The organism is Streptomyces sp. NPDC051218 (genome assembly GCF_044455475.1).
In the GTDB taxonomy this organism is placed as follows: Bacteria; Actinomycetota; Actinomycetes; order Streptomycetales; family Streptomycetaceae; genus Streptomyces.
Genome location: NZ_JBITEU010000004.1, coordinates 1 through 114732, shown reverse-complemented (window position 1 = coordinate 114732; position 114732 = coordinate 1). Strand labels below are relative to the sequence as shown.

The window sequence follows — 114732 nt, the reverse complement described above, 5'->3', positions numbered from 1 at the left end:
CGCACTCCCTCCAGTTCCGCTACGAGGCGGCGCAGTGCCTGGAGCAACTGGGCGAACCGGCGGCGGCGCTCGCGGAGTACAGGGCGCTCCTCCCTTACTACGAGAACCGCTACGCATCCGACGACCGCGAACGCCCCCTCGACATCCGCCGCCGCATCGGCCACCTGCTCCTCGCGCTCGGCGACCGCGCGGCGGCCCACGACACGCTGGCGCGGCTGCTGATGGACGCCGAGCGGATGCACGGGATGGGCCACCCCTTCCCCGCGGAGATCCGGCGAACGTTGCAGTGGCTGGGCCAGGTGCGGGGCTGAACGCGGGAACGTACCCCAACTTGCCTCGAATCGTTGGTCGAATGGGTGGCCGAGACACCGGCCACTGCCTAACATCGATCACCGCAAGACTTTGTGCACCGCCGCACAATCTCTCGACCGGGAGGCTCACTTGCACCGCCGCCGTCGCACCGCGCTCACCCTCGCCACCGCGGCCATCGCCGCGGCCCCCCTCCTGACCGCCTGCGGCGCCGAAGCCCATCCGGGCGCCGCGGCCGTCGTGGGCAACGACCGGATCACGGTCTCGCAGCTGGAGGGCCGGGTGAACGAGGTGCGCGCCGCGCAGCGCGCCGCGATCCCGGACGAGCAGCAGTACGAGCAGGCCATCGCCAAGTCCGGCGGCCTCACCCGCAGCACGCTGCACACGATGGTCCTCGACAAGGTGCTGCACCAGGCGGCGGTCGACGCCGGCGTCGACGTGTCGCGCCGCGACATCCAGCGGATGAGAGCGGGCCTCGAACAGCAGGCGGGCGGCAAGAAGCAGCTCGAACAGGGCTGGCTCCAGCAGTACAGCGTCGCCCCGTCCCAGCTGGAGAACAGCCTCCGCACGGAGATCGAGGCCCAGAAGCTCGCCAGGAAACTGGGCGCGGACATGAACGCGCCAAAGGGCCAGGCGGTCTTCTGGAAGGAACTCTCCAAGGCGTCCAAGAAGCTGGGCGTGGACCTGAACCCGCGCTACGGCACGTGGGACGTGCAGAAGAGCAAGCGCGCGGATTCCAAGACGCCGTGGGTGCGCGAGGTATCCGGAGGCGGCGCGGCGGGCCCCGAGCAGGCGTAAGGCCGTGGGTCGGGGGCCGTCGGCGGCGTGCGTTACGTTCGACGGGTGAACGCAACCACGCCTCAGGCCGACGCCCCCGGCCGCGTCATCCTCCTCACCACGAGCCACCGGGTGGCCCCCGGCCTCCTCTCCTGGCCCGCGTGGCAGGCCCTGCACGGCGCCGACGAGGTCCTGTGCGCCGACGCCGAGCACCCTCAGCTGCCGTATCTGCGTGAGGCGGGCGTACGGGTGGAGCAGGCGTCGCCCTCGGCCCAGGACTTGGTGGACGCCTGCGCCGGCGATCGCACGGTCATCGTCATCGCCACGGCCGACGGAGACAGCGCCCTGACGGACGGCCTGGCGAGGCTCGCGGGCTCGGGCCGCGTCGCGATGCCCGACCTGGAGCTGCTCCCGGCGTCCTACGACCTGCCGGGCGCGCGGCTTCTGGACCTCGTCCAGGTCATGGACCAGATCCGCGTCGAGTGCCCGTGGTCGTCCCAGCAGACGCACAAGGGCCTGGCGAAGTACGCGATCGAGGAGGCGTACGAACTGGTCGAGGCGATCGAGGAGGGCGACAGGGACGAGCTGCGGGAGGAACTCGGCGACGTCCTGCTCCAGGTGGTCTTCCACGCCCGCATCGCGGAGGAGGACGACGAGTCCCCCTTCTCCGTGGACGACGTGGCGGGCACGATCGTGGAGAAGCTGATCCACCGCCACCCGCACGTGTTCGGCGACGACTCGGCGGACACCCCGGAGGACGTGAAGGCGCACTGGCTCCGCACGAAGGCCGAGGAGAAGCAGCGCTCGTCGGTCACGGAGGGAATCCCCCTGGGCCAGCCGGGCCTGGCACTGGCGTCGAAGCTGGCCTCTCGGGTACGGACGGCGGGCCTTGAGGTCCCCTTCCCCTCAGGGGAAGGCATCGGCTACGAACTCCTCGCGCTCGCCCTGCGCGCGGAGGCGGAGGGCGTGGACCCGGAGGCAGCGCTGCGGGCGGCGGCACGGGCTTACCGGGATGCGGTGCTGGCGGCGGAGGGCGGCCACGAGGCACAGGGGAGTACCAGCCCGTCCGGCGTTTGAGGACGAACTCGGCGGAGCCGGTGATGAGGGCCACGAGGACCCCGGGGCCGGAACCCGCCACCGGACGCCGGGATAACGTCGACCCCATGCAAGACCAGCCGCCCGCCCCCGCAGGAGACACCCCCGCAGCCTGCCCCGCAGGGGCGCACACCCCCGTGCCCGAGGCCCAGGGGCCCGTCGCACCAGAACTCTTCACATGGGAGTTCGCCACCGACCCCTACCCCGCCTACGCCTGGCTCCGCGAGAACGCGCCTGTGCACAGGACCAGGCTGCCCAGTGGTGTGGAGGCCTGGCTGGTCACCCGGTACGGGGATGCCAAGCGGGCGCTCGCCGACGCGCGGCTCAGCAAGAATCCCGCCCATCACGGCGAGCCCTCGGACGCGAAGAGCAAGACCGGCATCCCCGGCGAGCGCAGTGCGAACCTCATGACGCATCTGCTCAACATCGACCCGCCGGACCACACCCGCCTGCGCCGCCTCGTCTCCAAGGCCTTCACGCCCCGCCGCGTCGCCGAGTTCGCGCCGCGCGTGCAGGAGCTGACCGACCAGCTCATCGACCAGTTCGTGGAGAAGGGGGAAGCCGACCTCATCCACGACTTCGCCTTCCCGCTCCCCATCTACGCGATCTGCGACCTGCTCGGCGTGCCCCGCGAGGACCAGGACGACTTCCGCGACTGGGCGGGGATGATGATCCGCCACGGGGGAGGGCCGAGGGGCGGGGTGGCCCGCTCCGTGAAGAAGATGCGCGGCTATCTCGCCGAGCTGATCCACCGCAAGCGCCTCGAACCGGGCGACGACCTCATCTCCGGACTCATCCGCGCCTCCGACCATGGCGAGCACCTCACGGAGAACGAGGCAGCCGCGATGGCGTTCATCCTTCTCTTCGCCGGGTTCGAGACCACCGTCAACCTCATCGGGAACGGCACCTACGCCCTCCTCACCCACCCCGAGCAGCGCGAGCGCCTCCAGGACTCCCTCAGGGACGGCGACACCGGGCTCCTGGAGACCGGCCTCGAAGAGCTCCTCCGCTTCGACGGTCCCGTCGAACTCGCCACGTGGCGGTTCGCCACCGAGCCGCTGACGATCGGCGGGGAGGACATCGCCGCCGGCGACCCCGTCCTGGTCGTCCTCGCCGCCGCCGACCGCGACCCCGAGCGATTCGCTCAGCCGGACACGCTGGACCTCTCCCGCCGCGACAACCAACACCTCGGCTACGGCCATGGCATTCATTACTGTCTCGGCGCGCCCCTCGCCAGGCTCGAGGGTCAGGCCGCGCTCGCGACGCTCCTGCGCCGCCTCCCTGACCTGCGCCTTGCGGCAGAACCTGGTGATTTGAGGTGGCGCGGCGGGCTCATCATGCGCGGACTGCGCACGCTGCCCGTGGAGTTCACACCCGCACAGAAGAGCAAAGATTCGGCACCTGGAACGACGTTTAGCTGACGAACCGTCAGGACTGTGACTTTCACGTGATCTCCGCTGCATCGACTTGTGACAAGCGTTCGACTGCCGCTACGTTCACCGACGACTCGGCATCCCGTGCCGCAGTCGTCGCTCCAGTCACGCGAAAGGCAACCGCATGCTCTCCGGCAATGGTCGTCACCGACGCCCCCGCCAGGCCCCGGCCCTGATCGTCGCGGCAGGAGTCGCAGGATCGGCCATCGCCATCCCGCTGCTCGGAGCCACCAGCGCGAGCGCGGCGGACACCGCCACGTGGGACAAGCTCGCGGAGTGCGAGAGCGGCGCGTCCTGGAGCGCGGACGCGGGCAACGGTTACTACGGAGGGCTCCAGCTCTCCCAGCAGACCTGGGAGGACTACGGCGGCCTCGACTTCGCGCCGAGCGCCGACCAGGCCAGCCGCTCGCAGCAGATATCCGTCGCCGAGAAGGTCCTCGACGACCAGGGGCCCGAGGCCTGGCCGAGCTGCGCGCCGATCGCCGGCCTCACCCAGGACGGTGCGGCCGCCGACGTCGACCCGGGTGCCCCGATCACGACGATCCCCGCGGACCCCTCTGACCCCTCCGGCTCCGACTACTCTGACGGGTCGTCGGAATCGCCGGAGTCGTCGAAGCCGTCGGACACGAAGGACTCCGGCGATTCGCCCGAGCCGAGTACGTCACCGAGCGGGTCGGCCGACTCCTCGGACAGCGCCGAGCCGTCCGAGAAGCCCGCCGCCGACGACGCGTCACGAGACAAGAATCACGACGAAGACGGCAAGGCGGATAACTCGCCCGAGTCGGGACACACGGACAAGTCCGGCCCCGACGATGAGACTTCGCCCGCCCCCACCCCCTCCACCGGCGAGGGCGAAGGCCGCCACCGCGGCGACAGCGCGGACGACAAGCCGTCCGCCGACGCCCCTCGCGAGGGCTCGGGCCGGCACGCCTCCCGTGGCGACGAGCGCAAGGAGGACGGCTCCGAGGGGACGTACACGGTCCGCTCCGGAGACAACCTCTGGACCATCGCCGACGAGCACGACGTGCAGGGCGGGTGGGCCGGTCTGTACGCCGAGAACGAGCAGTCGGTCGGCTCCGACCCCGATCTCATCCTGCCCGGTCAGAGCCTCGATTTGGGCGAAAAGTAGGGGTAGTTGGCGAGTCGCTTTGCGCTCGTTGTCCCAATTGGCGCAAGTGAGACATGGGTCTCAGAAGCCCTGATCGTCTTTGAAATTCCGGCGATCGCATGACTACGGTCGTGACCGCTCGCCACAGCGGGCCCCGCCGGTCGGTACGCCGAGTCCTGCCAACGGCCGTTCGGGAACAGTCGTCGCGTCATGCGCCGTAGGCAGGAGCGGGGGACCCAAGGTTTGCGCCGGGCCCGGCCGTTGAACGCCTCGCGAGAGCGAGGCGGGCAGACGGACGGGAACGGCTAGGGGTTAAGTCGCACTCAGGAAGTGCGGCCGGGCAACTTCATCGGCCCGAACCCGACAGCTCACCTCGCAGGCGTCGGTGAGGGGATCACTCATGCTGTTTTCCAGCAAGGGCAAGCACCGCCGCGCGTCCAAGGCCACTCGCGTCGCCACGCTCGCCGGTGTCACCGGCGTCGCCGTCGCCGCCCCGCTGATGGCGGCCGGCTCGGCCTCCGCCGCGACCAACTCCGAGTGGGACGCCGTCGCCCAGTGCGAGTCCGGCGGCAACTGGTCCATCAACACCGGCAACGGCTACACGGGCGGCCTGCAGTTCTCGTCGTCCACCTGGTCCGCGTACGGCGGCACGAAGTACGCGCCCACCGCCGACAAGGCCTCCAAGGCCCAGCAGATCGAGATCGGCGAGAAGGTCCTCGCGGGCCAGGGCAAGGGTGCCTGGCCGAGCTGCGGCGTCGGCCTCTCCAGCGCCTCCAACGAGGGTGGCGGTGCGCAGGAGAGCGCCCCGCAGCAGACCCAGGAGCAGCCCAAGAGCCAGCCCACGCCGCAGACCGAGCAGCCGCAGCAGGCCGCTCCCAAGGCCGAGGCTCCGAAGACCGAGTCCAAGAAGACCGTCGAGACCCCGACCGGCGAGACGGTCAAGAAGGGCGACGGCGAGTACAAGGTCAAGAAGGGTGACACCCTCTCCAAGATCGCCGATGCCAAGGACGTCAAGGGCGGCTGGCACAAGGTGTACAAGCTCAACGGCGACATCATCGACAACGCCGACATGATCTACCCGGGCCAGCAGCTCCACCTCAGCTAGGCAGTAGCCGCTGTTCCCGGCCCCGCCCCCACGGGTCCACCCCGCCCCGGTGCGCGTATCCCCCGTACGCACCGGGGCGGGGTATGTTTGTTCCGTTCGTAAACATTTCGCTCTCGGTTTGTCCACAGGACGGTCGCTCGGCTGGCTGTTGCCCGGGAGCCGGTTAGGCTCGTGTCCGCGAGGCCAACGCCTCGCGTACCCGCGTCACATCCCAGAAGGAGATGCTCGTGCCGTCCATCGACGTCGTCGTAGCCCGGGAAATCCTGGACTCCCGAGGCAACCCCACGGTCGAGGTCGAGGTCGGCCTCGACGACGGCAGCACGGGTCGTGCCGCCGTTCCGTCCGGTGCGTCCACCGGTGCTTTCGAGGCCATCGAACTCCGTGACGGTGACCCCAACCGTTACCAGGGCAAGGGCGTGGAGAAGGCCGTCCTCGCCGTCATCGAGCAGATCGGCCCGGAGCTCGTCGGGTACGACGCCACCGAGCAGCGCCTGATCGACCAGGCGATGTTCGACCTCGACGCCACCGACAACAAGGGCTCGCTCGGCGCCAACGCCATCCTCGGCGTCTCGCTCGCCGTCGCGCACGCCGCGTCGGAGGCCTCCGACCTGCCGCTGTTCCGCTACCTCGGCGGCCCGAACGCGCACCTGCTGCCCGTTCCGATGATGAACATCCTGAACGGCGGGTCGCACGCCGACTCGAACGTCGACATCCAGGAGTTCATGATCGCGCCGATCGGCGCCGAGTCGTTCTCCGAGGCCCTGCGCTGGGGCACCGAGGTCTACCACACGCTGAAGAAGGTCCTGAAGGACAAGGGGCTTTCGACCGGTCTCGGCGACGAGGGCGGCTTCGCCCCGAACCTGGACTCCAACCGCGCCGCGCTCGACCTCATCCTCGAGGCCATCAAGCAGGCCGGTTACGTCCCCGGCGAGCAGATCGCGCTCGCGCTCGACGTCGCCGCGTCCGAGTTCTACAAGGACGGCTCGTACGCCTTCGAGGGCAAGTCCCGCTCGGCCGCCGAGATGACCGAGTACTACGAGGAGCTCGTCTCCTCGTACCCCCTCGTCTCCATCGAGGACCCGCTGTTCGAGGACGACTGGGCCGGCTGGAACGTCATCACCGAGAAGCTCGGCGACAAGGTGCAGCTCGTCGGCGACGACCTGTTCGTCACCAACCCCGAGCGCCTGGCCCGTGGCATCGAGGAGAAGTCGGCCAACGCCCTCCTGGTGAAGGTCAACCAGATCGGCTCGCTGACCGAGACCCTCGACGCCGTCGAGATGGCGCAGCGCAGCGGCTTCAAGTGCATGATGTCGCACCGCTCCGGCGAGACCGAGGACGTCACCATCGCCGACCTCGCCGTCGCCACCAACTGCGGCCAGATCAAGACCGGCGCCCCGGCCCGCTCCGAGCGCGTCGCCAAGTACAACCAGCTGCTCCGCATCGAGGAGATCCTGGACGACGCGGCGGTCTACGCCGGCCGTTCCGCGTTCCCCCGCTTCAAGGGCTGAGCTCAGCTGCCCTGAGTAGTTACCTACGTCCCCGTACTCGGTCCCGTACCGTGTGCGGGGACGTACGTACGTATCGGGGAGGCGGCACACATGGCCGTGAAGGACCGCGACCGGTTCTCCACCGCGACCAGACTGCGGCTGCTCGGCGAGCAGACCGCGGAGCGTGTCTACCGCTCGCAGACCAAGCGCCAGGCGCGCCGCTCCCGGCTCACGGGACGCGCCGCGCTCCTGGCGCTCGTGCTCTGCTCGCTGGTCGTCGCGCTCGCCTACCCGATAAGGCAGTACGTCTCCCAGCGCGCCGAGATCGCCGACCAGCGCAAGGAGCAGGCCGAGCGCCGCGAGAACGTCGAGAAGCTGCGGGACGAGAAGGCCCGCTGGCGGGACGACGCGTACGCGGAGCAGCGCATCCGGGACCGGCTGCACTACGTGATGCCGGGCGAGACCGGCTACACGGTGATCGACCCCGAGGCGGCGCAGAAGCAGCGCACCGACCAGGGGGCCGCCGCCAGGCCTTGGTACTCGAACGTCTGGGACGGCGTCGACAAGGCGGACCGCCCGGCCGACGACGGCTGAGCCCCACAGAACTTCTACGGAACCGATCGAAAGACAGGCATGGAAACGCCCCCCCGTCACCCGGCCACCGCCCCTCACGGACAGCGCTCCGCGCCGGCCCCTTCTGGTCCGCCGACCACCCCGCGCACCGAGCCCACCGACGCCGACGTCGAGGCCTTCAAGCAGCAGCTCGGCCGTCCGCCGCGCGGCCTGCGGGCCATCGCCCACCGCTGCCCGTGCGGGCAGCCGGACGTCGTCGAGACGGCGCCGCGCCTGCCGGACGGTACGCCGTTCCCGACGACGTACTACCTGACGTGCCCGCGGGCCGCGTCCGCGATCGGCACCCTTGAGGCCAACGGCGTCATGAAGGAGATGTCGGAGCGGCTGAAGACGGACCCCGATCTCGCCGCCGCGTACCGCAAGGCGCACGAGGACTACATCGCGCGCCGTGACGCCATCGAGGTCCTGGAGGGCTTCCCCAGCGCGGGTGGCATGCCGGACCGCGTGAAGTGCCTGCACGTCCTGGTCGGCCACTCCCTGGCCGCGGGCCCCGGCGTGAACCCCCTGGGCGACGAGGCGATCGCGATGCTGCCGCAGTGGTGGGCCAAGGGGCCGTGCGTCACGCCGTGCGCCGAGCAGGAGCCCGCCACGTGACCCGCGTCGCCGCGATCGACTGCGGTACGAACTCCATCCGCCTCCTTGTGGCGGACGCCGACCCGCGGACCGGTGAACTGGTCGACCTGGACCGCCGGATGACGATCGTGCGCCTGGGCCAGGGCGTGGACAAGACGGGCCGCCTGGCCCCCGAGGCCCTGGAGCGGACCTTCGCGGCGTGCCGCGAGTACGCCGAGGTCATCAAGGCGCACGGCGCCGAGCGCCTCCGCTTCGTGGCGACCTCCGCGTCCCGCGACGCCGAGAACCGCGCCGACTTCGTACGCGGGGTCCTGGACATCCTCGGCGTCGAGCCGGAGGTCATCAGCGGTGACCAGGAGGCCGAGTTCTCCTTCACGGGGGCGACGAAGGAGCTCGCGGGAAGCGACCACCTCGCCAAGCCCTACCTCGTCGTCGACATCGGCGGCGGCTCCACGGAGTTCGTGGTCGGCGACGACCACGTCCGTGCCGCCCGCTCCGTCGACGTCGGCTGCGTGCGCCTGACGGAACGGCACATCCGCAGCGACCCGCCCGCGCCCGCCGAACTCGACGCGGTCCGCGCCGACATCGCGGCGGCGCTCGACCTGGCCGAGCAGACGGTGCCGATCGGCGACGCGCGCACCCTGGTGGGCCTCGCGGGTTCGGTGACCACCGTGGCCGCGATCGCGCTCGGCCTCGACGCGTACGACTCCGCGGCGATCCACCACTCCCGGGTCTCCTACGAACAGGTCAGTGAGATCGCCGGTCGGCTGGCCGGGGCCACGCACGACGAGCGTGCCGCGATCCCGGTGATGCATCCGGGACGCGTGGACGTCATCGTCTCGGGCGCTCTGGTGCTCCTGTCGATCATGGAAAGAACCGGCGCAAGGGAGGTCGTCGTCAGCGAACACGACATCCTCGACGGCATCGGATGGTCCATCGCCTGACCGCGCCGCACGAACTTCGTGAAGTTCTTCACAAGGAATTCGGCTCGGTTGGACGATGTTCAGGGGTTCCTGACCCCTGAAAGTGCCTCCAGAGGGGCTCAGGACCCACGACACCGAAGGTTCGGGGGTGGGTCCTGAGGGTGGGGCGGCTCAGTGGTCCAGTGCGCCGGAGGGGCCAGAGCGGCAGCTCACAAGGGGTGCACAACGTCCCGGGGTATCGCGTGGTTCCCCTGGGGCTCTATGGCCTGCGTCACGTGGGCGGCGAACTATAGCAGAGGGTCCCCCCATGCTTGTGAAGGGGCGCACGAGCGACCCCTGCCGGGCAGGTGGATACTCGATGGCATGAGCACCACGGAGCGTCCCAGGATCCTCGTTGTAGGCGGTGGGTACGTAGGCCTGTACGCAGCTCGGCGCATTCTGAAGAAGATGCGCTACGGAGAGGCGACCGTCACGGTCGTCGACCCCCGGTCGTACATGACCTACCAGCCCTTCCTGCCCGAAGCCGCCGCCGGCAGCATTTCGCCTCGGCACGTCGTCGTCCCGCTGCGACGCGTGCTGCCCAAGGCGGAAGTTCTGACCGGCCGGGTCACCACCATCGATCAGGACCGCAAGGTCGCCACGATCGCCCCCCTCGTGGGCGAGGCGTACGAGCTGCCTTTCGACTACCTGGTCATCGCGATGGGCGCGGTCTCCCGCACCTTCCCGATCCCCGGCCTCGCCGAGCAGGGCATCGGCATGAAGGGCATCGAGGAGGCCATCGGCCTGCGCAACCACGTCCTCGAGCAGCTGGACAAGGCTGACTCCACGACGGACGAGGACGTCCGCCGCAAGGCGCTGACCTTCGTCTTCGTCGGCGGTGGCTTCGCGGGTGCGGAGACCATCGGTGAGGTCGAGGACATGGCCCGCGATGCGGCCAAGTACTACAACAACGTGAAGCGCGAGGACATGCGCTTCGTGCTCGTGGACGTCGCGGACAAGATCCTCCCCGAGGTCGGCCCGAAGCTCGGCCAGTACGGCAAGGAGCACCTCGAGGGCCGCGGTGTCGAGGTCTACCTCAAGACCGGCATGGACTCCTGCGTGGACGGCCACGTGGTGCTCAACAACGGCCTCGAGGTCGACTCCAGCACCATCGTGTGGACCGCCGGCGTGAAGCCGAACCCGGCGCTCGCCCGCTTCGGTCTGCCGCTCGGCCCCCGTGGCCACGTCGACACCCAGACGACCCTCCAGGTCCAGGGCAGCGACTACATCTGGGCCGCGGGCGACAACGCCCAGGTGCCGGACATGGTCGGCCGCAAGGAGGGCAACGAGAACGCCTGGTGCCCGCCGAACGCCCAGCACGCGCTGCGTCAGGCCAAGGTCCTCGGCGACAACGTCATCTCCGGCATGCGGGGCTTCCCGCAGAAGGAGTACAGCCACGCCAACAAGGGTGCGGTCGCCGGTCTCGGCCTGCACAAGGGCGTCGCGATGATCGTCATGGGCAAGATGAAGATCAAGCTCAAGGGCCGTCTCGCCTGGTACATGCACCGCGCGTACCACGGCATGGCGATGCCGACGTTCAACCGCAAGATCCGCGTCTTCGCCGACTGGACCCTCGCGGTCTTCCTCAAGCGCGAGGTCGTCTCCCTGGGTGCCATGGAGACGCCGCGCGAGGAGTTCTACGAGGCCGCCAAGCCCGCGCCGAAGCCCGCCGTGGCCAAGGCCGAGCCGGTCACCGCCGGGTCCGAGGAGAAGGCCAAGGCCTCCTGACCTCCGGTCACTGACTAGACCCGAAGGGGTCGCCCGCCATCCGTGGTGCGGGCGGCCCCTTCGGGTTTTTCCGGCCGCGCATACATGGTGCTTACACTTATTTTGCCGATCCGTGACGCCGCAACGGGACTGCGCAAGCGCCCGGTTGGTGTTTACGTGGTGTTGAGCTGTCCGGGATCGCCATCACGGAGGTGTGCACCATGCCAGACGCCGCACTGCGGCTGAAGAGCCTCGCCGAACAACTGCTGGGAGCCCCGCTCCCCGTACGCATTCGTGCCTGGGACGGTTCGGAGGCAGGCCCGCCGGGTGCCCCCACCCTCGTCGTACGCAACCGCCGCGCCCTGCGCCGCCTGATGTGGAAGCCGGGCGAGCTGGGCCTCGCCCGTGCCTGGGTGGCCGGAGACCTGGACGTCGAGGGCGATCTGTACGCGGCGCTCGACGAACTCGCCGAGTTCATCTGGGAGCGCGACGAGGACGCCAAGAGCCTGCGGGAGTCCCTGCGCGACCCGGAGTTCCGCGCCGCGGCCCGCACCCTGATCGGCCTCGCGGCGCCCTTCCTGCCGCCGGCCCCGCCGCCCGAGGAGATGCGCAGGCGGCGCACCCTGCATCTGCACACCAAGGGCAGCGACCGGCAGGCCATCAGTCACCACTACGACGTGGGCAACGACTTCTACGAGCTGGTGCTCGGCCCCTCGATGGTCTACTCGTGCGCCTACTGGGAGTCGCCGGACGGCACCCTGGAGGACGCTCAGCGCGACAAGCTCGAACTGATCTCCCGCAAGCTCGCCCTGAAGCCCGGCATGCGCCTGCTCGACGTCGGCTGCGGCTGGGGCTCCATGGCGATCCATGCGGCGCGCGAGCACGGCGTCACCGTCGTCGGCGTCACGCTCTCCCACGAGCAGGCCGCGTACGCCAGGAAGCGCATCGCGGAGGAGGGCCTGACCGACCGGGTCGAGATCCGTGTCCAGGACTACCGCGACGTGCGCGACGGACCGTACGACGCCATCTCCTCCATCGGCATGGCCGAACACGTCGGCGCCGAGAGGTACTTGGAGTACGCGCAGGATCTGCACGCTCTCCTGAAGCCCGGCGGGCGGCTCCTCAACCACCAGATCGCGCGCCGCCCGCAGACCGACGAGTCGGCGTACGAGGTGGACGACTTCATCGACGCCTATGTCTTCCCCGGCGGCGAGCTCGCCCCTGTGGGGTCCACCGTCGCGCAGCTGGAGCGCGCCGGGTTCGAGGTGCGTGACGTGGAGGCGATCCGCGAGCACTACGCCCTCACCTTGCGCCGCTGGGTGGCCAACCTGGAGGCCCACTGGAAGGAGGGCCAGCGGCTCACGTCGCCGGGCCGCGCCCGCATCTGGCGTCTCTACATGGCGGCCTCCGCGCTCTCCTTCGAGCGCAACCGCATCGGCGTCAACCAGGTCCTCGCGGTGAAGACCCCGGAGGCGGGCGCCTCCGGGATGCCGCTGCGGGCCCGCGCCTGGCAGTAGGACGCAGAGACGAGCGGGGCCCCGGGCGGCGATCGCCCGGGGCCCCACTCGTTGACGTACCGGCCAAGGCTACTCGGCCTTGATCGCCATCAGCGGGTTCAGCTTGGCCGCGCTGCGGGCCGGCCACATCGCCGCGAGGACGCCGACCAGGCCCGCGATGCAGAGGAAGATCGCGATACGGCCGAGCGGGATCTCCATGGAGTACGTCTTCAGCGTGCCGGAGATGCTGTTGCCCGCGACCCAGCCCATGAAGAGGCCGAGGCCGATGCCGAGCAGCGCGCCGAACAGGGAGATGATGACCGCCTCCAGGCGCACCATCTGCTTGACCTTCGCGCGGTCGAGGCCGATGGCCCGCAACATGCCGATCTCGTGCTTCCGCTCGAAGACCGACATGGCCAGGGTGTTGATGACGCCGAGGACCGCGATCAGGATGGCCATCGCCAGGAGGCCGTAGAGCATGTTCAGCATCATGTTGATCGCGCCACCGATCTCGTTGCTGATGGCGTCCTTGTCCTGGATCTTCAGGGCGGGGTTGTCACCCAGGGCCTTGACGATGGAGTCCTCGGCCTTGGCGGAGGTGCCGCCCTCCATCTTCACCAGGACCTGCTGGTCGGTGATCTTGGACATGTGCTTGTCGACCACGGCGAGCGGTGTGAACAGGCCGTCGATCATCTCGTTCTGCTCGTAGATGCCGGCGATCTTCAGCTTGACCGTCTTGTCGTCGTCGAACGTCACCGGGACGGTGTCCCCGGTCCTGAGGCCCTTCTTGTCCGCGGTCTTCTTGTCCAGGAGCGTGGAGTCGCCCCGCAGACCCGCGAGCGAGCCGCTGGTGAAGTCCAGGCTCGCCACCTTGCCGAAGTCCTTCTCGTCGACGCCGGTGACCTGGCCGTACGAGCCGTCGAGCTCGCCGTAGGTGGTGCGCAGCGGGCTGCTCGCCTCGACCTCGGGCAGCTTGTCCAGCTTCTCGCGGACCTCGGGGGTCAGCGGCTGGTAGTTCGCCATGGAGACGGTGTAGTCGGCCTTCAGGGAGTCCGCCGCCATCTTGTTGATGGCGCTGCTCATGGAGGTCGCGACCACCGTCATCGCCGTGATGAGGGTCAGGCCGATCATCAGGGCCGCGGCGGTGGAGGCCGTACGGCGCGGGTTGCGCACCGAGTTGAGCCGGGAGAGCTTGCCCGGGACGCCGAAGGGCTTCAGGAGCGGGGCCGACGCGGCGATGAAGGGGCGCGACAGGAGCGGCGTGAGGACGATGACGCCGACGAGGATGGTCGCGGCGCCGCCGGACATCACGTAGTTGTCGTCCATGAACATCATGACCGTGCCGATGGCGACGATGATCGAGCCGATGGTGTTGCGGACGATCAGGCCACGCGTGGTCGGCGTCGCGTGGACGCTGTTCATCGCGGCGACCGGCGGGATCTTCGCGGCGCGGCGGCCCGGCAGCCAGGCGGCGAGCATGGTCACGACCACGCCGATGATCAGGGCGACGCCGATCGTGAGCGGGGCGATGACGAGCGGTCCGTCGGGCAGCGAGGCGCCCGCGGAGTTCATCAGGGACTCCAGGCCCACGGCCACACCGATGCCGAGCGCGAAGCCCGTCACGGCGGCCACCAGGCCCACCAGGAACGCCTCGATGAGCACGGAGCGCGTCACCTGACGGCGCGAGGCGCCGACGGCGCGCATGAGCGCGAGCTCCTTGGTGCGCTGGGCGACCAGCATGGTGAAGGTGTTGGCGATGATGAAGATGCCGACGAAGAGCGCGATGCCGGCGAAGATCAGCAGGACCTGGCTCATCGAGCTGGTCTGCTGCTCGATCATCTCGTCCTGGTCGGACTTGAGCTCGGCGCCGGTCAGGGCCTTGGAGTCCTTCGGCAGGATCTTGTCGATCGAGCTCTTGAGCGCAGTCTCGGAGGTGCCCGCGGCGGCCTTCACGTCGATCTCGTCGTACTCGGTCTTGCCGAGGACCTTCAGGGCGGTGTCGTTGTCGAACACCGCCAGGCTGCCGCCCGCGAGGACGCTGCCGTCCTCGGTGTCGAAGACGCCGCTGATCTTCGCCGTGTGCACGGGCCCGTCGGTGGAGTAGCGGACCGTGTCGCCGACCTTGTAGCCGGTGCGCTCGGCGGTGCGGGCATCGAGGGCGATGTCACCGGCGGACTTCGGGGCGGCGCCCTTGGTGAAGTCGTAGCGCGGGTCCTTGCCGTCCTTGCCCGGGAAGTAGTTGGCGCCGGAGGTGCCCCACTCGCCGCCCACCAGCTTGCCGTCCTTGTCGGCGAGCGCGGTGAAGCCGGTGACGCCGGCGATCGCGGAGTCGGCTCCGGGCAGGCCGTCGGCCTTCTTGAGCAGGGAGTCGGTCAGGCGCGGCTTCTGCTTGGCCTCGTCCTCCTCGCCGCCGAACTGCTGGATGGCGACGGAGACGTGGTCGAAGCTCTTGGCCGACTTGTTCTTGTAGGCGTTGCCGAAGGTGTCGGTGAAGACCAGGGTGCCGGAGACGAAGGCGACGCCGAGCATGACGGCGAGCACGGTCATCAACAGCCTGGCCTTGTGCGCGAGCACGTTGCGCAGGGCGGTACGGAACATGGGAGTCAAGTCCTGGAGAGGGAGAGGGGAAAGCCCCGAAGGGGCGCGGGGAACTGCGCGACCAGCCACGGCGTGCCCGCAGGCGAGTACCTGCCGACGCCGCTCGGAGCGCTAGCTGGTCCGGCCCTTGGCGTCGAAGTGCTTCATCCGGTCGAGGACCCCGTCCGCCGTCGGCGAGTGCATCTCGTCGACGATCCGCCCGTCGGCGAGGAAGATCACACGGTCCGCGTACGAGGCGGCCGCCGGGTCGTGGGTGACCATCACGACGGTCTGGCCCAGTTCGCGTACGGAGTTGCGCAGGAAGCCCAGGACCTCGGCGCCCGAGCGCGAGTCCAGGTTTCCGGTCGGCTCGTCGCCGAAGATGATGTCGGGCTGCGAGGCCAGCGCGCGGGCCACGGCGACGCGCTGCTGCTGGCCGCCGGAGAGCTCGGTGGGCCGGTGCTTGAGCCGTTCCGCCAGGCCGACCATGGAGATGACCTGCTCCAGCCACTGCTTGTCGGGCTTGCGGCCCGCGATGTCCATCGGCAGCGTGATGTTCTCCAGGGCCGTCAGTGTCGGCAGGAGGTTGAAGGCCTGGAAGATGAAGCCGATCTTGTCCCGGCGGAGCTTGGTGAGCTGCTTGTCCTTGAGGGTGGAGAGCTCGGTCTCGCCGATCCGCACGGAGCCGCCGCTGAAGCTGTCGAGCCCCGCGACACAGTGCATCAGGGTCGACTTGCCGGAGCCCGACGGGCCCATGATCGCGGTGAACTCGCCCTGCCGGAAGTCGACGGAGACATGGTCCAGGGCGACCACCTGGGTCTCGCCCTGTCCGTACACCTTGGAGAGATCCGTGGCGCGTGCGGCCACCGCGGTGCTGCGGGCGGCGAAGGGGGTGGTGGTCACGGGGCGGTGCTCCTGTCGGGACGACGAGTGGGGACGTACTCCATCGTCCGTGCGGATTCGCGCCGTGTAGTCAGCCGCTGTTCCCGTTCCGGGGGCCCTCTCCAGTCGGACTCAAGTCGGCTGTGTCATACCTGGGGATGACCCCGGCCCCTGAGGCGGGTACCACCCGTCAGTGACCCCGCGGGCTGGGCGCAGACGGTGAAATTCCGTCATTCCGTCACGGAGGCCGCACAGCGGTGGAAGGGCCTGCGGCATGTACCGATGGGCCGTACCGGTGGCTGATGCACCCTCAGACGTCAATAAAATAAGACAACATCGGGCTGTTGTTCCGCTGTTCGGGGGACGCCTCCCGATAGGGTCGAATCACTTGATGCGGAGCCCATGGCCTGCCCGGATGGTGGAATGCAGACACGGCGAGCTTAAACCTCGCTGCCCCTAGCGGGCGTGCCGGTTCAAGTCCGGCTCCGGGCACCTCGGCTAAGAAGTCGGCGGGTGTTGCCGCCAAGGCATCAGCGCGCCGTTGAAGCGCGCCGCCGTGTGCAGATCCGCCTCGATCGCCGCCGCCGTCTCGCGCAGCGCGGGAAGCAGCGCCCCGACGGTCTCGTCCAGCGGGGCGGTGCCCGCGTGCTGGGCCACGTTCAGTGCGGCGACCACACGCCCCTGCGCGTCCTCGATCGGTACGGCGACCGAGCGCAGGCCCTCCTCCAGTTCCTCGTCCGCGGTGGCGTGGCCGTCGGCGGCGGCGCGGTCCAGGATGTGGTGCAGGGCCGTCGGGTCGGTGACCGTGCGGTGGGTGAGTGCGCGGGGCGGGGCGGCCTTCAGGAGGCGCGCGCGGTCCTCCTGGGGGAGCCCGGCGAGGAGGACCCGGCCCATGGCGGTGGGGTGGGCGGGGAAACGCGTGCCGAGCGTGATGTGGACGCTCATGACGCGGACCGTCGCTGCTCGCGCCACGTAGAGGATGTCCGTGCCGTCGAGCACCGTCACCGACGCTGACTGGTGGACCCGGCCCGTCAGTTGGCGCAGATGCGGCTCGGCGATGTCCGCGAAGCCGAGGCGGGAGAGGCGGGCGTAGCCGAGCTCCAGGATGCGGGGGAGCGGGCGGTAGAGGCGGCCGTCGTGCGCCGCGTACCCCGCCAGCTCCAGGGTGTGCAGACAGCGGCGTGCGGTGGCCCGTGGCAGGCCGGTGGCGGCGGCGATCGCGGTGAGCGGCAGGCCCTCGCCGCGGGCCCGCCCGAGGGCGCGCAGGACGCCGAGGCCACGGGCGAGCGACTGGAGGAAGCCGGGTCCGAGTTCCGCCTTCGCTTCGGCCGCGTCCAGCGGCTGACCGGGCGTCAACTCGCTCTCTTCGTACGGCGATGTGGCGGGCGGAAGGGACTCCAGGTACGCGGCTTCCGCCCGCAGCCGTGGCAGCACGAGCTCCGCGAGGCCTCGCGCCGTGTGCCTGCTGGTGTGGCTCACCGCGGACAGGGCGTACCGGGTGCGGCCCTGCGCGTCGCGTACCGGGACCGCCGTCGCGATCAGGCCCGGCTCGATCAGCTGGTCGTCAAGGGCCCAGCCCGTCTCGCGCGAGCGCTCCACGCGGCCCGCGAGATCCGGGGGCAGGGGCGCGGGGCCCGGTGGCAGCGCGGGAAAGGCGTCCCCCGAGGGGTCGGCGGCCACGCGCGCCCGCCACGCCGCCCACGCCGCCTCGTCCCACTCGGCGGCGAACAGCGCGCCCGGCGCGCACCGCTCGGCGGGGAGCAGATCGCCGATGTGGAAGGCCACCGACATCGCGCGGCGCCGCGCGGCCTGCGTGACGAAGCGGACGCCGTCGCCGTCCGGCACCGCGAGGGACACCGACTCGTCGAGGTCGTCCGCGAGCCGTGCGGTGCGGGCCGCGACCTCGCCGCTCAGCCCGCTCGCCGCGAGGTAGGCGTTGCCGAGCTCCATCAGGCGGGGCGTGAGGTGCAGTTCCTGGCCGTGTTCGCGTACGTAACCGAGGCGGGCCAGGGTCGCCACGACCCGGTCCACGGTGGAGCGGGCCAGGCCGGTCGCGCGCACGAGGTCGCCCGCCCTGACCTGCTCGGCGACCGCGAGGGCGCGCAGTACCGCGAGACCGCGCTCCAGGGGGCGTACGGACTCTTCTGGCATGGCGCCGCTCCTCGCACGGGTGGAAAAGGGGGTCCCGCAACCGTTGACAGCCGCCGGGTCCGGTCGGAGACTCCCGTCAGCACATTATGAACGAAAGTTCACCAGGCGAACAAGTGGAGGGGTCGGCCGATGCGCACCACCGTCGGAATCATCGGAGCCGGACCGGCGGGCCTGCTTCTCGCCCGCCTGCTGCACAACGCGGGCATTGATTCCGTCGTCCTGGAGACCCGCGACCGCGCCTACGTCGAACAGCGCCAGCGCGCCGGAATCCTGGAGCAGGGCACCGTCGACGTCCTGCGCGAGGCGGGCGCCGCGGCCCGCATGGACCGCGAGGGCATCCCGCATGACGGCATCGAGCTGCGCTTCGACCGCCGCAGGCACCGCGTCGACTTCCCCGCGCTCACCGGCGGCAGGTCCGTGATGGTCTACGCCCAGACCGAGGTCTGCAAGGACCTCATAGCCCTCCAGCTCGCCGCCGGTGGCCCGTTGCTCTTCGAGGCCGAGGCGCTCGCCGTCGAGGGCGCCGAGACCGAGAGTCCGCGTGTCCGCTTCCGTCACCAGGGGCGGGAGGACGTCCTGGAGTGCGACTACGTGGTCGGCTGCGACGGCTCCTGGGGCGTGGCCCGCAAGGCCGTGCCCGCCGAGGTCTCCCGGGTCTTCGAGCGGACGTACCCCTTCGGCTGGCTCGGCATCCTCGCCGACGTGCCGCCCTCGCACGACGAACTGGTCTACGCCCGCCACGACCGCGGCTTCGCGCTGCTCTCCATGCGCTCGCCGACCGTCACGCGCGCGTACCTCCAGGTCCCGGCAGGCACCGACGCCGCCGAGTGGGGCGACGAGGAGATCTGGGACGAGCTGGACCGCCGGCTGGAGACGGACGATCCGCAGTGGGCCCTGAAGCGCGGGCCCATCACCTCCAAGTCCGTCACGCCGATGCGCAGTCACGTCCACGAGCCCATGCGCCACGGACGCGTCTTCCTCGCCGGGGACGCCGCCCACATCGTCCCGCCCACCGGCGCCAAGGGCCTCAACCTCGCCGTCGGCGACGTCGTCACCTTCGCCCGCGCGCTCGCCGAGTACCGCGAGACCGGGTCCGACGCCCGCCTTGAGGCGTACTCCGCGACCTGCCTGCGCCGCGTCTGGCAGGCCGAACGCTTCTCGTACGCGATGACCACGATGCTGCACCGCGCTCCCGATGCCAGCCCCTTCGACGACCGCATCCACCTCGCTCAGCTGGACCGCATCACCACCGCCCGCCCGGCGGAGACCGACCTCGCCGAGAGCTACACCGGATTCCCCTTCAGCTGAGCCCCACCCCCGTCCCCGCCAGGTCCCACAAAGAAGTGAGAGCCCCGTGACCGCTCCCCAAGGCGCCGCGCCCCAGCGGACCTTCAGATCCGTCGCCCCCGTCATAGCCCTGTGCTGGCTCGTCGTCTTCTTCGACGGCATGGACGTCAACATCTACGGCGCCGTGATGCCGCACCTCATCGACGACAAGGACTTCGGCTTCAGCGCGTCGACCGCGGGCACCATCGGTTCCTGGACCACCTTCGGCATGCTCATCGGCGCCCTGGGCTGCGGCACGCTCACCGACTGGATCGGCCGCAAGCCGATGGTCACGGGCAGCGTCGCGCTGTTCTCGCTTGGCTCAGCGGTCTGCGCGCTCGCGCCCACCGCCGCCGTCTTCGGAGGCGGCCGTTTCATCGCCGGGCTCGGACTCGGCGGTCTGATGCCGATCAGCCTCGCGATCGTCGCCGAGTTCGCGCCGCCGCGCAGGGCCGCCCTCGCCACCGGCCTGATGATGACCTCGTACCACGCGGGCGGCATGGCGGCCACGGGTCTCGGGCTCTGGCTCGGGCCCGACCACGGCTGGCGCGTCGTCTTCTGGGCGGGCGTCATCCCCGCCGCCGTCGCCATCCCCCTCGTACTGAAGTGGCTGCCCGAGTCGCCCGGCGTGCTGCTCGCCAAGGGCCGCACGAGCCAGGCCGAGGCCGTCGCCGCCCGGTACCTGCTGCCGTCCCCGACGCTCGCCGAAGCCCCCGAGGCGGGCGCCAAGGGACGGTTCGCCGCCGTCGCCTCGCTCTTCGGCCCCGGCCAGCGGTTCGCCACCCCGCTCCTGTGGCTCGCGTCCTTCGCCGGTCTGCTGCTCGTCTACGGGGTCTCCACCTGGCTGCCCGAGCTGATGCGCGCCTCCGGCTACTCGCTCTCCTCCTCCGTCACCTTCCTCATGGTGATCAACGCGGGCGGCATCGTCGGCATGCTGGTCGCGGGGCGGATGGCGGACAAGTTCGGCGCCGTGCGCATCTCCGCGATCTGGTTCCTGCTCACCGCCTGCGGCGCCTTCCTGCTGAAGGCGGAGCTGCCGCTCGGCGTCGCGTACGCCATCGTCTTCGTCACCGGCATCTGGCTCTTCTCGGCGCAGGTGATGGTCTACGCCTCCGCCCCGTCCGTCTACACGCCCGCCCAGCGCGCCACCGGGATCGGCTGGATCACCGGCGTCGGGCGTACGGGTGCGGTCGTCGGACCGTGGCTGGGAGGCGCCGTCGTCTCCGGCGGAAACGCGTCCCTCGGTTTCACCACCTTCGCCGTGGCCGCGGTGCTCGGAGCCGTCGCGATCTCGCTGGTGCCACTCGTCCGGCGCAACCGCCGCACCCCGGCCGACGAGGGAGTATCGCCCGCCTCACCGGGAACAGAGAGCACTGGGCGAGACGTTCTTGGTCACAAGGAGGGAAAGATCCTCCCCAAGCACTAGGGTCTTCCTTTTGCCTACGCATTACTCTTGACCCAAAGCCACGCTCGGTGGCCATGGAGGAGTGAAATGAGGAGCAGCAACCCGGTCTTCTCGCGACGGGGGTTCAGCCGCGACAACGGCTACGCGGGCTTCGGCACGCAGCCGCAGGCCGGGGGACCCGCCGTCGGGACGCAGACCCAGCAGGGCAACCCGTACGCGGGTGCGGGCCAGCAGACGCCCACCAATCCGTACGCGACGAACCCGTACGCCCAGCAGGACCTGCAGCACGGCGCCCCCCAGGCGCCCGTAACCACCGCAGGACGCATGACGATGGACGACGTCGTCATGCGTACGGCCACCACGCTCGGCACGCTGCTGGTCACGGCCGCGCTCGCCTGGGCGCTGCTGCCCGTGGACGACGCCAATCTGCCCAAGTCGTACGGCATCGCCATCGGCGCGGGCCTCATCGCGATGGTGCTCGGCCTGGTGCAGGCCTTCAAGCGCAAGGCATCGCCCGCGCTGATCCTGACGTACGCCGCCCTGGAAGGTGTCTTCCTCGGCGTCGTCTCCAGCGTCGTCGACAACCGCATCGCGGACGGCGCGGCCATGCAGGCCGTGCTCGGCACGATGGCCGTCTTCGCCGGTGTCCTGATCGCCTACAAGGCCGGCTGGATCCGCGTCAACCGTCGCTTCTACGGCTTCGTGATGGCCGCGGCGATGGGCTTCCTGCTCCTTACCGCCGTGAACCTGCTGTTCATGGTCTTCGGCGGCGGTGACGGCCTCGGCTTCCGCAGCGGCGGCCTCGGCATCGTCTTCGGCATCGTCGGCATCCTGCTCGGCGCGTGCTTCCTCGCCCTGGACTTCAAGCAGGTCGAGGACGGCATCGCGTACGGCGCTCCGAAGGAAGAGGCCTGGCTCGCGGCGTTCGGTCTGACGATGACGCTCGTCTGGATCTACCTCGAGTTCCTGCGTCTGATCGCCATTTTGCAGGGCAACGACTGACGCGCCTGAAGCAACGAAGGGCCCCGCGGAACAAACGTTCCGCGGGGCCCTTCGCCGTTGTGTGAGGTTGGGTGAGGGAACAGGGGGAGTCAGAGCAGCTTGCGCGCGGCCCGGCGCAAGTCGTACTCGTGAATGATTGCCTTGGCGTGCCCGTAAGCCAGGTTGTGCTCCGCGCGGAGCCAGCTGACCTTCTCCTCGAAGCGGAAGAGAGAAGGGCCTTCGTCCACGGCGCGGATCCAGTCGGAGATCTCACGACCGGTGCAGTGGGGGATTCGGGCGATCAGGTTGCGGTGGGTCTCCTCGGAGAAGACTTGGGACATCGGCGCCTCCGGACGCGTCGCGATGTGTTCCGGCCTTCACGCCACCGTGCCTGAGCGTGGGGGCGTTGGCAACAGTCCCGCCCGGGCGCATAAGGTCGCCGGGTGCTTGATACGACGCCTTTGACGGCCGCAGTGGACCAGTTCGCCGACCGGTTGCGGGCCGCCCCGCAGAGTCGCTTGCAGCGGGGGGCGGCGACCGAAGCGCTCGCTCTGGCCAGGGAACTGGCGGCGTGGGCGCAGCGGATCGAGGAGCCGGACGAGGAGCCGCGGGAGATGCCGGACGCCGGGATGTTCGCGGCGGCCGACCAGATCACGGTCGCGGGGCGGGATCTGGCCCTCGTGCTGGAGGATTCCGGCCAGCTCGCGGAGGCGCTGATCCTCGTGGAGAAGGCGCAGAAGCGCGCCGGGGTGTGACCCCGACCCCGGCGGACGGCCGGGGTCGCTCCGGTCAGACGGAGGCGATGACGCGGTCCGCCAGGATGTAGACGTTCTCGGCGCCGCACTCGAAGGTCAGCGCGTAGGCGCCGGAGACTCCGGAGCCGCCGAGCAGGACCGGGGTGTGGCCGTCGGCGAGGGCGTCGGCGAGCAGCTCCGCGGTCTCGCGGTGGCCCGGCGTCATGCAGAGCGTGGTGCCGTCCGCGAAGACGTAGACGTCCAGCGTGCCGAGCGGGCCGGGACGGACGTCGGAGAGGGCGGTGCGGGCGTCGGCCAGTTCCTCAAGACAGGCGACCGTGCGCTCGTGGTCGCCGTTGACGGGCGACTGCACCGGGACGAAGTCCGGGTGCGAGGGGTGGCGGCGGCGGGCCGCGGCAAGCTCCGGGGAATCGGCGGCGAACTCGTCGACCGGGTCGCCGTACGGCTCGATGACCGGCTCCAGGCTGTCCGCCTCCAGGCCCGCGAAATCCGCCTGGCGGGGCAGGAACAGCTCGTCGGCCATGTCGGAGAGGCCGGGCAGGCCGCTGAGCAGGGAGGGCGCGTCCGAGGCGTCGCGGGCTTCCTGGGCGGCCCAGAAGGCCCGCGCCTCGGCCAGCTCGCGCTCCCGTTCCTCGGCGAGGGCCTCGGCGACAGCCGTGCGTATCTCGTCGGTGTCCGGAGTGGTGCGGGCGGCGGGCACGGTGGCATGCGCGGTGGCCGGCCGGCTCTGGGCCAGCTCGGTGCGCAGCGTCGTGATCTGCTTCCGAAGCCCGTGCACGGCGTGCAGGGCGGCGGCACCCACGGCCGTGGCAGCGGCCGTGGAGAGCAGCAAGGCAAGAGGCATGGCGCTCACTGACGTACTCCCGGTTTCAAGTCGACCCCCGACTTCCTACATCAGCTTGAAGCCTGCACGATCCACCTGTCAGTGCATTACGTCACGAATTGGACAGGTCTTTCGGCCCGGTGTTTACCCGCAGATGTGCTTTGACCTGGGCATATGCATCTCCCCCAGGAGATAGGTCACATCCTGGGGGAGATTGAGTCACGAATCAATGGAGACGCGGGGGATCCGTGGGGGATCCGCAGGTGTCAACGGGTGCCCGAGGGTCAGCTGAGGCGCTCGATGACCATGGCCATGCCCTGGCCGCCGCCGACGCACATCGTCTCCAGGCCGAACTGCTTGTCGTGGAACTGGAGGCTGTTGATGAGGGTGCCGGTGATGCGGGCGCCGGTCATGCCGAAGGGGTGGCCGACCGCGATGGCGCCGCCGTTCACGTTCAGCTTGTCGAGCGGGATGTTCAGGTCGCGGTAGGAGGGGATCACCTGGGCGGCGAAGGCCTCGTTGATCTCGAAGAGGTCGATGTCGTCGACGGTGAGACCGGCGCGGGACAGGGCCTGCTTGGACGCCTCGACCGGGCCGAGGCCCATGATCTCGGGGGAGAGGCCGGTGACGCCGGTGGAGACGATGCGGGCGAGCGGGGTCAGGCCGAGGTCGCGGGCCTTGGTGTCGCTCATGATCACGAGGGCGGCGGCGCCGTCGTTGAGCGGGCAGCAGTTGCCCGCGGTGACGCGGCCGTCGGGGCGGAAGACGGGCTTGAGGCCCTCGACGCCTTCGAGGGTGACGCCGGCGCGGGGCCCGTCGTCCTTGCTGACGACGGTGCCGTCGGGGGTCGTGACCGGGGTGATCTCCCGCTCCCAGAAGCCGTTCTTGAGGGCTTCCTCGGCGAGGTTCTGGGACCGGACGCCGAACTCGTCCATGTCCTTACGGGTGACGCCCTTGGCGCGGGCCAGGTTCTCGGCGGTCTGCCCCATCGCGATGTACGCGTCCGGGACCAGACCGTCCTCGCGGGGGTCGTGCCAGGTGGAGCCCTCGGTCTTGCTCACGGCCTCGGTGCGGGCCTCGGCGTCGGCGAAGAGGGGGTTGTGGGTGTCCGGGAGCCCGTCGCTCGACCCCTTCACGCTGCGGGAGACCATCTCCACGCCGGCGGAGATGAAGACGTCGCCCTCGCCGGCCTTGATGGCGTGCAGGGCCATGCGGGAGGTCTGCAGGGATGAGGAGCAGTAACGGGTGATGGTGCAGCCCGGCAGGTGGTCCATGCCCATCTGTACGGCGACGATGCGGCCGAGGTTGTGCCCCTGCTCGCCGCCCGGCAGACCACAGCCGAGCATCAGGTCGTCGATGAGCTTCGGGTCGAGCTCGGGGACCTTGGCGAGGGCGGCCTCGATGATCGTGGCGGTCAGGTCGTCGGGCCGCAGGTCCTTCAGGGAGCCCTTGAAGGCGCGGCCGATCGGGGTGCGGGCGGCGGAGACGATCACGGCTTCGGGCATCACGGAACTCCTGGGGCGAGGGGGCAGGACTCCTTGGGAAGTTACCTGTACGTATCGCTGTCGGTCATCGGCCGGGGACTGTGATGCGGGCCGCATTTTTCTAAGCGCTTGCTCAGCACTGCCGGGGGGGCAAGCCCCCCGGCAGTGCTACTGCGGCAAGGGGGACGGGTCCGGGGTGTGGTGGATTCGGCGGCGGCGTCGTCGTTTGATGAGGGCCCAGGGGCCTCGTGGGCCCGTGGGCATCGCGGCGGCGACCTCCGTGCCCCCCTCCGACGCGGCCTGCGCGGCCGCCCGCGCCACCGGCAGGAAGCCCTCCCTGCGTGTGACGTCGGGGCGCTCCTCCTCCGGCCACAGGCCCAGCGCGGCGCACAGCGTCGGCAGCACCGCCATCGCCGCGGTCGCGTACCCCTCCGCGGAGGGGTGGTAGTTGTCGGGACCGAACAGCTCCCGGGGGTTCGCCAGGAACTCGGGGCCGAGCAGGTCACCGAGTGAGACCGTGCGCCCGCCCTGCTCGACCACCCCGATCGTCTGCGCGGCAGCCAGCTGGCGTGACACACGGCGCGCCATCCACCGCAGGGGTTGATAGACGTTCTCCACCGTCCCCAGGTCGGGGCAGGTGCCGACCACCACCTCCGCCCCCGCCGTCCGCAGCCTCCGCACCGCCGACGCCAGAAGGCGTACGGACCGCGTCGCCGGCATCCGGTGCGTCACGTCGTTCGCGCCGATCATCACGACGCAGACGTCCGGCGCCCAGGACGCCAGGTCGGACAGGAGCAGCGTCACCTGGCGGTCCAGGTCGTCCGACTGGGCGCCAGGCAGCGCCACGTTCCGCAGCTCCACCGGCCGCTCGGCCACCGCCGAGAGCCCCGAGGCGAGCAGCGCCGCGGGAGTCTGCCTGGCCCGGTACACACCCTGCCCGGCGGCGGTCGAGTCGCCGAGCATCGCGAACCGCAGGGGCTCGGCCCCGTCCCGGTCCGCGAACCCCCAGCCGTAGCGCCCGTCGGCCCGCGGTGGAGCCGGATGCTCCCCGCTGTTCCCCACGGACCGCTTCGCCAACTGCACCTCGGCGAGCACCACACCCACGGCCGCCGCCCCGAGCAGCCCGATTCCTCCGCCGCCGTAAGCCGCGCCCGCGGCGATCCGCCGCGCCACCCTCGCCCTCGACATGCCCTGCAGCCACCTCCTCGTACCGCCCTACATCAACTCATTGCCCCGTAAGGACGGTCGGCCAATCGCAACCGGAGGTGAACGACTGAACGGGAGCCTTACGCTGACGACACCCATTCGTCGCACTACATCGCAGCCCGGAGACAACGGTGCAATTCCACGACTCGATGATCAGTCTCGTCGGCAACACCCCGCTGGTGAGACTCAACAACGTGACCACGGGCATTCAGGCGACCGTCCTGGCCAAGGTCGAGTACTTCAACCCCGGCGGTTCCGTGAAGGACCGCATCGCGCTGCGCATGATCGAGGCGGCCGAGCAGAGCGGGGAGCTCAAGCCCGGCGGGACCATCGTCGAGCCGACGTCCGGCAACACCGGGGTCGGGCTCGCCATCGTGGCCCAGCAGAAGGGGTACAAGTGCATCTTCGTGTGCCCCGACAAGGTTTCCCTCGACAAGATCAACGTGCTGCGGGCCTACGGCGCCGACGTGGTCGTCTGCCCCACGGCCGTCGACCCCGAGCACCCGGACTCGTACTACAACGTCTCCGACCGCCTGGTGCGCGAGACGCCCGGCGCCTGGAAGCCCGACCAGTACAGCAACCCGAACAACCCCCTTTCCCACTACCACTCCACCGGCCCCGAGCTGTGGGAGCAGACGGAAGGGAAGATCACCCATTTCGTGACCGGCATCGGGACCGGCGGCACCATTTCCGGGACGGGCGGGTATCTGAAGGAGATCTCCGAGGGCGGCGTCACCATCGTCGGCGCCGACCCCGAGGGGTCCGTCTACTCCGGTGGCTCCGGGCGGCCCTACCTCGTCGAAGGCGTCGGTGAGGACTTCTGGCCGACCGCGTACGACCGCAATGTGACCGATGAGATCATCGCGGTGTCCGACAAGGACTCCTTCCAGATGACGCGGCGGCTCGCGAAGGAGGAGGGGCTCCTCGTCGGCGGGTCCTGCGGGATGGCCGTCGTGGCCGCGTTGCGCGTCGCCGAGCGGCTCGGGCCCGACGACGTCGTGGTCGTGCTGCTGCCCGACTCCGGCCGCGGCTACATGAGCAAGATCTTCAGCGACGAGTGGATGAACGACTACGGGTTCCTGGAGCAGGCGGGTGACGCGCCTCGCGTCGGTGACGTACTGCGCCGCAAGGAGGGTGGCGAGCTGCCCTCGCTCGTCCACATGCACCCGGAGGAGACGGTCGGCGAGGCCATCGACGTACTGCGTGAGTACGGCGTCTCGCAGATGCCCATCGTCAAGCCGGGCGCGGGCCACCCGGACGTGATGGCGGCCGAGGTCATCGGCTCCGTCGTCGAACGCGAGCTCCTGGACGCCCTGTTCACGCAGCGCGCCTCGCTCTCCGACCCGCTGGAGAAGCACATGTCGGACCCGCTGCCGCAGGTCGGTTCCGGCGAGCCGGTCGCCGACCTGATGTCGGTGCTCGGCGGTGCCGACGCGGCGATCGTCCTGGTCGAGGGCAAGCCGACCGGTGTGGTGAGCCGTCAGGACCTGCTGGCCTTCCTGGCGGAGCAGCAGGGGCAGTAGCCACCTGATGGGCCGGGAGCCGTGCGCCGTGGGGCGAACTTCGCGGAAGTGGTACGAGCACGACACGTTCGCGCAGCACCCGCTTAACACGGCTCCGGCACATTGGTGGTTGTCGGCGTACAGGAACTCCGGAGCGGCTCCCGGACCTCTGAACGCCCGGACCGCGGCCCGGCACTGACCCGGCCGCAGTCCCTCGCGGGGACCGCCGTCGTCCCGCCCCCTGGGAAACCGGGGGTGCGGCGGTCCCCGCGCACGAACTTCTATACGTCTGGCGCGCGCCTACGGGACCGATGGCCCGTCACCGATGGTCCGTCCCATGCTTCAGCGTCTCGCCGGCCGAGGCCTTCCGGCACCCCATGCGCGAGGACAAGCTTCAGGAGTAGTACGGCCGGCAGCCAGTCGAGCCCGGGAGGGGAGTCGACGGAGGCCGCCACCATGATCCCGGTGACGACGAAGGCAAGGGCGACCGGCCGTTTGAGCCGTTCTTCCACGAGGTGCACGGTGATCGCGCCGGCAAGGGCCCAGACGTACCAGAGCAACCCCCACCACCAGGCGCCGCCCGGTATCACGAGGGCGATCAGAACCGGCTGGAAGTGGAGGGCCGTGAAGCCCACCGGGTGGTGGACGAAGCGTGCAGGCGCCGAGCCGGTGAAGGTGAGGGGGGAGTGGTAGAAGCGCTTGGCGGAGTCAAGGCCGTTGGCGACGACGCCACCGGCCAGATCGTGCACGAGCACAACGCCGACGAGCCACTGCCACCAGGACCAGCCGAGCCCTCGTCCGCCGACCGTCAGCGCGCAGATGCCGAATACGGAGACCGCGTAGGCGAGCCCCTTTTCGACGCGGGTGGCACCGGCGCCGAAGGCCCAGCTCGGCTTGGTCGCTTCCACGGCGGATCCTCCATGGCTGTGCGTCAGGGGGTGCGACTCTCATCGGGTTCGGCGCGGCCCGGCAGGAAGTGCGACAGGGCCAAGAGCGCTTCCCGGTTGTCCAGGTCGGGGTCGAGCATCCGGTGCAGCAGCATGCCGTCGAGCAGCGCGATCAGTACGGTCTCGCTGCCGTCCGGTGCGTCCGGGGCAACGCCCTTGAGCCAGGCCCGCAGTTGGGCCCTGGTCGCGGTGAGCGACTCCCGCAGTACCTCACCGAGCAGGGGCTCACGGGCCGCGCCCGCGATCAGCTCGACCGTCAGCCGGGCGGTTCTGTCGTCGTGCGGGGCGGACAGCAGCTCGATCAGCTTGGAGTGCGCCTCTTCGAGCGTCGTGGTCCTGCTGAGCTGCTCGGTCACCGGGTCGAAGACCTGCTCGCCGGCCCTGCGGGCGATAGCAGCCTTCAGTCCCGGCAACCCGCCCCAGTAGTAGTGGATCAGGCCGAGGTTGGCGCCCGCGCGCTCGGTGACGGCACGGGTGGTGACACCGGGCCAGCCGTCCTGAGCCAACAACTCCACACCGGCGTCGGCCAGCCGCTCGCGTCGGCGCTCGCCGCGTGGTGAAGCCAGCCGACCGGCTGAGTTAGTCATGTGACTAACTTAGCGCTTCGCCGACGCCCTGTCCGACGCTTTGTCAGTACGGACGAGGGGCGGTCGGAGCGGCTCGCCTCAGTCGTCCCACTCCGACGTGCGCCCGCGGTCCCTGCCGCGCCTGAAGCTCATGCCCCGCATCGAGTGCACGGCGTTCACGCCGACGATGCCGCCCCAGGTGACGAACAGGCCCGGCAGGTCCGCGTTGACCACACCGATCGCCGAGAGCGGGATCGCGAGGATCAGCGAGACGATGCCGAAGCCGAAGCGCTCACCCCACGAGTCCACGGGACTGTTCGGCGCGCGGGAGCCTCGGGCCACGACCATCTGCTGCTCGGCCATGTGCCGGCGCATCCTGCGGTCGATGGTGCCGTCCAGGCGCTGCTCGACCTTCCCGAGGAACGAGTCGACCAGCGCGGACTCATACTCTTCGCCCAGCTCTCTGCGGGCATGCAGAGTGGCGTCGAGTTCCTTCTTGAGTTCGGCGTCACGGGTGTCCATGGTTTTTACGTTACGCAGCCGGCGTCGGCCTGACAGTGGGGCTATCCCCCCTTTCTTCCTGCCGCTGCGCGGGGATGTGCGACGTGTCGCGGCGGGCGAGCAGCCAGTACAGGGCCGCCGGGACGACAAGGCCCACGATCCACGAGATGTCGGCGCCGCCGAGCGGATCCACCAGCGGGCCGGTGTAGAAGTGCGTCACCAGGAAGGGCAGCTGGGCGAGGAGACCCACTCCGTAGACCGTCAGCGCGTCCCAGCGCCAGGCGCCGTAGCGGCCATGAGGGTCCGAGAGCGCCGGGATGTCGTAGCGCTCCTTGGAGATCAGGTAGTAGTCGACCAGGTTGATCGCCGACCACGGCGTGAAGAACGTCAGCAGGAACAGCAGGAAGTCCTTGAAGGACGTCAGGAAGCTGTCCTTGCCGAGCAGCGCCACCACCGTGCCCGCGACCATGATCAGTGCGATGTACGCCGCCCTGCCGCGCGGCGAGAGGACCTTCTGGCCCCGGAATCCGCTGATGCTGGTCACCATCGACATGAAGCCGCCGTAGGTGTTGAGCACGTTGATCGTCAGCTTGCCGAGCGCGATCACGAAGTAGAGGAAGGAGGCGATCAGGCCCGTGCCGCCCAGGCCGACCACGTATCCGACCTGGTTGTCGAGGAACGCCTCGCCCGCGCTCGCCGCCACGAGCACGCCGAACGTCATCGACCACTGCGAGCCGAGCGCCGACCCGGACAGGGTCCACCAGAAGGTGGCCCGCCCCGACGTCGTACGCGGCAGATAGCGGGAGTAGTCCGCGACGTACGGGCCGAAGGCGAGCTGCCAGGACGCCGAGAGCGAGACCGCGAGCAGGAACATCGGCAGGTCGAAGTGCGCGTCGTTCAGGAGCGCCGACAGGTCCACGCGGTCCAGGAGGCGGATGCCCAGGTAGATGAAGGCGAGCGCGCAGATCACGCTCGCCACCCGGCCGAGGACGTGGATCACGCGGTAGCCGACCGCCGCCACCACGGCCGTGATCACCGCGAAGATGATGATGCCGGTGGTGTCGTTCGTGTGCGTGAGCTGAGCCGTGGCCTGTCCGGCCAGGACGCTGCCGCTGGCGAAGAAGCCGACGTACATGAGGATGACGAGCAGGAGCGGTACGACGGCGCCGCGCACCCCGAACTGGGCGCGGGACTGGATCATCTGGGGCAGGCCGAGCTTCGGCCCCTGCGCGGAGTGCAGGGCCATCACGGCGCCGCCGAGCAGGTTGCCCAGCAGGAGGCCGGTCACCGACCACACCACGTCGCCGCCGAAGACGACGGCGAGCGCGCCGGTGACGACCGCGGTGATCTGGAGGTTGGCGCCGAGCCAGAGCGTGAACTGGCTGAAGGCGGTGCCGTGCCGTTCGTCGTCGGGGACGACGTCGATGGAGCGCCGCTCCACGAGAGTGTCTGCCATGATCCGGTGAACTCCCTGCTGCTGTACGAGCTACCTCTTGCGTGGGCTACTTCTTGGTGATCCCGTGCTTCGCCGCCCAGTCGTCCGCGACGTCCTCGGGGTCCTTCTTGTCCTTGTCCACCAGGCGGTTGAGCTCGGTGAGGTCCTTCGTCGTCAGGGCGTTGCCCAGGCGTCCGAGCGCCGCCCGCACCGTCGAGTCGGCCTTGCGGTCGGCGACGAGCGGGACGATGTGCTGGCCGGGGATCAGGTTCTTGGGGTCGGTGAGCACGACCCACTTCTCGGCGATGATGTCCGTGTCGGTGGTGAAGAGGTTCGCCACGTCGACGTCGCCGTTCTTCAGGGCGCCCTTCACCAACGGCCCCGAGGAATCAAGGGACTTGAACTCCTTGAACTCCACGCCGTACACGTCCTTGAGGCCCACCGAGCCCACCTGGCGCTTCTTGACCTCCGGGGCGGCGCCGATCACGAGCTTGCCGTTGTGCTTCGCGAGGTCCCCGAGCGTCTTGAGGCCGTACTTGTCGGCGGTCTCCCGGGTGACGACGAAGGCGTCGGAGTCCTCGGCCTTGCCGTAGGGCAGGATCTGCAGGCCGCGCGGCAAGGCCATGGCGAGGGCGTTCTGCATCTCGCCCTCCTCGGTGGCCTTCGCCTTGGTGTCGAGGTAGTGCAGGAGGGCGCCTTGGTACTCGGGCAGGAGGTCGATGTCGCCGCCCTTGAGCGCGGGGATGAGGATCTCGCGGGTGCCGAGGTTGGGGCGGACGGTCGTCCGCACGCCCTCCGCTTCGAGTGCGGCGGCGTAGAGGTAGCCGAGCACCTGGTTCTCGGTGAAGTTGGCGGTGCCGATGGTGACGCCGTTCTTGCTGGAGCCACCGCCTCCGCCGCCGGAACCTCCCCCGTCGAGGGAGGTGATGCCGCCGCTGCAGGCGGCGAGCGCGGGGACGGATGCGGCGGCGAAGAGCCCGCCGAGAGCGGTCCTGCGGTTGATGGGGGCCATCTGGTGTGCTCCTAGGCCGACTTGGCGGGGCGGTGGCGGAAGAGGGCGCGCTGCAGTGCGGAGAGCGCGAGATCGAGGACGACGGCGACGACCGCGACGAGCACCGCGCCGCCGAGCACCTGCACGAGGTCGCGCTGGGCGAGCCCGTCGAAGACGTACCGGCCGAGCCCGCCGAAGGAGACGTACGCGGCGATGGTGGCCGTCGCGACGACCTGGATGAGCGCGAGCCGGAGCCCGGTCATGATCAGCGGGAGCGCGAGGGGCAGTTCGACCTGGAGGAGGACCTGGTACCAGCGCATGCCCTGGCCGCGTGCCGCGTCCCGCACCTCGGGATCGACGGCGGTCATCCCGGCGTAGGTGTTGGTGACGATGGAGGGGACGGCGAGCGCCACGAGGGCGATGTAGACGGGCCACATGGACAGGCCGCTGGCGAGGAACACCAGGACGACGAGGCCGACCGTCGGCAGCGCGCGCCCGAAGCTGGAGAGGTTGATGGCGACGAAAGCGCCGCGTCCGGTGTGCCCGATGAGCAGCCCGACCGGCAGCGCGATAGCGGCGGCGATCAGGGTCGCGAGCAGCGAGTACTGGAGGTGCTCCAGGAGGCGGTGCCCGATGCCGTCGGGGCCCGCCCACTGCTCGCCGCTGACCAGCCAGGCGCCGAGGTTCTTGAAGAGTTCGTACATGTCACGCGCTCCTCTTGCGGCGGGTCCAGGGAGTCAGGACGTACTGGAGGGTGACGAGCAGCGCGTCCGCGACGAGCGCGAGCAGCAGGGTCAGGACCACGCCGACGATGACGGGGGTGGGGAAGTTGCGCTGGAACCCGTCGGTGAAGAGCTGGCCGAGACCGCCGTCGCCGATGTAGGTCGCCACGGAGACGAGGGAGATCGCCATGACCGTCGCGATCCGTACGCCCGCCATGATCACCGGGAGTGCGAGGGGGAGTTCGACGGTGAGCAGGGTGCGAAGGGGGCGGGTGCCCATGGCCTTCGCGGCTTCCTTCGTCTTGGCGGGGACGGAGTCCAGGCCCTCGACGGTGTTCCGCAGGAGCACGACGAGTGTGTAGATCGTCAGGCCGATGACGGTGGTGGTGCGGGTGAGCCCGCTGACCGGCAGGAGCAGCACGAAGATCGCGATGGACGGGATGGTGAACAGGACGTTCGACAGGCCGAGGAGCAGCCCGCGCAAGGCGCGCACGCGGTGGGCGATGACGGCCAGGGGGAGCGAGATGAGCAGGCCTAGGAGTACGGAGGTGAGGGCGGCCTGGAGGTGGGAGAGGGTGAGGGTGGTGAGGTCGTCGGTGTGGTCGGCTATCCACGACCAGTCGATGGTCATGAGTCAGCCTTGCTTGCGCCCACCGTGGCCGCGTCCACCGCGTCAGAGGCCGCGACCGCCGCGCTCGCGCCGGTGTGCACCTGCCCCGCGTGCTCGTGGATCTCGTCCCGTGACGTCACGCCCGTCAGGGTGCCCGTCGCGTCGACGCGGGCGACCAGGCCGCTGGGGGCGGCTATGGACTCGTTCAGGGCCGACAGCAGCGAGTCCGCGTCCCGCAGGGGGCGTACGGGGACGTCCGCCGCGTCGCCGTCCTTGTGCCGCCAGGCGACCGGCGCTCCCGCCGCGTCCAGCCGCAGCGTCCAGGCGCCGCCCTCCGGGGCCGGGGCCTGCGGGACCTCCGCGAGTGTCGTCAGGGAGAGCAGCTTCAGGCCGCGCTCCGCGCCCAGGAAGTCCGCGACGAAGTCGTCCGCGGGGCGGGCCAGGAGCTCGGCGGGGCTCGCGCACTGCACGAGGTGGCCGCCGGTGCGGAAGACGGCTATGCGGTCCCCGAGCCGGACAGCCTCGTCGATGTCGTGCGTGACGAAGACGATGGTCTTGTTCAACTCCCGCTGAAGACGCAGGAGTTCGTCCTGGAGCTGGGTGCGCACCACGGGGTCGACCGCGCCGAACGGCTCGTCCATCAGGAGCACCGGCGGGTCCGCGGCGAGCGCACGCGCCACACCGACGCGCTGCTGCTGGCCACCGGAGAGCTGGTGCGGGTAACGCTTCCCGGCGTCGGCGGTGAGACCGACCGTCTCCAGGAGTTCCGCCGCCCGCGCCCGCGCCTTCTTGCGACCCCAGCCGAGCAGCAGCGGCACCGTCGCGATGTTGTCCAGGACCGTGCGGTGCGGGAAGAGCCCGGACTGCTGGATCACGTAACCGATGGAGCGGCGCAGCTCGGCGGCGTCCTGCTCCAGGACGTCCTTGCCGCCGACCCTGATCGTCCCCGAGGTCGGATCGACCATGCGGTTGATCATGCGGAGCGTCGTCGTCTTGCCGCAACCGGAAGATCCGACGAGGACGGTCACGCCCCCTTCCGGCATCTCGAGGGTCAGGTCGTGGACCGCGGTCGTGCCGTTCGGGAAGCGCTTGTGGACCGTATCGAATTGGATCATGAGGAGTCCCTTGCCCGGCTGTATATCGTCATGCAGAGTTCTCGTTGACTGAATAGATTGTCAATAGCTTGTCCACGCCCCGACGTAAATCACTGGTAACGAGTGGTCGCAGGGCAAGACGGAGCGCCCGGTTGAGGAGGAATGACGAGTGATGTCGTCTCGTATCGCGGACAGGGCGACCGACGCCAGTGACTCGGTCGTCGTCCTGGACGGCCGGGGACTGATGGTCGCAGATGTCGTACGTATGGCCGAATCCTCCGCAAAGCCCGTACCCGGAACGGACGGCATGAAGCGGGTGGAGCTCTCGTGGAACGCCGCCCGCGAGATCGCCTCCTGGGGCCGCGTCTACGGCCGCTCCACCGGCGTCGGCGCCAACCGGAATGAGTCCGTGCCCACCGAGGCGGCCTCCGACCACGGTCTGCGCCTGCTGCGCAGCCACGCCGGAGCGATCGGCGACGAGCTGCCCGCGCGGCAGGTGCGCGCGATGCTCGCGGTCCGTGCCAACCAGCTGCTCGCGGGCGGCGCGGGGCTGCGCCCGACCGTCGTCACGGCGCTCTGCGAGGCCCTGGAGACGGGCGCCTACCCCCAGGTCAACGAATTCGGCTCGGTCGGCACGGGCGACATCGCCGCGCTCGCGCAGATGGGCCTCGCGCTGGCCGGCGAGCACCCCTGGCAGGGCGCGGGGGCGGCCCCCGACCCGCAGCCCCTCGACAACAACGACGCCCTCGCCCTGATCAGCAGCAACGCCCTCACCCTCGGCCAGTCGGCGCTCGCCCTGCACGAGCTGCGCGGCCTGATCGCGGCGACGCAGGTGGTGGCGGCGCTGACCCTGATGGCGGTCGACGGCTCGTACGAGGCGTACGCGCTGCCCGTGCACGAGGCGCGGCGGCACGCGGGTTCGTACATGGTCGCCGAGCGCATGCGGCTCCTCCTCGGCGCGCCCGACCGCCCCACGCCGCCGCTCGGGCGGATCCAGGACCCGTACGGCCTGCGCTGCGTGCCGCAGATCCACGGGCCCGCGCACGACGCGGCGGACGCCCTTGAGGACGTGCTCACGGTGGAGATCAACGCGGCCGCGGAGAATCCGCTGATCTCGGCGGACGACATGGCGGCGTACCACCACGGCGGCTTCTATCTGGCCCAACTCGCCCTGTCCCTCGACCACTTCAGGCTCGCGGTGAGCCAGGCGGCGCGCCTGTCGACGTCCCGCCTCTCCACGCTGAACGAACCGGGCTTCACCCGCCTGCGCCCCTTCCTCGCGGACGGCGAACCGGCGTCGTCGGGCGTGATGATCCTGGAGTACGCGGCCGGCGCGGCCCTCGGTGACCTGCGGGCCTTCTCCGCCCCCGCCTCCCTCGGCCACGCCGTGCTCTCCCGAGGTGTCGAGGAGCAGGCCAGCTTCGCCTCGCTCGCGGCGCGCCAGACGCTGCGGGCGTGCGAGGCATACCGCCTGGTGGTCGGCTGCGAACTGGTCGCGGCAGTCAGGGCGTTGAGGCAGCGGGACATGCGCCTGGACCCCGACCTGCCGGTGGGCCGGGCCTTCGAACTGGCCGACGTGGTACTGGACGCGGAGCTGGCCGACCGGCCGTTGACGGATGATGTGACGGCGGCGGCCGGGCTGCTCGACCGGTTCACGGAGCTGTGGTCAAACCTGGGTGAGAGTCAGGGCGTTGTGAGGGGAACGGTATGAGTGACAGTCCTGCGGCGCGGCTGCAAGTGCTCTTCGAGGGGCACCCCCTCACGCCCACGCAGCGGCGCATCGCGCACTGCATGGTGCGGCGGGCGGCGGACGTCCCCTTCCTCTCCAGCGTCGAACTGGCGGATCTCGCCGGGGTGAGCCAGCCGTCGGTGACCCGTTTCGCGGTGGCGCTCGGCTTCGACGGATACCCGGCGCTGCGCAGGCACCTGCGGGAGCTCGCGCCCGCGGAGGCGGCGGGCGAGGCGTCCCTGAACGAGTACCAGCAGGCGGTCGAGGCGGAGATCGCCAACCTCCGGCACCTGGCGGAGGTGCTCGCCGACCCGGCTCCGGTGGAGCGCGCCGGGCGGCTCCTTGCCTCCTCGCGCCCGCTCCCCGTCCTGGGCCTGCGGGCCGCCGCGTCGCAGGCGTACGGCTTCTCGTACTTCGCGGCGAAGGTCCACCCCGACGTACGGCTCCTCGACGAGGGCGGCACGATGCTGGCCGACCGGATCGACGCGGCGGTCCGTGCGGGAGCCTCGGCCCTCCTCTGCTTCGCGCTGCCCCGGCACCCCCGGGAGGTGGTGGACGCGCTCGCCTACGCGCAGGGGGCGGGCCTCTCGGTGGTCACGGTGGCGGACTCGGCGTTCGCCCCCGTGGCGGCGCACTCCGACCTCCTCCTCCCGGCGGCGGTCGGCACGGGCCTGGCCTTTGACACGGCCTGCGCCCCGATGCTGCTGGGCCGCGTCCTGCTGGAGGCGATGTGCGACGGACTGCCGGACGCACAGGCGCGGTTGGAGGAGTTCGACGCGGGGGCGGCGGCGCGGGGTCTCTTCGTGGAGTGAGGAGACGGACGCACGGCGGACCGGGCCCACGGGCCCGGTCCACCCCTTCCTCGGTCCGGTCTCAGACGTCCCGTCTCAGATGTCCCGTCTCAGACGTCCAGGTTCGCCTCGATGCGTTTGAGCTGGTGCCTGGCCATGGCCAGGTTGGAGCGGTCCTTGTCCAGGGCCACGTAGAGGAACAGGCCGTTGTTGTTGCGGCCCTTGATCAGCCGGATCAGGTGGCACTGGCTGCCCAGCGAGATCAGGATGTCCTCGATCTCGTCCTTGAGGTTGAGGAGTTCCATCGTGCGCAGCTTGGCGCGCACCACGTCGGTGTTGCCGGCCGCGGCGACGGCCAGGTCGAGGTCCTTTCCGCCGCCGATGGTGCCCAGGGCCATGCCGCTCGTGTAGTCGACCAGGGCGGCGCCGATGACTCCCTCGATCGAGGTGGTGACTTCCTTGAGCGATGTCTCTGTGTTGGCCATGGATTTCGCACTTCCTTTCCGTCTGCTGGGCGTACGCGGTGAAGGGGATGACGAAGGTGTGGTGGGGGACATGGGTCAGGTTTCCTCCGCTCGTTCGACGGCGGCGTCGACCAGCTCCCCGATGAGCACGCTGGAACGGCGGCCCTCCAGGTGCAGCCGGCCCACGTTGACGCGGGACTCGGCGAGCAGCGTGAGCACGGCGGACGACCCGGCCGTGTACGTCGCCACATAGCCGCCCTCGCCACGGATGAGCAGTTCGCGGAAGCCGCCCTGATGCGTCGCGTCGGAGAGGCGCAGGGCCACTCCCAGCGCCGCGGCGGTGAGCGCGCAGAGGCCCTCCGGCTCGACGTCCGGCGCGTCCTGGGCCAGCACGAAGCCGTCGACGCTGGCCGTCAGGGCGCCCTTGAGCTGAGGGATCCTGGTCCGCAGCCGTTTCAGTTCGACGAGTACGTCGGCTTCGGCAGCCATCAGCTCTCTCCTCCCTGTGCGCTTCCAGAGCGCGAAAAGCTTCATGGGCACGGGCGCCAAGTCCCTTTGACGGCAGTCGAGTTCACGGACCGGCTCACAGACTGGCCTCCAGCGCGTCGCGGACCCGGCGCAACAGGGCGACGTCCGGCTCCGCGAGGTCCTCGTGGGCCGGGGCGGGGAGCGTCGGCGTCAGCGGGGCCCGGTCGGGTGTCCGCGGAGGTTCCACGAGTCCTGCGGCGGCGAGCCGCCTGACCTCGATCAGGATGTGGAAGGAGGGCCGGCCGAGCGCCCAGGCGATGGCCGTCGGCGTTCGGACGCCGTCGGCCAGGCGCAGCAGCGCGTCCTGACGTCCGGTGACCGTCTGACCGGCTGCGGGCGTGCGCGCCACGACGGGAGCGGTGTCCAGGTCGGGGCAGGGCCAGACGCTGTCCAGGAGGGCCCTGCGCCGCCGGGACTCCCGCTCCACGGCCTCGGCCGCCACCGGGCGCACGCGGCCGAGCCAGTGCGCGACGCCGTACCGGAACCGGGTGGGTCCGCTCGCCGGGCCGAGCACGAAGAACGCGGCGTCGAACAGCGCCCCGATGTGGCACATTTCGAGCTCGCCCGTGGTGACCCGGCCGCTGTCGATCAGCTGCCGCCCCACCTCGTTGCGGGTCCCGGCCAGTGAGAGAGCCTCCTGCCAGCCCTGCGGTGGCAGCTTCCCGCCGGCCGTGAGCAGGACGTCTATGCCCGGTGCCGCGGGGCTCTCCGCGTGCACGACGCGACCGTCGACGAGATAGAGGGCGCCCTGGTCGCGCAGGAGCGCTCCGGTCGCCCGTTCGGCGGCGAGCCGCATCAGCATGGGCGAGGTGGCGGGCGCGGTGATGCTCATGGCGCTCACACCAGCACCAGGCGCTCGGAGAGGTCGCGCAGCCGCATGCGGGCGAGCGCGAGATTGCCGGTGTGCCGGTCCAGCCAGAGGTAGAGGAAGACGCTGCTGTCGAAGGTCGTCTCGACGAAGCGGATCAGATGGAACCCGGTCCGCGTGGTGAGCATGAGGTCCTCGACGGGGAGCCCCTTGCGGTCGCCCCGCTCCGAGTCCGGCCCCGAGTCCAGCCCTGTGTCCAGCCCTGTGTCCAGTTCGTCGTCCCTGGGCGCGAACGCCTGGTACTCCGCCGCGGAGCGCGCCACTTCCGCGGTCTCGGCCGCGGTCGCCTCGTGGTCGCCGCCGGGCGGATCGCCGACCGAACCGAGGGCGAGTCCGCTGGTCCAGTCGACGATCGCCGCACCGCGCGCACCGGGCAGTGCCATGGCTTCGAGCAGACACTCGTCGATTCCGGGCACGCGGCTTCCCTTCCCCAGGGTTGAACCGGGTGGCCCCTACCACCCGACCGGGGGCTCACCGCCGCCCGGTGTGAGGAAGGTACGCAGAAGTCGTGGAGATTCTCGGGAAATGGGCACTTTCCAGAGGAACATGCCAGACCTCGACGGGATCAGTGCGAGGCGGGATCAGGCTGGGCCTGAGCCTGACCGAAAGTTTCGGCCCGGCGACCGGTTCGTGTCCGCCGTGTCCGGCCGCCCCCCGTCACTCCTCGCCGCGCGCCTTGAGTACCACCTTGTTCACGCCCCACAGCCCGATCCCGATCGCCACCAGCACGCCCGCACGGATGTAGACCTCCGCGGGCCGGTCAGCCAGTGGGCTCGCCAGGATCAGGGCGGTGATCGCGCCGAGCACCGGCAGCACCGTCGGCGTACGGAAGTGCTCGTGGTCCACCCGTTCCCTGCGCAGGACCAGGACCGCCACGTTGACCACCGCGAACACGCACAGGAGCAGGAACGCCGTGGTGTCGCCGAGGCCCTCGATCTCGCCCGTCGACACCAGGCCGATGGCCAGCAGCGAGACGAAGACGATGCCCACGACCGGCGTGCGGCGGCGGGACAGGACCCGGCCCATCGCGCGCGGCAGGATGCGCTCGTTGGCCATGCCGTAACAGAGCCGCGAGGCCATCATGATGTTGATCAGCGCCGAGTTGGTGACCGCGAACAGGGCGATCAGGGCGAAGAGTTTGTGCGGGAAGTCGACGCCGCCCGCCTTCACGACCTCCAGGAGCGGTCCGCTCGACCCCTCCAGGACCTTGTAGTCCACGAGCAGTGACGACACCAGCGCCACCAGGACATAGATCGTGCCCGTCACCGCCACGCCGATGAAGATGGCTCGCGGGAACGTGCGCGTCGGATCCTTCGTCTCCTCGGCCATGTTCACCGAGTCCTCGAACCCGACGAACGCGAAGAAGCCGAGCGCGGTCGCGCCGAGGACGCCCGTCATCAGGGCGAAGCCCGTGCCGTCGCCCCCGGTCTCGAAGTCCGTCAGACGGGACGGGTCGCCGTCCCCGCTCAGGACCGCGTAGGCCCCGATCGCGAGGATGATGGCGAGGCCCGTCAGCTCGACGAGGGTGAGGACCACGTTCGTCTTCACCGACTCCGAGACGCCCCGCAGGTTCAGCGCCGCGAGCGCGAGGATGAAGAGGATCGCGATCAGCGTCGGCGGGAGCGCGTCACCCGTCAGCTCGCTCAGGTAGTCGCCGCTGAAGGCGCGCGCCGCCGCGCTCGCCGACGAGAGCCCCGAAGCCATCACCATGAACGCGACGATGAAGGTGAGGAAGGGGACCTTGAAGGCCTTCTGCGTGTAGAGGGCGGCGCCCGCCGCCTTCGGATACTTGCCGACCAGCTCGACGTACGACGCCGCCGTCAGGATCGCCACGACGAAGCCGATCGCGAACGGCAGCCACAGCGCGCCGCCGACCTTTCCCGCGACCTTGCCGGTGGTGGCGTAGATGCCGGTGCCGAGGATGTCGCCGATCACGAAGAGGATCAGGAGCTTGGGGCCGATCGCGCGGTGCAGCGCGGATTCTTCGGCGGGTGGTGGAGTGCTGTTGGCGGTGTCGGATGTCGTCACAGGATCTTCTCCCCCGAGAGAGCTTGCCCGGAGGGAGGGTCTGCCCCGGAAGGGCCGTGGCATGCGGGAGTTGAGCAACCTCAGAGGTCGCGCAGCGCGTCCCGCCGCCCTCCGCCCGACTCGGCGACGATCTCCTCCAGGGTCTGCGGCTCGCGCACGGTGGCGAAGGTGAGGTCCTGGCCCTTGCCCGCCGCGAAGCCGTAGATCCCGGGCCTGGCAAGGCTGTTGTACGAGTAGTGGTGCGCGAAGTAGTAGGCGCCCGTGTCGAGCACCGCCGCGTAGTCGCCCTGTTCGAGCAGCGGCAGCGGACGGTTCTCGGCGAGCAGGTCGCCCGCGAAGCAGGCCGGGCCCGCGATGTCCTGGCCCACGGGCGCACCGCTCTTGGGGCGCCCCTTCGCGTCGTACGCGGCGATCCGCAGCGGCCAGGACGCGGGCGCGTACACCGTGCGCGCCGCCACCTGGACGCCCGCGTGCGTCACCGCGACGGGGCGGTTGCCGGCCGACTTCGCGTACTCGACGCGGGCCAGGATCGTGCCGTGCTTGGCGAGCAGTGAGCGGCCGAACTCGGTGACCAGGCCGTAGCGCCCGTCGAGCAGCCCCGGCACGCGGGACTTCAGACGGCGCGCGTACTGCGCGTGGGTCGGACTCTCCTCGTCCGAGCCGAAGTTGACGGGCAGGCCGCCGCCGATGTCGACGGTGTCGATCTGCCGCCTGCCGGCCCGTTCGTTGATCTCCTCGGCCAGTTCGTACGTCGCCGAGACGCCCCGCACCATCATGTCGAGCGGCATGCCCTGCGACCCGGAGTGGGCGTGCAGCCGGGTCAGCCACGGGCGGTCGAGGTAGGCCTGGACGACCCACTCGCGGGCGCCGTCGTCGAGCAGCGCGACGCCGAACTTGGAGGTGGCCGTCGCGGTGGAGAGGGCGCCGATGGAGCCGCCGCCGATCTGCGGGTTCACGCGCAGGCCGATGGGGGAGGTGCTGGGCGCCGACCGCGTCATCGCGTCGATGCGGGAGAGCTCCTGCGGGTTGTCGGCGTTGACGGCGATGCCGAGTGCGAGCGCTTCGCGCAGCTCCGCGGGGGTCTTCGCGGGCGAGTCGAGGACGGTGTGCGTGGGCGGCACACCGGCGGCCCGTGCGAGGGCCAGCTCGCCGGGGCTCGCCACCTCGGCGCCGATGCCCGCGTCGCGGAGCAGGCGCAGGACCGGGACCAGGGGCGATGCCTTCACCGCGAAGGCGTGCAGGACGGGGGTGCCGGGCGGCGTCACCGCCTCGAACGCGGCGCGCAGGGTGGCGGCGGCGGCCCGGATGCCGGTGACGTCCAGGAGGCCGACGATGGGGGACGCGGGGTCGACGAGGCCCTGCTCGACGGCGGCTCGGACGGCCTGGTCGCGCCGCGCGGCCCGATGCGCGGACGCCTCCGCGGCTGCCTGCCGGCCCGCCTCGGACAGCTCTACGGTCTCCGCCGACGGCTCCACGGTCTCCGCGGACGGCTCTACGGCCCCCGCGGACAGCTCTACGGTCTCCGCGCCCTGATCGCTCATGTGTTCAAGCCAATCATCCGCGACGCGGCACCGCTGCCCCGTCCATGTATTGACTAGCTCTATTCAACGCCGCAGGATGTGAATAACAAGGTCACAGCAGCGCACCACGAGCAGACCGCAAGCAGAGCTTTTCGCGAGGAGGCAATCGCCATGTCAGGACCCCGCCCCGTACGGGCACCGCGCGGCAGTGAACTGAGCGCCCTGGGATGGCAGCAGGAAGCCGCCCTCCGCATGCTCCAGAACAACCTCGACCCCGAGGTCGCCGAGCACCCCGACAAGCTCGTCGTCTACGGCGGCACCGGCAAGGCGGCCCGCGACTGGCGCTCCTTCGACGCGATGGTGCGCACGCTGAAGACCCTCAAGCAGGACGAGACGATGCTCGTCCAGTCCGGCCGCCCGGTCGGCGTCATGCAGACCCACGAGTGGGCGCCGCGCGTCCTGATCGCCAACTCGAACCTCGTGGGCGACTGGGCGAACTGGGAGGAGTTCCGCCGCCTGGAGCAGCTCGGCCTCACCATGTACGGGCAGATGACCGCGGGCTCCTGGATCTACATCGGCACGCAGGGCATCCTTCAGGGCACGTACGAGACGTTCGCCGCGGTCGCCGCCAAGAAGTTCAACGGCACCCTCGCGGGCACGATCACCCTCACCGCCGGTCTCGGGGGCATGGGCGGCGCCCAGCCCCTCGCCGTCACCATGAACGACGGCGTCGCCATCTGCATCGACGTCGACCCGCGCGCCATCGAGCGCCGCATCGAGCACCGCTACCTCGACGTGAAGGCCGACTCCCTGGAGCACGCCCTCCAGCTGGCCGTCGAGGCACGCGATCAGCGCAAGCCCCTCTCCATCGGCCTGCTCGGCAACGCGGCGGACCTCCTGCCGCGCATGCTCGCCGAGGGCGCCCCGATCGACATCGTCACCGACCAGACCTCGGCCCACGACCCGCTCGCGTACCTCCCGACCGGCGTCGACTTCGACGACATGGCGTCGTACGCGGCCAAGGACCCGGCGGGCTTCACCACCCGCGCCCGTGAGTCGATGGCCCAGCACGTCGAGGCGATGGTCGGCTTCATGGACGCGGGCGCCGAGGTCTTCGACTACGGCAACTCGATCCGCGGCGAGGCTCAACTCGCGGGCTACGACCGCGCGTTCGCCTTCCCCGGCTTCGTCCCCGCCTACATCCGCCCCCTCTTCTGCGAGGGCAAGGGCCCGTTCCGCTGGGCCGCGCTCTCCGGCGAGGCGTCGGACATCCACAAGACCGACAAGGCGCTCCTCGACCTCTTCCCCGAGAACGAGTCCCTGCACCGCTGGATCAAGATGGCGGGGGAGCGCGTCCACTTCCAGGGCCTCCCGGCGCGCATCTGCTGGCTCGGCCAGGGCGAGCGCGACAAGGCCGGCGACATGTTCAACGACATGGTCGGCAACGGCACCCTCGCCGCCCCCCTCGCCATCGGCCGCGACCACCTGGACTGCGGTTCCGTCGCCTCCCCGTACCGCGAGACGGAGGCCATGCTCGACGGCTCCGACGCGATCGCCGACTGGCCGCTCCTGAACGCCATGGTGAACGTCGCTTCGGGCGCGTCCTGGGTCTCCATCCACCACGGCGGCGGCGTCGGCATGGGCCGCTCCCTCCACGCGGGCCAGGTCTCGGTCGCCGACGGCACGCAGCTGGCCGGCGAGAAGATCCGCCGCGTCCTGACCAACGACCCCGGCATGGGCGTCATCCGGCACGTGGACGCGGGGTACGACATCGCGGAGTCGGTGGCCGACGAGAAGGGCGTGCGGATTCCGATGCGCGAGGGTGACCAGGCGTGAGCGACACGTTCCACGCCATGTGGCGTTCGCTGCGGCCCATCGGCCGCAGCGACGCCTCCGGCGGCTACCGCCGCTTCGCCTGGACCGGCGTCGACGCCGAGTGCCGCCTCTGGTTCCAGGCGCAGGCGGAGGCGCGCGGCCTCGATTACGAGGTCGACCGCAACGGCAACCAGTGGGCCTGGCTGGGCGATCCGGCCCGCGGCGACGCGGTCGTCACCGGCTCGCACCTGGACTCCGTACCGGACGGCGGTGCCTTCGACGGCCCGCTCGGGGTGGTCTCCGCCTTCGCGGCGCTGGACGAACTCCGGTCCAGGAAGGTCGCGTTCACGCGCCCCCTCGCCATCACCAACTTCGGCGACGAAGAAGGCGCGCGGTTCGGCCTTGCCTGCGTGGGTTCACGCCTGACGGCGGGCAAGCTGACCGTCGAGGCGGCCCAGCGGCTGACGGACGCCGACGGAGTCACGCTGCCGCAGGCGATGGAGGCAGCCGGTTACGACCCCGAGTCGATCGGCCCCGACCCCGAACGCCTCGCCCGCGTCGGCGCGTTCGTCGAGCTCCACGTGGAGCAGGGCCGCGCCCTCGACCTCTCCGGCGACTCCGTGGGCATCGCGTCCGCGATCTGGCCGCACGGTCGCTGGCGCTTCGACTTCAGGGGCGAGGCCAACCACGCGGGCACCACACGTCTGGTGGACCGCAGGGACCCGATGCTGACGTACGCGCAGACGGTGCTCGCGGCCCGCAGGGAAGCCGAACTCGCGGGCGCGGTGGCCACGTTCGGCAAGATCGCGGTCGAGCCGAACGGCGTCAACGCGATCCCGTCCCTGGTGCGCGGCTGGCTCGACTCCCGGGCGGCCGACCAGTCCACCCTCGACACGGTCGTGACGGGCATCGAGAAGGCGGCCCGAGAGTACGCGGACCTGCACGGCATCGACCTCGACGTCGTACGCGAGTCCTTCACGCCGGTGGTCGAGTTCGAGCACGCCCTGCGGGACGAACTGGGCACGATCCTCGGCGGCGCCACGGGCAGGAGCATTCCCGTCCTGGGCACGGGCGCGGGACACGACGCGGGTATTTTGTCCGAGTCGATCCCCACCGCCATGCTGTTCGTACGCAACCCCACGGGCGTCTCGCACTCCCCGGCCGAGTTCGCCGCCGAGGAAGACTGCGTGGCCGGGGTGACCGCACTGGCCGACGTACTGGAAGGGCTGGCGTGCCGATGACGACTCGGACGTACTGGCTGGAGCATGCCTGGCTCGACCCGACGGTGGAGCCGGGCGTGGCCGTGGAGGTGACGGGCGAGCGCGTCACCGCCGTCCGCAGGGACGTCGAGGCGCCCCCGCCCGGCGCGACGGTCCTGCGCGGCCTGACACTCCCCGGCCTGGCGAACGCCCACAGTCACGCCTTCCACCGGGCCCTGCGCGGCACGGTCCAGGTCGGCTCCGGGACGTTCTGGACGTGGCGCGAGGTCATGTACTCGGTGGCGGACCGCCTGACGCCCGAGACGTACCACGCGCTGGCCCGCGCGGTGTACGCGGAGATGGCTCTCGCGGGCATCACCGCGGTGGGTGAGTTCCACTACCTGCACCACGCGCCGGGCGGTGTCGCCTACGCCGACCCCAACGCGATGGGCGAGGCGCTGATCGAGGCGGCGTCGGACGCGGGCATCCGCATCACGCTCCTGGACACGGCGTACGTGGCGTCGGGGCTGCTCTCGGAGACACGGGGCGAGCCCCCGAACCGCCACCAGCTGCGCTTCTCCGACGGTACGACGGAGGCGTGGGCGGAGCGGGCATCGGCCCTCAAGGACCGCGGCCACGCCCGGATCGGCGCGGCGATCCACTCCGTACGGGCGGTGCCTGCGCGGCAGTTGGGAGTCGTCGCGGAATGGGCCGCGGCCCGCCGGGCCCCTCTCCACGTGCACCTCTCCGAGCAGACGGCGGAGAACGAGGCGTGCCGGGCGGTGCACGGCCGCACTCCGACACAGCTCCTGGCGGACCACGGCGTCCTGGGCCCTCGCACGACGGGCGTGCACAACACGCACCTCACGGACGAGGACATCGCGCTCCTCGGCCGTTCGTCCTCCGGCACGTGCATGTGCCCCACGACGGAGAGAGACCTGGCGGACGGCATCGGCCCGGCGGTCCGCCTCCAGCAGGCGGGCAGCCCGCTCTCCCTGGGCAGCGACAGCCACGCGGTCATCGACCTCCTCGAAGAGGCGCGGGCCATGGAGCTGAACGAGCGCCTGCGCTCGCACACGCGGGGCCACTGGACGGCGGCGGCGCTGCTGCGGGCGGCGTCGGTGGACGGGCACGCGGCGCTGGGGTGGGGCGAGGCGGGAGTGATCGAGCCCGGGGCGCTGGCCGACTTCGCGACGATCGCCCTGGACTCGGTCCGCACGGCGGGCCCGCTGCCTCGCCTGGCGGCGGAGACGGCGGTGTTCGCGGCGACGGCCGCGGATGTGCGGCACACGGTGGTGGGGGGCCGCCATGTCGTACGGGACGGGGTCCATGCCCTGGTCGACGATGTGCCGGGGGCGTTGGGGAAGGCGGTGGCGGCGCTACGAGACTGAGCGCCGGGCCGCCGGGACGGAACCCCGACCATGCCCCCGGCAGCCTCGCCCACCCCGAACGAGCCTCTCCCACCCACCCACCCACCCACCCGATTGCCCCGCGGTGCTTTCAGCCCGTCCGGCGTTTGAGGACGAACTCGGCGGAGCCGGTGATAACGGCCACCAAGGCTCTCGCGCCGGAGCGAGTTTTCGGGAAGGGGCGGGATTGGGGAAAGAACCGCCGGAGGCAAGACGCCCGCCCCCCACCCCCCACCCACCCACCCGCAGAGGACCCCACCCCATGCCCACCACCCTCATCACCAACATCGCCAGCCTCGTAACGAACGACCCCTCCCAAGGGGACGGAAGCCCCCTGGGCCTCCTGACGGACGCGGCCGTCATCCTGGACGGCGAGACCATCGCCTGGGTGGGCCCGGCCGCCAAGGCCCCCGCGGCGGACGAAACCCACGACGCCCAGGGCCACGCGGCCATCCCCGGCTTCGTCGACTCCCACTCCCACCTCGTCTTCGCAGGAGACCGCACCCAGGAGTTCAACGCCCGCATGTCGGGCCGCGCCTACTCCGCCGGAGGCATCCGCACCACGGTGGCCGCCACCCGCGCCGCCACCGACGCCACGCTCGAAGCGAACCTCACCCACTACCTCCGCGAGGCCCTGCGCCAGGGCACCACCACCTTCGAGACGAAGTCGGGCTACGGCCTCAACACGGAGGACGAGGCCCGAGCCCTCCGCATCGCGGCCCGCCACACCGACGAAGTCACGTACCTGGGCGCCCACATCGTCTCCCCGGACTACGCCGACGACCCGGCGGCATACGTCGACCTGGTCACGGGCCCCATGCTGGAGGCCTGCGCCCCGCACGCCCGCTGGATCGACGTCTTCTGCGAGAAGGGCGCCTTCGACGGCGACCAGGCCCGCGCGATCCTCACGGCGGGCAAGGCCAAGGGCCTGCACCCCCGCATCCACGCGAACCAGCTCTCGTACGGCCCCGGAGTACAGCTCGCCGTAGAGCTGGACGCGGCGTCGGCGGACCACTGCACGCACCTCACGGACGAGGACGTCGACGCCCTCGCGAACAGCGACACGGTGGCGACCCTCCTCCCCGGCGCGGAGTTCTCCACCCGCGCCGAGTGGCCGAACGCCCGCCGCATCCTGGACGCGGGCGCGACGGTCGCCCTCTCCACGGACTGCAACCCGGGCAGCTCCTTCACGTCCTCCGTGCCCTTCTGCATCGCCCTGGCGGTACGGGACATGGGCATGACCCCCGACGAGGCCATCTGGTCCGCGACAGCGGGCGGCGCGGCAGCGCTGCGCCGCACGGACATCGGCACAATCCGCGAGGGAGCCCGCGCAGACCTGGCCTTCCTCGCCGCCCCGAGCCACGTCCACCTGGCCTACCGCCCGGGAGTCCCACTGGTCAGCGAGGTCTGGCAGCGAGGCGTACGGCTCTAGCCCCACTCAGCCGTCCAGTCCGGCCTCCGTAGATGCGGTCGGGAAGCCGCCGGGTGCGATCCTGGCCCCATGAAGACCATCGGGCTCATCGGCGGCATGAGTTGGGAATCGAGTGCCGAGTACTACCGGCTGCTGAACGAGCTCGTGCGGGAGCGGCTCGGGGGGCTGCACTCCGCGCGGTGCGTGTTGTACTCCGTCGACTTCGCCGAGATCGAGCGGCTCCAGGTCGCGGGGGAGTGGGAGCAGGCGGGGGACGTGCTGGCGAGGGCCGCCGAGGGGGTTGAGGCCGCCGGGGCCGATCTCGTGTTGCTCTGCACCAACACCATGCACAAGGTCGCCGAGCAGGTTCAGGAGGCTCTCTCCGTGCCTCTCCTGCACCTCGCGGACGCCACCGCCGACGCGGTGCTGCGGGGCGGTCTGCGGCGCGTGGGGCTGCTCGGGACCGCGTTCACCATGGAGCAGGACTTCTACCGGGAGCGGCTGGCCTCGCACGGGCTCGACGTGCTCGTGCCGGACGCGGAGGGGCGCGCGCTCGTGCACCGGGTGATCTACGAGGAGTTGTGCCTCGGGGTGGTGCGTGAGGAGTCTCGCGCTGGGTACCAGAGGGTCATCGGTGATCTCGTACGGGAAGGAGCCGACGGCGTGATCCTCGGCTGTACCGAGATCGAGTTGCTCATCGGGCAGGAGCACAGCCCGGTGCCCGTCTTCCCGACGACGCGGCTGCACGCGGAGGCGGCCGTCTCGGCGGCGCTCCAGGGGTTACAGGGGTTGCAGGGGTTGCAGGGGCTGCAAGCTCCGGAGTGAGGGACCCGGGGTGAGGGATCCAAGGGCGAGAGACAGAACACCGGACGGGCTCTGTGGCGAGCCCGTCCGGTGGTCGGGGACAGGAGGACAGCGAGGTCGACCGGCCGGGGTTACTCGTCGACGGTCAGTCCCTTGCGCAGCTTGACGAGCGTGCGCGACAGCAGTCGCGAGACGTGCATCTGCGAGATGCCCAGCTCATCGCCTATCTCCGACTGCGTCATGTTGGCGACGAAGCGGAGCGAGAGGATCTTCCGGTCGCGCGGCGGCAGTTCGGCGATCAGCGGCTTCAACGACTCGACGTACTCGATGCCTTCGAGTCCGTGGTCCTCGTAGCCGATGCGGTCCGCGAGCGCGCCCTCGGAGTCGTCCTCCTCGGGCTGGGCGTCCAGCGAGCTGGCCGTGTAGGCGTTGGACGCCGCCATGCCTTCGACGACCTCGTCGTTGGAGATGCCCAGGCGCTCGGCGAGCTCGCCCACCGTGGGGGCGCGATCGAACTGCTGGGCGAGTTCGTCGCCCGCCTTGGCGAGGTCCAGCCGGAGTTCCTGCAGGCGGCGCGGAACGCGCACCGACCAACTCGTGTCGCGGAAGAAGCGCTTGATCTCGCCGACGATGGTCGGCATCGCGAAGGTGGGGAACTCGACGCCTCGGCTCAGCTCGAAGCGGTCGATCGCCTTGATCAGGCCGATCGTGCCGACCTGGATGATGTCCTCCATGGGCTCGCTGCGGGAGCGGAACCGGGAGGCGGCGAACTTGACCAGGGCGAGGTTGAGTTCGACCAGGGTGTTGCGGACGTACGCGTACTCGTGGGTGCCTTCCTCGAGGGACTCGAGGCGTTCGAAGAGGGTCTTGGAAAGAGCCCTCGCGTCCAGCGGGCCCACCTCGTCGAACGGCGGGATCTCGGGCAGGTCGGAAAGCCCTTCGAGGGCGTCCGTCTCCGCCACGGTCTCCGCGGTCTCCAGGGTGTCCGCTACGGCCGTCAATGCCGGAATTCCTTCCGGCGACGCTTCCGTGCGAGGACCCGGGATCTCGGGCTCGGTACGGTGAGGTGAGAGTGTCGACGTCGCTCGGTCAGTGCGCGATTCGTCGAGCCGGGGTGACATGGTGTCCTCCATCGTTCTCGGCATATGGCTGCCGATGCCAATACGTGCACTGCGGTGTGCGGCGCCTCCAAAGCCGTCCGTGTTGATTACTGTCTCTTCTACCCCTACCCGTTTCCACAGCCCGGTCGCAAGTGCGTTGTGCTGTGAAATGTCCGTTTCCGGGCGGATGTTCGGGTACCCGAGGGCGTGTGAAAGGCGTAATGTTCAGGGGCGTCATCAACAGCCACGACGGTCGGAAGTGAGACACGGAATGGACCGCGGGACAGTCGGTAGCGCGCATCGGGGCCGACTTCTGGTCGAAGTCCGGGCCGAGGGCCCGAGCGTCGTCGTGACTCCGGTGGGTGAGTTGGATCACCACACCGCCGATTTGCTGCGTGAGCCGCTCGAGGCCTGCCTCGACGACGGCTTCTCGCGCCTGGTCGTCGACTGTTCGCGTCTGGAGTTCATGGACTCCACCGGACTCAATGTCCTACTGGGGGCGCGGCTCAAGGCCGAGGCCGCGGGAGGTGGGGTGCATCTTGCAGGGATGCTGCCGGTGGTGGCCCGGGTCTTCGAGATCACCGGGGCCGAAGCGGTCTTCACCGTGCACGAGACGCTCGCGGAGGCGCTGGCCGACTGACCGGAGGGCCCGCTGACGGAGCGTACCCAAGAGTTACGCGTCAGTTGTCTCTGTGTGATCATCGCGTTACCAGCGTCACACGGGTCGCGTCGAACAAGTGGGTGTTCTCACGGTGAGTGCGGGCAGGAGACATCCTGGATGCGTAGACAGCGCCCCGCGAACAAACGTTGCCAAATCAACAGCAGGAACGGCCGAGCAGCCGATGATCCCTCTTGGAGCCCCGCTACTTGTCCAGTTCCTTGTCCAGAGTCCTCTTGTCGGTGAGGTGAAGCGCTGATGAGCACCACCCGGCCTTGCTCGCCGGGCGACCGCGGCCCGGAGTACGAGGCCGTCGTCGCGGCCGCTCCCGCGGACCAGGCTGCCGCCTCAGCGGCGACCGGCCGTCAGGGGCAGGGGCGCCAGGTCCGCAGGCTGAGCCTGAACGGCGCCAGCGGCATCGTTCCCCTCGCCCGGGACTTCGCGCGCCAGGCGCTGCAGGCGTGGGGCTGGCTGCCCGCGGCGGGCGCGGACCAGCGCGCGGCGGCGGAGGACGTCCTCCTCGTCGTGTCCGAGCTGGTGACCAACGCGTGCCTGCACGCCGAGGGCCCCGACGAGCTCTGGATCTCCTCCGACAGCAAGGTGCTGCGGATAGAGGTGTCCGACCGCGGCCCCGGTCAGCCCGCGCCCCGTACCCCGCATCGCGCCGGCCGGCCCGGCGGGCACGGGATGTTCATAGTCCAGCGGCTCTGCCTGGACTGGGGTGTCGTCCGCACCCCGGGGGTGGCGGGCAAGACGGTGTGGGCCGAGCTGAGCGCGCCCGTGTAGGGCCCGCTCGGCCTCCGCTCAGTTCCCCCTTGGGTTACCCACGGTTCGTATACGCGCCGGATCACTGAAGATCCGGCGCGTTCTTTGTCTTCCCTCGGCAAGGCCCCGGGCGTACCTTGAGCGCCCAATCTGATGTGCCGTCAGTAAATCCGCACCGCGGCACGCCACGACCGGCATGAGGGGAACTCGAGGTGTCGTACCAAAAACGTAGGGCCGCGCTCGCGCTTGCCACGGCCTTGGCCGGCGGCTCGGCGGTGCTGATGGCCGCCCCCGCCGCGCAGGCCGAGGTCCAGGACGTCAACTACCAGTGCAAGACGCCCATCGGGAACAAAGGCGCGGTCTCGCCGATCGATATCAAGAGCGTGAAGAGCGGCAGCGGTTACAAGCTCACCATGTCCTTCCAGAAGGGCGTCTCCTCAAGCCCGGTGGAGCTGGGCAAGGGTGCGATGAAGCCGAGCGCGCTCATCAAGCTGGGCGGCGCGGAGAGCGGCACGGTGCCGGTGTCCGGAGCGCCCAACGACAAGGCGATCCCGGCCAACACCCCCATCAAGATCAGCGATCTGTCGGGGACGTACACGCCCAAGAAGAGCGGCAAGGTCACCTTCACCGCGGGTGTCCTGACCATCAAGGCGCTCGGTACGACGACGACGTGCACGCCGTCCAACAGCCCCAAGCCCTCGCTCTCGCTGGACGTGAAGGGCTCGGGCGGCGGTGGCGCCACGGACGGTGGTTCCGGCGCAGGCGGATCGAGTGACGACGGCGGCTCCGGCGGCTCGGCCAGCGCCCCCTCCGGCGAAGAGCTCCCGCAGACGGGCCCCGCGGACTCCGCCATCGCGCTCGGCACCCTCGGCGGCACGGTGCTGCTCGCGGGCGCGGCGGGCGCGCTCTGGCTGACCCGCAGGAACCAGGCGGCCCGGTCGCGCTAGGCGCGGTGCGCGGCGTCGCGGGACGCGGTGACCGCGCGCGCCCGTCCCGACCGCCGCGTACGACGCCCAGCGTACGAAGATCCAGGAGCCGCCGATGCCGTCGCTGCTGTCCGTTGCCCGTGCTCTCACCGTGGTTGTGGCCTTACTGGTGACGGGCGTGGCATCGGCGACTCCGGTGTTCGCCGACGACTCCGGAGCGTGGACGCTCGCGCCCTCCGCGGGAGGAGGGACGCGGCCGGCGAAGGACGGGCGGCCCTACTTCTACGTGGAGGGCACGCCCGGCTCCGTCCTCCAGGACACGGTGACGGTCACCAACCCGGGGTCGAAGCCGCGCACGGTGGAGCTGAGCGGCGCCGACGCGGACAACACCAAGGGCGGCGCGTTCTCGCTGGAGCGGGGCAGGCCGAAGGACACCGGCTCCTGGATCACGTTCGCGCGCGGCAAGGTGAAGGTGCCGCCGCGCACCCGCGCCGAGGTGCCGTTCAGCGTGAGCATCCCCCAGAGCGCGGTGCCCGGCGACCACCCCGGGGCGGTCGTCGCGCGGGAGGGCGGCCGTGACGCGGGCGTCCGCGTGCACCTGCGGGTGAGCGGCCCGACGCTGTCCGCGCTCACGGTCGAGCGCGTGCAGGCAGAGGGCGGACGCATCTCGTACGACGTCGTCAACCGCGGCAACACCGTCCTGACCCCCAAGCTCAAGGTCCACGCGGAGGGCCTCTTCGGCCCGCTGCTCGACCGGGGACCCCGCACGCTCCCGGTGGAGCTCCTGCCGGGCCGCAGGGTGACCCTGACGGAACCGTGGACGGACGCCCCCGCGCTCGACTCCGTCGACATCACGCTCACGGTGACGGCGGCGGGCGGAGCCCACGGCAAGGCGACGGCATCGGCCCGCTTCGTGCCGTGGGGAGCGGTGGCCGGGGCGGGCGCGGGGGTGCTCGGTCTCGTGGCGGCGGGCGTCTGGTTCGTACGCGGACGCAAGCGCGCGGACGGCGGACCGGTACCGGACGAGGAACCCGAACAGGGCATTAAGGAACCGGAGTTGGCGGGAGTGGGGACGGCAAAGGGAGAGCAGCTGTGAACGGCAACCCGTTGTGGGTACATCTGCGGTACATCGCCGCGACCGCCGTGCTGGCGGCACTGGCCTTCGCGCTGCTCCCGGCGGCGGGGGCCACGGCCGCCGAGAAGCCGACGGTGACCCTCTCCAAGGCGCAGGCGGGCAAGGGCGGTGACATCACCGTCAAGGGCGCGGGGTGGCGGAAGAACGCCCTGTTGATGATGCTGGTCTGCGGTCAGGCCACCCCGGGCAAGGGCGTGCCCGGCGGCACGAACTCCTGCGCCAACGACACCGGCCGCGCCGTCACCACGGACGGCAAGGGCGCCTTCAGCAAGAAGCTCCCGGTGGCCGAGCCCCCCAAGCCCTGCCCCTGCGTGGTCCACGTGGCCACCGTCACGGGGGAGAAGGCGCAGGCGGACGCCGCCTTCAAGGTCGCGGGTCATCCCGTGAAGCCCCTGACCGAGCAGCAGGGCGGCGGGAAGCTCTCCGTCCTCACCGACACCCGGCTCGAAGGCTCCAGCGGCGTACTGACCTGGTTCGGCTCCCCGCCGTCCCGCAAGTTCGTCTTCACCGTGGGCAACGTCGGCTCGGCCCCGGTCAAGGACCCCGTCTTCCAAGTCGGCACCTCCCACGGCGTGTTCGCCCCGCAGTGGGAGGAACAGCAGTGGCGCGGCACCATCGCCCCCGGCAAGAAGGCCCAGATCAAGCTTCCGGTCGAACTCTCCGCCGGGGCGCACGGCGACTACCTCGTCTCCCTGAAGTTCGGCGGCAAGGTGCTCGCCGAGCAGCCCTGGGGCGTCGGCCGCCCGTGGGGTGTCACCGTCTTCTGGATCCTGCTCTGCGTCGTCGTGCCCGCGGCCGTGTTCCGCATCGGCATGGCGGTGGTGGACAGGCTCCGTCCGAACCGCCGCCGGGGCGGTGGCCGCGGCTCCCGTCCCGCGGGGCGCCACCGTACCGGCAGGATCGCCGAACTCACCGACCGGCTACCGAAGTTGCGGCTGCCCCAGGGTGCGGTCGCGGCGGACGAGGCGGCCCGTACGCCACGGACGAAGCCGCCCCGGGACTCCGGCACATCCGGTGCGTCCGGCAAGGGCGCGGCCGCGAACACGGGCACGCTCCCGTGGTTCACCCCTGACACAGACCCCGGCGCCGGGACCGCACCCGCCGCCGGACAGCTCTCCGCACCGTCAGAGAACAGCCCGACGACGAAAGGAAACACGTGATCAGCACACGACGGAGAGCGGGCGCGGCCTCGGTCTCGCTGCTGCTCGGCGGGGCGGGCATCCTGCTGGGCGCCGGTCCCGCGCAAGCGGCCGAGGTGGCGTACAAGACGGAGTGCATACCGCCGCCGATCTCGGGGCTGCCACCCGTGCAGGGCACCACGAAGGTGGAGATCACCGCGCCGGCCACCGCGAAGGTGGGCGACGAGGTCGAGGTCGTATGGAAGACCACGGAGGCCGCGTCCAAGAACCCGGACATCCTCGACCTGGACAAGGACACGGTGAAGCCGACCGGCACCATCAAGCTGGGCGGCGGCCAGAGCGGTGACCTGGCGGTGGCGGGCGAGCGCGTGAACCCGCCGATCAAGAAGAACAGCCCGATGATCCTGTCCGACATGAAGGCCAAGCTGAAGCTGACCAAGGCGGGCGACGTCACGCTCACCCCGGGCGCGTACAACATCAACGTCAGCAAGCCGATGTCGACCGACACCAAGTGCACGCCGAAGGAAGAGGTCAAGGCGGGCGCCACCATCAAGGTGACGGAGGGCGGCGGCAGTTCGGGCGGTACGGCATCGGGCGGCAGCACGTCCGGTGGCAGTACGTCGGGCGGTTCCACGTCCGGTGGTTCCACGACCGGAGGCTCCGCGTCCGGCGGCGACACGGCCGGTGACACCGGCGGCGGTTCCACCGGTGGCGGTGGCGACGACGGGGGCAAGACCGACTTCCCCGGCAAGGAAGTCCAGACCCCCTACAAGTGCAAGACGCCCATCGGCGACAAGGACGCCACGTCCCCAGTGCAGATCAACGCCAAGAAGGACGGCGGGAATTACGGCCTCACCGTCGAGTTCAAGAAGTCCGTCATGGACAGCCCCGCCGACATCCCCGCGGACTCGGTGAAGCCGTCGATGGAGGTCAAGCTGGGCGGCGCGGACAAGGGCACGGTGCACGTCGAAGGCCCCACCAACAAGGAGCCCATCAAGTCCGGCGACCCGATGACCATCCCTGACCTGACCGGCACGTACAAGCCGGGCGCCGACGGCAAGTCGACGCTCTCGCCGGGTGTCCTCACGGTCAAGGCGCTGGGTACGACGACGACGTGCACGCCGTCCAAGGCGGAGGTCTCCCTGGAGATCGACACGGCGGCGCAGCCGGGCGGCGCGGCCGGCGGTTCGGGATCCGCGGGCGGCTCCGGTTCCGCGGGCGGATCCACCACCGGCGGTGGCGCGGCGGGCGGCGGCCTCGCCGAGACCGGCGCGGAGAACGACGGCACCCTGCGCGCGCTCGGCCTCGTCGCGGGCACGGTGATCCTTTTGGGCGGCGCGGTGTTCACGTTCCTCCCGAGGCGAAGGAGCGGCCTGCGCTGAGGCCCCGCCAGGGGCGCGGGGAACTGCGCGAGCAACCCAAGACGACCCGCACACGCCGGACGGGCGCCGCAGGCAGACGCGTCTGCGAGGCACGCACCATCGGCCGGTGCGGGTCGTCTCTGGTTGCTCGCGCAGTTCCCCGCGCCCCTAAAGGGGCGGGTTCCCCTGGACGCTGCTCAGACGTGCTGCCGCAGCCACCGCAGCACGGTCTGGGCGAAGCCCGGGTCCCGCAACAGCTCACCCCCGTGCGCCGTACCCGGCTCGATGCGGACCGTGACGTCCTGCAGGCCCGCCATCGTCTGGGTGTGGGCGAGGTCCGTGGAGTGGGCGACCGGGACGAAGTCCGCCGCCGAGTGCGTGAGGTAGAGGGGCGCGTCGTCCTTGCCGGAGGCGTGCGACTTGGCCACCAGGTCGACCCACTTCTTCCAGCACCGCCCGGCGGCCCGGTCCGGCACGCACCCCGCGAGCAGCTCCGCCGTACCCCGCAGCTTGCGCTGGGCCGGAGCGGCGGCGGTCGTCCCGCCGTCCTTCCAGGCGCGGTAGGGCGAGGCCACGGGGGAGAGCGCCACCACGCCCCGCACCAGCTTGCGACCGGCGCCGTAGGCCCCCGCGCTGACGGCGAGATGCCCGCCCGCGGAGGACCCGAGCACCACGGGTGTGCCGCCGCCGCGCCGCTTGATCCACCGCAGGGCCGCGAGGACGTCGTCGCGCTGCGCGGGCCAGGCGGCGTCCGAGGCGAGCCGGTAGTCGGTGTCGTACACGGTGAACCCGCGGTCCGCGAACCACCGGGCCCGCGCGCTCCAGTCGGTGTCCCGCACCCAGGAGCCGCCGTGCAGGATCATCAGGGCGGGGTGTCCGGACCGGTCGCCGTACACGGTGATGTTCTGCCGCGCGTGCTCCCCGTACGAGAAGGTGTGGCCCGGCAGTGGTCTGGGTGCGGCCTCGACGGCGGCACTGGACGACAGCAACGCCGCACACAGGGCGAAGGTCGGCAACGTACGTCGCATGGCCAGATGCTGCACCGCGCGGCCCCGCCACCGGCACAGAAACGTTCCGCGTCACCGCCACGGGTTAGCGAACGATCCCTTGTTCGTGCGAGTGGACGAACGAAAGGGCCGCCGCACCCGCAGAGGTGCGACGGCCCTTTCAGGCGTCTGCCGGCCCCATGGGGGGCGTGGCGGACGTCAGTTCACGGAACCCATCAGTTCCTTGACCTTCTTGCGGTTCAGCCAGATGCCGAAGCCCGCGATGACCGCGATGACCGCCTCGACCGCGACCGCACCCGAGTTGTTCAGATCGATCCCGAGCTGCGGCGATGTCAGCAGACCGGTGACGGAGTCGCCCGCGGTGACCGCGAGGAACCAGACACCCATCATCTGGGCGGTGTACTTCGCCGGGGCCATCTTCGTGGTGACCGACAGGCCGACCGGGGAGAGGCAGAGCTCGCCGACGGTCTGGATGAAGTAGATCGACACCAGCCACATCGGGCTGACCTTGCCGCCGTTGCTCGCGGTGTCGATCAGCGGGATGAGGAAGACGAGGAACGAGATACCGATCAGCGTGAGGCTGGAGGCGAACTTGACCGCGGTGCTCGGCTCCTTGCCCCGCTTGTTCAGCCACAGCCACGCGGAGGCGACCAGGGGGGCGAGCGCCATGATGAAGATCGGGTTCAGCGACTGGTACCAGGAGGTCGGGAAGTCGAACCCGAGCAGGTTGTTCGTCGTCGAGTGCTCGCCGAAGATCGACAGGGTCGAGCCGTTCTGGTCGTAGATCATCCAGAAGACGGCGGCGACGATGAAGAACCAGACGTAGCCCGACAGCTTGGACTGCTCCAGGTTCGTCAGCTCCTTGTCGCGCTTCATGCGGACCAGGACGGTGACCGGGATGACGAGACCGGCGATGGTGAGGGGCATCAGGGCCCAGTCGGCGAAGTTGCCGGTCACACCGAGGAACGAGTAGAGCGCGACCGCGACGATCAGCCAGATCAGGCCGTTGCGCAGAGCGGAAGCGCGCTGCTGCGGCGTCGCGGGCTGCGAGACGACGCTGCTCTCCGCGCTGAGGTGGCGCGAGCCGAGCATGAACTGGCCGAGGCCCAGGGCCATGCCGATCGCGGCGAGCGCGAAGCCGAAGTGCCAGTTGACGTTCTCGCCCACGGTGCCGATGGTCAGCGGGGCGAGGAAGGCGCCCACGTTGATGCCGATGTAGAACAGCGTGAAGCCACCGTCACGGCGCGGGTCCTCCGGGCCGTCGTAGAGGTGGCCGACCATCGCCGAGATGTTGGCCTTCAGGAGGCCGGAACCGAGCGCGACGAGGCCGAGGCCCGCGAAGAACGTCGCGGAGCTGGGCAGGGCGAGCGTGATGTGGCCGAGGATGACGACGACGGCGCCGATGGCGACCGTCTTGCGCGGACCCCAGAAGCGGTCCGCCATCCAGCCGCCGGGCATGGCGAGGAGATAGACCATCGACATGTAGACGGAGTAGATCGCCGTCGCCGTCGTGGCCGACATGTTCATGCCGCCGGGGGCGATCAGGTACAGCGGGAGCAGTGCTTTCATGCCGTAGAAGCTGTAGCGCTCCCACATCTCGGTCATGAAGAGTGTGGCCAGTCCGCGGGGGTGGCCGAAGAAGGTCTTCTCAGTGCCAGGGGTACCGGCTGAGTCCTTCGTCAGGCTGGACGCCATGGGTCGATCCTCGTGTTCGGGACGCGCGGCAAGAGCGTGTGCGCGCCCGGTGGGGGGCGGTCGGCACCGGGGTCCTACCGTCCACACCCCCACGCCCGGGGGGAGTTCGCGCTCCGTCGAGGATGGCGCTGGTACGGCGACTCCGAGATCCACGCCCTGGCGCGTCATCACGCTCAGGGCCCGACCACAGGTCATTCCTTTCAAGGCTGGCAGAAGCCGGCCCGCACATAAAAGAGACCTAAGGGCCGCACAGCGGGCCAAAGGTCCTTGCATAGTGCATCAGGCGTTGGGTCACCATACGCCACGACAGTGCGGCATATGGAAGGACTTGAGAGATGGATCACAGGTTACTACGGAACCATCGGCCCACATTTAAAGGTGATCCTCAGGATGGCACCCCACAGCCGCAGGGGTCGACCGCCGACGGGCGATCACCCCACGACGGTCTTCCGGCGCGGACTACCATCACCCCATGACCCGTGTACTGCTCGCCGAGGACGACGCGTCCATCTCGGAGCCGCTGGCCCGTGCCCTGCGCAGGGAGGGGTACGAGGTCGAAGTGCGTGAGGACGGCCCGACCGCCCTCGACGCCGGGCTGCAGGGCAGCGTCGACCTCGTCGTACTCGACCTGGGGCTGCCCGGGATGGACGGCCTCGAGGTGGCCCGCCGCCTCCGTGCCGAGGGGCACACGGCACCGATCCTGATCCTCACCGCTCGCGCCGACGAGGTGGACACCGTCGTCGGCCTGGACGCGGGCGCCGACGACTACGTCACCAAGCCCTTCCGCCTCGCCGAGCTGCTCGCCCGCGTCCGGGCCCTGCTGCGGCGCGGCGCGGCCGAGCCGCAGCAGGCTCCGGCCACGCACGGCGTGCGGATCGACGTCGAGTCGCACCGCGCCTGGATGGGCGAGGAGGAGCTCCAGCTCACGGCCAAGGAGTTCGACCTGCTCCGGGTCCTGGTCCGTGACGCGGGCCGCGTGGTCACCCGCGACCAGCTGATGCGCGAGGTCTGGGACACGACATGGTGGTCGTCCACCAAGACCCTGGACATGCACATCTCCTGGCTGCGCAAAAAACTGGGCGACGACGCGGCGAACCCGCGATACATCGCCACTGTGCGGGGCGTCGGCTTCCGCTTCGAGAAGAGCTGAGGTCAGCCCCGTCAGGGGCGCGGGGAACTGCGCGAGCAACCCAAGAAGACCCGCACCCGCCAGGAACCCGCCGTAGGCAGACGCGTCTGCGGGTCCGTCGTGGCGGGCCGCGTAGTTTCCCCGCGCCCCTGACGGGGCCTCCGCCGGTGTCCGATCCGGGACACTGGAGGACTCCGCACCCCCGCCCGGGAGGGCATCTTGCGCCGCCGACTGATCAGCAGCACCCTCGCCGTGGTCCTCGTAGTCATCGCAGTCTTCGGTGTGAGTCTGGTGATCGTCGAGACGAGGACCATCAGCAGCAGCGCCCAGGAGCGAGTGACGAGCGAGGCGTTCCGCCTGGCCAGCATCGTGGACAGCAGGCTCATCAGCGACGAGCGGATCAGCGCCGAGATCCTGCGGGAGGTCGCCGCGGTCGACACCGACCGCTACGCCCTCATCGAGATCCCCGGCCGCGCCCCCATCGAGATCGGCAGCCGTCCCACCGGCGACGTCATCCACGACACGGCCAAGGGCGAGGAGGGCGAGAAGGTCACCGTCGAGGAGCCGCGCACCGCGGTCACCCAGGAGGTCGGCCGCACCCTGCTGATCATCAGCGCCGTGGCCCTCCTCGCGATCATCGCCGCGGTGCTTCTCGCCGTACGCCAGGCCAACCGCCTGGCCTCACCGCTCACCGACCTCGCGGAGACCGCCGAGCGCCTCGGCTCGGGCGACCCGAGGCCCCGCCACAAGCGCTACGGGGTGCCGGAGCTGGACCGGGTCGCGGATGTCCTGGACGGCAGCGCCGAGCGGATCGCCCGGATGCTGACCGCCGAGCGCAGGCTCGCCGCGGATGCCTCGCACCAGCTGCGTACGCCGCTGACGGCCCTGTCCATGCGCCTGGAGGAGATCACCGTCACCGACGAGCTGGACACGGTCAAGGAGGAGGCCACGATCGCGCTCGCGCAGGTCGAGCGCCTCACCGACGTCGTGCAGCGGCTCCTGACGAACTCACGCGACCCGCGTACCGGCTCCGCCGTCTCCTTCGACCTGGACGAGGTCGTCAAGCAGCAGCTGGAGGAGTGGCGCCCGGCCTACCGCAGCGCGGGCCGCGCCATCGTCAGCTCGGGCAAGCGGCATCTGCGGGCCGTGGGCACCCCCGGGGCGGTCGCGCAGGTCCTGGCCGCGCTCATCGAGAACTCGCTCATGCACGGCGGCGGCACCGTCGCCCTGCGGACCCGCGTCACGGGCAACCAGACGGTCGTCGAGGTCACCGACGACGGCCCCGGCGTCCCCGCCGATCTCGGCGCGCGGATCTTCGAGCGCACCATCAGCGGCCGCAACTCCACGGGCATCGGCCTCGCGGTCGCCCGGGACCTGGCCGAGGCGGACGGCGGGCGCCTGGAGATGCTGCAGACCAGGCCGCCGGTCTTCGGCCTCTTCCTGTCCCGTACGCCGCCGCAGAAGCGGGACCGGGAGCACGAGGAGACGGTGCGCTAGCGCGTGCCCCGGCCGGCCGGTCGCTTCCGGTCGGCCGCCGTCACGGCCGCGGACGCCGTGGACCCCGTGGACGCCGTGGAGCCGCCCTCCAGGAACGATTCCGCACGGGCGACGGTCTCCCGCGCGGGCAGGGCCTTGAAGACCCAGCTGCGGTAGGACCAGAAGCGGAAGCAGGTGGCGATGCCGATGCCCACGAACTTGAAGATGTTGCGCTGCAGCGGGCTGTCCCAGTCGAAGCCGTAGATCGCCGCGTACAGGACGCCGTTCTCGATCACCACGCCGACCGCGCTGAACATCAGGAACAGAGTGAGCTCCTTGGTGCGGGAGCTCTTGTCACGGTCCTTGTACGTGAAGTAACGGTAGCCCGCGTAGTTGAAGGCGATGGCGACGACGGTGGCGATCACGTTCGCGCGCACGGCCTGAAGGTCCGTGGTGTGCCACAGAAGGTTGGAGACGCTGAAATTCACCAGCGTGCCCAGCGCCCCCACCGCACCGAACTTGGCCACTTCGCGCGCGAGCTGATCCAGTCGCACCCGTAGTGCGCCACGTTCCGTCATGGTGGTCGCCCCAACCCCCGTCGTCGATTCGTTCGGTCTCGTCCTCGTCGACGTATCTGGTGATTCGGTCGCGTCAACCCAGCCATGCTAACCAGCGACCCCCGTCCGTCGCGCGGGGACGCCTCCACACTGTGTCGGCTCTGTGACGGGAGGGCCCGTACGGTGCACGGGAACCGGCCGTTCCGACGTGGCCGATACAGGCCGATACCCTGGGGGTGTGACGTTCCCGGTAGTCGGCATGGTCGGCGGCGGTCAGCTCGCCCGCATGACCCACGAGGCGGGTATCCCCCTCGGCCTGAAATTCAAGCTCCTCAGTGACACCCCTCAGGACTCCGCGGCGCAGGTCGTCGGCGATGTCGTCATCGGCGACTATCGCGACCTCGACACGCTGCGCGAGTTCGCGAGGGGCTGCGACGTGATCACTTTCGATCACGAACACGTACCCACCGAGCATCTACGGGCCCTGGAGGCGGACGGCATCCCCGTGCGTCCGGGGCCCGACGCGCTGGTGCACGCCCAGGACAAGGGCGTGATGCGCGAGAAGCTCACGGAGATCGGCGTGCCGTGCCCACGCCACCGGATCGTGAGGGACCCGGCCGACGTGGCCGCCTTCGCGGCCGAGGGCGACGGCTTCCCCGTGATCCTCAAGACGGTGCGTGGCGGCTATGACGGAAAGGGGGTGTGGTTCGTCCGTTCCGTCGAGGACGCCGAAGACCCCTTCCGGGCCGGTGTCCCGGTCCTGGCCGAGGAGAAGGTCGACTTCGCGCGGGAACTCGCGGCGAACGTCGTGCGCTCGCCGCACGGCCAGGCCGTGGCCTACCCCGTCGTCGAGTCGCAGCAGGTCGACGGCGTCTGCGACACGGTCATCGCGCCGGCCCCCGGCCTCTCGGAGGACCTCGCGGGCCAGGCGCAGGAACTGGCCCTGCGCGTCGCCAAGGAGCTCGGGGTGGTCGGCCACCTGGCGGTCGAGCTCTTCGAGACCCGCGACGGCCGCATCCTGGTCAACGAACTGGCGATGCGCCCGCACAACTCCGGCCACTGGACGCAGGACGGGGCGATCACGTCCCAGTTCGCCAACCACGTGCGCGCGGTGCTCGACCTGCCGCTCGGTGACCCGCGCCCGCGGGCGAAGTGGACGGTCATGGCCAATGTCCTGGGCGGCGACTACCCGGACATGTACCAGGCGTACCTGCACTGCATGGCGCGCGACCCGCAGTTGAAGATCCACATGTACGGCAAGGACGTGAAGCCCGGCCGCAAGGTCGGTCACGTCAACACCTACGGCGACGACCTGGACGACGTGCTGGAGCGCGCCAGTCACGCGGCCGGCTACCTCAGAGGAACGATCACCGAATGACCGCACCTGTAGGACCCGCAGGCCCCGTAGGACCTGTCGTCGGCATCGTCATGGGCTCGGACTCCGACTGGCCGGTCATGGAGGCCGCGGCCAAGGCGCTCGACGAGTTCGAGATTCCCTACGAGGTCGACGTCGTCTCCGCGCACCGCATGCCGCGCGAGATGGTCGCGTACGGCGAGGAGGCCGCGGACCGCGGCCTCAAGGCGATCATCGCGGGGGCGGGCGGCGCCGCGCACCTGCCGGGCATGCTGGCCTCGGTGACTCCGCTGCCGGTGATCGGAGTGCCCGTACCGCTCAAGTACCTCGACGGCATGGACTCCCTCCTGTCCATCGTGCAGATGCCCGCGGGCGTGCCGGTGGCCACCGTCTCGGTGGGCGGGGCGCGCAACGCGGGCCTCCTCGCGGCGCGCATCCTGGCCGCGCACGACCCCGAACTCCTCGGCCGTATGCGGGAGTTCCAGCAGGAGCTGAACGAACAGGCCACGGAGAAGGGCAAGCGGCTCCGTACGAAGGTCGAGGGCGCGGGTTCCGGCTTCGGCTTCGGCTCGGGGAAGTGAGCGGCATGACGTCCCAGGACAGCGCCTCCCTCGCCGACGCCCGCGCCTTCCTCGCCGAGTTCCCGGTGGTCGACGGGCACAACGACCTGCCCTGGGCGCTGCGCGAGAAGGCCGGTTACGACATCGACCGCCTCGACATCGCGGCCGACCAGACGGGCCACCTCCACACGGACATCGCGCGGCTGCGGGCGGGCGGGGTCGGTGCGCAGTTCTGGTCGGTGTACGTCCGCACGGACCTGACGGGCGACGCGGCGGTGAGCGCGACGCTCGAACAGGTCGACTGCGTCGACCAGTTGCTGACGAGGTACCCCGGAGATCTGGTCCGAGCCCTGACGGCCGCGGACATGGAGGAGGCGCGGGCCGAGGGTCGCATCGCGTCCCTGATGGGTGCCGAGGGCGGCCACTCCATCAACAACTCCCTCGCCACGCTGCGGGCGTTGCACGCGCTCGGTGTCCGCTACATGACGCTGACGCACAACGACAACATCGCGTGGGCGGACTCGGCGACGGACGATCCGGGGGTCGGGGGCCTGTCGGCCTTCGGCCACGAGGTGGTCCGCGAGATGAACCGCAGCGGCATGCTCGTGGACCTCTCCCACGTGGCGGCGACGACGATGCGGGCGGCCCTGGACACCTCCGTGGCGCCGGTGATCTTCTCGCACTCGTCGTCGCGCGCGGTGTGCGACCACCCGCGCAACATCCCGGACGACGTCCTGGAGCGGCTGAAGGCGAACGGCGGCGTCGCGATGGCGACTTTCGTCCCGAAGTTCGTTCTGCAGGCGGCAGTTGACTGGACGGCGGCGGCCGACGAGAACATGCGGGCGCACGGCTTCCACCACCTGGACACGACGCCGGACGCGATGAAGGTCCACGCGGCCTTCGAGGAGTCGACCCCGCGCCCGGTCGCCACGGCGGCGACGGTCGCCGACCACCTCGACCACATGCGCGAGGTGGCCGGCATCGACCACATCGGTATCGGCGGTGACTACGACGGCACGGCGTTCACACCGGACGGCCTCGACGATGTCGCGGGCTACCCGAACCTGATCGCGGAGCTCCTGACCCGCGGCTGGTCGAAGCCGGACCTGGCCAAGCTGACGTGGCAGAACGCGGTCCGCGTGCTCGGAGCGGCGGAGGACGTGGCACGCGACGAACAGTCCCGCCGCGGCCCGTCGAACGCGACACTCCAACAACTGGACGGCTGAGGGCGTACGGGGCTACGGGGCTACGGGCCTACGGGCATCAGGGCGGGGGCGGCCGACGGGCCGCCCCCGCCCTTCGCGCTGCTCCAGCAGACGCCTCCGCCGCGCGGCACCAGCCGCGGTCAGCGCCCGACACTGCGGGTAGCTCGGCGCGGGCGCCCGCGTCCCGTAGTCGGGCGGGAAGGCAGGGGGGCGGGGTTGGCCGATCGGCGGCCCTTGCCCTTCGCTGTCCCGTGATCTCAGCCGACGAGCCACCGCGCGAACCGCGGCGAGCGGGCGAAGAGGTCCTCTACGGCGTCGTCGGACGCACCGTGCCGACCGTGGTCTGTGTTCGGTGGCAGGTGCAGCTTGGTGCGGGTGCCCGACGGCCCGTCTCTGGGCCGGGCCCGTACCCCCCAGCCGTGCTTCAGCGGACAAGCCCCCGCGCGAACCGCAGCGAGCGGGTGAAGACGTCTTCAACGGCTTCGTCGGACGCGCCGTGCCAGCCGTGGTCGGCGTCCGGCACCGTGTGCAGCTCGACCGGCGCGCTCGCCTCCCGCAGCCGGGCGGCGAGCGCCTCGCTGTGTGTCACCGGGACCATCGTGTCCTGCTCGCCGTGGATCAGGAGGAACGGCGGGGCGGTGGGGTGGACCCGGGTCACGGGGCTTGCCTCGCGGGCCCGGTCGGGTACCGCCGCGGGGGCGGCGCCCAGCAGCAGGGCCTCCGGGGTCTCGGCGCTGTGCGGGTCGAACGGGCCGCGGGGGACGGTGAGGTCGCTCGGGGCGTACCAGCTCACCGCGCCCGCGGCCGAGACCTCGGGGTCCAGTGCCAGGAGCGAGGCCAGGTGCCCGCCCGCGGACTCGCCCCACACCACGGTCCGCGCGGTGTCGACGCCGAGCTCCGGTCCGCGCAGAGCCAGCCAGCGCAGGGCGGTGCGCAGGTCCCGCAGAGGTGCGGGGAAGCGGGCCTCTCCGCTGAGCCGGTAGTCGGCGCAGGCCACCGCGAAGCCCGCCGCCGCGATGCGCGCGAGCGGACCCGGATTCCAGTGCCGGGTCCGCAGCCCCATGTCGTCACGGCGCCCCCGCCGCCACGCGCCCCCGTGCACGAACAGGACGAGCGGGGCGGGCCCGTGCCCGGCCTCCGGCAGCCAGAGGTCGAGCTCCAGCGGGCGGGCGCCGTCGACCTCCCCGTACGGGACGCCGCGCAGGACCCGCGGATGCGGGGCCGGAAGGGGCGCGACGTCCGGATGGGGCGCGGCGATCAGCCGGCGCAGGGACTCGCTCACCGGGTGCGCCACTGGTGCTCGGGCAGGAAGCGGACGTCGTAACGCTCGGGCACGGTGGCGAACTTGTCCGGCGTGGGGATCACGGGCTCGCGCGGCAGGCCGAGACCCTCGGCGGGCGCCCCGAGGGTCTCGAAGAACCGCTCGAAGGTGCCACCGGGCCCCGCGGCGACGCCGACGACCTGGCTGTGGTGACGCTCCATGCGGTACGCGTGCGGACAGTTCTTGGGCACGAAGCCGAAGTCACCGGGGGTGAGGAGCTTCTCCTGCTGCTCGCCCTCCAGGTCCTCGACGAACAACCGGACGGCGCCCTGGGTGACGTAGAAGACCTCGTAGGTGTCCGGGTGCAGGTGGGCCGGGATGACGTCCCCCTTCGGGCCCTCGACGGTGAAGAAGTTGAAGCCGTTCTCGGTCTGCTCGCCGCCCGCGTAGATCGTGATCAGGTCGCCGAAGAGGTGGGCACGGTCGCCCTCGCCCTTCTCGATGACATAGGGCTTGCCCGGCTCGGCCGGGATACGTGAGGAGCGCCGGTGGCGGGTGGCGTACTCGATGGTCATGGCTCTCCCGGGGTACGGAACGACGAACTGGAACGTCAGGCAGCCTGACATAAAGCGAAGGGGTCGGGCAAGCGTCGTCCGCGCATAAGCTCTCGGCATGCACGCCACCGGCCGCAACCTCCCCCAACTGCTCGGCGACGCCCGCCGCTGGTTCGAGGACGCGCTCCTCGCGACCCTGCAAGAGGCGGGGGAGGCCCCGGTGTCCCCGACCCAGGCGGGCCTCTTCGCCGTCCTCGACGAGGAGGGCACGACCGTTTCCGAGCTGGCGCGCCGGATGGGCGTCACCCGGCAGACCGCGCATCAGGCGGTGCACGCCCTGGTCGCGGCAGGCCTCCTGGAGCAGGTCCCCGACCCTTCGTCGGGGCGCCAGCGGCTCATCAGGCGTACGGCGGAGGGTGAGCGCACGCATCGCGAGGCGGAGCTGGTCCTGCACCGCTTGGAGGGGGTGCTCGCCGAGCGGATCGGCCCGGAGGTCACCCGGGCGCTGCGGGCGGCCCTAGAAGCACCCCGGGGAAGCCCGCCTGCCCTCGCTCCGCGCGAGGGGTGACCGCGCGAGGGGTGAAACGCCGATCGCCCTCCCCTCGCAGTGAGCGAGGGAAGGGCGATCGGCGTGTCAACGCGCCGCGGGCTACGGCAGGTTGCGGGCCATCACGATCCGCTGGACCTGGTTCGTGCCCTCGTAGATCTGCGTGATCTTCGCGTCCCGCATCATGCGCTCGACGGGGTAGTCACGCGTGTAGCCGTAGCCGCCGAGCAGCTGGACGGCGTCCGTGGTGACCTCCATCGCGACGTCCGAGGCGAAGCACTTGGCCGCCGCGCCCTGGAAGGTGAGGTCCGCATCGCCTCGCTCCGACTTGGCCGCCGCCGCGTACGTCAGCTGACGCGCGGCCTCGATCTTCATGGCCATGTCCGCGAGCATGAACTGCACGCCCTGGAAGTCGCCGATGGGCTTCCCGAACTGCTTGCGCTCCTGGACGTACCCCTTGGCGTAGTCGAGCGCGCCCTGTGCGATGCCGAGCGCCTGGGCCGCGATGGTGATGCGGGTGTGGTCCAGGGTCTTCATCGCCGTGGCGAAGCCCGTGCCCTCCTCGCCGATCATGCGGTCGGCGGGGATGCGAACGTTGTCGAAGTAGACCTCGCGGGTCGGTGAACCCTTGATGCCGAGCTTCTTCTCCGGGGCGCCGAAGGAGACACCCTCGTCCGACTTCTCGACGACGAAGGCCGAGATGCCGCGCGAGCGCTTCTCCGGGTCCGTCACGGCCATCACCGTGTAGTACTCGGAGACGCCCGCGTTCGTGATCCAGCGCTTCACGCCGTTGAGGACCCAGAAGTCCCCGTCACGGACGGCCTTCGTCTTCATGCCGGCCGCGTCCGAACCGGCGTCCGGCTCGGAGAGGCAGTACGAGAACATGCCCTCGCCCTTGGCGAGCGGCGTCATGTACTTCTTCTTCAGCTCCTCGGACCCGGAGAGGATCACGGGGAGCGAGCCCAGCTTGTTCACGGCCGGGATGAGCGAGGACGAGGCACAGACGCGCGCCACCTCCTCGATCACGATGACCGTGGCGAGCGCGTCGGCGCCGGTGCCGCCGAAGCTCTCCGGTACGTGCACGGCGTGCAGGTCGGAGGCGACGAGTGCGTCGAGCGCCTCCTGCGGGAAGCGGGCCTCCTCGTCCACCGCCGCGGCGAAGGGCGCGATCTTCGCCTCGGAGAGCGAACGGATCGCGTCGCGGAGCATGTCGTGCTCCTCGGACGGGCGGTACAGGTCGAAATCAGCCGATCCGGCCAAGGTCTCTCACGCTCCAAGGACGCTAATTACCGTTAAGTAACCCAAATTTTAGAGGGCGGCTCACGCGAGGGATACGTGAGCTTGCCGACAGGGGGGAGCCGACGGGTGGCAATGGCGGAAACGTGCCCTGTCAGAGGCCCGACTATGCTCGGGCACCGCACTGACGGCCGTAGACCCCTGGAGCACCGCATGGCCCTCAAGATCACCGTGATCGGCACCGGGTACCTCGGTGCGACACACGCCGCGGCCATGGCCGAGCTCGGTTTCGAGGTGCTCGGCCTCGACGTCGTGCCCGAGAAGATCGAGATGCTGCAGCGGGGCGAGGTCCCGATGTACGAGCCCGGCCTGGAGGACCTGCTGCGCAAGCACGTCGCCGGGATCGAGGGTTCCAGCGGGCGGCTGCGCTTCACCATGGACTTCGCCGAGGTCGCGGCCTTCGGTGACGTGCACTTCGTCTGCGTGAACACCCCGCAGAAGCACGGCGAGTACGCCTGCGACATGAGTTACGTCGACAGCGCCTTCGCGCAGCTCGCTCCGCACCTGACGCGGCCCGCGCTGGTCGTGGGCAAGTCCACCGTGCCGGTCGGCTCGGCGGAGCGCCTCGCGCGCGAGCTGGCCGCCGCGGCGCCGGTGGGTGCGGAGGCCGAGCTTGCCTGGAACCCGGAGTTCCTCCGGGAGGGCTTCGCGGTGAAGGACACCCTGCACCCCGACCGCATCGTCGTCGGCGTACGCAGCGCGCACGCCGAGAAGCTCCTGCGCGAGGTGTACGAGGGCCCGGTGGGCGAGGGTTCGCCTTTCGTCGTGACGGACTTCCCGACCTCGGAGCTGGTGAAGACGGCGGCCAACTCCTTCCTCGCCACGAAGATCTCGTTCATCAACGCGATGGCCGAGGTGTGCGAGGCCGCGGGCGGGGACGTCGTGAAGCTGGCGGAGGCGCTCGGGTACGACGACCGGATCGGCAAGAAGTTCCTGCGGGCCGGGATCGGCTTCGGCGGTGGCTGCCTGCCCAAGGACATCCGGGCGTTCATGGCACGGGCGGGGGAGCTGGGCGCGGACCAGGCGCTGACGTTCCTCCGCGAGATCGACTCCATCAACATGCGGCGGCGCGGGCAGATGGTGGAGATGGCGCGCGAGGCGCTGGGCGGCGGGTCCTTCCTGGGCAAGCGGGTCGCGGTCCTCGGCGCCACGTTCAAGCCGGACTCGGACGACGTCCGTGACTCGCCCGCGCTGAACGTCGCCGGGCAGATCCACCTCCAGGGCGGCCAGGTCACGGTGTACGACCCCAAGGGCATGGCGAACGCGGCCCGCCTCTTCCCGACGCTGGCGTACGCGGACTCCGCGCTGGCGGCGGCACGGGGCGCGGACGCCGTGCTGCACCTGACGGAGTGGCGCGAGTTCCGCGAGCTGGACCCGGAGGCCCTGGGCGAGGTGGCATCCCAGCGCCTGATCCTGGACGGCCGCAACGCATTGGACCCCACGGTGTGGCGGGGCGCGGGCTGGACGTACCGAGCGATGGGGCGGCCTTCGGCCTGAGGTTTCGACGGCGGGGCGGCGCCCTGCGGGCTGGGGTGGGGCGGCGCGTGTCCGCCGGGTGCGGCTCTCGTTGTCGGCTGCGGGTCCGGTCCGTGTGTGGGTGCGGGTCCGGTCCGTGTGTGGGTGCGGGGCCGCGCCGGTATGTCCGTCCTCGCTATCGTCCGGTGGCCGTTGGGTTGCTTCGCCTCCGGAGCGCCGCGAACCGTGCTCCGGGCAGACATACCGGCACGTCCCCTCCCGCGCGCTGCCGACTGCGGGTGCGCGCGAGCCGCGGAAAGACCGCCTCGCCCCCCGCCGCCCCCCGGCCCCCTGGCTGTACGCGCCGCCCCCGCCCTGCCCCGTGTCCCTGCGGGGCAATGCTGCGATACCCCCCCGCCCCCGACCCTGGCTGCTGTGCGCGCCCCCACCCACCCCACCCCGTGTCCCTGCGGGGCAATCGGGCGGGTGGGCGGGAAAGGCTTGTTCGGGCAGGGGTGGATGCGGGGTAATCGGGCGGGTGGGTGGGAGAGGCTCGTTCGGTACGTGGCGGATGCGGGGCCTGACCTTAGGGCCCGCCCCGCGGGGACTTCCGGGCCCGGTACGCCCGCATCTTGGCGCGCGAACCGCACACCCCCATGTCACACCACCGGCTCCGCCCGGCCGGGCTCCGGTCGTAGTAGGCCCAGTGGCAGTCCCCGGCCTCGCACGCCTTGAGGCGAGCCCACGTGCCCGCGGTCACCGCCTCCGCGATGGCCGCCGCCACCCGGGAAGTGAGAGAGGACGGCTCCGCGGGGGCCAGCCCCGCCGAGCCGTCCTCCGCCGAGACCGTCACCAACAGCGGCGCCGCGGCGAGGAGTTGACCCAGCGGGGGCGCAGGCGCGTGCGGCCCGTGCCCGGCATGGGCGAGACACGCCACCCGCAGCGCCTCCCGCAGCTCCCGCGCCGCCGCCACCTCCGCCCCGGGCGCGAGCCCGAACGGCGCGCGCCCCTCCGCCGAGTCCAGCGCGTCCGCGCCCGACTCCAGGTCCAAGGTGTTCACCAGCGCCTGGATCAGCGCGAGGCCCCCGGGAGCGGGTGCTCTGTCATTCATGCTTGCGACGTTACCGCTTGTGCGGGATTATGCAGTAACCGTTACTGGTAGCAGCCCGCTTCCAGTAACCGCCCGCGAACGAGGAGAAGTAGTCATGCCCCTCGCCAAACTCGGCGTCGTCGTACTCGACTGTCCCGACCCCCTCGCGCTCGCCACCTTCTACGCGGCCGTCATCGGCGGCACTCCCAAGGGGGACGGTGAGGACTGGGTCACCCTCGAAGGCCACGGCGGCACACCGCTCGCCTTCCAGGCCGCCCCCGGCCACGTACCGCCGCAGTGGCCCGAGGCCGCCCGCTCCCAGCAGTTCCACCTGGACCTCGACGTGGAGCGGGCGCAGCTGGACGCCGTCGAGAAGGCGGTGCTCGCGCTCGGCGCCACGGCGCTCGACACCCAGGACCGCGAGCGGAGCTTCCGCGTGTACGCCGATCCGGCAGGGCACCCGTTCTGTCTCTGCGCCTGCTGAATCCCGTAGCGGAAAGGAGCGCCCATGGCACCCGTCGGACGCCTGCGCAATGTCGTGCTCGATTGCCTGGATCCCTATCAACTGGCTGGCTTTTACCAGCAGTTGATCGGTGGTGAGATCGAGGCCGATGCCGAGGAGGACGACGACTGGGTCACCCTCCAGGCCCCCGGCGGCCTGCGCCTCTGCTTCCAGGAGGCCCCCGGCCACCGCCCGCCCGACTGGCCGCACGCGGAAACCGGCTCCCAGCAGATCCACCTCGACATCGACGTGGGCCCGAGCGCCGGGGACGTCGAACGCGCCCAGGAGCGCGTGCTCGCCCTGGGCGCCAAGCCGCTCGACGTGGACGACGACAACGGCGAGCGCGACTTCCGCGTCTACGCCGATCCAGCAGGGCATCCCTTCTGCCTCTGCTGGATCGCCGCGGACTGAAAGGGCCGGGGGAAGGGCTCGGACCTCAGCCGGCCGCCTGCTGCCGCTGCCTGTCCCGCGCCGCCCGCGCCGCGAAGTCCGCGCCGCGCAGCACCCGTTGGGCATTGCCCCACGTCAGCCGCGCGAGGTCGTCGTCGGACCAGTCGCGTTCGACGAGCTCGGCGAGCAGGTGCGGATAGCGCGAGGTGTCGGCGAGACCTTCGGGGTGCTCGACCGACGTGTCGTACATCCCCGAGAGGCCCACGCACTCCGGGCCCGCGAGACGGCGTACATGATCGACGTGGTCCGCCACCTCGCTGATCGAGGAACCCGTCTGCTCGGCCGCCAGGGGCACCAGGCACAGGCCCTTGGCGGCGCCGAGCGCGGTGAGCAGGTCGTCCGGCAGGTTCGCCGGGGCGTCCCGCAGCGCGCGGGCTCCCGAGCGGGTGAACAGGACGGGCGCCCTGGAGACGGTGAGCACCCGGCGCGCGGTGGCCTCGGACGCGCCGGACAGCTCGGCGAGCACCCCGAGCCGGTTCAGCTCGCGCACCACCTCCTCGCCGAACGGGGTGAGCCCGTCGGGGCCCGCCCATGACGTACCGGAGAGGGTGAGCGAGACCAGGCCGAGGGCGTGCAGGGCGCGCAGCGTGGCGAGCGAGTCGCCGAGCGCCTCGGCGCGCGCCGGTCCGATCAGGGTGGCGATCCGGCCGCAGTGGCGGGCGTCGGCCACCTCGGAGGCCGTACGGGCCAGGCGCAGCCCCTCGGAGTGGCCGCCGACGACGTGCTTGACGAGGTCGATCTGTTCGAGGGTCGCGCCGAGGACCCGGTCACCGGCGATGCCGTCCGGGACGTGTACGGACCAGAACTGCGCGCCCACGCCGCCCGACCGCAGCCGGGGCACGTCGGCGTCCACGGCGCTGTCGCCGAGCTCCAGGTCGTACCAGGGCAGCCCGCGCAGCGCCCAGGGCAGTCCGCTGTAGCCGTCGGCGACGGGATGCGCGGCGAGCAGGGCGCGGGCGTGCCGCAGTGGGTCCGGCGCGGGCGGCTCCAGCGCCGACGGTTCCGGTGCGGTCGGCTCCGGCGCGGTCGCTTCAGGACCGGGCTCGGATATGGGTGGGGGCTCGGGGGGCCGCTCGGCGGGCCGGTCCAGTGCTCCGGCTTCGGCGGTGGTGTCGTATTCGACCTGCAAATCTGCCATGGCTGCGCTCCGGCTTCAGGGAGGGTCCGGTCCACCGTGACACGCGAGAGCCGCGGCTTCGCGGCGGGCGAAGCGTTCGGGGTACGAGGCAGTGGCGGCGGCGTGCGAAGGGGCCCCGCCGATCGACCGGCGGGGCCCCTTCGAAGTGCTTTCGACGCGCTCGGGAGAGTGCCTCGATGAGCTCAGCAGAGCGCTTCGAGGCGCTCGGGAGACGGCTCAGCCGCCCGAGACGGTGACCTTCTCGTCGTTGTTCAGCTGCTTCACCATCTGCTTGACCTTGGCCTTGTCCCACAGGAGGTTGCCGCCGGTGGAGCCCGCGAGCGGCATGTTCATGGACTTGCCGTCGCCGCCCGTGACGCCCTTCATCGCCCAGAACATGGACGCCACGTCGAACAGGCCCATGTCCTTGTCGACGACCAGCGTGTCAAGGCCCGCGCCCATCGTGGGGTAGAGCTTGAAGGGGTTGAGGACCGTGCTCGGCGTCGCCGCCTGGTTGGCCAGGGCCGCGAGGAACTTCTGCTGGTTCTTCGTGCGGTCCAAATCGCTGCCCTTGAGGGCGTAACGGGTGCGGACGAAGGCCAGGGCCTCCTTGCCGTCGAGGGTCTGCTTGCCCGCCTCGAAGTCGGCGCCGGACTTCTCGTCCTTGAAGCCCTCGGGGATGTCCATCTCGACGCCGCCGACCGCGTCCACGATCTTGGCGAAGCCGCCGAAGCCGATCTCGGCGTAGTGGTCGATCTTCAGGCCGGTGTTGTACTCGACGGTGCGCACGAGCAGCTCGGGGCCGTCCTCCGCGTACGCCGCGTTGAGCTTCGTCTGGCGGCCCTGGTTCGGGTAGAGCTTGCCGGACTCGGCGCCCTTGAAGGAGGGGATCGTCACGTTCGAGTCGCGGGGCAGGGAGATCATCGTGTTCCCGCCGTCGTCCGCGACGTGCAGGATCATCATCGAGTCCGTGCGCTTGCCCTCGGCGGAGCCGGTGTGGAGGTCCTTCTTGTCCTGGTCGGACATGCCCTCGCGGCTGTCGGACCCGACGATCAGGTAGTTGGTGCCCGCGCCGCCCTCGGGGCGCTCGATGACCTTGGAGAGGTCGACCTCGCGCTTGAGCTTGGAGTCGGCCCAGAAGTACGTGCCGATGGAGACGGCGAGCAGCACCACGACCAGGGTGATCGAGCCGATCTTGAGGCGGCGGCGCCAGTTCGGTGCCGGGCGGGGCGCGCGGGTGCCGTACCCGTCACCGCCGCCCTGGCCGCCCTGGCCGCGGTCGTTCGGCGTGCCGTAGACCTGCCCGGTGTTGTAGCCGCTGTCGTAGCCGTCCTGGCGGGGGCCACGGGGCTCGAACATGTCGTCGCGCGCGTCGCCGTACGGCTGGCCGTACCCGTCGTCGTACGTCGGCTGCTGCGGGACGCTGCCCTGCTGCCGGCCCGGTCGGCCGGGCCCGCCGCCGCGCTGGACGTGCCGCATCACGCGGGCACCCTCGGGCTGGGGGTTCCCGCTGCCACGGCCGTACGCGCGGCCGTTGCCCTGGTCGTCAGGCCAATCGCTCATGTGGCCCAGTGTGCCGTCTCTGCCCATGCGCCTTACAGGGCAGGCGTGATTTCGGTTCAGGGCTGTTGCAGAGCTGATGCAAAGCGGCCGGGCGCGGTGGTGGCATACGTCAGACATAGGGTGGAGCCCATGACAGACCTGGCCCCCGGCACGGAATCGGAGATTCCGGGCAAGCCGACCTCGGCATCCCGCACGACTCTCAGCCACATCATGACCCACGGCGACACCAACCTCCTCGGGACGGTGCACGGCGGCGTGATCATGAAACTGGTGGACGACGCCGCGGGGGCTGTCGCGGGGCGGCACTCGGGCGGGCCCGCGGTCACCGCCTCCATGGACGAGATGGCCTTCCTGGAGCCGGTGCGCGTCGGTGACCTCGTCCATGTGAAGGCGCAGGTCAACTGGACGGGACGCAGCTCCATGGAGGTCGGCGTCCGGGTCCTCGCCGAGCGCTGGAACGAGTCGACGCCCGCGCAGCAGGTCGGCTCCGCCTACCTCGTCTTCGCCGCCGTCGACGCGGACGGCAAGCCGCGGGGTGTGCCGCCGGTGCTCCCGGAGACCGAGCGGGACCGCCGCCGGTATCAGGAGGCGCAGATCAGGCGCACGCACCGCCTCGCGCGCCGCCGGGCCATCAAGGAACTGCGGCAGGCACGCGCCGCGGAGGGCCTCGACGACTGAGCGGCGGGCACGGCGGCCCGGTCAGCAGTCCCGTCGGCAGCCTGCCCTACCGGCACACCACCTGGTCACCGGTCACCGCCCCGAACTCGCCCTGGTAGGCGTCCTCCGCCCGTACCGGCCTGACCTGCTTGAAGTCCTGGCCCGCGAGCACCTTCAGGGTCGCGCCCTGCCCCTTCACCGGCCGCATCAGACAGCCGGGCAGCGCCGTCGCCAGGGACTTCGCCGAGCGGTCCCAGCGCGGGTCGTATGCCACGATCGTGCGCTTGAGCGGTACGCCCGGCACATTGCCCGGGACCCGCGTCGTCCGGAAGCCGGTGGCCCGCAGCCCGCTGTCGACCCGCTTGCCGAGGCCCGGCACACCCGTGGCGTTGTCCACCTGCACCCGGATCTGCTGCGGTGACACGTCGACGATGGCCCTGCGCCCCAGGTTGTGCGCCGCCAGGGGGCGGTCGTCACGCAGCGCCTGGAAGAGCCTCGTGGACCGCACCGGGTCCCACTTCAGCGTCGACCCGATGCCCGGCACCATCACACCCTTGCTGCGCAGCGGCACGGTGGTGAACTCCGACGACCTCGGCGAGAAGCCCCGCATCGCCCGCCCCAGGGCGAGCATCTCGTTCGTGCCGAACCCCTGGTCGGCCCGGACGGAGCCGAGCAGCGTCCTGGACACGTCACGGAACTTGAGCGGGTTGAGCAGCACCCCGCTGCTGGTCGCCTTGGAGATCAGCGCCGCGAGGAACCGCTGCTGGCGCTGCATCCGCCCCAGGTCGGACGTGCCGTCGACATGCCGTGTGCGGACGTACTGCAGGGCGGCGCCGCCGTTCAGCCGGTGCGTGCCGACGGGCAGATTGAGCCCGGTGTACGAGTCCCTCAGCGGGCGTGCGGTGCAGATCTCGACGCCGCCGACCACGTCCACGGTCTTCATGAAGCTGGTGAAGTCCACCTCGAGATAGTGGTCGATCTTGACCCTCGTCATGTTCTCGACGGTCCGCACGGTGAGGTTCGGGCCGCCCTCCGCGTACGCCGCGTTCAGCTTGACCGGATGCGCCTTGTGCCGGTCGCCGGAGTTCCGGTCGACGTGCTCGGGCATCATCGCGAAGCTGTCCCTCGGCAGGCTCACGACACTCGCGCGGTTCCGGTCCTCCGAGATGTGCACGATCATGATCGTGTCCGTGCAGTGACAGGGCGCTCCGCCCAGGCGGTACTTGTGCTTCTCCGCCTTGGTGATCTTGTCCCGGCCGTCGGTGCCGACGAGCAGGACGTTCATGCCGTTGCCCCCCTTGGGCCGGTTCTTCATGTCCTTGAAGGCGTCGACCCGGGCGATCTCGGTGTCCAGGCTGGTGACCACGCCGTGCCCGATCCCGGCCGCCACGAGCACCGTCAAGGAGAACCCCGTCGCCACCCGCATGGTCCACCGTGGCCGCCTGCGCTGCTTGACCGGCCGCCCCGCCGGCTGCTGCCCCGGCTGCCTCGCACGAGGAGGGCGCGGGCCACGTGGGGGCGGGGTGAAGGAGCGGCGGGGCGGTGTGGGCACGTGGGGGGACACCTCCGCGGTGACGGGCGGGCCTGGCCGGACGGGTGGGGGGAGGACTCGTGAGGGGCCGGGGACTGCGAGAACCGTAGGCCCATACGATCTGCGACCCGGGGCAGCAGGCCGGGCGGCGCGCGCCCGTGTCCCCCATTCGCGGTAACGTGGCGCCGATGAACGCGACGCCCGACGAGCAGCTTCCTGCCGTATCCGTGATCATGCCGGTGCTCAATGAGGAACGGCATCTGCGTGCTGCCGTCTCCGCGATCCTCGAGCAGGAGTACGACGGTGAGATGGAGGTCGTCGTCGCGCTGGGTCCCTCCACGGACCGCACGAACGAGATCGCCGCCGAACTGGTCGCCGAGACCGCGGGCAACCGCGCGAAGGTGCAGACCGTCCCGAACCCCACGGGGCGCACGCCCGCGGCCCTGAACGCCGCCATCAAGGCCTCCAGCCACCCGATCGTGGTGCGCGTGGACGGCCACGGCATCCTCTCGCCCGGCTACATCGCAACCGCCGTACGCCTTCTTGAGGAGACCGGCGCGCAGAACGTCGGCGGCATCATGCACGCCGAGGGCGAGAACGACTGGGAGCATGCCGTCGCCGCCGCCATGACGTCGAAGATCGGCGTGGGCAACGCGGCCTTCCACACCGGTGGCGCCGCCCAGCAGGCGGAGACCGTCTACCTCGGCGTCTTCCGCCGCGCCGCCCTCGAACAACAGGGCGGCTACAACGAAGAGTTCATCCGCGCCCAGGACTGGGAGCTGAACTTCCGCATCCGTGAGGCCGGCGGCCTCATCTGGTTCTCGCCCGAGCTGAAGGTGCAGTACCGCCCGCGGCCGAGCGTGAAGGCGCTCGCCAAGCAGTACAAGGACTACGGCCGCTGGCGGCACGTCGTCGCCCGCTACCACGAGGGCTCCATCAACCTGCGTTATCTCGCGCCGCCGACCGCCGTCTGCGCGATCGCGGCGGGCGTCGTGGTGGGCGCGCTGGTCACGCCCTGGGGCTTCGTCGTCCCCGCGGGCTACCTCGCGGCGATCACGGCGGGCTCGCTGCCCGCGGGCAAGGGCCTGCCGCTGAAGGCGCGCCTGCAGATCCCGGTGGCCCTCGCGACCATGCACATGTCGTGGGGCTGGGGCTTCCTGACCAGCCCGCGCTCCCTCGCCAAGAAGGTCATCGCCTCCCGGCGTCCCGCGGTCCTCACCGAGGCCTGAGGGCGGATCCGGCCCACCGTCGGTGGGCCGGATCGCGTCTCACTTCCAGGTGAAGTCCGGGTCCACGTGCATGCACGCCTTCTTGTCCGAGCCGTTGAGCGCCTCGGCCGAGTCCGGCGTCCTGTCGTCCTGCTTCGACTTGGGAGGCGCGTTCCCCTCCCGCCAGTCGGCGCCGACGATCAGGGTGACCCCGGAGACGTCCGTCGACTTCTTCACCGAACTCAGCTTCATGCCGAGGGACTTGGCGACCCGCTGGGCGTCGCCCTCCAGTTCGGCGCTGGGGAACCTGATGACGGTCTTCTCCTCGGCGAGGGCTGTCGTCGTGTCGGCCGCCGCCTTGGTGAAGCCCTTCCCCGCGAGGACTTGCGTCACCGCGCTCGCCCGCCCGCTGACCGGCGGTTCGACGTCCGTGCGGGTGCCGTTCCGCACCTGCACGGCGATCGCGTCGTCCTCCGCAGCCGGATCGTCCGAGAGCTTCTCCTCGGCGGGCTTCTTCCTGCCCTTGCCGTCCAGCGGGATGTCGTCGCGTACGAGGCGGAAGAGCTGCTCGGCGTCGCCCGGCTTGGGAATGACGCGCGCGCCCACGTACTCGAACGGCATGGTCGTCATCGTGGTCCGCTCCGGCGAGACCTTCTTGAGCTCGTTGCTGAGGTCGTAGAGCTTCTTCACCGTGCCGAGGCCGTCGTCGACCTTGAGCGCGCTGGTGGCCGTCTCGGCGAGCCTGCGCAGCTTGTTGGGGCTGCTCAGGCCGGCGTTGTTCCGCAGCTCGCGCACGAGCGAGTTCATGTACATGTGCTGGGCCTTGGCGCGGCTGATGTCGGTGCCGCCGTCGAAGCCGTAGCGGGTGCGCAGCCACTGCAGGGCCTGCTCGCCCTTGACGGACGTGGTGCCCTTCTTCAGCTTCAGGCCCGAGCCGTGGCCCTGGCTGTCGCGCGAGTGGATGTTGGCGTCCACACAGACCGGTACGCCGCCGATCGCGTCGGCCATGGAGACCACACCCGCGAAGTCCACCTCCATGAAGTGGTTGATGTGGATGTCGGTGAGCTTCTCCCAGGTGGCGACCGTGCAGCCGGGGCCGCCGCGGCCGAGCGTCTGGTTCGTCATCGTCCGCTGCGTCGAGGCCTCGTAGACCTTGCCGCCGTCCGGGTCGGTGCACTTGGGGATGTCCACCAGCGTGTCGCGCGGCATGCTGATGACCGACATGTTCGTGCGGTCGGCCGACAGGTGGAGCAGCATCTGGACGTCGGCGAGCGGTGTGCCCCCGAACGTCTCCTTGGCGCCGCCGAGCTTCTGGTTCTCCTTGGAGTCCCGCGCGTCCGAACCGATCAGCAGGATGTTCAGCGGGGTCTGGCCGGCCGCGTTCGGCGTGGGCGCGGGGGCCCGGTGCTCGCCGAGGTTCAGGTCGTCCGTCTCCAGGTTGTCGTTCAGATGCTGGTACCAGAGATATCCGGCGCCGGCCGTGCCAAGTATCAGCACCGACAGGATCGTTGCCGACCAGCGGAGTATCCGCCGTTTGGGACGCGGTGCCCGGCTGCCGCTGCCGCTGCCGGCGCCACCGCCCCCACGGCCACGCCTGCGGCGCCCGCCGCTCGCCGAGGGCTCCCCTCCCTCGTGCGGCGGGCCTCCTTCCAGGCCATGATCACTTGCGTGCGGGACGCGTTGTCGCGCCCCCTCCCCACGCACGCTGCTTCTCCCCATCCCCTGCCCCTCCCCGCGCTACCCCGAAATACGGCCATTCTGCGCCCAGTCAGACGCAGAATGACCGCCTCAGGTCACTTGGCGCACACAGTCTTGTCCGCTTCGACCTTCTGAATGCCCTCCGGCGCCTTCGACGGGGTACTGATGGGCACCCCGGCCCCCTTGAAGTCGCTGCCGAGCGTCAGCTTGATGGCGGGCAGGCCCTGCGAGTTCTTCTCGCTCTTGCCGGGCTTCATCGCGGAGCCGGAGAGCCCCATGACATCGGCGAGCCGCCGGGCCTGGTCGGCCTGGTCGGGGGCGTACTCCAGCGTCGTCTTCTCGAGGTCGGACGGTGCGTTGCCGAGCTGACTGGCCTTGGACATGCCCTCAGTGTTCTGCAAGTACGTGAGAGTTGCCTGAGCGGCGCCGGTCTTCCCGCTGCCGTTGTAGATGTTGACCCGCACCTCGGAGGCATCGGACTTGCTGCCCTCGAGGCGGGCGGCGACCGCCGCCTTCTCCTTCTTCTCCTTCTTCTTCACCGCGGTCAGCGACTCGTCGGCGCGCATCATGGAGAACAGCGGGTCGGCCTTGGCCTCGTTCACGACGACCGTCGTGTGGACCTTCTCGGCCGGGTTGTCGATCACGGGCACGGTCGCGAAGCTGAGGTTCTTCATGTCGAGCTTGCCGAGCTCCATGCCCAAGTCGCGGAGTTTCATGATGTCCGCGATCTTGGAGTCGACGGTGAGCGCCTTCGTGCCCGCCTCGGCGAGATCTATCATCTTCTTCGGGTTCGTGAGCGTGTCGTTCGACTTGAGCTTGCGCATCAGCGAGCTGAGGAACTGCTGTTGCAGCTCGATGCGGCTCAAGTCGCCGCCGGTGCCCACCGAGTGGCGCGTGCGGACGAACGCCAGCGCGTCCTCGCCCTCGATGTTGTGCTTGCCCGCGGGCAGCTTCAGATGCGAGTCCGGGTCGTCGATGTCCTTGGCCAGACAGACATCGACGCCGCCGACCGCGCTGGAGAGCGTCTTGACCGCGTTGAAGTCGGCCACCATGAAGTGGTCCGGCACGATTCCGGTGATCTTCGTGACCGTACGCATGGTGCAGCTCGGCGTGCGCTCGCTCTGCCCGAGGCTCTCGTTGAAGCGGGCGTCCTGCGTCCCGGCGATCGTCTTCTTGCTGCCGTCCTCCATCGTGGTCGGGCAGTCCGGAATGTCCGTGATCATGTCGCGCGGGATGCTCAACGCGGTGGCGTTGGTGCGGTCCTTGGAGACGTGCAGCAGGATCGTCGTGTCGGCGTGGCCGACGCTTCCCTTGTCGCCGTACTTCTCGTTGCCCTCGCCGCTGCGCTTGTCCGTGCCCATCACCAGGATGTTGATGGCGCGGTCCTTGCTGAAGCCGCCGGTGCTCGCGCCGTCGTCGGCGATCGAGTTGATGTTGCCGTTGAGGTGTTGGTAGTAGACGTACCCGCCTACACCGACCGCGACGAGGACGAAGGCGAGCGAGCCGCCCGTCCACGTCAGGATCTTCTTGCTCTTCGACTTCTTCGGCTTCTGCTTGCGCCGCCCGCCCGCCGTCTCCGGCTGCGGAGCCCGGCGCCTGCGCTGCGGCGGCACGTCCCGCGGTTCGTCACGGCCCTCGTCACGCCGGCCATCGCGGCCGCGCGTTCCCTGGCGTGACGTGGACCTGGGTGATCTGCGAGGTCCAGGCACTGACGACTGCCCAGCGGAAGGGCTCAGTCGCAGTTCGTAATCGCCGGTGTTCGGGTTGAGCACCCACTGGTCTGCGGGGTCGATGTTCTCCGCCCGCCCACGGCCTTGCGCGTCCACGGTTAGCTGCGTCCTCCGTCGGGGCCACGCGGCGCCTTTCCCCCCTCAAGACAAGGCGCTCGGTCAATCGTCCAGCGGTGCGCGGGCACGAAGGGCCCGGCGCACCGGATCGCTCACACTATCCGGCCAGTTCAGCGTCGAACGACGCCGGTGACAAATTCCACTCCCATACAACTGGGCAATCCGCCCTATTTCTTTGTGCGGGCGGTCCTGCGCTTGAGGATGGCTTTACTCGCAGGCCGTTCCGGCGGCCGTGTTGCCGCGGAAAGTGGGAGCGGGACTCGACGTAGGAGAAGGGGACTCCGAGTCGTCGTCCGCCCGCTCGGCGCTGGGGGTGGGGTCGGGCTCCTTGCGCGTCACTTGAAGGGGTGCGTCCGTTCGGAGCCGGGTGAAGAGTTCGTCCGCCGCGGGCTCGACGAGTTCATCCCGATTGGCGTCGTAGACATACGACCGCCGGGGCACCGTGAGGAACTGCACCTGTTCTGTGGGGATGTTGCGCATGCCGCGCACCAGTTCGTACAAACCACGCAAACTCGCAAGTGCCGGGTCCGTGGTCAGCGAAGAAGTGGCCGCGTCGAGCACCGGATAGAGCTTCGCCGGATTGAGCAGAACGTCATTGCTCTGCACCTTGTTGACGAGCGCCGCGAGGAACTGCTGCTGGCGGTCCATCCGCTCGGTGTCGCTGCCGTTGCCGATGCTCTTGCGGGCCCGCACATAGCCGAGCGCCTGCTCGCCGTTGAGGGTGTGCCGGCCCGCGGGAAGCCGTAGACGCGCGTCCTTGTCGTTGATCGGCTTCTTCAGACAGACCTGTACGCCGTCGACCGCCTCGACCATGTCCTTGAACCCGGCGAAGTCCACGACCATGTGGTGGTCGACGCGGATCTTCGTCATCTTCTCGACCGTACGGATGGTGCAGGCCGTCCCGCCGAACTGGAACGCCCAGTTGAACTGGGCGAACTGCGCCCGCGTCCGCGAACCGTCGCTCTTGCGGCAGCTGGGGATGTCCACCATCACGTCCCGCGGGATCGACACCGCGGTCGCGCTGTGCCGGTCGGCTGCCAGGTGCAGCAGGATCGTCGTGTCGGAGCGCTGGGTGCCGGGATCGCGCCCGTACTTCTTGTTGCCCCGGCCCGCCCGGGTGTCGGAGCCGACCAGCAGGATGTTCTGCGCGCCGTTCACCAGCGCCGTCGGCCGCTCCTTCTCGTAGCGTGCCAGCTCCGCCGCGGCGTCGGTGTCCTTGGTGATGTTGCCGTCGAGCTTGTTGTAGACCGCCCATCCGGCGCCCCCCGCCACCAGGACGAGCCCGGCGGCGCCCATGGCCGTCCAGCGCAGCCAGCGCCGCCTGCGCCTGGCGACACCCGCGCCCGTGGGGCTGGAGCCCGCGCCGGGTGCGTACGTGGCCGGCGGCTCAGGCTTGGCGTCGTCCGGACCTGAGTGCTCCGGTCCGGCGGGCGTGCCTGCGGTGTCGGACACGTGTGGGGCCACCCCTCATAGCGACGTCGGTGCATGGTGCGCTCTTACGACCATGGACCGACGTGACGCCGGGGGCCTGCGGGCCAGCGGCTCGGGTGAGCCGAACGGGGGAACTGCCGGGGGGCTGGCGGGGCCCGGCAGGGGGGCGCTACGCCGCGGTGGCGGTGACCCGCTCGTCCTCGACGCGCTTGTCGAGCCCGCCGTCGGCGAGCTGGTCGAGGTGACGGCAGAGCACCACGGAGCCGCCCGCCGCGAGCGGGGCGTACAGCCCGGAGCTCAGGCCCTCCCACGTCTCGTACGACAGCCCTGAAAGGAGCCGGGAGCCGGCGTCGAGCCCAAGCGCGGCGGCATCGGCGCGGGCCCGCTCCACCAGCTCCGCACCCGTCAGCTCGCCGGCCCCGGCGACGGCGAGGGCGGGCTCGTCCGGGTCCACGGGGGCGTACGGCACAAAGCGGTCGCCCTGGCTCGGCACCTCGACCGCGTAGTCGACGAAGCCCTCGGGGGGCTGCGGGAAGCGCCCGCCGAGCGGCCGCAGCGCGAGCGCGATCCGCTCCCCGGAGCAGGCCCTGGCCGCGTCCAGCGCATCGGGCCCGCTGACCACGAGGTCGGCGCCGGCGGGGTCGCCGCCCACGTCCGCGACGACGCCGACGGACGAACAGGCGAGCAGCCAGACCGCCGTCTGCCAGTGCGCGGGCAGCAGCAGCGCGAGGCGGTCGCCGGGCTGGGCGGCGAGATCGTCCTGGAGCAGATTGGCGGTCTTGGCCACCCAATTGGCGAAGGTGGCCACGGACAATTCGACGCGCTCGCCCGTGGCGTCGTCGTAGAAGGTGATGAGCGGGCGGCCCGGGTCCGCGGCGAGCGCGGATCGCAGCAGGTCGGCAGGGGTGCGGTCGGTGGCGTTCACGGGCGCAAGGGTACGCGCGTGCCCTGATGCCCCGGGCGTGGCGCAGGGAGCGCGGGCCACCGGTTCGGCGGACACGAACCGACGGACCGTCAATTCCCCAATGGACAGAATTGTCGCCCTATGCCAACTATCAGTCGTATGCGTGGATTTCTAGCTTCCTCGATCGGCGTCACGTGCGCGGCCGCCCTGGCCCTTCCCCTCACCCTGCCGTCGTCCGGCGCCCATGCCGCGACCCCGGCTCCTCAGTCGCCTGCCGGGCCCTTGGTGGAATCGGTGCCAGGCAGCACCCAGTCACTCCCGCTCACCCCGCTCGGCTCCGACCGCTCGCCCGGCGGCGAGGCCGCCGAACAGGGCCTGCTCCAGCGAGAGGTCCGCCCGTTCTCCCTCGTGGGTGTCATCTGGGACGACCCGGACGACGAACTGAACGGCAGCGTCCAGGTCCGCACGCGGGCGAGCGGCACCAGCAACTGGTCCGGCTGGCAGCCCGTGGAGACCCACAACCACGAGCACGCCGCCGACCCGGACGACCCGGAGCGGGCCACCGGCAGGGTCCGCGGCTCCACGGCACCCCTGTGGGTCGGCGACTCGGACGGGGTCGAGATCCGCGTACGGGGCGAGGCTGCGCAGCCCCGCGGAGAGCACCGAGGCGCCACGGAGTCCCCCGTGGAGCGCGCCCTCCCGGAGGGTCTGCGGCTCGAACTCGTCGACCCCGGAGCCGAGCCCCCGCCGCAGGGCTCCACGCCCGAAGGCCCCCGCTCCCCGGCCCTGACCGCCGAGGCCGCCGCGTCCTCCGCGGTGAACGCCGACCTCGCCCCGCTGGGCGCCTCCGTCATCCCGGCGCTCAGCAAGAAGGAGACGGAGTCCGACCTCGTCGAGGCCCGCGGCGGCCCGGAGGACGCCGGGAAGGTCAAGCCCCACATCGGCCCCCGGCCGCGCATCATCACGCGCAAGGGCTGGGGCGCGGACGAGAAGATCCGCGAGAAGAACTTCGGCTACACGAAGACCGTCAAGGCCGCCTTCGTGCACCACAGCGCCTCCGGCAACAACTACAGCTGCTCGCAGGCGCCCTCCCTGCTGCGCAGCATCTACCGCTTCCACGTCAAGAGCAGCGGCTGGCGTGACATCGGCTACAACTTCGCGGTCGACAAGTGCGGAAACATCTACGAAGGACGTGCCGGAGGTGTGGCCAAGCCCGTCCTCGGGGCCCACACTCTCGGTTTCAACAGCAACACCACGGGGGTCGCCGTCCTCGGCAGCTTCGGCTCCACCAACCCGCCCTCCGCCGCCGTGAGCGCCATCGCCCGGCTGACGGCGTGGAAGCTCGGCCTGCACGGCGCGAACCCGAGCGGGAAGACATATCTGCGGTCCGGTGGAGGAAACAAGTACAAGAAAGGCAGCAACGTCCGGCTCAACGTGATCTCCGGGCACCGTGACGGTTTCGCCACGGAATGCCCGGGGCTGCGCCTGTACAAGAAGCTGGGCAAGGCCCGTTCCGACTCGGCCCGTCACCAGGGCCGCTGAGGCCGGTCCCGTACCACGGAGCACACCGCACGACCCGCACGGCGCACTGCACGATCTGCACGGCCATCTGCATACACTGGCCGGCCGCGACTCAAAGTTCGGCCGGCCCCAGCAGGAAGCAGAGACGACAGGTGACAGAAGCGATCCTCCTGGTCGGCGGCAAGGGAACACGGCTGCGTCCGCTCACGGTGCACACCCCCAAACCGATGGTTCCGGCGGCGGGCGTCCCGTTCCTCACCCACCAGCTGGCGCGGGCCCGCGCGGCAGGCGTGGAGCACATCGTCCTGGCGACCTCCTACCTCGCCGAGGTCTTCGAGCCGTACTTCGGGGACGGCTCGGCGCTCGGTCTCCACATCGAGTACGTCACGGAGACCGAGCCCCTCGGTACGGGCGGCGCGATCCGCAACGTGGCCTCGCGCCTCCACTCGGGACCCGACGAGCCGGTCCTGATCTTCAACGGCGACATCCTCACGGGCCTGGACATCCGCGCCCTGGTCTCCACGCACGAGGAGTCGGGGGCGGACGTCTCCCTGCACCTCACGAAGGTCACCGACCCCCGCGCGTACGGCCTCGTGCCGACCGACGCGACGGGCAGGGTGCAGGCCTTCCTGGAGAAGCCGCAGACCCCCGAGGAGATCGTCACCGACCAGATCAACGCGGGCGCGTACGTGTTCCGCCGCTCCGTCATCGACACGATCCCCGTGGGCCGCCCCGTCTCGGTCGAACGCGAGACGTTCCCCGACCTCCTGGCCTCCGGAGCCCATCTCCAGGGCATGGTCGACTCGACGTACTGGCTTGACCTGGGCACGCCCCAGGCCTTCGTGCGCGGCTCGGCGGACCTGGTGCTTGGCCGCGCCCCGTCCCCCGCGATCCCCGGCCGCTGCGGCGACCGCCTGGTCCTGCCGACCGCCACGGTCGCCCCGGACGCGAAGCTCACCGGCGGCACGGTGGTCGGCGAGCACGCGGTGATCGGCGCGGGCGCACGGGTGGACGGCAGCACGGTCCTCGCGGGCGCGATCATCGAACCGAACGCGATCGTCACGGACTCGCTGATCGGCGCGGGCGCGAGGGTGGGCGCACGCACGGTCCTCGCGGGCGCGGTGATCGGCGACGGCGCGGACGTCGGCGCCGACAACGAACTGCGCGAGGGCGTACGGGTGTGGTGCGGGGCGGGGTTGCCGGCGGGGGCGGTGCGTTTCTCGTCGGACCAGTAGAGGAGCTTTGCTCCTCGCAGCCCGTCCGGTGATCCTTCAGCCCGTCCGGCGTTTGCGGACGAACTCGGCGGAGCCGGTGATGCGGGCACGCAAGGCCCCCGCGCCAGCGGGTTTTCGGGAAGGGGCGGGGTAGGGGACAAAAAAGCCCCTACCCTCGTACAGATGTCATCCCGTTTCGCCCCCCGCGTCACCCCCACCCGCACCACAGTGCGCGGCGGCGAAACGGCGATCCCCCGGGCGGTGGGCCAGGCAGGCATGCCCCGCCAGGCCACCACGGCCAGAACCCGCACCTGGACCCCGCCCTACCCCCTGAACCTGGGACTGACGGTAGGCCCGCTCCGAAGGGGCCCCGCGGACCCCACGTTCCGTACGACGCCGGCCGGCGAGGCCTGGCGAGCAAGCCGCACCCCCGAGGGCCCCGGAACACTCAGAGTGGCCCTCCGCGGAGACACCGTGGAGGCCCAAGCCTGGGGCCCGGGAGCGACCTGGCTCCTGGACCAACTCCCGGACCTCCTCGGCGAGTCGGACACCCCGGAGGACTTCACCCCCCGCCACCGCCTCCTCGCGGCGACGGCGCACCGCAGACCGGGCCTGCGCCTGATCCGCACGGGCCTGGTCCTGGAGTCCCTGATCCCGTCGATCCTGGAACAGAAGGTCACGACGGACGAGGCGTACCGCGCGTGGCGCCTCCTGGTGCGCAAGTACGGCGAACCGGCACCCGGGCCCGTCCCCGCCCAGCTCCGCATGTACGTCATGCCGGACCCGAGGACGTGGACCCTGATCCCGTCCTGGGAGTGGCACAAGGCGGGTGTGGACGACAAGCGCGCGTCGACGATCCTGCGGGCGGCCCGAGTGGCGGCGCGCCTGGAGGAGGCGGCGGCGATGGAGCCCCTCAAGGCCCAGGCCCGCCTGGAACTGATCCCGGGCATCGGCCCGTGGACGTCGGCGGAGACGGTCCAGCGCAGCAACGGCGCCCCGGACGCGGTCACGGTCGGCGATCTCCACCTGCCGGGCATCGTCGGCTTCGCGCTGGCCCGCGACCGCACGGCGGACGACGAGGAAATGCTGCGGCTCCTGGCCCCCTACGAGGGCCAACGCCACCGAGCGGCCCGCCTGATCCTCCTGAGCGGCCACACACCACCCCGCAGAAAACCAAAGATGCCCAAAACGGACATCGCCCTACTCTGACAAGCCCCGTCAGGGGCGCGGGGAACTGCGCGACCAGCCCCCACGAACGCGCACCCGAAATGAGCCCCCGCAGTATCGCGACCAACGCCCAGGGGCGAGTCACCGAACCGCGATGAAGTCCCCCACATCCCGCCCAGCCCGAGCCGCAGGCTCAACCGCCGCATGCCCCACAGCCACCGCCCCCATCGGGTCCCACGACCCCGGAAGCCCGAGAACGTCCCGTACGACATCCCGGCAGAACATCGTCGAGGAGACCCACGCGGAGCCAAGGCGCTCCCCGGCGAGCGCGACGAGGAAGTTCTGGACCCCGGCCCCGGCCGCGACCACGAACATCTCCCGCTCGGCCACGTCCCGCCGCGCATCCCCGTACGTATGCGAGCCGTCCATCACCAGACAGGGCACCACCAGGTAGGGCGCCCTCCGCAGCACATCGCCCCGCCGCACCCGCCTGGCGATGGACTCCGAAGACTTGCCGTCCCCCTCCAGGTCCGCGACCCAAGCGTCCCGCATCGCGTCGAGCAGCCGCACGCGCGAGTCCTCGGACTCGAGGAGGACGAACCGCCACGGCGTCGTGTGATGCGGCGCGGGCGCGGTCACCGCGGCCGCCACGGCCCGCCGCACCGCCCCGGGGTCCACCGGCTCGTCCGTGAACTCCCGCACGGTCCGCCGCTGCGTCACCGCTTCCCGTACGGCCTCGGACGTACCGAGCCGGAACATGTCGTCGCGGGAGTCGCGCACCATGACCCGGGCGCCTGCATCGGACCCGCCGCTCTCCCCGACGACATGCGAAAGCCCGCGGACCACCGCGACCGGCAGCCCACCCGCCTTCCCCTTGACCAGGTCGCCCGCGGCGGCCAGCTCGTCCGCGGTGGCGACGACCGTCGCGCTCAGCGGATTGCCGTACGCGTCGACGCCGCCCCGCAGGTCGTCGAGGACCCGCACGCCCGCCGCCCCGATGGCGACGTCCGTCAGGCCGTTGCGCCAGGGACGCCCGAAGGTGTCCGTGACGACGACGCCGACGTCCACGCCCAGGGCGTCCCGCAGCCCCTCCCGCACCGCACGCGCCGACGCGTCGGCGTCCTCGGGCAGCAACAGAACCGTCCCGGCAGGCGTGTTGGAGGCGTCGACACCGGCCGCGGCCATCACGAGGCCCTGGCGGTTCTCGACGATGCGGAGGGTCCCGCGCCGCGCCACGACCCGTACGGTCTCGGCGTCGATGGCCGCCTCGCGGTCGCTCGCACCGACGATCCGCCCCTCGGCCTTGCTGACGATCTTCGAGGTGACGAGGAGCACGTCCCCGTCGACGAGCTCCGGCTCGGCGGCCGCGATCAGCTTGGCGAGGTCGTCACCGTGGCGCACCTCGGGCAGTCCGGGAACGGCCCACACGCGGTACGACGGCGAAGAACCGGCGGCGGCTTCGGGGGAGCTCACGCCCGCACCTCCTCCGCGAGGGCGAGCGCCGCGCGCGCCATCTCGGCGGTCGCGTCGATGTCACTCATCATCAGCGGGATCGCCCGGCACCGGACGCCCGCCGACTCGACCCGGTCCACGACCCCGGCGTCCACGGTGTCGACGAGCCACCCGTCCAGCAGCCCGCTTCCATAGTGCTCGGCGACCGCGGCGGCGTTGGACTCCACGCCCACCGCGGCGAGCACCTTGTCGGCCATGCCCCGCACGGGCGCGTCCCCGACGATGGGGGAGAGCCCGACGACGGGTACGCCCGCGTCGGCGATGGCCTCGCGGATGCCCGGCACGGCGAGGATCGTCCCGACGCTCACCACGGGGTTGGACGGCGGGAAGAGCACGACGTCCGCGTCGGCGATCGCCTCCAGGACGCCGGGCGCGGGCTTCGCCTGGTCCGCACCGACCGGCACGACGGCGTGCGCGTCCACGGAGGCCCGAAGGCGCACCCAGTACTCCTGGAAGTGCACGGCCTTCTGCTCGCCGTCGACCGTGACGGCGACATGCGTCTCGACGCGGTCGTCCGACATCGGGATGAGCCGCACGCCGGGCTGCCAGCGCTCGCACAGCGCTTCCGTCACCGCGCTGAGCGGGAACCCGGCGGCCATCATCTGTGTCCGCACGATGTGCGTGGCGAAGTCCCGGTCGCCGAGCCCGAACCACTCGGGCCCGACGCCGTACGCCGCGAGTTCTTCCTTGACCTTGAACGTCTCGTCCGTACGCCCCCAGCCCTGCTCCTCGTTGATGCCGCCGCCGAGGGTGTACATCACGGTGTCGAGGTCGGGGCAGACCTTGAGGCCGAACAGGTGGATGTCGTCACCGGTGTTGCCGATGACGGTGATGTCCGCGTCAGGCGCGGTTTTCTTGAGCCCGCGGAGGAAACGGGCGCCGCCGATACCGCCGGCCAGGACCACAATGCGCATGGGGCCAAGCATGTCAGGCAGGTACGACAACGCGTCAGGCGGTTACGACATCTCCGGCCGCCGCAGCGGTGGCCCGTACGCCGCACTGCGCCGCGTGCATCGGCATGTCCGTCAGGCCGGGGTAGTAGATGTGCAGGCTGACGGCCGGTTCCAGGGAGTCGTTGACGACGTCGTGCACGTACCCGGGCGCGAAGACGCGCTGTGCCCCGGCGCCGAGCGCGCGCTGTCCGCGCTCCGTACGCTCCGTCAGTTCGCCGTCGAGGACGGTGAGTACGCCGGAGGAGCGGCCGTGGTCGTGATGTCCGCTGCCCTGTCCGGGCACCCAGGAGAGCAGCCACACCTCGTATCCAGGGCCGGTGCGCAGGCGGTGGTACCACCGGCTCGTCGCGTCGTACTCGACGAGGTGGGCCCACTGGGCGCGGTCGGCCGCGATGGTGCGGGCCAGGCCGACGAATTCGGCCACGGTGGCCGGGTGCTCGCGGGCGGGCTGCAGGAGGTGGGTGACTTCGAGGATGTCGCCGGCGATCTGGAGGTCGCTGTCGCTGTTCATGGTGCGGTGGTTCCTCAACGTGAGTGCTGGGGTGTCGCGAAGGAGGGTGGAGCGGCTCGGGCGGTGAAACGCCGGAGCGGGCTCAACAGCTGGAAGCGGGAAGGCTCAACAGCTGGAGCAGGAACAGCGACAGCGCGCGTGGACAGCACCGAGGAGCCCGCTGGTGCGGGTCGTCGAGAGTGTCAAGTTTGCGAGCATGCCCACTAGAACAGCGGCTCACACCTCCTCTGTCAACTCTATGTCCGGTATGTGGGATATGTTTCACCTCATCCGGTTGTTCTCCGCGGTGAAAGGTTTGTGCACCCAGCAGGCCGGACACATGGCGCATCAACCGGCGCGTAAACCCCGGCGCGCTCCCGTGACTCGAATGTGATCCCCTTCGCTTCGGTGCACCGGTCGCAACGGGATCGATCTCCGTGACGTCCTTCCCAGGTGAGGGCGGTCTCGGCATGCCTCGGCATGGGCCACAGGCAAGTGTCATGGTTTATGCCGATTTGAACACTTTCCGCATTACCTTGGTTCCGCAGGGTGAATAAGGGGCCCAATAGCAGATCTCGGCTTGACTGGCCCGGATCGGCACACTTGTAATTTCACTCGTGTCGTTCAACCGAAATCGGTAACGGCAAGCACGACGGGGACGCACAGACAGACGAGGGGCGCACATGACCGAGCTGGTTCAGGAACTGCTGGTCGAGGACGCGGACGAGGAACTCGGCTGGCAGGAGCGCGCGCTGTGCGCCCAGACCGACCCCGAGTCCTTCTTCCCCGAGAAGGGCGGCTCCACGCGAGAGGCCAAGAAGGTCTGCCTCGCCTGTGAGGTTCGTTCGGAATGCCTTGAGTACGCACTGGCGAACGACGAGCGGTTCGGTATCTGGGGCGGTCTTTCGGAGCGGGAACGCCGCCGTCTGAAGAAGGCCGCCGTCTGAACACCAGCTGGTTCGCCCGACCAAACGCCACACACCCCTACGTAAGGAACAGCCCGTCGCCCGTGGGTTATCCACAGGCGGCGGGCTGTTGTGATGCCAGCCGTTAGTGTGGGGCCCCGTCCGAGACGCCCCGGCGCCCCCATGAAGCGCAGGCGTCCACCGCAGTCCATCGAACCGGGGCCCGTACCTCGATGTCCGTGCACAGCCATTCGGCAGCCAGTCACCACGACCCCGCTGCCGCTCCTGAGTTCCCGCGGCACGTAGTCACCGCCGTGATCGTCTCCCACGACGGCGCCCGCTGGCTGCCCGACGCCCTGTCCGGCCTGCTCGGCCAGGAGCGCCCGGTGCAGAACGCCGTGGCCGCGGACACCGGCAGCGCGGACGACTCCGCCCGCCTGGTCACCGAGGCACTCGGTCCCGACCGCGTCCTGCACCTGGCCCGGCGCTCCGGCTTCGGCACCGCCGTCGACGAGGCGAACCGCACCGCCGGCGTGCTGACCCCCGAAGAGCTGCCCTACCTGAAGCGGCCGAGCGGCTGGGACCCGGTCAGCCGGACCTGGCGCGACGAGGCCTACGACCTCCCGGAGTTGCCGCACGGCGAGCCCGAGCAGTGGCTGTGGCTGCTGCACGACGACTGCGCACCCGAACCCGGCGCCCTCGCCGAACTGCTCCGCGTCGTGGAGAACGAGCGCGAGGTCGGCAAGGACGTCGCGATCGTCGGCCCCAAGCTGCGCGGTTGGTACGACCGCCGCCAGCTCCTGGAGGTCGGCGTCTCCATCGCCAACAGCGGCCGCCGCTGGACCGGCATCGACCGCCGCGAACAGGACCAGGGCCAGCACGACCACGTACGGCCGGTCCTTTCCGTGTCCACCGCGGGCATGCTGATCCGGCGCGAGGTCTTCGACGAACTCGGCGGCTTCGACCGGCGCCTGCCGCTCATGCGGGACGACGTCGACCTGTGCTGGCGCGCCCAGAACGCGGGGCACCGCGTCCTCATCGCCCCCGAAGCCGTCGTCCGGCACGCCGAGGCCTCCTCGCGCGAGCGCCGCACCGTCGACTGCGTCGGGCGTACGTCGACGTCGCCGCACCGCGTGGACAAGGCGGGCGCCGCCTACACCCTGCTCGTCAACGCCCGTACGGCCGTGCTGCCCTGGGTGCTCCTGCGGCTCGTCGTCGGCACCCTGCTGCGTACCGTCGCGTATCTCGTCGGCAAGGTCCCGGGCCAGGCGGTCGACGAGGTCGCCGGTCTCCTGGGGACCCTGCTGCGGCCCGGACGGATCGTCAGCGCCCGTAAGGAGCGCGGCAAGTCGGCGCTCGAACCGGCCGAGATGCGGCCGCTCTTCCCGCCGCCGGGCGCCACCGTGCGCGCCACCGTCGAACAGGTCGCGGGCAACATCGTCGGCCGCTCCGACCCCGAGGCCGTCACCGGCGCCGGACGCCACGGAGCCGTCGAGTCGGGACCCGGCGGGGACGACGCGGACTTCCTCCAGGTCGAGCAGTTCGCACGGCTGAAGCGCGTGGCCCGCAAGCCGGGACCGATGCTCTTCGTGGTGCTCCTCTTCGTCTCGCTCATCGCCTGCCGCGAACTCCTCGGCAGCGGTGCGCTCGCGGGCGGCGCGCTGCTGCCCGCTCCCGGCGACTCCTCGGGCCTCTGGGCGCGCTATCTCGACGCCTGGCACCCCATCGGGACCGGCGGCACGGAGTCGGCGCCGCCCTACCTCGCGCTCGTCGCGGGCCTCAGCACCCTGCTGTTCGGATCCACCGGCCTCGCGGTCACGGTGCTCCTCGTCGGCTCGGTGCCGCTGGCCGGCTTCGCCGCCTACTTCGCCTCACGGCCCCTGGTCGAGTCGCGCCTGCTGCGCGCCTGGGCCTCGGTCGCGTACGCCTTCCTGCCGGCCGCCACGGGCGCGCTCGCGGGCGGGCGCGTCGGTACCGCCGTCCTCGCGATCCTGCTGCCGCTCATGGCGCGCGCGGGCATCGCAGCGAGCGGGCTCACCCTGCCGGAGGGCACGCGCGGGAGCTGGCGCGCCAGCTGGGCGTTCGCCCTGCTCCTGACGATCACCACCGCCTTCACGCCGATCGTGTGGCCGATCGCCCTGGTGCTCGGCCTCGCGCTCCTCGTGGTGCGCAGGGGCGACATCACGGCGTACGGCCTGCGCTTCCTCGCCGCGCTCGGCACGCCCCTCCTGATGCTCGCGCCCTGGTCGCTCTCGCTGCTGCCCTTCGGGTTCTTCGGCGAGGCGGGCCTCGAGTTCGGCACGGGCTCGGCGACCGGGCTCGACCTGCTCGGGGGCAGCCCCGGCGGGCCCGGGACCGTGGACGGGCTGCTGCTCATCGGCATCGTGCTCGCCGCCCTTGCCGCGCTCCTTCGCACCGAGCGGCAGCTCGCCGTCCGCACCGCCTGGATCGTCGCCCTGGTCTCGCTGGTCTTCGCCGCGCTCTCGAACGGCTCGGCGTGGGCGGGCCCCGCGACCCTCGCGTACGGCATCGGGCTCCTCGCCGCCGCCGCGCTCGGAGCCGACGGGGCACGCACGCGTGTCGCCGAGCAGAGCTTCGGCTGGCGCCAGCCGGTCGCCGTCCTCATCGCCTTCGCGGCGGCCGCGGGGCCGCTGCTCGTCGCCGCCGGGTGGATGATCCGTGGCGCCGACGGCCCCCTGGAGCGGCGCGACCCGGTGCAGGTGCCCGCGTTCGTCGCCGAGGAGAGCGGCACGCAGGACCAGGCCCGCACGCTCGTCCTGGACAGCGAGTCCGCCGCCCAGGTGTCGTACACCCTCGTCCGCGGCTCGGGTGCCCGGCTCGGGGACGCCGAACTCGCCGACGCGGGCGGCTCGAACGAACGCCTGGACAAGATCGTGGCCCGGCTCCTCGCGGGCTCAGGCGCCGACCAGGCCGACCAGCTCGGCGGCTTCGCCGTGCGCTACGTCCTCGTACGGGACGGCGCGCCCCGCCAGATGAGCCGCACCCTGGACTCCACCCCCGGCCTCACCCGGCTCAGCCAGGAGGACGGCAGCGCCCTGTGGCGCGTGGACCGGCAGGTCGCGCGCGCCGCGATCGTCCCCAGGTCCGGCGACCCCCTGCCGGTCGCCGCGGGCCCCGTGGAGTTGCACACGAACATCCCCGCCGGCGGCGAGGGCCGCACCCTGCGGCTCGCCGACGCCGCCGACGAGGGCTGGACCGCGACCCTGGACGGCCGACCGCTGACCAGGACGACCCTGGACGGCTGGGCGCAGGGCTTCGACCTGCCCGCGTCCGGCGGCCGCCTGGACGTCACGCACGAAACGCCCGCGGGCCACACGGCATGGCTGTGCGTCCAGGGCGCGCTCGCCGTGGTCCTGGTGGTGCTTGCCCTTCCCGGACGCCGCCGCCATGTGGACGACGACCTCCCGGACGAGCCGGTCATCCCCGCGCAGCCGGTCGAGGGCGAGGGCCGCAGGGCCCGCAGGCTGCGGGCCGCCCAGGCCGAACAGGACGCCGCGCAGGGGGCCGCCGGACAGGAAGACCCCGGTACGCCACCGCCTCCTCCGCAGGAGGAGGCCTTCGCCGCGGTGCCCCAGCAGCAGTCGCAGTCGTACGAGGAATGGCAGGCCCCCGCCCACCAGGGCGCCGACTACGGCACCTATCAGGGCGAGCAGCAGTACCAGGACGCGCAGTACCCGGCCGGCTCGTACGACCGGACCGCCTATCAGGACCCGTACCAGGGCGGCCAGTACGACCCGTACGCCTACGGAGGCGCACAGGGCGGCGGCGAGCAGTACGGGCAGCCGTACGACGCCGCGTACGGGCAGCAGCCCCCGATGCCGCCCCAGCCTCCGCAGCCGCCGCACGGCACCGACAGTGAGCGCCCCGACGGGAGCCAGCAGTGAACCGCACGACCCAGTCCCTGATCGCCGCGGTGGCCGCGCTCGCCGCCGTCACCGGGTTCGCCGTGGCCAGCGCGCCCGACGGCAGCGGCGACGACGGCGCGAAGGCGGCCGCGCGGCTGCCCGTCGAGCGCAGCAGCCTGCTCTGCCCGGTGCCCAGCGCGTCCGACCTCGCCGAGACCTCGTACACGGCGTTCACGCCCAAGGGCGGAACCTCCGCCGCATCCGGCAAGGCGGAGCTGCGGCCCGCCACCAGGGCGTTGAAGGTCACACCGGAGGGCTCCGCCAGGGAGGAGAAGAAGGACGACAAGCCCTTCCTGACCTCGAAGGCACCGGGCAAGCCGGTCACCGGCGAGGAGTCCGGGGGAGAGTCACCGGCGCTCCTCGGCACCGCCGACGGCAAGCTGGCACCGGGGTGGACCGTCCAGCAGACCACCAAGTACGCCGTGGGCAGCGGCCGCGGCCTGCAGGGCGCCAACTGCACGGCGCCCGACACGGACTTCTGGTTCCCGGGCGCGAGCACCGCCGAGGACCGCAGCGACTACGTCCACCTGACCAACCCGGACGACACGGCGGCCGTCGTCGACGTCGAGCTGTACGGCAAGGACGGCGCCCTCAAGACCGAGGTGGGGGAGGCGATCCAGGTTCAGCCGCACTCCAGCGTCCCGGTCCTGCTGTCCACGCTCTCGCCCAAGGAGCAGACCAACCTCACGATGCACGTGACCGCGCGCAGCGGGCGGGTCGCGGCCGCCGTGCAGTCGTCGGACGACAAGCTCGGCGGCGACTGGCTGCCCGCGTCGGCCGATCCCGCGAGCCGCCTCGTGCTGCCGGGCATCCCCAAGGACGCCACGTCGGTCCGTCTGGTCGCCTTCGCGCCCGGCGCCGAGGACGCCGACCTGAAGGTGCAACTGGCAGCGCCCAGCGGCTCGATCAGCCCGGCCGGCCACGCGAACCTGCACGTCAAGTCCGGCATGACGACCGCCGTCGACCTCGGCGACGTCACCAAGGGCGAGGCGGGCTCGCTGATCCTGACGCCGACCGAGGACGCGACGCCCGTGGTGGCGGCCCTGCGCGTGACCCGGGGCAAGGGCGCCGACCAGGAGACGGCGTTCATCCCCGCCACGAACGCGATCGGCACGCGCGCGACGGTGGCCGACAACCGCGCCAAGGGCTCCACACTGTCGCTCGTGGCCCCCGGCAAGACCGGAAAGGTGCGGGTCACGGCGTCCGACGGCAGTGAGGGCGGCTCGTCGACGAGCAAGACCTACACGGTCAAGGGCGGCACGACCCTGGGCATCAAGGCTCCCGTCCCGGCCGGCCTCAAGGGCACGTACGCGCTCACGGTGGAACCGGCGTCGGGGGGCTCGGGGGAGGGCGTCTACGCCTCACGCATGCTGGAGGACCCGGAGGACGGCGTCCCGATGTTCACCGTCCAGACCCTGTCGGACGACCGGGGCATGGTGTCGGTGCCCGAGGCGGAACAGGATCTGAAGGTGCTGCAGAAGTAGGCCTTCGGGGGCGGGCGGGGGAGACCCTCAGGAGTCTTCCCCGTACCGCGGGTCCACCGACTCGGGCGAGAGCCCGAGGAGCTCGGCCACCTGCTCGACCACCACTTCGTGGACGAGCGCGGCCCGCTCGTCCCGCCCCTTGGTCCGGATCTCCACGGGCCGCCGGTAGACGACCACCCGCGCGGGACGGTCGCCGGAAGCCTCGATCGTGCCCCCGAGCGGCACGACGTCGTCGTTCCAGTCCTCGTCGCCGGAGCCCCCACCCCGCCCGAGCGCCGGGACCTCCAGGACCAGGAAGTCGATCTCGCTCAGCTGCGGCCACCGTCGTTCGAGCCGCTCCACGGAGTCCTGCACCAGGTCGGTGAAGACCTCGGCGCGGCTTGCGGACAGCGGCACCTGGGGAGGCGCCACGGGGCCGCGCATGCCCCTGCCGTGGCGGTCGCGGCGGCGGGGCCTCGGGTCTGCGGTGCGGGGCTGTACGGGGTCGTCCATCACTGACGAAGAGTAGTCCTCGAGATCGCCGTTTCCGCACAGCTTCCACCGGCCTTCCGTACCTCTTCCGTGCCTCTCCGGTGCCTCTCGCGTACGGCTTCGGTCCGGCGCGTGGCATGTCGCCCGATGACCGTTCGGGCCAGGGTTGGGCCCGATTCCGTATCTCTCCAGGACCGTCGATCACGCGACGAATGACGGGATTTGCGCCAAGTGGTGACCGGATTCAACACCGCCGACCGCCAGGACCCCTGGTGTCGCCGCAGGTCAGCGAGGCGCCGTGCGAGCCTCCCGTGGCGGGGATCACAGCACGACACGGTGGGGTGACCTCGCGGAGAGTCGTCGCGGCCCGCTCAAGAGTGCGGTACCGTCCAACATCGTGAGCCCTGTACGTCGCTGTTCGCGCACCGCTTGCGGCCGTCCCGCCGTCGCGACGCTGACGTACGTCTACGCCGACTCGACCGCGGTCCTCGGCCCCCTCGCCACCTACGCCGAACCCCACTGCTACGACCTGTGCGCCGAGCACTCCGAGCGCCTCACCGCGCCCCGCGGCTGGGAGGTCGTCCGCCTCGCCGACGCCTCCGGTCCCGCGCGCCCCAGCGGCGACGATCTCGAAGCGCTCGCCAACGCGGTGCGTGAGGCGGCCCGCCCCCAGGAGCGCGCCGCCGAGGCCGGCGGTGGCGCCCGCAGGGCGGACCCGATGGAGGTCGCGCGCCGCGGCCATCTGCGGGTGCTGCGCTCACCGGATTCCTGAACCGCCCCGCTGCGCGTTCTTGAACCGCCGCACTACGTGTTCTTGAACCGCCCCTCTCCGGAGGCCTCTGTCGTTCATTGCTGAACAAGTTCTCTTGTACGCCCCATTGACGTGCCCATGTCGGCGAGATGACCATTCCCCCACCCGTGAGAGATCACCTTCCGCATCGCGGAATACGGAAACGGAATCGGGGAGTCGCCCGTGTACGTGCAGCAGCTGGAGCCCGTGGCCGGTTCGCTCGGCCTGTCCGCCCTCATAGCGACCCTGCCCCTGCTCACCGTCCTCGTCCTGCTCGGCGTCGTCCGCATGAAGGCCCACCACGCGGGTCTCATCGGCCTCGGAGTCGCCGCCGCGGTCGCCTGGGCCGCGTACGGGATGCCGCTCGGCCAGACCGCATCCGGCGCCGCGCAAGGCGCCCTCTTCGGGCTCTTCCCCATCCTGTGGATCGTCGTCAACGCCCTGTGGGTGTACCGGATGACGGTCCGCACCCGGCACTTCGACATCCTGCGCCGCTCCTTCGGGCGGCTCTCGGACGACCCCCGCATCCAGGCGCTCGTCGTGGCCTTCTGCTTCGGGGCGCTCCTTGAGGCACTCGCCGGCTTCGGGGCGCCCGTCGCGATCTCCGCGGTCATGCTGGTGGCGCTCGGCTTCGACCCGGTCAAAGCCGCGGTCGTCGCCCTCGTGGCCAACACCGCGCCCGTCGCCTTCGGCGCCATGGGCACACCGGTGGTGACGCTCGCGCAGGTCACGGGGCTCCCGCTGGACACCGTCGCCACGGTCGTCGGCCGCCAGACGCCGCTGCTCGCCCTGGTGGTGCCGCTGCTCCTGGTCTTCCTGGTGGACGGGCGGCGCGGTCTGCGCGAGACCTGGGTGCCCGCCCTGGCGTGCGGATTCGCCTTCGCCGCCGCGCAGTTCGCCGCGTCCAACTACGTCTCGGCGCAACTGGCCGACATCGGGGCGGCGCTGGCCGGCGCGGGCGCGCTGATGGCGGTGCCCGGCGCCCGCAAACCCGCTGCCGAGCCCGTACGCGTCGCCGTCCTCACCGGCGTACGCAGCGAAGACCTCGACGAGGAGGACCCCCGCCCCGAGATCCTGCGCGCCTACGCCCCGTACGCCCTGATCGTCGCCATCTTCTCGGTCGCCCAGATCCCGCCGGTCAAGGACCTTCTTGCCGAGGCGACGCAGACCTTCGACTGGCCCTTCCTGAACGTCGCAGGTCCCGACGGTGACCCGGTCGGCGGGAACCTCTTCTCGTTGCCGCTCGTGGCGACCGGCGGCACGCTCGTGCTGCTCGCCGGTGTGGGCACGGCCGCCGTCATCGGGGTGCACGCGCGCGTGGCGGTGAAGGAGTGGCTCGCCACCGTGCACGAACTGCGGTTCGCGATCCTCACCGTCACCTCCGTGCTCGCCCTCGCGTACGTCATGAACCTGTCCGGGCAGGCTGCCACCATCGGCCACTTCGTGGCGGCGGCCGGGGCCGGGCTCGCCTTCCTGTCGCCGGTGCTCGGCTGGTTCGGCGTCGCGGTCTCCGGCTCCGACACCTCGGCCAACGCGCTCTTCGGCGCGCTCCAGGTGACGGCGGCTCAGCAGTCCGGGCTCTCGCCCGAACTGCTCGCGGCCGCCAACAGTTCCGGCGGCGTACTGGGCAAGATGATCTCACCGCAGAACCTGACGATCGCGTGCGCTGCGGTCGGACTCGCGGGCAAGGAGGGCGATCTGCTGCGCAAGGTGCTGCCCTGGAGCCTCGGCCTGCTCCTTGTGATGTGCCTGATCGTGGTGGGGCAGAGCACGGTGGTGCTCGGCTGGATGCTGCCGTGACGAGGCCTTGAGGGGCTGGCTGACGCGATGAGGTCCGGCCGGCGGCGGCTTGCCGCCGCGCACAGCTGGTTGTCAGTTGTTGCGGGTAGTTTGGGGTGACCGGCGAGCACTCGCCCGAGTGCTTTTCCGAAACCGCTGAACTCGCAGAACCTGCAGAGAGGGTTGGCCGTGACTGCTGATCTGTCCCAGATCGTGAAGGCGTACGACGTGCGCGGGGTGGTCCCGGATCAGTGGGACGAGTCGCTGGCCGAGCTGTTCGGGGCCGCCTTCGCGAAGGTGACGGGCGCGGACGCGATCGTGACCGGGCACGACATGCGGCCCTCGTCGCCGGGCCTCTCGCGGGCCTTCGCGCGCGGGGCCGCCGCGCTCGGCGTGGACGTCACGGAGATCGGCCTCTGCTCGACGGACCAGCTCTACTACGCGTCGGGGGCGCTGAACCTGCCGGGCGCGATGTTCACCGCCTCGCACAACCCCGCCCAGTACAACGGCATCAAGATGTGCCGCGCCGGGGCCGCCCCCGTCGGACAGGACACCGGCCTCGCCGAGATCCGCGCGCTCGTGGAGGGCTGGGCGGAGACCGGCGCCCCGGAGCCCGCGGCCACGCCCGGCACGCTCACCGAGCGGGACACCCTCAAGGACTACGCGGCGCATCTGCGCGGCCTGGTGGACCTGACCTCCATCCGCCCCCTCAAGGTCGTCGTCGACGCGGGCAACGGCATGGGCGGGCACACCGTTCCGACGGTCTTCGAGGGCCTGCCGCTCACGCTCGTGCCGATGTACTTCGAGTTGGACGGCACGTTCCCGAACCACGAGGCCAACCCTCTGGACCCGAAGAACATCGTGGACCTGCAGAAGCGGGTGCGCGAGGAGGGCGCCGACCTCGGCATCGCCTTCGACGGCGACGCGGACCGCTGCTTCGTCGTCGACCAGAACGGCGACCCGGTCTCCCCGTCGGCGATCACCGCCCTGGTCGCCTCGCGCGAGCTCGCCCGGAACGGCGGCAAGGGCACGGTCATCCACAACCTCATCACCTCCTGGTCGGTCCCCGAGGTCGTCAAGGAGAACGGCGGCACGCCGGTCCGCACCCGCGTGGGCCACTCCTTCATCAAGGAGGAGATGGCCAAGACGGGCGCCATCTTCGGCGGCGAGCACTCGGCGCACTACTACTTCCGGGACTTCTGGAACGCCGACACGGGCATGCTGGCCGCGCTCCACGTCCTCGCGGCGCTCGGCGGCCAGGACGGCCCGCTCTCGGCCCTCGTCGCGCAGTACGACCGCTATGCGGGCTCCGGCGAGATCAACTCCACGGTCGACGACCAGACGGCGCGCCTGGCCGCGATCAAGGCGCGGTACGCCGACCAGGAGGGCATCACGGTGGACGAACTGGACGGCCTCACGGTGACGTCCACGGACTGGTGGTTCAACGTCCGGGCCTCCAACACGGAACCCCTCCTGCGCCTGAACGTGGAAGCAAGGGACGAGCCCACCATGAACTCCACCCGAGACGAGGCCCTAGCCATCATCAGGGCCTGACCATCCGCCCACCGCGTTTGTAGGCAGGTGTTCGGCCGTGCCTGCCCACCCACCCCCGGCCGCCGCGTTTGTGGGCAGGCGTTCCGCAGGGCGGAACGGGTGGGCACAAACGTCCACCGGGCCGCAGACAACCAACGACAGTCGCTCTCCCGGGCCGCGGCCTGGGGCGAAGCCCCCGGCCCACCCCACTCCGGGCCCGGGGGCGCAGCCCCGGCCCACGCCCCACCCGGGGCCTGGGGCGAAGCTCCGGCCGGCGCCCACCCGGGGCCTGGGGCGAAGCCCCGGCCGAAGACACGCCCAAGGCCCAGGGGCCAGAGGTAGGCTGACCAGGCGACATCCCTCACCCCGCCCGCTCCCCCGCTCGAAGGGACCCACCCCATGCCGCTCGAAGCCGGCCTCCTGGAGATCCTCGCCTGCCCGGCCTGCCACGCCCCCCTCAAGGAGGCGGACACGGAGCTGGTCTGCACGGCAGCCGCGAAGGACTGCGGCCTCGCCTACCCCGTCCGCGACGGCATCCCCGTACTCCTCGTCGACGAGGCCCGCCGCCCCGCGTAGTACGGCCCCGCGAGGCCGTGCCAAGGCCCTGGCAAGGGCCTGCAAAGCCCCCGCAAGCCCAGCTCGAACCGCGTAACGGCACAGCGGCACATCGGCGTAACGGCGTAACGGCGTAACGACAAGAAGCGTGACCGGCGGCGGCCCCGCCCCGTCGCCCGGCGAATCGGAGGCCCGACCCCCATGTTGGACGAATCGCTCCTCGACGCCCCCGAGGCCCTCGCCGTGGCCGACCGCCGCGGCCTCCTCCGCGGCGCGGCGGAGGCAGGCGCACGCGTCCGCACAGCGGTGCGGCACGCCACGGAGGCCGGTCTCACCCAGCTCAAGCCGGACGGCCGCCCCCGGGCCATCCTGATCGCGGGCCCCGGCACGGCCGCCACCTGCGTGGCCGATCTGCTCGGCACCCTCGCGGGCGCCGGCTGCCCCGTGATCCGCCTCGCCCCCACCGGCGTGGCCCCCGCGGCAGGCGCCCTGCGCTGGGCGCTCCCCGGCTGGGCGGGCCCCCTGGACCTGCTGCTCATCGCAACCCCGGACGGCACGGAACCAGGCCTCGAACTCCTCGCGGAACAGGCCTACCGCCGCGGCTGCACGGTCGTGGCCGTCGCCCCCGCCCGCTCCCCGCTGGCCGAAGGCGTGGAGGGCTCGCACGGCCTCACCGTCGCGATGGCCACATCCCCGTACGGGGAGTACGAGGCCCCGCACGACGGAGAGCGCGCCTCCGAGTCGTACGAGGCGCGCCGCCTTGACGACGAGGCCGCAGCCTCCGCCCCCGCCACCCTCTGGGCCCTGCTCACCCCGCTCCTCATCCTCCTGGACCGCACCGGCCTGATCACCGCACCGGCCGAGACCCTGGAGAAGATCGCGGACCGCCTCGACCACGTCGCGGAACGCTGCGGCCCCGTCATCGCGACGTACAGCAACCCCGCCAAGACGCTCGCCGCCGAGCTGGCCGAAGCCCTCCCGGTGATCTGGACCGAGGGCCGTTTCGCGGGCCCCGCGGGCCGCCGCTTCGCGGCCACGCTCGCCGAGCTCGCCGGGCACCCCGCGGTCGCCGGTGAACTGCCCGAGTCCCTGCCCGCGCACGGCGCCCTGCTCGCGGGCAACCTCGCCCCCAGCGAGGACGGTGACGATTTCTTCCGCGACCGCGTCGAGGAACCCCAGCAGCTGCGCGCCCGCGTCGTCCTGCTCCGCGACCGCCCGGTGGACGCCGGAGGCCTCAGCGCCGCACCCGCGGCCCGCGAGCTGGCCCACGGCCACGACATCGCGCTCAGCGAGCTCGAACCGGAGGACGGCGACGACCTGGAGTCCCTCGCGGAGCTGATCGCCGTCACGGATTTCGCCGCCGTTTACCTGGCGCTCGCCCCGAGGGACCGATCATGACCTCGGCCCGGTCATGACCTGAGACCCCGCGCCGGCGCACCAATGCTGCCCCAGCGCACCAGCGCACCAGCGCACCAGCGCACCACTGCACCAGCGCACGTACGTACGTAAGGGAGAACCCCTCCGTGGACCGCCTCACCAACACCATCCGCCCCTACGCCTGGGGTTCCACCACCGCCATCCCGGAGCTCATCGGCGTCGAGCCGACCGGTGAGCCGCAGGCCGAGATGTGGATGGGCGCCCACCCCGGCGCGCCCTCGCGCACCGAGCGCGGCCCGCTCGACGAGGTGATCGACGAGGACCCCGGGCACGAGCTCGGCAGGGCGGCCGTGGCCAAGTTCGGCCCGCGCCTGCCCTTCCTCCTCAAGCTCCTCGCGGCAGGCGCCCCCCTCTCCCTCCAGGTCCACCCCGACCTGGAGCAGGCGAGGGAGGGCTACGAGGACGAGGAGAGCCGGGGCGTCCCGATCGACGCCCCGCACCGCAACTACAAGGACGCCAACCACAAGCCCGAACTGATCTGCGCCCTCACGGAGTTCGACGGCCTCTGCGGCTTCCGCGACCCCGTCGAGGCCGCGGACCTGCTGGCCGGGCTCGGCGTCGACTCCTTGAAGCCGTACGTCGATCTGCTGCACGCCAAGCCCGAGGACGGCGCCCTGCGCGAGGTCCTGACGGCCGTCCTGACCGCGGATCCCGAGGAGATGGCCGCGACCGTCACCGAGGTCACCGAGGCCGCCAACCGCCTCGGCGGCGCCTACGCCCCGTACGCGGGCATCGCGCACCACTACCCCGGCGACCCCGGCGTCATCGCGGCGATGCTCCTCAACCACGTCCGACTGCAGCCCGGCGAGGCCCTGTTCCTCGGCGCCGGAGTCCCGCACGCCTACCTCGACGGCCTCGGCGTGGAGATCATGGCGAACTCGGACAACGTGCTGCGCTGCGGACTGACCCCCAAGCACGTCGACGTACCCGAACTCCTGCGCATCGTCCGCTTCGAGCCGACCGACCCCGGAGTGCTGCGGCCGGAGGCTTCGCCCGACGGCGAAGAGGTCTACGAAACCCCGATCGACGAGTTCCGCCTCTCCCGCTTCGTCCTGCCCGACGGCGCGGCACCGCACGACCTCACCGCCGCCACCCCGCAGATCCTGCTCTGCGTCGCGGGCACCGTCCGCGTGGGCGACGCCGGCGAACTCACGGCCGGTCAGTCCGTGTTCGTCCCCGCGGACGAAAAGGCCGAACTGTCCGGAGTGGGCACGGTCTTCCGGGCCACTGTGGTGGCCTGACGCACCGCCGCCTCCTCGTGCTGCAACAATGACCCACCGCAAAGGCCGGGCAAAGCGGCAGTGGACAAGCAACGTACGCAGGCGAAGGGACAACGGGCACACATGAGCGCGTCAGGCGGAACAAAGGCGATTGTCGCGGCACTCGCCGCGAACCTCGCGATCGCGGTGGCGAAGTTCGTCGCGTTCATCTTCAGTGGCTCGTCGTCGATGCTCGCCGAGAGCGTGCACTCGCTCGCGGACTCGGGCAACCAGGGGCTGCTGCTCCTCGGCGGCAAGAAGGCGAAGCGCGAGGCGACCCCGCAACACCCCTTCGGCTACGGGCGCGAGCGCTACATCTACGCCTTCCTGGTCTCCATCGTGCTCTTCTCGGTCGGCGGCATGTTCGCCATCTACGAGGGCTACGAGAAGATCAAGCACCCGCACGAGATCGAGGCCTGGTACTGGCCGGTCGGCGTCCTGGTGTTCGCGATCATCGCCGAGGCCTTCTCCTTCCGTACGGCCATCAAGGAGTCGAACCACACGCGCGGCAACCTCACTTGGACGCAGTTCATCCGCCGCGCGAAGGCGCCCGAGCTGCCCGTCGTGCTCCTGGAGGACCTGGGCGCGCTGGTCGGTCTGATCCTGGCCCTCGTCGGCGTCAGCCTCGCGCTCGCGACGGGCGACGGCGTCTGGGACGGCATCGGCACCCTCTGCATCGGTGTGCTCCTGATCCTCATCGCGATCATCCTCGCCGCGGAGACCAAGTCCCTTCTCCTGGGCGAGGCCGCGGGCACGGAGGACGTCGAGAAGATCGAGAAGGTGCTGGTCGACGGAGACACGGTCACCCGCGTCATCCACATGCGCACGCTGCACCTCGGCCCCGAGGAGCTCCTGGTCGCCGCCAAGATCGCCGTCCAGCGGAACGAGACGGCCGCCGAGGTGGCCGCCGCCATCAACGCAGCCGAGGAGCGCATCCGCGCCGCGGTCCCGATCGCCCGCGTGATCTACCTGGAGCCGGACATCTACAGCGAGTCGGCGGCCGCCGAGGGCACCAACCCGGCGAAGTCGCCGGGCGCCCACTGACCTTCCGCCACTCCCGTACGCAGTTGGGGCCCCGCACCGTGCAGGTGCGGGGCCCCAACTGCGTGTATGGATCGGCTGGGAGTCAGCGCACCTCGCGCAGCACCTCGAGGATCGCCGCCTCGTCGGGCGCCGCCTCCAGCCGCTCCCGGAAGCCGGTGTCCATCAGCTTGCGCGACAGCAGCGCGAGAATCCGCAGGTGCTCGTCGCCCGCGGCCGCCTCCGGTACGGAGATCATGAAGATGAGCTTGGCCTTCGTACCGTCGAGCGCACCCCACTCGATGCCCTCGGCCGACCGCGCGAACCCGACGACCGGCGAGGTCACCGCGTCGGTCTTCGCGTGCGGGATGGCGATCTCCTCGCCCAGGCCGGTCGTGCCCTGCTCCTCGCGGCGCAGCGCGGTCCGCACGAGCTCCTCGACGTCGTCCACCTTGCCGGTGGCCGCAAGGAGGTTCGCCATCTCGCGGATCGCGGAGTCCTTGTCGGCGGAGTCCAGCTGGACCTTCACGGTCTGCTCGGTGAGATAGCCGGAAAGGACTTCATCGTCCTCGTCCTGCTCCTCGGGGGCGGGCGCGGCGGCGGGCACGGCGGCTGCCGCCGGGGCAGGGGCCACAGCCCCGGCAGGGGCCTTCTGCGGCGCCGCGGATGCCCCGGAGCCGACGGCTCCGGCGCCCGCGCTCGCTCCAGAGCCCACTCCCGCGCCCACTCCCGTACCCGCTCCCACGCCCGCGAGGGCCGGCTCGGGGCCGCCCGGCACGTCCACGACCGGCGCCCCGCGCCGCTTGCGTTCGCTGATGTCGACCAGAGTGACCGTGGCGAGGGCGGTGACCACGGTGCCGCACGCGATGGCGAGGAAGAACATCGGTACGCCCCCGACGGCGCCGAGAACGGCCACGATCGGTCCGCCGTGCGGCACCGCGTCCTTCACGCTCGCGAGCCCCGCGATCGCACCGGCGACGGCGCCGCCGAGCATGTTCGCCGGGATGACCTGCGCCGGCCTCGCGGCCGCGAAGGGGATCGCACCCTCCGAGATGCCGAACATGCCCATGAACAGCGCGGCCATGCCGGTCTCGCGCTCCTGCTGGGAGTACAGCCGGCGCCTGATCAGCGTGGCCAGGCCCTGGCCGAGCGGCATGACCGGGATCGCCGCGGCGCACATGCCCATGACGGTCTGGTTGCCGGTCGCGATGAGGCCCGTACCGAACAGGAAGGCGGTCTTGTTGACCGGACCGCCCATGTCGAACGCGATCATCAGCCCGAGGATCGCGCCGAGCAGGATCGCGCTGGTCCCGGTCATCCCGCTGAGCCAGTCGGTCAGATGCTCGAAGATCCACGAGATCGGCTTGCCGATGACGTAGATGAAGAAGAGGCCGAGTGCCGTCGTCGCGACGATGGGGATCACGATGATCGGCATGATCGGCTGGGCGAACTTCGGGACCTTGACCTTCTTGATCCACAGCACCAGATAACCGGCGAGGAAGCCGGTCACGATGGCCCCGATGAAGCCGGCGCCCGCCTTGGAGTCGTACAGCTCGCCGGTGTTGGCGATCCAGCCGCCGATCATGCCGGGCACGAGCGCGGGCCGGTCGCCGATCGCATAGGCGATATAGCCGGAGAGGATCGGCACCATCAGCGTGAAGCCGATGACTCCGATGGCGTTGACGTGCGCCCAGAAGGTGCCCTCGGGGATCACATAGCCCTTGGCGGTCGCGTCACCGCCGAGCGCGAGCGAGATCGCGATCAGCAGACCACCGACCACGACGAACGGAATCATGTACGAGACGCCGTTCATCAGCGCCTTGTACGCGAGACTCCGCTCCTTGCCGCCCCCGCCGCCGGTCGAGGCGGCCTCGGCGGACCCGCCGCCACCGCCTCCGCCGTGCACGGGCGCGCCCTGCACCTGCTCGATCAGCTGCTCGGGGTGGCTGATGCCTTCGGACACCCCGACGGACAGCACGCGCTTGCCCACGAAACGGCCGCGGTCGACGTCCTTGTCCGCCGCGATGATGATGCCGTCAGCGTCCCTGACATCGTTGTCAGTCAAGACATTCTCGGCCCCGATGGAGCCCTGCGTCTCCACCTTCATGTCGATGCCGAGGCTCTCCGCCGCCTGCGAGAGCTTCTCCGCCGCCATGTACGTGTGGGCGATACCGGTCGGACAGGCGGTCACGGCGAGCAGCTTGAGCTTCTTCTGCTCGCCGCTGCTCCCGCCTATGGGGGGATCGGCCGGATGGGTCACGTGGATCTCCTAACGCCTTCGCCAAACAAGATCGCGCAAATGTTCCCGATCTCAAGGCATCCTGCAACACGCAAGCACAGGTTCAAAAGCGCAAAGGTCCCGAATCGGCGGGTCTGTGGCCCCCTCCGCGGCCCCGCCCGGCCACATCCGTGGCCCTCCCCGGGGCGTTACGCCCGCTCCGACGCCCCGGGGAGGCGGGCTGGGGCTCGCTGGGCCAATCGGTGTAGCTTTGTGACCGAGCCAGACGTCGCTGCTGATGGCGGTCGGGCGGCCCCTGCGCGGGTGCCGTCCGAGGGAGAGAGGGCCTCCGACGGACTGCGCTGCTGCGCAACCGGTGCTCTTCTGTGCCGTTGTCGCAGGTCAGCCATGTCCACCCACCCTCGATCAATCCCACGAGGAGCAGCTCGCCAATGACGACTCTCATCAACGGCCAGGACTTCAAGGTCGCCGATCTCTCCCTGGCCGAGTTCGGCCGCAAGGAGATCACCCTCGCCGAGCACGAGATGCCCGGCCTGATGTCGATCCGCAAGGAGTTCGCCGCCACCCAGCCGCTGGCCGGCGCCCGCATCATGGGCTCGCTGCACATGACCGTGCAGACCGCCGTCCTCATCGAGACCCTGGTCGCCCTGGGCGCCGAGGTCCGCTGGGTCTCCTGCAACATCTTCTCGACCCAGGACCACGCGGCCGCGGCCATCGCCGTCGGTCCGAACGGCACCCCGGACAACCCCCAGGGCATCCCGGTCTTCGCCTGGAAGGGCGAGACCCTGGAGGAGTACTGGTGGTGCACGGAGCAGGCGCTGACCTGGCCGAACACCCCCACCGGCGGCCCGAACATGATCCTGGACGACGGTGGCGACGCCACCCTCCTCGTCCACAAGGGCGTCGAGTACGAGAAGGACGGCAAGGTCCCGTCCGAGGACACGGCGGAGTCGGACGAGCACCGCGTCATCCTCCAGCTCCTCAACCGCACCATCACCGATGGCTCGCAGAAGTGGACCCAGCTCGCCTCGGAGATCCGCGGCGTGACGGAGGAGACCACGACGGGCGTCCACCGCCTGTACGAGATGCACCGTGACGGCACCCTGCTCTTCCCGGCGATCAACGTGAACGACGCCGTGACGAAGTCGAAGTTCGACAACAAGTACGGCTGCCGCCACTCCCTGATCGACGGCATCAACCGCGCCACGGACGTCCTGATCGGCGGCAAGACCGCACTGGTCTGCGGCTACGGCGACGTCGGCAAGGGCTGCGCGGAGTCCCTCCGCGGCCAGGGCGCACGCGTGATCATCACCGAGGTCGACCCGATCTGCGCCCTTCAGGCGGCGATGGACGGCTTCCAGGTCACGACGCTGGACGAGGTCGTCGACAAGGTCGACATCTTCGTGACGACGACCGGCAACAAGGACATCATCATGGCCTCGGACATGGCCAAGATGAAGCACCAGGCGATCGTCGGGAACATCGGCCACTTCGACAACGAGATCGACATGGCCGGTCTGGCCAAGATCCCGGGCATCGTCAAGGACGAGGTCAAGCCGCAGGTCCACACGTGGACGTTCCCCGACGGCAAGGTCCTCATCGTCCTGTCCGAGGGCCGCCTGCTGAACCTGGGCAACGCGACCGGCCACCCGTCCTTCGTGATGTCCAACTCCTTCGCGGACCAGACCCTGGCCCAGATCGAGCTGTTCACCAAGCAGGAGGAGTACCCCACCGACGTCTACGTCCTCCCGAAGCACCTGGACGAGAAGGTCGCCCGCCTCCACCTGGACTCGCTCGGCGTCAAGCTCACGACGCTGCGCCCGGAGCAGGCCTCGTACATCGGCGTAGAGGTAGAGGGCCCGTACAAGCCGGACCACTACCGCTACTGAGCAGCCCGCCGGTCCACACCCCCGGCCCCCGCTCAACCGCAGGCCCTCGCCCTCCCGGCGGGGGCCTGCACCCGTCCGTGCCACGTCGCCGCTGGCCCGCCGACCATCGCCTGGCCGCAGACGCGGGCTCCCCGAACGGCCCCGACCGTCCGTCGAGCACCGCCGCCCTGGGAGGCGGCGGGGCAGGCCTCGCGTCTGCGGGCGTTGCTGCGGGCGTTAGGGGCCGGAGACGTGCGGTTGCGCGGTCTGGCCCGCTTTGGGCCGTGGTCCGGGCCCGGGATCTTGCCATGCTGCGGATGCGGGCTGCCGGAAGGGCCAGCGGCTGCCCGTCGAGCGGCGTTGATCTGGAAGGGCGGAGCAGGCTCGCGCCCCTGCTTATCTGGGGCCTGAGCCGTTCAGTTGCGCGGTAGGGGCCTGCCCCAGGTCTGGCCGGGGCGAGCAGCTCGCCTCGCTGCGTGCGGGCTGCCGATACGCGCCTGGTTGCCCGGCCGAGCATGCTGCCCCGGGAGGGGCGCGGCAGGCTCGCACCCATGGGCATCTGGGGCCGGAGGGTGCTCAGTTGCGCAGCTGATCCTGCGGGCTCTGGTCGAGCGAGGGCGGCGGAGGGCTCGCGTCCGCGGGCCTCCGGAGTCCTCCGGGGTCCGAGGCACCCGCGTGCACGGCCGACCCGCCTCTGGTCCGTCTGACGGACCTGGCCCCTGGCTTCCCACCCAGCACTGCTGGCTGGCTCAGGACCCGGCAGACACGCCCCTGCCCCGCCCCGCAGCAGACGCCGGCCCCGAAGCCGAGCGGCGCACCCCTGGGCTGTCGACGTCCGTCGTGCCGCAAGGCTACGAGGAGCGAGGCGGGCGGCGGCAGGGGCAGCGCGCAGGCGCCCCGGCAGGCGCCACGACGATGCCGTTCACAGACATGGCCACGTCCGGCGCCGCGAGGCGGCCGGTCGCGGTGATCGCGTACGCGGCGGCCCCCTGGCCCGGAGCGGCACGGCATCATGGCTGGCCTACCTTGGGCTCCGGGATGGACCGAGCAGACCTTCCCTATGGCGGGCTCCGGCGTTCTGCCCCGCCCCTCGGACGAGAAACCGCCCCCTACAAGGACCGAGCCCCATGCCCCGCGGCCACTATTCGCTTCACGATCCGCATGACCACACCCCCCTCGGTGAAGAACACTTCCACTGCGCCCCCGGTCCCTCCGGCTGGCGCTATGTCGCGCAGCGGAACGCAGCCTCGGGTGAGCCCGCCGGCTCCGTGGACCTCGCCCTCGATGAGCTCGGCCGCCCCATCCGCCTCGAACTGCACGCGGGGGACTGGCAGATCCGCGCCGCGGCCATCGACGGCGTCACCTGGGTCCGCACCGACCCCACCGGCACCCACGCCAACGAAAACAACGCCCCCGCCCACGCCTTCACGGGCACATCCCCCGCTTTCCTCGTCGCGACAACACGCCTCCTGCGCCTCACCCCCGCTTCCCCCGCGACCCGCGTCCGCCTCGTCGCCTTCACGGACCCGGTCCTCGCCCCCCGCACCCTCGACCAGTCCTGGGCCCTGCTGAAAAGCGAAGCACACACCACTGACAACGGCCCTCTGATCGTGGACGAATACCAGGTCACAGCCTTGGACACCGGCGAGCAGCACGCGATCCACATCTCCGGCGACGTCGTACTCTCCGCCCCCGGCATGGAGCTCGAGAACCTCGAATCCCCGCCGTCGACGTTCGCCTGACCTCGACCCCGCCCCCGACCCCGAGCGGGATCTCTACGCGGGCGGCACGAACCCGGTGCCGGGAGGCGCGGCCTCCGCGTCACGCGGCTCCCGCACGACCGGGGGCCCCGCCGCGGGATGCTCCGGGTACACCGGCCGAGCGGGGGCAGCAGGCGCCTCGTACACCGTCCCGGCAGCCGGCGCCGCACCCCCACCCCCGAACGCCCGCCGAGCATCCCGCGCCTGCCGCTCCTGCACGACCGCGGCCAGGTACGCCGCCGGCGGCACACCCTGCGGAGCCGGCGCCCCCGTACGCTCCGCGAGATCCCCGGCGAGCCGCTCGGCCATCGTCCAGCCCACCTGCGGGTCCAACTGCCCCATCCGCGTCAGGTACTGCCTGATCGCGAGCCACAGCCCGTCAGGCACCCCGGACAGGTCGAGCCCGGAGAACCGCCCCGCGAGCCAAGGCGGCGGCGGAGGAATGAAGGGCGTCCGCCCGGCCGGCACCCGCTCCCGCACGACGAGCGTCCCCGCGAACACATCCCCGAGCCGTCGCCCCCGCGCCGACACCAGCGAAGCGATGCACGCGACGACCCCGAACGTCAGCAGAATCTCGACGACCCCCACCGCACCCCGCACCAACGCGTGCCGGAATCGAATCGGCCCCCCGTCGTCCCGCACCACCCGCAACCCACACGCCATCTTGCCCAGCGACCGCCCATGGCTCAGCGTCTCCACCGCGATCGGCCCGCCCACAAGGACCAGCACGAAGCTGGCGACGGCGACCGCCGCTGCCGCCGCGTCGTCCAACGAGGACGTAGAGGCCACGATCGTCACAGTCACCCCCAGGTACACCGCCCAGGCAAGCACCAAGTCGATCAGTACGGCGAGCCCACGACTCGGCAGCTTCGCCGGGCGCAGCTCCAGCGCCACCGCCTCGCCCGTCACCAGCTCACTCACGCCAACCGCCCTTCCCTGCCCTGCCCTAGGAACGGCCAGTCTGCCAAGCTGAGGCAGCATCGCGCCGCAGTACGAGGAGCAGCCACCTGATGGACCTCGACGTCTTCGTCTCCGCCCACCGAGCAGAGTGGGACCGACTCGACGCCCTGCTGCGCCGTCGGCGCCGCCTCAACGGAGCCGAGGCCGACGAACTCGTCGCGCTCTACCAACGCACCGCCACCCACCTCTCGCTCATCCAGTCCAGCGCCCCGGACCCGCAGCTCACCGGCCGCCTCACCCACCTCGTGGCACGCGCGCGTAGCGCGGTGACAGGCACCCGTCGCGCTTACTGGCGCGACGCCACACACTTCCTGAGCCATGGTTTCCCGGCAGCGGTCTACCGCTCCCGCCACTGGTGGGTCCCCACGGCCCTCCTCTCCACAGTCCTCGCGGCCGTCATCGGCTGGTGGATCGCCACACACCCCGAGGTCCAGTCCTCCATCGCGGCCCCCAGCGAACTGCGCGAGCTCACCCGCCCCGGCGGCGAGTACGAGACGTACTACTCGAGCCACCCGGCAGCGTCGTTCGCGGCCCAGGTCTGGACGAACAACGCCCAAGCAGCGGCCATGTGCCTGGTCCTGGGCGCCTTCCTCTGCTTTCCCGTCATCTGGATCCTCTTCCAGAACATGCTGAACCTGGGTGTGGGCATCGGCCTGATGTCCGACGCCGGCCGCCTCGACACCTTCCTCGGTCTGGTCCTGCCCCACGGCCTCCTGGAACTGACGGCGGTCTTCGTAGCCGCCGGGACGGGCCTGCGCCTCGGCTGGACCGTCATCGACCCCGGCCCGCGCTCACGCCGAACAGCCCTCGCCGAAGAGGGCAGAGCCGCTCTCGGCATGGCAGTGGGCCTGGCCCTGGTCCTGTTCATCTCCGGCGCCATCGAAGGCTTCGTCACGCCCTCCGGCCTGCCCACCTGGGCCCGCATCGGCATCGGAATCGCCGCTGAACTGGCCTTCCTCGTCTACGTCTACGTGCTGGGCGGCAGGGCGGCACGAGCCGGGGCTACGGGCGACCTGGACCCCGTGGAACGCAGTGCCACGGTCCCCACTGCAGCGTGATGTGCGTCCGCCCCTGCTGACCTGCTAGTGTCCTCGACGCCCCAGAAAAACCGTTGACACGGAAGGACTGGGGAGGTAGATTCGAACAGTTGCCTAGAGCTGGACAAGTCCAGCGGCGGCAGTTAATATCTGCCTGCTTCTTGATTCTCATAAGCCAAGAAGCCGCCCCCGATAAATCGGAAACTCCAGCCGGTAAGACCGGCCGAAAACTTCTGATAAAGTCGGACTCGCCGGAAAGGGAAACGCGAAAGCCGAAAGGCCGGAGCGGGAACCGGAAAGGCATCGAGGAAATCGGACACGAAAGAGTCTGATAGAGTCGGAAACGCAAGACAGCAAGACAAAATGAAACACCGAAGGGAAGCGCCCGGAGGAAAGCCCGAGAGGGTGAGTACAAAGGAAGCGTCCGTTCCTTGAGAACTCAACAGCGTGCCAAAAGTCAACGCC

At 70.8% G+C, this 114732-nt stretch carries 99 protein-coding genes, 1 tRNA gene and 1 riboswitch (1 of these 101 only partly in view); of the genes, 58 read left to right on the top strand and 42 right to left on the bottom strand.

What is annotated here, in order from left to right; genetic code table 11:
* The 12 genes from ACIBCK_RS14110 to ACIBCK_RS14055 all read left to right on the top strand — a co-directional run.
* A protein-coding gene (locus ACIBCK_RS14110; RefSeq protein WP_399390669.1) for a protein kinase crosses the window boundary here: on the top strand, positions 1 to 311 show its final stretch. 1237 nt of this gene lie to the left of the window's left edge; only the last 311 of its 1548 coding nucleotides appear in the window; its start codon lies beyond the left edge, outside the window; it ends in the stop codon at positions 309 to 311.
* A gap of 130 nt (positions 312 to 441) precedes the next feature.
* On the top strand, positions 442 to 1107 hold the full coding sequence (locus tag ACIBCK_RS14105; protein ID WP_399389956.1) for a SurA N-terminal domain-containing protein: 666 nt from the start codon (positions 442 to 444) through the stop codon (positions 1105 to 1107).
* Positions 1108 to 1152: 45 nt separating this feature from the next.
* On the top strand, positions 1153 to 2163 hold the full coding sequence (locus ACIBCK_RS14100) for a nucleoside triphosphate pyrophosphohydrolase (RefSeq protein WP_399389955.1): 1011 nt from the start codon (positions 1153 to 1155) through the stop codon (positions 2161 to 2163).
* Between the two features lie 86 nt (positions 2164 to 2249).
* On the top strand, positions 2250 to 3602 hold the full coding sequence (locus tag ACIBCK_RS14095) for a cytochrome P450 (RefSeq protein WP_399389954.1): 1353 nt from the start codon (positions 2250 to 2252) through the stop codon (positions 3600 to 3602).
* A gap of 136 nt (positions 3603 to 3738) precedes the next feature.
* Positions 3739 to 4743, top strand: coding sequence for a transglycosylase family protein (locus tag ACIBCK_RS14090; protein WP_399389952.1), 1005 nt, complete (start codon positions 3739 to 3741; stop codon positions 4741 to 4743).
* Between the two features lie 182 nt (positions 4744 to 4925).
* Positions 4926 to 5119: riboswitch (cyclic di-AMP (ydaO/yuaA leader) on the top strand.
* Between the two features lie 3 nt (positions 5120 to 5122).
* Complete coding sequence (locus tag ACIBCK_RS14085; protein WP_399389950.1) at positions 5123 to 5827, top strand: transglycosylase family protein; 705 nt, start codon at positions 5123 to 5125, stop codon at positions 5825 to 5827.
* Positions 5828 to 6054: 227 nt separating this feature from the next.
* Positions 6055 to 7335: a phosphopyruvate hydratase gene (gene eno, locus ACIBCK_RS14080; RefSeq protein WP_399389948.1), complete on the top strand. Its 1281-nt coding sequence runs from the start codon at positions 6055 to 6057 to the stop codon at positions 7333 to 7335.
* A 90-nt stretch (positions 7336 to 7425) separates the two neighbouring features.
* Positions 7426 to 7908 carry a septum formation initiator family protein gene (locus ACIBCK_RS14075; RefSeq protein WP_399389946.1) on the top strand — a complete coding sequence of 161 codons (483 nt, stop codon included), beginning with the start codon at positions 7426 to 7428 and terminating at the stop codon, positions 7906 to 7908.
* Positions 7909 to 7947: 39 nt separating this feature from the next.
* Complete coding sequence (locus tag ACIBCK_RS14070) at positions 7948 to 8541, top strand: DUF501 domain-containing protein (RefSeq protein WP_399389945.1); 594 nt, start codon at positions 7948 to 7950, stop codon at positions 8539 to 8541.
* Entirely contained in the window at positions 8538 to 9464 is a 927-nt protein-coding gene (locus ACIBCK_RS14065; protein ID WP_399389943.1) for an exopolyphosphatase, read from the top strand. The genes ACIBCK_RS14070 and ACIBCK_RS14065 overlap by 4 nt, the downstream gene beginning before the upstream one ends.
* Before the next feature lie 342 nt (positions 9465 to 9806).
* Entirely contained in the window at positions 9807 to 11210 is a 1404-nt protein-coding gene (locus ACIBCK_RS14060) for an NAD(P)/FAD-dependent oxidoreductase (protein WP_399389941.1), read from the top strand.
* Positions 11211 to 11410: 200 nt separating this feature from the next.
* Positions 11411 to 12706, top strand: a complete 1296-nt coding sequence (locus tag ACIBCK_RS14055) for a class I SAM-dependent methyltransferase (RefSeq protein ID WP_399389940.1) — start codon at positions 11411 to 11413, stop codon at positions 12704 to 12706.
* 69 nt (positions 12707 to 12775) lie between these two features.
* On the opposite strand, the gene ACIBCK_RS14050 is transcribed toward ACIBCK_RS14055, so the two are convergent.
* Together ACIBCK_RS14050 and ACIBCK_RS14045 are read right to left on the bottom strand one after the other, a co-directional pair.
* Positions 12776 to 15283, bottom strand: a complete 2508-nt coding sequence (locus ACIBCK_RS14050) for an ABC transporter permease (RefSeq protein ID WP_399389938.1) — start codon at positions 15281 to 15283, stop codon at positions 12776 to 12778.
* Positions 15284 to 15394: 111 nt separating this feature from the next.
* A complete protein-coding gene (locus ACIBCK_RS14045; RefSeq protein ID WP_399389936.1) occupies positions 15395 to 16165 on the bottom strand; it encodes an ABC transporter ATP-binding protein in 771 nt (256 codons plus the stop codon).
* A gap of 388 nt (positions 16166 to 16553) precedes the next feature.
* Here ACIBCK_RS14045 and ACIBCK_RS14040 point away from each other — a divergent pair.
* Positions 16554 to 16636 (top strand) — tRNA-Leu (locus ACIBCK_RS14040).
* A 6-nt stretch (positions 16637 to 16642) separates the two neighbouring features.
* On the opposite strand, the gene ACIBCK_RS14035 is transcribed toward ACIBCK_RS14040, so the two are convergent.
* Positions 16643 to 18295 carry an IclR family transcriptional regulator C-terminal domain-containing protein gene (locus ACIBCK_RS14035; protein WP_399389934.1) on the bottom strand — a complete coding sequence of 551 codons (1653 nt, stop codon included), beginning with the start codon at positions 18293 to 18295 and terminating at the stop codon, positions 16643 to 16645.
* A 129-nt stretch (positions 18296 to 18424) separates the two neighbouring features.
* On the opposite strand from ACIBCK_RS14035, the gene ACIBCK_RS14030 reads away from it, so the two are divergent.
* From ACIBCK_RS14030 to ACIBCK_RS14020, 3 genes are all read left to right on the top strand, one after another.
* A complete protein-coding gene (locus tag ACIBCK_RS14030) occupies positions 18425 to 19603 on the top strand; it encodes a 4-hydroxybenzoate 3-monooxygenase (protein ID WP_399389932.1) in 1179 nt (392 codons plus the stop codon).
* A gap of 46 nt (positions 19604 to 19649) precedes the next feature.
* Complete coding sequence (locus tag ACIBCK_RS14025) at positions 19650 to 21047, top strand: MFS transporter (RefSeq protein WP_399389930.1); 1398 nt, start codon at positions 19650 to 19652, stop codon at positions 21045 to 21047.
* Between the two features lie 66 nt (positions 21048 to 21113).
* Positions 21114 to 22028, top strand: a complete 915-nt coding sequence (locus ACIBCK_RS14020) for a Bax inhibitor-1/YccA family protein (RefSeq protein ID WP_399389929.1) — start codon at positions 21114 to 21116, stop codon at positions 22026 to 22028.
* A gap of 89 nt (positions 22029 to 22117) precedes the next feature.
* Here the strand turns inward: ACIBCK_RS14020 and ACIBCK_RS14015 are convergent, their stop codons facing one another.
* Positions 22118 to 22348, bottom strand: a complete 231-nt coding sequence (locus ACIBCK_RS14015) for a DUF4287 domain-containing protein (protein WP_361832622.1) — start codon at positions 22346 to 22348, stop codon at positions 22118 to 22120.
* Positions 22349 to 22450: 102 nt separating this feature from the next.
* Here ACIBCK_RS14015 and ACIBCK_RS14010 point away from each other — a divergent pair, with 102 nt between their 5' ends.
* Positions 22451 to 22762, top strand: coding sequence for a hypothetical protein (locus ACIBCK_RS14010; RefSeq protein WP_399389926.1), 312 nt, complete (start codon positions 22451 to 22453; stop codon positions 22760 to 22762).
* Positions 22763 to 22796: 34 nt separating this feature from the next.
* Here ACIBCK_RS14010 and ACIBCK_RS14005 read toward each other — a convergent pair whose 3' ends face one another.
* From ACIBCK_RS14005 to ACIBCK_RS13995, 3 genes are all read right to left on the bottom strand, one after another.
* A complete protein-coding gene (locus ACIBCK_RS14005; RefSeq protein ID WP_367049074.1) occupies positions 22797 to 23606 on the bottom strand; it encodes a hypothetical protein in 810 nt (269 codons plus the stop codon).
* A gap of 263 nt (positions 23607 to 23869) precedes the next feature.
* Positions 23870 to 25090: an acetyl-CoA C-acetyltransferase gene (locus tag ACIBCK_RS14000; protein WP_399389925.1), complete on the bottom strand. Its 1221-nt coding sequence runs from the start codon at positions 25088 to 25090 to the stop codon at positions 23870 to 23872.
* A gap of 147 nt (positions 25091 to 25237) precedes the next feature.
* Entirely contained in the window at positions 25238 to 26257 is a 1020-nt protein-coding gene (locus ACIBCK_RS13995; protein WP_367042662.1) for an SGNH/GDSL hydrolase family protein, read from the bottom strand.
* 149 nt (positions 26258 to 26406) lie between these two features.
* Here ACIBCK_RS13995 and ACIBCK_RS13990 point away from each other — a divergent pair, with 149 nt between their 5' ends.
* Positions 26407 to 27798: a cystathionine beta-synthase gene (locus ACIBCK_RS13990; protein WP_367042660.1), complete on the top strand. Its 1392-nt coding sequence runs from the start codon at positions 26407 to 26409 to the stop codon at positions 27796 to 27798.
* A gap of 260 nt (positions 27799 to 28058) precedes the next feature.
* Here the strand turns inward: ACIBCK_RS13990 and ACIBCK_RS13985 are convergent, their stop codons facing one another.
* The 8 genes from ACIBCK_RS13985 to ACIBCK_RS13950 all read right to left on the bottom strand — a co-directional run bounded on the left by ACIBCK_RS13985 (position 28059) and on the right by ACIBCK_RS13950 (position 34664).
* Positions 28059 to 28685, bottom strand: coding sequence for a hypothetical protein (locus tag ACIBCK_RS13985; RefSeq protein ID WP_399389922.1), 627 nt, complete (start codon positions 28683 to 28685; stop codon positions 28059 to 28061).
* 23 nt (positions 28686 to 28708) lie between these two features.
* Positions 28709 to 29311, bottom strand: a complete 603-nt coding sequence (locus ACIBCK_RS13980; protein ID WP_399389919.1) for a TetR/AcrR family transcriptional regulator — start codon at positions 29309 to 29311, stop codon at positions 28709 to 28711.
* A gap of 78 nt (positions 29312 to 29389) precedes the next feature.
* Positions 29390 to 29812, bottom strand: a complete 423-nt coding sequence (locus tag ACIBCK_RS13975; protein ID WP_399389916.1) for a hypothetical protein — start codon at positions 29810 to 29812, stop codon at positions 29390 to 29392.
* A 10-nt stretch (positions 29813 to 29822) separates the two neighbouring features.
* Complete coding sequence (locus ACIBCK_RS13970) at positions 29823 to 31247, bottom strand: purine-cytosine permease family protein (protein ID WP_399389913.1); 1425 nt, start codon at positions 31245 to 31247, stop codon at positions 29823 to 29825.
* Between the two features lie 46 nt (positions 31248 to 31293).
* The gene (locus tag ACIBCK_RS13965; protein ID WP_399390667.1) at positions 31294 to 32229 is read right to left on the bottom strand and encodes an ABC transporter substrate-binding protein; all 936 of its coding nucleotides are present in this window, start codon (positions 32227 to 32229) and stop codon (positions 31294 to 31296) included.
* A 20-nt stretch (positions 32230 to 32249) separates the two neighbouring features.
* Positions 32250 to 32921: an ABC transporter permease gene (locus ACIBCK_RS13960; protein ID WP_399389911.1), complete on the bottom strand. Its 672-nt coding sequence runs from the start codon at positions 32919 to 32921 to the stop codon at positions 32250 to 32252.
* 1 nt (position 32922) lies between these two features.
* On the bottom strand, positions 32923 to 33570 hold the full coding sequence (locus ACIBCK_RS13955; RefSeq protein WP_399389908.1) for an ABC transporter permease: 648 nt from the start codon (positions 33568 to 33570) through the stop codon (positions 32923 to 32925).
* A complete protein-coding gene (locus ACIBCK_RS13950; protein ID WP_399389907.1) occupies positions 33567 to 34664 on the bottom strand; it encodes an ABC transporter ATP-binding protein in 1098 nt (365 codons plus the stop codon). The genes ACIBCK_RS13955 and ACIBCK_RS13950 overlap by 4 nt, the downstream gene beginning before the upstream one ends.
* Positions 34665 to 34815: 151 nt before the next feature.
* Here ACIBCK_RS13950 and ACIBCK_RS13945 point away from each other — a divergent pair, with 151 nt between their 5' ends.
* Both ACIBCK_RS13945 and ACIBCK_RS13940 read left to right on the top strand, forming a co-directional pair.
* Positions 34816 to 36354 carry an aromatic amino acid ammonia-lyase gene (locus ACIBCK_RS13945; protein WP_399389904.1) on the top strand — a complete coding sequence of 513 codons (1539 nt, stop codon included), beginning with the start codon at positions 34816 to 34818 and terminating at the stop codon, positions 36352 to 36354.
* Positions 36351 to 37184 (top strand): MurR/RpiR family transcriptional regulator, encoded by an 834-nt coding sequence (locus tag ACIBCK_RS13940; protein ID WP_399389901.1) that lies wholly within the window; start codon positions 36351 to 36353, stop codon positions 37182 to 37184. Before ACIBCK_RS13945 ends, ACIBCK_RS13940 begins: the two co-directional genes overlap by 4 nt.
* An 89-nt stretch (positions 37185 to 37273) precedes the next feature.
* Here the strand turns inward: ACIBCK_RS13940 and ACIBCK_RS13935 are convergent, their stop codons facing one another.
* The 6 genes from ACIBCK_RS13935 to ACIBCK_RS13910 all read right to left on the bottom strand — a co-directional run bounded on the left by ACIBCK_RS13935 (position 37274) and on the right by ACIBCK_RS13910 (position 42592).
* Positions 37274 to 37648 (bottom strand): hypothetical protein, encoded by a 375-nt coding sequence (locus ACIBCK_RS13935; protein ID WP_367042640.1) that lies wholly within the window; start codon positions 37646 to 37648, stop codon positions 37274 to 37276.
* A 75-nt stretch (positions 37649 to 37723) separates the two neighbouring features.
* Positions 37724 to 38116: a roadblock/LC7 domain-containing protein gene (locus tag ACIBCK_RS13930; protein WP_363211634.1), complete on the bottom strand. Its 393-nt coding sequence runs from the start codon at positions 38114 to 38116 to the stop codon at positions 37724 to 37726.
* A 94-nt stretch (positions 38117 to 38210) separates the two neighbouring features.
* Positions 38211 to 38987, bottom strand: a complete 777-nt coding sequence (locus ACIBCK_RS13925) for a transcriptional regulator (RefSeq protein WP_399389898.1) — start codon at positions 38985 to 38987, stop codon at positions 38211 to 38213.
* A 5-nt stretch (positions 38988 to 38992) separates the two neighbouring features.
* The gene (locus ACIBCK_RS13920; protein WP_399389895.1) at positions 38993 to 39439 is read right to left on the bottom strand and encodes a hypothetical protein; all 447 of its coding nucleotides are present in this window, start codon (positions 39437 to 39439) and stop codon (positions 38993 to 38995) included.
* Between the two features lie 241 nt (positions 39440 to 39680).
* Positions 39681 to 41051 carry an APC family permease gene (locus ACIBCK_RS13915; protein ID WP_399389892.1) on the bottom strand — a complete coding sequence of 457 codons (1371 nt, stop codon included), beginning with the start codon at positions 41049 to 41051 and terminating at the stop codon, positions 39681 to 39683.
* Between the two features lie 80 nt (positions 41052 to 41131).
* Entirely contained in the window at positions 41132 to 42592 is a 1461-nt protein-coding gene (locus ACIBCK_RS13910) for a diaminopimelate decarboxylase (RefSeq protein ID WP_399389890.1), read from the bottom strand.
* Positions 42593 to 42742: 150 nt separating this feature from the next.
* Here ACIBCK_RS13910 and hutU point away from each other — a divergent pair, with 150 nt between their 5' ends.
* The 5 genes from hutU to ACIBCK_RS13885 all read left to right on the top strand — a co-directional run bounded on the left by hutU (position 42743) and on the right by ACIBCK_RS13885 (position 49230).
* On the top strand, positions 42743 to 44407 hold the full coding sequence (hutU, locus tag ACIBCK_RS13905) for a urocanate hydratase (RefSeq protein ID WP_399389887.1): 1665 nt from the start codon (positions 42743 to 42745) through the stop codon (positions 44405 to 44407).
* A gap of 17 nt (positions 44408 to 44424) precedes the next feature.
* The gene (locus ACIBCK_RS13900) at positions 44425 to 45627 is read left to right on the top strand and encodes an allantoate amidohydrolase (protein ID WP_399390665.1); all 1203 of its coding nucleotides are present in this window, start codon (positions 44425 to 44427) and stop codon (positions 45625 to 45627) included.
* Positions 45624 to 46976, top strand: a complete 1353-nt coding sequence (locus ACIBCK_RS13895; protein WP_399389886.1) for a formimidoylglutamate deiminase — start codon at positions 45624 to 45626, stop codon at positions 46974 to 46976. The genes ACIBCK_RS13900 and ACIBCK_RS13895 overlap by 4 nt, the downstream gene beginning before the upstream one ends.
* A 280-nt stretch (positions 46977 to 47256) precedes the next feature.
* On the top strand, positions 47257 to 48426 hold the full coding sequence (gene hutI / locus ACIBCK_RS13890; protein ID WP_399389883.1) for an imidazolonepropionase: 1170 nt from the start codon (positions 47257 to 47259) through the stop codon (positions 48424 to 48426).
* A gap of 69 nt (positions 48427 to 48495) precedes the next feature.
* On the top strand, positions 48496 to 49230 hold the full coding sequence (locus ACIBCK_RS13885) for an aspartate/glutamate racemase family protein (protein WP_399389880.1): 735 nt from the start codon (positions 48496 to 48498) through the stop codon (positions 49228 to 49230).
* Positions 49231 to 49340: 110 nt separating this feature from the next.
* On the opposite strand, the gene ACIBCK_RS13880 is transcribed toward ACIBCK_RS13885, so the two are convergent.
* Positions 49341 to 50342 carry an RNA polymerase sigma factor SigF gene (locus ACIBCK_RS13880; protein ID WP_399389877.1) on the bottom strand — a complete coding sequence of 334 codons (1002 nt, stop codon included), beginning with the start codon at positions 50340 to 50342 and terminating at the stop codon, positions 49341 to 49343.
* Between the two features lie 238 nt (positions 50343 to 50580).
* Here ACIBCK_RS13880 and ACIBCK_RS13875 point away from each other — a divergent pair, with 238 nt between their 5' ends.
* The 6 genes from ACIBCK_RS13875 (at position 50581) to ACIBCK_RS13850 (ending at position 56314) form a co-directional block, all read left to right on the top strand.
* Complete coding sequence (locus ACIBCK_RS13875; protein ID WP_367042622.1) at positions 50581 to 50949, top strand: STAS domain-containing protein; 369 nt, start codon at positions 50581 to 50583, stop codon at positions 50947 to 50949.
* 276 nt (positions 50950 to 51225) lie between these two features.
* The gene (locus ACIBCK_RS13870; RefSeq protein WP_399389874.1) at positions 51226 to 51753 is read left to right on the top strand and encodes an ATP-binding protein; all 528 of its coding nucleotides are present in this window, start codon (positions 51226 to 51228) and stop codon (positions 51751 to 51753) included.
* 191 nt (positions 51754 to 51944) lie between these two features.
* Complete coding sequence (locus ACIBCK_RS13865) at positions 51945 to 52679, top strand: LPXTG cell wall anchor domain-containing protein (RefSeq protein WP_399389871.1); 735 nt, start codon at positions 51945 to 51947, stop codon at positions 52677 to 52679.
* Between the two features lie 94 nt (positions 52680 to 52773).
* A complete protein-coding gene (locus ACIBCK_RS13860; protein ID WP_399389868.1) occupies positions 52774 to 53754 on the top strand; it encodes a hypothetical protein in 981 nt (326 codons plus the stop codon).
* Positions 53751 to 54953: a hypothetical protein gene (locus tag ACIBCK_RS13855; protein WP_399389865.1), complete on the top strand. Its 1203-nt coding sequence runs from the start codon at positions 53751 to 53753 to the stop codon at positions 54951 to 54953. The genes ACIBCK_RS13860 and ACIBCK_RS13855 overlap by 4 nt, the downstream gene beginning before the upstream one ends.
* Positions 54953 to 56314, top strand: coding sequence for a hypothetical protein (locus ACIBCK_RS13850; RefSeq protein ID WP_399390663.1), 1362 nt, complete (start codon positions 54953 to 54955; stop codon positions 56312 to 56314). The genes ACIBCK_RS13855 and ACIBCK_RS13850 overlap by 1 nt, the downstream gene beginning before the upstream one ends.
* Before the next feature lie 176 nt (positions 56315 to 56490).
* Here the strand turns inward: ACIBCK_RS13850 and ACIBCK_RS13845 are convergent, their stop codons facing one another.
* Together ACIBCK_RS13845 and ACIBCK_RS13840 are read right to left on the bottom strand one after the other, a co-directional pair.
* The gene (locus tag ACIBCK_RS13845) at positions 56491 to 57321 is read right to left on the bottom strand and encodes an alpha/beta hydrolase (protein ID WP_399389863.1); all 831 of its coding nucleotides are present in this window, start codon (positions 57319 to 57321) and stop codon (positions 56491 to 56493) included.
* Between the two features lie 177 nt (positions 57322 to 57498).
* A complete protein-coding gene (locus ACIBCK_RS13840; RefSeq protein ID WP_399389860.1) occupies positions 57499 to 58995 on the bottom strand; it encodes a peptide MFS transporter in 1497 nt (498 codons plus the stop codon).
* A 472-nt stretch (positions 58996 to 59467) separates the two neighbouring features.
* Here ACIBCK_RS13840 and ACIBCK_RS13835 point away from each other — a divergent pair, with 472 nt between their 5' ends.
* The gene (locus ACIBCK_RS13835) at positions 59468 to 60145 is read left to right on the top strand and encodes a response regulator transcription factor (protein ID WP_190083462.1); all 678 of its coding nucleotides are present in this window, start codon (positions 59468 to 59470) and stop codon (positions 60143 to 60145) included.
* A 198-nt stretch (positions 60146 to 60343) separates the two neighbouring features.
* A complete protein-coding gene (locus ACIBCK_RS13830; RefSeq protein WP_399389858.1) occupies positions 60344 to 61621 on the top strand; it encodes an ATP-binding protein in 1278 nt (425 codons plus the stop codon).
* On the opposite strand, the gene ACIBCK_RS13825 is transcribed toward ACIBCK_RS13830, so the two are convergent.
* Positions 61618 to 62178 (bottom strand): GtrA family protein, encoded by a 561-nt coding sequence (locus ACIBCK_RS13825; RefSeq protein WP_399389857.1) that lies wholly within the window; start codon positions 62176 to 62178, stop codon positions 61618 to 61620. The two genes, ACIBCK_RS13830 and ACIBCK_RS13825, sit on opposite strands and share 4 nt — an antisense overlap.
* Positions 62179 to 62365: 187 nt before the next feature.
* Here ACIBCK_RS13825 and ACIBCK_RS13820 point away from each other — a divergent pair, with 187 nt between their 5' ends.
* Genes ACIBCK_RS13820 through ACIBCK_RS13810 form a run of 3 tightly spaced genes read left to right on the top strand, consistent with a single transcriptional unit; the run spans position 62366 to position 65297 of the window.
* A complete protein-coding gene (locus ACIBCK_RS13820) occupies positions 62366 to 63535 on the top strand; it encodes a 5-(carboxyamino)imidazole ribonucleotide synthase (protein ID WP_399389856.1) in 1170 nt (389 codons plus the stop codon).
* Complete coding sequence (purE, locus tag ACIBCK_RS13815) at positions 63532 to 64092, top strand: 5-(carboxyamino)imidazole ribonucleotide mutase (protein ID WP_367042603.1); 561 nt, start codon at positions 63532 to 63534, stop codon at positions 64090 to 64092. Before ACIBCK_RS13820 ends, purE begins: the two co-directional genes overlap by 4 nt.
* A gap of 5 nt (positions 64093 to 64097) precedes the next feature.
* Positions 64098 to 65297 (top strand): dipeptidase, encoded by a 1200-nt coding sequence (locus ACIBCK_RS13810; RefSeq protein WP_399389854.1) that lies wholly within the window; start codon positions 64098 to 64100, stop codon positions 65295 to 65297.
* A gap of 403 nt (positions 65298 to 65700) precedes the next feature.
* Here ACIBCK_RS13810 and ACIBCK_RS13805 read toward each other — a convergent pair whose 3' ends face one another.
* Both ACIBCK_RS13805 and ACIBCK_RS13800 read right to left on the bottom strand, forming a co-directional pair.
* Positions 65701 to 66558 carry an alpha/beta hydrolase fold domain-containing protein gene (locus ACIBCK_RS13805; protein WP_399389852.1) on the bottom strand — a complete coding sequence of 286 codons (858 nt, stop codon included), beginning with the start codon at positions 66556 to 66558 and terminating at the stop codon, positions 65701 to 65703.
* Complete coding sequence (locus ACIBCK_RS13800) at positions 66555 to 67112, bottom strand: quercetin 2,3-dioxygenase (RefSeq protein ID WP_399389850.1); 558 nt, start codon at positions 67110 to 67112, stop codon at positions 66555 to 66557. Before ACIBCK_RS13800 ends, ACIBCK_RS13805 begins: the two co-directional genes overlap by 4 nt.
* A 97-nt stretch (positions 67113 to 67209) precedes the next feature.
* Between ACIBCK_RS13800 and ACIBCK_RS13795 the strand changes: the two genes are divergently transcribed.
* On the top strand, positions 67210 to 67659 hold the full coding sequence (locus ACIBCK_RS13795; protein WP_399389848.1) for a MarR family winged helix-turn-helix transcriptional regulator: 450 nt from the start codon (positions 67210 to 67212) through the stop codon (positions 67657 to 67659).
* A gap of 81 nt (positions 67660 to 67740) precedes the next feature.
* Here the strand turns inward: ACIBCK_RS13795 and ACIBCK_RS13790 are convergent, their stop codons facing one another.
* Complete coding sequence (locus tag ACIBCK_RS13790; RefSeq protein ID WP_399389846.1) at positions 67741 to 68898, bottom strand: acyl-CoA dehydrogenase; 1158 nt, start codon at positions 68896 to 68898, stop codon at positions 67741 to 67743.
* 189 nt (positions 68899 to 69087) lie between these two features.
* On the opposite strand from ACIBCK_RS13790, the gene ACIBCK_RS13785 reads away from it, so the two are divergent.
* Positions 69088 to 70431 carry a UDP-glucose dehydrogenase family protein gene (locus tag ACIBCK_RS13785; protein ID WP_399389845.1) on the top strand — a complete coding sequence of 448 codons (1344 nt, stop codon included), beginning with the start codon at positions 69088 to 69090 and terminating at the stop codon, positions 70429 to 70431.
* Positions 70432 to 70975: 544 nt separating this feature from the next.
* On the opposite strand, the gene ACIBCK_RS13780 is transcribed toward ACIBCK_RS13785, so the two are convergent.
* Positions 70976 to 71500, bottom strand: a complete 525-nt coding sequence (locus ACIBCK_RS13780) for a CGNR zinc finger domain-containing protein (protein WP_399389843.1) — start codon at positions 71498 to 71500, stop codon at positions 70976 to 70978.
* Between the two features lie 94 nt (positions 71501 to 71594).
* Here ACIBCK_RS13780 and ACIBCK_RS13775 point away from each other — a divergent pair, with 94 nt between their 5' ends.
* Positions 71595 to 71963, top strand: a complete 369-nt coding sequence (locus ACIBCK_RS13775; RefSeq protein WP_399389842.1) for a VOC family protein — start codon at positions 71595 to 71597, stop codon at positions 71961 to 71963.
* Between the two features lie 24 nt (positions 71964 to 71987).
* A complete protein-coding gene (locus ACIBCK_RS13770) occupies positions 71988 to 72392 on the top strand; it encodes a VOC family protein (protein WP_399389840.1) in 405 nt (134 codons plus the stop codon).
* Between the two features lie 25 nt (positions 72393 to 72417).
* Here the strand turns inward: ACIBCK_RS13770 and ACIBCK_RS13765 are convergent, their stop codons facing one another.
* Together ACIBCK_RS13765 and ACIBCK_RS13760 are read right to left on the bottom strand one after the other, a co-directional pair.
* Positions 72418 to 73569: a dipeptidase gene (locus tag ACIBCK_RS13765; RefSeq protein WP_399389838.1), complete on the bottom strand. Its 1152-nt coding sequence runs from the start codon at positions 73567 to 73569 to the stop codon at positions 72418 to 72420.
* A 216-nt stretch (positions 73570 to 73785) separates the two neighbouring features.
* The gene (locus ACIBCK_RS13760) at positions 73786 to 75111 is read right to left on the bottom strand and encodes an LCP family protein (RefSeq protein ID WP_399389836.1); all 1326 of its coding nucleotides are present in this window, start codon (positions 75109 to 75111) and stop codon (positions 73786 to 73788) included.
* Positions 75112 to 75240: 129 nt separating this feature from the next.
* Between ACIBCK_RS13760 and ACIBCK_RS13755 the strand changes: the two genes are divergently transcribed.
* Positions 75241 to 75789, top strand: coding sequence for an acyl-CoA thioesterase (locus tag ACIBCK_RS13755; RefSeq protein WP_351163175.1), 549 nt, complete (start codon positions 75241 to 75243; stop codon positions 75787 to 75789).
* A gap of 46 nt (positions 75790 to 75835) precedes the next feature.
* Here the strand turns inward: ACIBCK_RS13755 and ACIBCK_RS13750 are convergent, their stop codons facing one another.
* Positions 75836 to 77194, bottom strand: a complete 1359-nt coding sequence (locus tag ACIBCK_RS13750; protein ID WP_399389834.1) for an LCP family protein — start codon at positions 77192 to 77194, stop codon at positions 75836 to 75838.
* Between the two features lie 293 nt (positions 77195 to 77487).
* Between ACIBCK_RS13750 and ACIBCK_RS13745 the strand changes: the two genes are divergently transcribed.
* Positions 77488 to 78528 carry a glycosyltransferase family 2 protein gene (locus tag ACIBCK_RS13745; protein ID WP_399389832.1) on the top strand — a complete coding sequence of 347 codons (1041 nt, stop codon included), beginning with the start codon at positions 77488 to 77490 and terminating at the stop codon, positions 78526 to 78528.
* 39 nt (positions 78529 to 78567) lie between these two features.
* Here ACIBCK_RS13745 and ACIBCK_RS13740 read toward each other — a convergent pair whose 3' ends face one another.
* The 4 genes from ACIBCK_RS13740 to ACIBCK_RS13725 all read right to left on the bottom strand — a co-directional run bounded on the left by ACIBCK_RS13740 (position 78568) and on the right by ACIBCK_RS13725 (position 84408).
* A complete protein-coding gene (locus tag ACIBCK_RS13740) occupies positions 78568 to 80226 on the bottom strand; it encodes an LCP family protein (RefSeq protein ID WP_399389830.1) in 1659 nt (552 codons plus the stop codon).
* 74 nt (positions 80227 to 80300) lie between these two features.
* Positions 80301 to 82031 (bottom strand): LCP family protein, encoded by a 1731-nt coding sequence (locus ACIBCK_RS13735; protein ID WP_399389828.1) that lies wholly within the window; start codon positions 82029 to 82031, stop codon positions 80301 to 80303.
* 228 nt (positions 82032 to 82259) lie between these two features.
* The gene (locus tag ACIBCK_RS13730; RefSeq protein ID WP_399389826.1) at positions 82260 to 83504 is read right to left on the bottom strand and encodes an LCP family protein; all 1245 of its coding nucleotides are present in this window, start codon (positions 83502 to 83504) and stop codon (positions 82260 to 82262) included.
* Positions 83505 to 83652: 148 nt separating this feature from the next.
* Positions 83653 to 84408, bottom strand: a complete 756-nt coding sequence (locus tag ACIBCK_RS13725) for a TIGR03089 family protein (protein ID WP_399389825.1) — start codon at positions 84406 to 84408, stop codon at positions 83653 to 83655.
* 138 nt (positions 84409 to 84546) lie between these two features.
* Here ACIBCK_RS13725 and ACIBCK_RS13720 point away from each other — a divergent pair, with 138 nt between their 5' ends.
* The 3 genes from ACIBCK_RS13720 to ACIBCK_RS13710 all read left to right on the top strand — a co-directional run bounded on the left by ACIBCK_RS13720 (position 84547) and on the right by ACIBCK_RS13710 (position 88331).
* The gene (locus ACIBCK_RS13720; RefSeq protein ID WP_399389824.1) at positions 84547 to 85929 is read left to right on the top strand and encodes an N-acetylmuramoyl-L-alanine amidase; all 1383 of its coding nucleotides are present in this window, start codon (positions 84547 to 84549) and stop codon (positions 85927 to 85929) included.
* Between the two features lie 131 nt (positions 85930 to 86060).
* The gene (locus ACIBCK_RS13715) at positions 86061 to 87143 is read left to right on the top strand and encodes a sugar phosphate nucleotidyltransferase (protein ID WP_399389822.1); all 1083 of its coding nucleotides are present in this window, start codon (positions 86061 to 86063) and stop codon (positions 87141 to 87143) included.
* Positions 87144 to 87305: 162 nt separating this feature from the next.
* Positions 87306 to 88331, top strand: coding sequence for a DNA-3-methyladenine glycosylase family protein (locus ACIBCK_RS13710; RefSeq protein WP_399389820.1), 1026 nt, complete (start codon positions 87306 to 87308; stop codon positions 88329 to 88331).
* A 99-nt stretch (positions 88332 to 88430) separates the two neighbouring features.
* Here ACIBCK_RS13710 and ACIBCK_RS13705 read toward each other — a convergent pair whose 3' ends face one another.
* From ACIBCK_RS13705 to ACIBCK_RS13695, 3 genes are read right to left on the bottom strand one after another with little or no spacing between them, the layout of a single operon-like run.
* Positions 88431 to 89762, bottom strand: a complete 1332-nt coding sequence (locus ACIBCK_RS13705; protein WP_399389818.1) for a coenzyme F420-0:L-glutamate ligase — start codon at positions 89760 to 89762, stop codon at positions 88431 to 88433.
* Positions 89759 to 90715 (bottom strand): 2-phospho-L-lactate transferase, encoded by a 957-nt coding sequence (gene cofD / locus ACIBCK_RS13700; RefSeq protein ID WP_399389816.1) that lies wholly within the window; start codon positions 90713 to 90715, stop codon positions 89759 to 89761. The genes ACIBCK_RS13705 and cofD overlap by 4 nt, the downstream gene beginning before the upstream one ends.
* A gap of 34 nt (positions 90716 to 90749) precedes the next feature.
* Positions 90750 to 91265, bottom strand: a complete 516-nt coding sequence (locus ACIBCK_RS13695) for a cysteine dioxygenase (protein WP_399389814.1) — start codon at positions 91263 to 91265, stop codon at positions 90750 to 90752.
* Positions 91266 to 91927: 662 nt separating this feature from the next.
* Between ACIBCK_RS13695 and ACIBCK_RS13690 the strand changes: the two genes are divergently transcribed.
* The 3 genes from ACIBCK_RS13690 (at position 91928) to ACIBCK_RS13680 (ending at position 97559) form a co-directional block, all read left to right on the top strand.
* Entirely contained in the window at positions 91928 to 92191 is a 264-nt protein-coding gene (locus tag ACIBCK_RS13690; RefSeq protein WP_016642094.1) for a WhiB family transcriptional regulator, read from the top strand.
* Positions 92192 to 92382: 191 nt separating this feature from the next.
* Entirely contained in the window at positions 92383 to 96054 is a 3672-nt protein-coding gene (locus ACIBCK_RS13685) for a glycosyltransferase (protein WP_399389813.1), read from the top strand.
* Positions 96051 to 97559, top strand: coding sequence for a DUF5719 family protein (locus tag ACIBCK_RS13680; protein WP_399389811.1), 1509 nt, complete (start codon positions 96051 to 96053; stop codon positions 97557 to 97559). Before ACIBCK_RS13685 ends, ACIBCK_RS13680 begins: the two co-directional genes overlap by 4 nt.
* A 27-nt stretch (positions 97560 to 97586) precedes the next feature.
* Here the strand turns inward: ACIBCK_RS13680 and ACIBCK_RS13675 are convergent, their stop codons facing one another.
* Positions 97587 to 98051, bottom strand: a complete 465-nt coding sequence (locus ACIBCK_RS13675) for a metallopeptidase family protein (protein WP_399390661.1) — start codon at positions 98049 to 98051, stop codon at positions 97587 to 97589.
* 376 nt (positions 98052 to 98427) lie between these two features.
* Between ACIBCK_RS13675 and ACIBCK_RS13670 the strand changes: the two genes are divergently transcribed.
* The 7 genes from ACIBCK_RS13670 (at position 98428) to ACIBCK_RS13640 (ending at position 106427) form a co-directional block, all read left to right on the top strand.
* Complete coding sequence (locus ACIBCK_RS13670; RefSeq protein WP_030793262.1) at positions 98428 to 98802, top strand: DUF3499 domain-containing protein; 375 nt, start codon at positions 98428 to 98430, stop codon at positions 98800 to 98802.
* Positions 98803 to 99003: 201 nt separating this feature from the next.
* Positions 99004 to 100620, top strand: coding sequence for an L-lactate permease (locus ACIBCK_RS13665; protein WP_399389809.1), 1617 nt, complete (start codon positions 99004 to 99006; stop codon positions 100618 to 100620).
* Between the two features lie 168 nt (positions 100621 to 100788).
* Positions 100789 to 102153: a phosphomannomutase/phosphoglucomutase gene (locus ACIBCK_RS13660; RefSeq protein ID WP_399389808.1), complete on the top strand. Its 1365-nt coding sequence runs from the start codon at positions 100789 to 100791 to the stop codon at positions 102151 to 102153.
* 378 nt (positions 102154 to 102531) lie between these two features.
* A complete protein-coding gene (locus tag ACIBCK_RS13655) occupies positions 102532 to 102708 on the top strand; it encodes a Trm112 family protein (protein WP_160505390.1) in 177 nt (58 codons plus the stop codon).
* A 180-nt stretch (positions 102709 to 102888) separates the two neighbouring features.
* Positions 102889 to 104085, top strand: a complete 1197-nt coding sequence (locus tag ACIBCK_RS13650) for an SIS domain-containing protein (RefSeq protein WP_399389806.1) — start codon at positions 102889 to 102891, stop codon at positions 104083 to 104085.
* Between the two features lie 125 nt (positions 104086 to 104210).
* Positions 104211 to 105365 carry a mannose-6-phosphate isomerase, class I gene (gene manA, locus ACIBCK_RS13645; protein ID WP_399389804.1) on the top strand — a complete coding sequence of 385 codons (1155 nt, stop codon included), beginning with the start codon at positions 104211 to 104213 and terminating at the stop codon, positions 105363 to 105365.
* Between the two features lie 102 nt (positions 105366 to 105467).
* Positions 105468 to 106427 (top strand): cation diffusion facilitator family transporter, encoded by a 960-nt coding sequence (locus ACIBCK_RS13640; protein WP_399389802.1) that lies wholly within the window; start codon positions 105468 to 105470, stop codon positions 106425 to 106427.
* 82 nt (positions 106428 to 106509) lie between these two features.
* On the opposite strand, the gene ACIBCK_RS13635 is transcribed toward ACIBCK_RS13640, so the two are convergent.
* The gene (locus tag ACIBCK_RS13635; RefSeq protein WP_399389801.1) at positions 106510 to 108663 is read right to left on the bottom strand and encodes a fructose-specific PTS transporter subunit EIIC; all 2154 of its coding nucleotides are present in this window, start codon (positions 108661 to 108663) and stop codon (positions 106510 to 106512) included.
* A gap of 410 nt (positions 108664 to 109073) precedes the next feature.
* Here ACIBCK_RS13635 and ahcY point away from each other — a divergent pair, with 410 nt between their 5' ends.
* Positions 109074 to 110531: an adenosylhomocysteinase gene (ahcY, locus tag ACIBCK_RS13630; protein ID WP_399389799.1), complete on the top strand. Its 1458-nt coding sequence runs from the start codon at positions 109074 to 109076 to the stop codon at positions 110529 to 110531.
* 1106 nt (positions 110532 to 111637) lie between these two features.
* A complete protein-coding gene (locus tag ACIBCK_RS13625; protein WP_399389798.1) occupies positions 111638 to 112252 on the top strand; it encodes a hypothetical protein in 615 nt (204 codons plus the stop codon).
* Between the two features lie 33 nt (positions 112253 to 112285).
* Here the strand turns inward: ACIBCK_RS13625 and ACIBCK_RS13620 are convergent, their stop codons facing one another.
* On the bottom strand, positions 112286 to 113191 hold the full coding sequence (locus ACIBCK_RS13620) for an RDD family protein (RefSeq protein WP_399389797.1): 906 nt from the start codon (positions 113189 to 113191) through the stop codon (positions 112286 to 112288).
* 89 nt (positions 113192 to 113280) lie between these two features.
* Here ACIBCK_RS13620 and ACIBCK_RS13615 point away from each other — a divergent pair, with 89 nt between their 5' ends.
* Positions 113281 to 114288 (top strand): stage II sporulation protein M, encoded by a 1008-nt coding sequence (locus ACIBCK_RS13615; protein ID WP_399389795.1) that lies wholly within the window; start codon positions 113281 to 113283, stop codon positions 114286 to 114288.
* Positions 114289 to 114732 lie beyond the last annotated feature (444 nt).

Bases quoted from the DNA above. Each gene is read 5' to 3' on its own strand.
- ACIBCK_RS13675 (WP_399390661.1), bottom strand. From the start codon at position 98,051: ATGGACGACCCCGTACAGCCCCGCACCGCAGACCCGAGGCCCCGCCGC.
- ACIBCK_RS13785 (WP_399389845.1), top strand. From the start codon at position 69,088: ATGGCCCTCAAGATCACCGTGATCGGCACCGGGTACCTCGGTGCGACA.
- ACIBCK_RS14090 (WP_399389952.1), top strand. From the start codon at position 3,739: ATGCTCTCCGGCAATGGTCGTCACCGACGCCCCCGCCAGGCCCCGGCC.
- ACIBCK_RS13875 (WP_367042622.1), top strand. From the start codon at position 50,581: ATGGACCGCGGGACAGTCGGTAGCGCGCATCGGGGCCGACTTCTGGTC.
- ACIBCK_RS13655 (WP_160505390.1), top strand. From the start codon at position 102,532: ATGCCGCTCGAAGCCGGCCTCCTGGAGATCCTCGCCTGCCCGGCCTGC.
- ACIBCK_RS13950 (WP_399389907.1), bottom strand. From the start codon at position 34,664: ATGATCCAATTCGATACGGTCCACAAGCGCTTCCCGAACGGCACGACC.
- ACIBCK_RS14030 (WP_399389932.1), top strand. From the start codon at position 18,425: ATGCGCACCACCGTCGGAATCATCGGAGCCGGACCGGCGGGCCTGCTT.
- ACIBCK_RS13650 (WP_399389806.1), top strand. From the start codon at position 102,889: ATGTTGGACGAATCGCTCCTCGACGCCCCCGAGGCCCTCGCCGTGGCC.
- ACIBCK_RS13880 (WP_399389877.1), bottom strand. From the start codon at position 50,342: ATGGAGGACACCATGTCACCCCGGCTCGACGAATCGCGCACTGACCGA.
- ACIBCK_RS13825 (WP_399389857.1), bottom strand. From the start codon at position 62,178: ATGACGGAACGTGGCGCACTACGGGTGCGACTGGATCAGCTCGCGCGC.
- ACIBCK_RS14075 (WP_399389946.1), top strand. From the start codon at position 7,426: ATGGCCGTGAAGGACCGCGACCGGTTCTCCACCGCGACCAGACTGCGG.
- ACIBCK_RS13925 (WP_399389898.1), bottom strand. From the start codon at position 38,987: ATGAGCATCACCGCGCCCGCCACCTCGCCCATGCTGATGCGGCTCGCC.
- ACIBCK_RS13835 (WP_190083462.1), top strand. From the start codon at position 59,468: ATGACCCGTGTACTGCTCGCCGAGGACGACGCGTCCATCTCGGAGCCG.
- ACIBCK_RS13640 (WP_399389802.1), top strand. From the start codon at position 105,468: ATGAGCGCGTCAGGCGGAACAAAGGCGATTGTCGCGGCACTCGCCGCG.
- ACIBCK_RS14035 (WP_399389934.1), bottom strand. From the start codon at position 18,295: ATGCCAGAAGAGTCCGTACGCCCCCTGGAGCGCGGTCTCGCGGTACTG.
- ACIBCK_RS13940 (WP_399389901.1), top strand. From the start codon at position 36,351: ATGAGTGACAGTCCTGCGGCGCGGCTGCAAGTGCTCTTCGAGGGGCAC.
- ACIBCK_RS13765 (WP_399389838.1), bottom strand. From the start codon at position 73,569: ATGGCAGATTTGCAGGTCGAATACGACACCACCGCCGAAGCCGGAGCA.
- ACIBCK_RS13930 (WP_363211634.1), bottom strand. From the start codon at position 38,116: ATGGCTGCCGAAGCCGACGTACTCGTCGAACTGAAACGGCTGCGGACC.
- ACIBCK_RS13710 (WP_399389820.1), top strand. From the start codon at position 87,306: ATGTCATCCCGTTTCGCCCCCCGCGTCACCCCCACCCGCACCACAGTG.
- ACIBCK_RS13945 (WP_399389904.1), top strand. From the start codon at position 34,816: ATGTCGTCTCGTATCGCGGACAGGGCGACCGACGCCAGTGACTCGGTC.
- ACIBCK_RS13935 (WP_367042640.1), bottom strand. From the start codon at position 37,648: ATGGCCAACACAGAGACATCGCTCAAGGAAGTCACCACCTCGATCGAG.
- ahcY (WP_399389799.1), top strand. From the start codon at position 109,074: ATGACGACTCTCATCAACGGCCAGGACTTCAAGGTCGCCGATCTCTCC.
- ACIBCK_RS13750 (WP_399389834.1), bottom strand. From the start codon at position 77,194: ATGCGGGTGGCGACGGGGTTCTCCTTGACGGTGCTCGTGGCGGCCGGG.
- ACIBCK_RS13970 (WP_399389913.1), bottom strand. From the start codon at position 31,247: ATGGCAGACACTCTCGTGGAGCGGCGCTCCATCGACGTCGTCCCCGAC.
- ACIBCK_RS13810 (WP_399389854.1), top strand. From the start codon at position 64,098: ATGACGTCCCAGGACAGCGCCTCCCTCGCCGACGCCCGCGCCTTCCTC.
- ACIBCK_RS14020 (WP_399389929.1), top strand. From the start codon at position 21,114: ATGAGGAGCAGCAACCCGGTCTTCTCGCGACGGGGGTTCAGCCGCGAC.
- ACIBCK_RS13795 (WP_399389848.1), top strand. From the start codon at position 67,210: ATGCACGCCACCGGCCGCAACCTCCCCCAACTGCTCGGCGACGCCCGC.
- ACIBCK_RS13770 (WP_399389840.1), top strand. From the start codon at position 71,988: ATGGCACCCGTCGGACGCCTGCGCAATGTCGTGCTCGATTGCCTGGAT.
- ACIBCK_RS13615 (WP_399389795.1), top strand. From the start codon at position 113,281: ATGGACCTCGACGTCTTCGTCTCCGCCCACCGAGCAGAGTGGGACCGA.
- ACIBCK_RS14050 (WP_399389938.1), bottom strand. From the start codon at position 15,283: ATGTTCCGTACCGCCCTGCGCAACGTGCTCGCGCACAAGGCCAGGCTG.
- purE (WP_367042603.1), top strand. From the start codon at position 63,532: ATGACCGCACCTGTAGGACCCGCAGGCCCCGTAGGACCTGTCGTCGGC.
- ACIBCK_RS14055 (WP_399389940.1), top strand. From the start codon at position 11,411: ATGCCAGACGCCGCACTGCGGCTGAAGAGCCTCGCCGAACAACTGCTG.
- ACIBCK_RS13895 (WP_399389886.1), top strand. From the start codon at position 45,624: ATGACGACTCGGACGTACTGGCTGGAGCATGCCTGGCTCGACCCGACG.
- ACIBCK_RS13780 (WP_399389843.1), bottom strand. From the start codon at position 71,500: ATGAATGACAGAGCACCCGCTCCCGGGGGCCTCGCGCTGATCCAGGCG.
- ACIBCK_RS13685 (WP_399389813.1), top strand. From the start codon at position 92,383: ATGTCCGTGCACAGCCATTCGGCAGCCAGTCACCACGACCCCGCTGCC.
- ACIBCK_RS13910 (WP_399389890.1), bottom strand. From the start codon at position 42,592: ATGAGCGATCAGGGCGCGGAGACCGTAGAGCTGTCCGCGGGGGCCGTA.
- ACIBCK_RS13760 (WP_399389836.1), bottom strand. From the start codon at position 75,111: ATGAGCGATTGGCCTGACGACCAGGGCAACGGCCGCGCGTACGGCCGT.
- hutU (WP_399389887.1), top strand. From the start codon at position 42,743: ATGTCAGGACCCCGCCCCGTACGGGCACCGCGCGGCAGTGAACTGAGC.
- ACIBCK_RS13980 (WP_399389919.1), bottom strand. From the start codon at position 29,311: ATGACTAACTCAGCCGGTCGGCTGGCTTCACCACGCGGCGAGCGCCGA.
- ACIBCK_RS13900 (WP_399390665.1), top strand. From the start codon at position 44,425: ATGTGGCGTTCGCTGCGGCCCATCGGCCGCAGCGACGCCTCCGGCGGC.
- ACIBCK_RS13625 (WP_399389798.1), top strand. From the start codon at position 111,638: ATGCCCCGCGGCCACTATTCGCTTCACGATCCGCATGACCACACCCCC.
- ACIBCK_RS13860 (WP_399389868.1), top strand. From the start codon at position 52,774: ATGCCGTCGCTGCTGTCCGTTGCCCGTGCTCTCACCGTGGTTGTGGCC.
- ACIBCK_RS14070 (WP_399389945.1), top strand. From the start codon at position 7,948: ATGGAAACGCCCCCCCGTCACCCGGCCACCGCCCCTCACGGACAGCGC.
- ACIBCK_RS13955 (WP_399389908.1), bottom strand. From the start codon at position 33,570: ATGACCATCGACTGGTCGTGGATAGCCGACCACACCGACGACCTCACC.
- ACIBCK_RS13960 (WP_399389911.1), bottom strand. From the start codon at position 32,921: ATGTACGAACTCTTCAAGAACCTCGGCGCCTGGCTGGTCAGCGGCGAG.
- ACIBCK_RS14015 (WP_361832622.1), bottom strand. From the start codon at position 22,348: ATGTCCCAAGTCTTCTCCGAGGAGACCCACCGCAACCTGATCGCCCGA.
- ACIBCK_RS14085 (WP_399389950.1), top strand. From the start codon at position 5,123: ATGCTGTTTTCCAGCAAGGGCAAGCACCGCCGCGCGTCCAAGGCCACT.
- ACIBCK_RS13975 (WP_399389916.1), bottom strand. From the start codon at position 29,812: ATGGACACCCGTGACGCCGAACTCAAGAAGGAACTCGACGCCACTCTG.
- ACIBCK_RS14060 (WP_399389941.1), top strand. From the start codon at position 9,807: ATGAGCACCACGGAGCGTCCCAGGATCCTCGTTGTAGGCGGTGGGTAC.
- ACIBCK_RS14095 (WP_399389954.1), top strand. From the start codon at position 2,250: ATGCAAGACCAGCCGCCCGCCCCCGCAGGAGACACCCCCGCAGCCTGC.
- ACIBCK_RS13755 (WP_351163175.1), top strand. From the start codon at position 75,241: ATGACAGACCTGGCCCCCGGCACGGAATCGGAGATTCCGGGCAAGCCG.
- ACIBCK_RS13740 (WP_399389830.1), bottom strand. From the start codon at position 80,226: ATGGGGAGAAGCAGCGTGCGTGGGGAGGGGGCGCGACAACGCGTCCCG.
- ACIBCK_RS13720 (WP_399389824.1), top strand. From the start codon at position 84,547: ATGCGTGGATTTCTAGCTTCCTCGATCGGCGTCACGTGCGCGGCCGCC.
- ACIBCK_RS14005 (WP_367049074.1), bottom strand. From the start codon at position 23,606: ATGCCTCTTGCCTTGCTGCTCTCCACGGCCGCTGCCACGGCCGTGGGT.
- ACIBCK_RS13845 (WP_399389863.1), bottom strand. From the start codon at position 57,321: ATGCGACGTACGTTGCCGACCTTCGCCCTGTGTGCGGCGTTGCTGTCG.
- ACIBCK_RS13870 (WP_399389874.1), top strand. From the start codon at position 51,226: ATGAGCACCACCCGGCCTTGCTCGCCGGGCGACCGCGGCCCGGAGTAC.
- cofD (WP_399389816.1), bottom strand. From the start codon at position 90,715: ATGCGCATTGTGGTCCTGGCCGGCGGTATCGGCGGCGCCCGTTTCCTC.
- ACIBCK_RS13690 (WP_016642094.1), top strand. From the start codon at position 91,928: ATGACCGAGCTGGTTCAGGAACTGCTGGTCGAGGACGCGGACGAGGAA.
- ACIBCK_RS13840 (WP_399389860.1), bottom strand. From the start codon at position 58,995: ATGGCGTCCAGCCTGACGAAGGACTCAGCCGGTACCCCTGGCACTGAG.
- ACIBCK_RS13995 (WP_367042662.1), bottom strand. From the start codon at position 26,257: ATGTCGAGGGCGAGGGTGGCGCGGCGGATCGCCGCGGGCGCGGCTTAC.
- ACIBCK_RS13775 (WP_399389842.1), top strand. From the start codon at position 71,595: ATGCCCCTCGCCAAACTCGGCGTCGTCGTACTCGACTGTCCCGACCCC.
- ACIBCK_RS13885 (WP_399389880.1), top strand. From the start codon at position 48,496: ATGAAGACCATCGGGCTCATCGGCGGCATGAGTTGGGAATCGAGTGCC.
- ACIBCK_RS13745 (WP_399389832.1), top strand. From the start codon at position 77,488: ATGAACGCGACGCCCGACGAGCAGCTTCCTGCCGTATCCGTGATCATG.
- ACIBCK_RS13800 (WP_399389850.1), bottom strand. From the start codon at position 67,112: ATGACCATCGAGTACGCCACCCGCCACCGGCGCTCCTCACGTATCCCG.
- ACIBCK_RS13695 (WP_399389814.1), bottom strand. From the start codon at position 91,265: ATGAACAGCGACAGCGACCTCCAGATCGCCGGCGACATCCTCGAAGTC.
- ACIBCK_RS14000 (WP_399389925.1), bottom strand. From the start codon at position 25,090: ATGCCCGAAGCCGTGATCGTCTCCGCCGCCCGCACCCCGATCGGCCGC.
- hutI (WP_399389883.1), top strand. From the start codon at position 47,257: ATGCCCACCACCCTCATCACCAACATCGCCAGCCTCGTAACGAACGAC.